This window comes from candidate division KSB1 bacterium (genome assembly GCA_034521575.1).
In the GTDB taxonomy this organism is placed as follows: Bacteria; Zhuqueibacterota; Zhuqueibacteria; order Residuimicrobiales; family Krinioviventaceae; genus JAXHMJ01.
In genome coordinates this window covers 115343-230685 of record JAXHMJ010000001.1, presented here as the reverse complement: position 1 = coordinate 230685, position 115343 = coordinate 115343, and the positions used below count along the sequence as shown (strand labels likewise).

General features: G+C 47.9%; 110 protein-coding genes and 7 pseudogenes (2 of these 117 running past the window's edge). 31 read left to right on the top strand and 86 right to left on the bottom strand.

Translation table 11 applies throughout. From position 1 onward, the window contains the following. The 4 genes from U5R06_01055 to U5R06_01040 form a co-directional block, all read left to right on the top strand. Window positions 1-982, top strand: the 3' portion of a protein-coding gene (locus U5R06_01055; protein ID MDZ7721429.1) for a hypothetical protein. 5 nt of this gene lie to the left of the window's left edge; only the last 982 of its 987 coding nucleotides appear in the window; its start codon lies off the left edge, out of view; the stop codon is at window positions 980-982. Window positions 983-995: 13 nt separating this feature from the next. Then, window positions 996-2468: a C10 family peptidase gene (locus U5R06_01050; GenBank protein ID MDZ7721428.1), complete on the top strand. Its 1473-nt coding sequence runs from the start codon at window positions 996-998 to the stop codon at window positions 2466-2468. A 147-nt stretch (window positions 2469-2615) separates the two neighbouring features. Then, window positions 2616-2861, top strand: coding sequence for a hypothetical protein (locus U5R06_01045; protein MDZ7721427.1), 246 nt, complete (start codon window positions 2616-2618; stop codon window positions 2859-2861). Window positions 2862-2903: 42 nt separating this feature from the next. Then, entirely contained in the window at window positions 2904-3179 is a 276-nt protein-coding gene (locus U5R06_01040; GenBank protein MDZ7721426.1) for a T9SS type A sorting domain-containing protein, read from the top strand. A gap of 528 nt (window positions 3180-3707) precedes the next feature. Here U5R06_01040 and U5R06_01035 read toward each other — a convergent pair. From U5R06_01035 to U5R06_00960, 16 genes are all read right to left on the bottom strand, one after another. Further along, the gene (locus tag U5R06_01035) at window positions 3708-4433 is read right to left on the bottom strand and encodes an NAD(P)H-hydrate epimerase (protein ID MDZ7721425.1); all 726 of its coding nucleotides are present in this window, start codon (window positions 4431-4433) and stop codon (window positions 3708-3710) included. 13 nt (window positions 4434-4446) lie between these two features. After that, window positions 4447-5487 carry an aminoglycoside phosphotransferase family protein gene (locus U5R06_01030; protein ID MDZ7721424.1) on the bottom strand — a complete coding sequence of 347 codons (1041 nt, stop codon included), beginning with the start codon at window positions 5485-5487 and terminating at the stop codon, window positions 4447-4449. A 1-nt stretch (window position 5488) separates the two neighbouring features. After that, the gene (locus U5R06_01025; protein ID MDZ7721423.1) at window positions 5489-6523 is read right to left on the bottom strand and encodes an ABC transporter ATP-binding protein; all 1035 of its coding nucleotides are present in this window, start codon (window positions 6521-6523) and stop codon (window positions 5489-5491) included. After that, entirely contained in the window at window positions 6523-7317 is a 795-nt protein-coding gene (locus U5R06_01020; protein ID MDZ7721422.1) for an ABC transporter permease subunit, read from the bottom strand. Before U5R06_01020 ends, U5R06_01025 begins: the two co-directional genes overlap by 1 nt. Beyond that, window positions 7314-8228, bottom strand: a complete 915-nt coding sequence (locus tag U5R06_01015) for an ABC transporter permease subunit (protein ID MDZ7721421.1) — start codon at window positions 8226-8228, stop codon at window positions 7314-7316. Before U5R06_01015 ends, U5R06_01020 begins: the two co-directional genes overlap by 4 nt. Continuing rightward, window positions 8228-9424 carry an ABC transporter substrate-binding protein gene (locus tag U5R06_01010; protein MDZ7721420.1) on the bottom strand — a complete coding sequence of 399 codons (1197 nt, stop codon included), beginning with the start codon at window positions 9422-9424 and terminating at the stop codon, window positions 8228-8230. The genes U5R06_01015 and U5R06_01010 overlap by 1 nt, the downstream gene beginning before the upstream one ends. 44 nt (window positions 9425-9468) lie before the next feature. Next, complete coding sequence (locus U5R06_01005) at window positions 9469-9843, bottom strand: ADP-ribosylglycohydrolase family protein (protein ID MDZ7721419.1); 375 nt, start codon at window positions 9841-9843, stop codon at window positions 9469-9471. A gap of 34 nt (window positions 9844-9877) precedes the next feature. Further along, window positions 9878-10822 carry an ADP-ribosylglycohydrolase family protein gene (locus U5R06_01000; protein ID MDZ7721418.1) on the bottom strand — a complete coding sequence of 315 codons (945 nt, stop codon included), beginning with the start codon at window positions 10820-10822 and terminating at the stop codon, window positions 9878-9880. Between the two features lie 4 nt (window positions 10823-10826). Next, entirely contained in the window at window positions 10827-11633 is an 807-nt protein-coding gene (locus U5R06_00995; protein MDZ7721417.1) for a sterol desaturase family protein, read from the bottom strand. A gap of 36 nt (window positions 11634-11669) precedes the next feature. Next, complete coding sequence (locus U5R06_00990; protein MDZ7721416.1) at window positions 11670-12530, bottom strand: sulfite exporter TauE/SafE family protein; 861 nt, start codon at window positions 12528-12530, stop codon at window positions 11670-11672. A gap of 108 nt (window positions 12531-12638) precedes the next feature. Further along, window positions 12639-14066 carry an NAD(P)/FAD-dependent oxidoreductase gene (locus tag U5R06_00985; GenBank protein ID MDZ7721415.1) on the bottom strand — a complete coding sequence of 476 codons (1428 nt, stop codon included), beginning with the start codon at window positions 14064-14066 and terminating at the stop codon, window positions 12639-12641. A gap of 40 nt (window positions 14067-14106) precedes the next feature. Continuing rightward, window positions 14107-14400 carry a hypothetical protein gene (locus tag U5R06_00980; GenBank protein ID MDZ7721414.1) on the bottom strand — a complete coding sequence of 98 codons (294 nt, stop codon included), beginning with the start codon at window positions 14398-14400 and terminating at the stop codon, window positions 14107-14109. 27 nt (window positions 14401-14427) lie between these two features. Further along, window positions 14428-15165 (bottom strand): TVP38/TMEM64 family protein, encoded by a 738-nt coding sequence (locus tag U5R06_00975; protein MDZ7721413.1) that lies wholly within the window; start codon window positions 15163-15165, stop codon window positions 14428-14430. 15 nt (window positions 15166-15180) lie between these two features. Continuing rightward, window positions 15181-15876 (bottom strand): TIGR04282 family arsenosugar biosynthesis glycosyltransferase, encoded by a 696-nt coding sequence (locus U5R06_00970; protein MDZ7721412.1) that lies wholly within the window; start codon window positions 15874-15876, stop codon window positions 15181-15183. After that, window positions 15860-16681 carry a DUF547 domain-containing protein gene (locus U5R06_00965; GenBank protein MDZ7721411.1) on the bottom strand — a complete coding sequence of 274 codons (822 nt, stop codon included), beginning with the start codon at window positions 16679-16681 and terminating at the stop codon, window positions 15860-15862. The genes U5R06_00970 and U5R06_00965 overlap by 17 nt, the downstream gene beginning before the upstream one ends. A gap of 216 nt (window positions 16682-16897) precedes the next feature. Further along, complete coding sequence (locus tag U5R06_00960) at window positions 16898-17599, bottom strand: TIGR04283 family arsenosugar biosynthesis glycosyltransferase (GenBank protein ID MDZ7721410.1); 702 nt, start codon at window positions 17597-17599, stop codon at window positions 16898-16900. A 663-nt stretch (window positions 17600-18262) separates the two neighbouring features. Between U5R06_00960 and U5R06_00955 the strand changes: the two genes are divergently transcribed. From U5R06_00955 to U5R06_00940, 4 genes are all read left to right on the top strand, one after another. Next, window positions 18263-20347, top strand: a complete 2085-nt coding sequence (locus U5R06_00955; protein MDZ7721409.1) for a S9 family peptidase — start codon at window positions 18263-18265, stop codon at window positions 20345-20347. 1325 nt (window positions 20348-21672) lie between these two features. Next, window positions 21673-22383 (top strand): hypothetical protein, encoded by a 711-nt coding sequence (locus U5R06_00950; GenBank protein MDZ7721408.1) that lies wholly within the window; start codon window positions 21673-21675, stop codon window positions 22381-22383. A 98-nt stretch (window positions 22384-22481) separates the two neighbouring features. Continuing rightward, window positions 22482-24647 carry a C10 family peptidase gene (locus U5R06_00945; protein MDZ7721407.1) on the top strand — a complete coding sequence of 722 codons (2166 nt, stop codon included), beginning with the start codon at window positions 22482-22484 and terminating at the stop codon, window positions 24645-24647. Continuing rightward, window positions 24574-25677 carry a FlgD immunoglobulin-like domain containing protein gene (locus U5R06_00940; protein MDZ7721406.1) on the top strand — a complete coding sequence of 368 codons (1104 nt, stop codon included), beginning with the start codon at window positions 24574-24576 and terminating at the stop codon, window positions 25675-25677. The genes U5R06_00945 and U5R06_00940 overlap by 74 nt, the downstream gene beginning before the upstream one ends. 8 nt (window positions 25678-25685) lie before the next feature. Here the strand turns inward: U5R06_00940 and U5R06_00935 are convergent, their stop codons facing one another. The 4 genes from U5R06_00935 to U5R06_00920 form a co-directional block, all read right to left on the bottom strand. After that, window positions 25686-27296, bottom strand: coding sequence for a dienelactone hydrolase family protein (locus U5R06_00935; GenBank protein MDZ7721405.1), 1611 nt, complete (start codon window positions 27294-27296; stop codon window positions 25686-25688). After that, window positions 27235-27567: a hypothetical protein gene (locus U5R06_00930; GenBank protein MDZ7721404.1), complete on the bottom strand. Its 333-nt coding sequence runs from the start codon at window positions 27565-27567 to the stop codon at window positions 27235-27237. Before U5R06_00930 ends, U5R06_00935 begins: the two co-directional genes overlap by 62 nt. Window positions 27568-27696: 129 nt before the next feature. Further along, window positions 27697-27852 (bottom strand): hypothetical protein, encoded by a 156-nt coding sequence (locus U5R06_00925; protein MDZ7721403.1) that lies wholly within the window; start codon window positions 27850-27852, stop codon window positions 27697-27699. A gap of 269 nt (window positions 27853-28121) precedes the next feature. Continuing rightward, on the bottom strand, window positions 28122-28337 hold the full coding sequence (locus U5R06_00920; protein ID MDZ7721402.1) for a hypothetical protein: 216 nt from the start codon (window positions 28335-28337) through the stop codon (window positions 28122-28124). A 545-nt stretch (window positions 28338-28882) separates the two neighbouring features. Between U5R06_00920 and U5R06_00915 the strand changes: the two genes are divergently transcribed. The 3 genes from U5R06_00915 (at window position 28883) to U5R06_00905 (ending at window position 29946) form a co-directional block, all read left to right on the top strand. Next, a complete protein-coding gene (locus tag U5R06_00915; GenBank protein MDZ7721401.1) occupies window positions 28883-29170 on the top strand; it encodes an ArsR family transcriptional regulator in 288 nt (95 codons plus the stop codon). Window positions 29171-29184: 14 nt separating this feature from the next. Continuing rightward, on the top strand, window positions 29185-29382 hold the full coding sequence (locus U5R06_00910; protein ID MDZ7721400.1) for a hypothetical protein: 198 nt from the start codon (window positions 29185-29187) through the stop codon (window positions 29380-29382). A 342-nt stretch (window positions 29383-29724) separates the two neighbouring features. After that, on the top strand, window positions 29725-29946 hold the full coding sequence (locus tag U5R06_00905; GenBank protein MDZ7721399.1) for a hypothetical protein: 222 nt from the start codon (window positions 29725-29727) through the stop codon (window positions 29944-29946). Window positions 29947-30006: 60 nt separating this feature from the next. Here the strand turns inward: U5R06_00905 and U5R06_00900 are convergent, their stop codons facing one another. Both U5R06_00900 and U5R06_00895 read right to left on the bottom strand, forming a co-directional pair. Continuing rightward, the gene (locus U5R06_00900; protein ID MDZ7721398.1) at window positions 30007-30222 is read right to left on the bottom strand and encodes a DUF2283 domain-containing protein; all 216 of its coding nucleotides are present in this window, start codon (window positions 30220-30222) and stop codon (window positions 30007-30009) included. Further along, window positions 30212-30457, bottom strand: a pseudogene (locus U5R06_00895) (hypothetical protein). Before U5R06_00895 ends, U5R06_00900 begins: the two are co-directional and overlap by 11 nt. Before the next feature lie 1114 nt (window positions 30458-31571). Between U5R06_00895 and U5R06_00890 the strand changes: the two are divergent. Further along, entirely contained in the window at window positions 31572-33500 is a 1929-nt protein-coding gene (locus U5R06_00890) for a FlgD immunoglobulin-like domain containing protein (protein MDZ7721397.1), read from the top strand. Window positions 33501-33580: 80 nt separating this feature from the next. On the opposite strand, the gene U5R06_00885 is transcribed toward U5R06_00890, so the two are convergent. The 14 genes and pseudogenes from U5R06_00885 to U5R06_00820 all read right to left on the bottom strand — a co-directional run bounded on the left by U5R06_00885 (window position 33581) and on the right by U5R06_00820 (window position 43300). Then, window positions 33581-35443 (bottom strand): S8 family serine peptidase, encoded by a 1863-nt coding sequence (locus U5R06_00885; protein MDZ7721396.1) that lies wholly within the window; start codon window positions 35441-35443, stop codon window positions 33581-33583. 282 nt (window positions 35444-35725) lie between these two features. After that, a complete protein-coding gene (gene tsaA / locus U5R06_00880) occupies window positions 35726-36217 on the bottom strand; it encodes a tRNA (N6-threonylcarbamoyladenosine(37)-N6)-methyltransferase TrmO (protein ID MDZ7721395.1) in 492 nt (163 codons plus the stop codon). A gap of 113 nt (window positions 36218-36330) precedes the next feature. Next, a complete protein-coding gene (locus tag U5R06_00875; GenBank protein ID MDZ7721394.1) occupies window positions 36331-36645 on the bottom strand; it encodes a hypothetical protein in 315 nt (104 codons plus the stop codon). Between the two features lie 51 nt (window positions 36646-36696). After that, window positions 36697-37394 (bottom strand): annotated as a pseudogene (locus U5R06_00870) (SDR family NAD(P)-dependent oxidoreductase). Next, window positions 37391-37946: pseudogene (gene folE / locus U5R06_00865) on the bottom strand (GTP cyclohydrolase I FolE). Before folE ends, U5R06_00870 begins: the two co-directional pseudogenes overlap by 4 nt. 8 nt (window positions 37947-37954) lie before the next feature. Beyond that, on the bottom strand, window positions 37955-38371 hold the full coding sequence (locus U5R06_00860; GenBank protein ID MDZ7721393.1) for a 6-carboxytetrahydropterin synthase: 417 nt from the start codon (window positions 38369-38371) through the stop codon (window positions 37955-37957). A gap of 87 nt (window positions 38372-38458) precedes the next feature. Beyond that, window positions 38459-38794: a hypothetical protein gene (locus tag U5R06_00855; protein ID MDZ7721392.1), complete on the bottom strand. Its 336-nt coding sequence runs from the start codon at window positions 38792-38794 to the stop codon at window positions 38459-38461. A gap of 2 nt (window positions 38795-38796) precedes the next feature. After that, complete coding sequence (locus tag U5R06_00850) at window positions 38797-39258, bottom strand: PTS sugar transporter subunit IIA (protein ID MDZ7721391.1); 462 nt, start codon at window positions 39256-39258, stop codon at window positions 38797-38799. Further along, entirely contained in the window at window positions 39251-39424 is a 174-nt protein-coding gene (locus U5R06_00845) for a hypothetical protein (protein ID MDZ7721390.1), read from the bottom strand. The genes U5R06_00850 and U5R06_00845 overlap by 8 nt, the downstream gene beginning before the upstream one ends. A 109-nt stretch (window positions 39425-39533) precedes the next feature. Next, window positions 39534-40607, bottom strand: a complete 1074-nt coding sequence (locus tag U5R06_00840; protein MDZ7721389.1) for a mannose-1-phosphate guanylyltransferase — start codon at window positions 40605-40607, stop codon at window positions 39534-39536. A 49-nt stretch (window positions 40608-40656) separates the two neighbouring features. Next, on the bottom strand, window positions 40657-40980 hold the full coding sequence (gene trxA, locus U5R06_00835) for a thioredoxin (protein ID MDZ7721388.1): 324 nt from the start codon (window positions 40978-40980) through the stop codon (window positions 40657-40659). Between the two features lie 74 nt (window positions 40981-41054). After that, window positions 41055-41534 (bottom strand): DUF456 domain-containing protein, encoded by a 480-nt coding sequence (locus tag U5R06_00830; protein MDZ7721387.1) that lies wholly within the window; start codon window positions 41532-41534, stop codon window positions 41055-41057. A 13-nt stretch (window positions 41535-41547) separates the two neighbouring features. Continuing rightward, complete coding sequence (locus U5R06_00825) at window positions 41548-42339, bottom strand: DUF1848 family protein (GenBank protein ID MDZ7721386.1); 792 nt, start codon at window positions 42337-42339, stop codon at window positions 41548-41550. Window position 42340: 1 nt separating this feature from the next. Continuing rightward, a complete protein-coding gene (locus U5R06_00820; protein MDZ7721385.1) occupies window positions 42341-43300 on the bottom strand; it encodes a GNAT family N-acetyltransferase in 960 nt (319 codons plus the stop codon). 204 nt (window positions 43301-43504) lie between these two features. On the opposite strand from U5R06_00820, the gene U5R06_00815 reads away from it, so the two are divergent. Beyond that, on the top strand, window positions 43505-44653 hold the full coding sequence (locus U5R06_00815; GenBank protein ID MDZ7721384.1) for a PatB family C-S lyase: 1149 nt from the start codon (window positions 43505-43507) through the stop codon (window positions 44651-44653). 162 nt (window positions 44654-44815) lie between these two features. On the opposite strand, the gene U5R06_00810 is transcribed toward U5R06_00815, so the two are convergent. From U5R06_00810 to U5R06_00680, 27 genes and pseudogenes are all read right to left on the bottom strand, one after another. After that, window positions 44816-45409, bottom strand: a complete 594-nt coding sequence (locus U5R06_00810) for a YiiX/YebB-like N1pC/P60 family cysteine hydrolase (protein ID MDZ7721383.1) — start codon at window positions 45407-45409, stop codon at window positions 44816-44818. Window positions 45410-45471: 62 nt separating this feature from the next. Further along, entirely contained in the window at window positions 45472-46779 is a 1308-nt protein-coding gene (locus tag U5R06_00805) for a reductive dehalogenase domain-containing protein (protein ID MDZ7721382.1), read from the bottom strand. 30 nt (window positions 46780-46809) lie between these two features. Beyond that, on the bottom strand, window positions 46810-47532 hold the full coding sequence (locus U5R06_00800; GenBank protein MDZ7721381.1) for a DUF5683 domain-containing protein: 723 nt from the start codon (window positions 47530-47532) through the stop codon (window positions 46810-46812). Between the two features lie 5 nt (window positions 47533-47537). Beyond that, complete coding sequence (locus U5R06_00795; GenBank protein MDZ7721380.1) at window positions 47538-48260, bottom strand: DUF5683 domain-containing protein; 723 nt, start codon at window positions 48258-48260, stop codon at window positions 47538-47540. A gap of 98 nt (window positions 48261-48358) precedes the next feature. Beyond that, window positions 48359-51361 (bottom strand): hypothetical protein, encoded by a 3003-nt coding sequence (locus tag U5R06_00790; protein MDZ7721379.1) that lies wholly within the window; start codon window positions 51359-51361, stop codon window positions 48359-48361. Continuing rightward, a complete protein-coding gene (locus U5R06_00785; GenBank protein MDZ7721378.1) occupies window positions 51358-53799 on the bottom strand; it encodes a T9SS type A sorting domain-containing protein in 2442 nt (813 codons plus the stop codon). Before U5R06_00785 ends, U5R06_00790 begins: the two co-directional genes overlap by 4 nt. Window positions 53800-53847: 48 nt before the next feature. Continuing rightward, window positions 53848-54486, bottom strand: coding sequence for a hypothetical protein (locus U5R06_00780; protein ID MDZ7721377.1), 639 nt, complete (start codon window positions 54484-54486; stop codon window positions 53848-53850). Between the two features lie 70 nt (window positions 54487-54556). Continuing rightward, on the bottom strand, window positions 54557-55651 hold the full coding sequence (locus U5R06_00775) for a PorV/PorQ family protein (protein ID MDZ7721376.1): 1095 nt from the start codon (window positions 55649-55651) through the stop codon (window positions 54557-54559). A gap of 281 nt (window positions 55652-55932) precedes the next feature. After that, window positions 55933-57273: an aminomethyl-transferring glycine dehydrogenase subunit GcvPA gene (gcvPA, locus tag U5R06_00770; GenBank protein MDZ7721375.1), complete on the bottom strand. Its 1341-nt coding sequence runs from the start codon at window positions 57271-57273 to the stop codon at window positions 55933-55935. Window positions 57274-57282: 9 nt separating this feature from the next. Then, window positions 57283-57660 carry a glycine cleavage system protein GcvH gene (gcvH, locus tag U5R06_00765; protein MDZ7721374.1) on the bottom strand — a complete coding sequence of 126 codons (378 nt, stop codon included), beginning with the start codon at window positions 57658-57660 and terminating at the stop codon, window positions 57283-57285. Between the two features lie 24 nt (window positions 57661-57684). Further along, the gene (gene accC, locus U5R06_00760; protein ID MDZ7721373.1) at window positions 57685-59031 is read right to left on the bottom strand and encodes an acetyl-CoA carboxylase biotin carboxylase subunit; all 1347 of its coding nucleotides are present in this window, start codon (window positions 59029-59031) and stop codon (window positions 57685-57687) included. Window positions 59032-59047: 16 nt separating this feature from the next. Beyond that, the gene (accB, locus tag U5R06_00755; protein ID MDZ7721372.1) at window positions 59048-59530 is read right to left on the bottom strand and encodes an acetyl-CoA carboxylase biotin carboxyl carrier protein; all 483 of its coding nucleotides are present in this window, start codon (window positions 59528-59530) and stop codon (window positions 59048-59050) included. Between the two features lie 20 nt (window positions 59531-59550). Then, window positions 59551-60111, bottom strand: coding sequence for an elongation factor P (gene efp / locus U5R06_00750; protein ID MDZ7721371.1), 561 nt, complete (start codon window positions 60109-60111; stop codon window positions 59551-59553). A gap of 15 nt (window positions 60112-60126) precedes the next feature. Further along, window positions 60127-61578, bottom strand: a pseudogene (gene gatB, locus U5R06_00745) (Asp-tRNA(Asn)/Glu-tRNA(Gln) amidotransferase subunit GatB). Between the two features lie 16 nt (window positions 61579-61594). Further along, a complete protein-coding gene (gatA, locus tag U5R06_00740) occupies window positions 61595-63019 on the bottom strand; it encodes an Asp-tRNA(Asn)/Glu-tRNA(Gln) amidotransferase subunit GatA (protein MDZ7721370.1) in 1425 nt (474 codons plus the stop codon). Between the two features lie 341 nt (window positions 63020-63360). Further along, window positions 63361-63510, bottom strand: coding sequence for a twin-arginine translocase TatA/TatE family subunit (gene tatA, locus U5R06_00735; GenBank protein ID MDZ7721369.1), 150 nt, complete (start codon window positions 63508-63510; stop codon window positions 63361-63363). 194 nt (window positions 63511-63704) lie between these two features. Continuing rightward, complete coding sequence (locus U5R06_00730; GenBank protein ID MDZ7721368.1) at window positions 63705-64112, bottom strand: hypothetical protein; 408 nt, start codon at window positions 64110-64112, stop codon at window positions 63705-63707. Between the two features lie 12 nt (window positions 64113-64124). Then, on the bottom strand, window positions 64125-64427 hold the full coding sequence (locus tag U5R06_00725) for a CDP-alcohol phosphatidyltransferase family protein (GenBank protein ID MDZ7721367.1): 303 nt from the start codon (window positions 64425-64427) through the stop codon (window positions 64125-64127). Then, complete coding sequence (locus tag U5R06_00720) at window positions 64417-65085, bottom strand: phosphatidylserine decarboxylase (protein MDZ7721366.1); 669 nt, start codon at window positions 65083-65085, stop codon at window positions 64417-64419. Before U5R06_00720 ends, U5R06_00725 begins: the two co-directional genes overlap by 11 nt. 4 nt (window positions 65086-65089) lie before the next feature. Continuing rightward, window positions 65090-65752: a phosphoribosylaminoimidazolesuccinocarboxamide synthase gene (locus U5R06_00715; protein ID MDZ7721365.1), complete on the bottom strand. Its 663-nt coding sequence runs from the start codon at window positions 65750-65752 to the stop codon at window positions 65090-65092. A gap of 35 nt (window positions 65753-65787) precedes the next feature. Next, window positions 65788-67083, bottom strand: a complete 1296-nt coding sequence (purB, locus tag U5R06_00710) for an adenylosuccinate lyase (protein MDZ7721364.1) — start codon at window positions 67081-67083, stop codon at window positions 65788-65790. Window positions 67084-67088: 5 nt separating this feature from the next. After that, on the bottom strand, window positions 67089-68285 hold the full coding sequence (locus tag U5R06_00705) for a trypsin-like peptidase domain-containing protein (protein MDZ7721363.1): 1197 nt from the start codon (window positions 68283-68285) through the stop codon (window positions 67089-67091). A gap of 10 nt (window positions 68286-68295) precedes the next feature. Next, window positions 68296-68952, bottom strand: a pseudogene (gene fsa / locus U5R06_00700) (fructose-6-phosphate aldolase). 20 nt (window positions 68953-68972) lie between these two features. Further along, entirely contained in the window at window positions 68973-69692 is a 720-nt protein-coding gene (gene truA / locus U5R06_00695) for a tRNA pseudouridine(38-40) synthase TruA (protein ID MDZ7721362.1), read from the bottom strand. A gap of 31 nt (window positions 69693-69723) precedes the next feature. Next, window positions 69724-70518 (bottom strand): energy-coupling factor transporter transmembrane component T, encoded by a 795-nt coding sequence (locus U5R06_00690; GenBank protein ID MDZ7721361.1) that lies wholly within the window; start codon window positions 70516-70518, stop codon window positions 69724-69726. Window positions 70519-70622: 104 nt separating this feature from the next. Continuing rightward, on the bottom strand, window positions 70623-71375 hold the full coding sequence (locus tag U5R06_00685) for a hypothetical protein (GenBank protein MDZ7721360.1): 753 nt from the start codon (window positions 71373-71375) through the stop codon (window positions 70623-70625). Then, on the bottom strand, window positions 71350-71700 hold the full coding sequence (locus U5R06_00680; GenBank protein MDZ7721359.1) for a tetratricopeptide repeat protein: 351 nt from the start codon (window positions 71698-71700) through the stop codon (window positions 71350-71352). The genes U5R06_00685 and U5R06_00680 overlap by 26 nt, the downstream gene beginning before the upstream one ends. 209 nt (window positions 71701-71909) lie before the next feature. Between U5R06_00680 and U5R06_00675 the strand changes: the two genes are divergently transcribed. The 3 genes from U5R06_00675 to U5R06_00665 are packed head-to-tail and all read left to right on the top strand — an operon-like array spanning window position 71910 to window position 73629. Further along, the gene (locus U5R06_00675; protein ID MDZ7721358.1) at window positions 71910-72074 is read left to right on the top strand and encodes a hypothetical protein; all 165 of its coding nucleotides are present in this window, start codon (window positions 71910-71912) and stop codon (window positions 72072-72074) included. 12 nt (window positions 72075-72086) lie between these two features. Then, window positions 72087-72767, top strand: a complete 681-nt coding sequence (locus U5R06_00670; protein MDZ7721357.1) for an HAD family hydrolase — start codon at window positions 72087-72089, stop codon at window positions 72765-72767. Window positions 72768-72792: 25 nt separating this feature from the next. After that, on the top strand, window positions 72793-73629 hold the full coding sequence (locus U5R06_00665) for a DUF3078 domain-containing protein (protein MDZ7721356.1): 837 nt from the start codon (window positions 72793-72795) through the stop codon (window positions 73627-73629). Here the strand turns inward: U5R06_00665 and U5R06_00660 are convergent. From U5R06_00660 to lptG, 6 genes are all read right to left on the bottom strand, one after another. After that, the gene (locus tag U5R06_00660) at window positions 73626-74042 is read right to left on the bottom strand and encodes a patatin-like phospholipase family protein (protein MDZ7721355.1); all 417 of its coding nucleotides are present in this window, start codon (window positions 74040-74042) and stop codon (window positions 73626-73628) included. The genes U5R06_00665 and U5R06_00660 overlap by 4 nt on opposite strands. A gap of 20 nt (window positions 74043-74062) precedes the next feature. Continuing rightward, window positions 74063-74410: a patatin-like phospholipase family protein gene (locus U5R06_00655; protein MDZ7721354.1), complete on the bottom strand. Its 348-nt coding sequence runs from the start codon at window positions 74408-74410 to the stop codon at window positions 74063-74065. Between the two features lie 154 nt (window positions 74411-74564). Continuing rightward, window positions 74565-75347 (bottom strand): trehalose-phosphatase, encoded by a 783-nt coding sequence (gene otsB / locus U5R06_00650; protein ID MDZ7721353.1) that lies wholly within the window; start codon window positions 75345-75347, stop codon window positions 74565-74567. A gap of 28 nt (window positions 75348-75375) precedes the next feature. After that, complete coding sequence (locus tag U5R06_00645; protein MDZ7721352.1) at window positions 75376-76761, bottom strand: bifunctional alpha,alpha-trehalose-phosphate synthase (UDP-forming)/trehalose-phosphatase; 1386 nt, start codon at window positions 76759-76761, stop codon at window positions 75376-75378. Between the two features lie 143 nt (window positions 76762-76904). Continuing rightward, entirely contained in the window at window positions 76905-79475 is a 2571-nt protein-coding gene (locus U5R06_00640; protein ID MDZ7721351.1) for a DUF4038 domain-containing protein, read from the bottom strand. Window positions 79476-79853: 378 nt separating this feature from the next. Next, the gene (gene lptG / locus U5R06_00635) at window positions 79854-80927 is read right to left on the bottom strand and encodes an LPS export ABC transporter permease LptG (GenBank protein ID MDZ7721350.1); all 1074 of its coding nucleotides are present in this window, start codon (window positions 80925-80927) and stop codon (window positions 79854-79856) included. Between the two features lie 227 nt (window positions 80928-81154). On the opposite strand from lptG, the gene mutL reads away from it, so the two are divergent. Genes mutL through U5R06_00620 form a run of 3 tightly spaced genes read left to right on the top strand, consistent with a single transcriptional unit; the run spans window position 81155 to window position 84051 of the window. After that, the gene (mutL, locus tag U5R06_00630) at window positions 81155-82927 is read left to right on the top strand and encodes a DNA mismatch repair endonuclease MutL (protein MDZ7721349.1); all 1773 of its coding nucleotides are present in this window, start codon (window positions 81155-81157) and stop codon (window positions 82925-82927) included. After that, window positions 82905-83840, top strand: coding sequence for a tRNA (adenosine(37)-N6)-dimethylallyltransferase MiaA (gene miaA / locus U5R06_00625; protein ID MDZ7721348.1), 936 nt, complete (start codon window positions 82905-82907; stop codon window positions 83838-83840). Before mutL ends, miaA begins: the two co-directional genes overlap by 23 nt. A 7-nt stretch (window positions 83841-83847) precedes the next feature. Beyond that, entirely contained in the window at window positions 83848-84051 is a 204-nt protein-coding gene (locus tag U5R06_00620) for a DUF6485 family protein (protein ID MDZ7721347.1), read from the top strand. 20 nt (window positions 84052-84071) lie between these two features. On the opposite strand, the gene U5R06_00615 is transcribed toward U5R06_00620, so the two are convergent. The 5 genes from U5R06_00615 to U5R06_00595 form a co-directional block, all read right to left on the bottom strand. Next, window positions 84072-86285, bottom strand: coding sequence for a TonB-dependent receptor (locus U5R06_00615; GenBank protein ID MDZ7721346.1), 2214 nt, complete (start codon window positions 86283-86285; stop codon window positions 84072-84074). 69 nt (window positions 86286-86354) lie between these two features. Beyond that, entirely contained in the window at window positions 86355-86810 is a 456-nt protein-coding gene (locus U5R06_00610) for a hypothetical protein (protein MDZ7721345.1), read from the bottom strand. Between the two features lie 377 nt (window positions 86811-87187). Then, window positions 87188-88012 carry a phosphate ABC transporter substrate-binding protein gene (locus U5R06_00605; GenBank protein MDZ7721344.1) on the bottom strand — a complete coding sequence of 275 codons (825 nt, stop codon included), beginning with the start codon at window positions 88010-88012 and terminating at the stop codon, window positions 87188-87190. Next, window positions 88009-89649 carry a M20/M25/M40 family metallo-hydrolase gene (locus U5R06_00600; GenBank protein MDZ7721343.1) on the bottom strand — a complete coding sequence of 547 codons (1641 nt, stop codon included), beginning with the start codon at window positions 89647-89649 and terminating at the stop codon, window positions 88009-88011. Before U5R06_00600 ends, U5R06_00605 begins: the two co-directional genes overlap by 4 nt. Further along, window positions 89646-90443 (bottom strand): hypothetical protein, encoded by a 798-nt coding sequence (locus U5R06_00595; protein MDZ7721342.1) that lies wholly within the window; start codon window positions 90441-90443, stop codon window positions 89646-89648. The genes U5R06_00600 and U5R06_00595 overlap by 4 nt, the downstream gene beginning before the upstream one ends. 187 nt (window positions 90444-90630) lie before the next feature. Between U5R06_00595 and U5R06_00590 the strand changes: the two genes are divergently transcribed. The 3 genes from U5R06_00590 to U5R06_00580 are packed head-to-tail and all read left to right on the top strand — an operon-like array spanning window position 90631 to window position 91894. Next, window positions 90631-90828, top strand: coding sequence for a hypothetical protein (locus tag U5R06_00590; GenBank protein ID MDZ7721341.1), 198 nt, complete (start codon window positions 90631-90633; stop codon window positions 90826-90828). Next, window positions 90795-91607 carry an inositol monophosphatase family protein gene (locus tag U5R06_00585; protein MDZ7721340.1) on the top strand — a complete coding sequence of 271 codons (813 nt, stop codon included), beginning with the start codon at window positions 90795-90797 and terminating at the stop codon, window positions 91605-91607. Before U5R06_00590 ends, U5R06_00585 begins: the two co-directional genes overlap by 34 nt. Continuing rightward, entirely contained in the window at window positions 91604-91894 is a 291-nt protein-coding gene (locus U5R06_00580; protein ID MDZ7721339.1) for a Dabb family protein, read from the top strand. Before U5R06_00585 ends, U5R06_00580 begins: the two co-directional genes overlap by 4 nt. A gap of 41 nt (window positions 91895-91935) precedes the next feature. Here U5R06_00580 and U5R06_00575 read toward each other — a convergent pair whose 3' ends face one another. The 7 genes from U5R06_00575 to U5R06_00545 all read right to left on the bottom strand — a co-directional run bounded on the left by U5R06_00575 (window position 91936) and on the right by U5R06_00545 (window position 101838). Then, window positions 91936-94071: an ATP-grasp domain-containing protein gene (locus U5R06_00575; protein ID MDZ7721338.1), complete on the bottom strand. Its 2136-nt coding sequence runs from the start codon at window positions 94069-94071 to the stop codon at window positions 91936-91938. After that, on the bottom strand, window positions 94068-94667 hold the full coding sequence (locus U5R06_00570; GenBank protein ID MDZ7721337.1) for a gamma-glutamyl-gamma-aminobutyrate hydrolase family protein: 600 nt from the start codon (window positions 94665-94667) through the stop codon (window positions 94068-94070). The genes U5R06_00575 and U5R06_00570 overlap by 4 nt, the downstream gene beginning before the upstream one ends. Window positions 94668-94842: 175 nt before the next feature. Beyond that, on the bottom strand, window positions 94843-95124 hold the full coding sequence (locus U5R06_00565; GenBank protein MDZ7721336.1) for a hypothetical protein: 282 nt from the start codon (window positions 95122-95124) through the stop codon (window positions 94843-94845). Beyond that, window positions 95097-95981: a cation:proton antiporter gene (locus tag U5R06_00560; GenBank protein ID MDZ7721335.1), complete on the bottom strand. Its 885-nt coding sequence runs from the start codon at window positions 95979-95981 to the stop codon at window positions 95097-95099. Before U5R06_00560 ends, U5R06_00565 begins: the two co-directional genes overlap by 28 nt. Window positions 95982-96489: 508 nt before the next feature. Continuing rightward, window positions 96490-100077, bottom strand: a complete 3588-nt coding sequence (locus U5R06_00555) for a right-handed parallel beta-helix repeat-containing protein (protein MDZ7721334.1) — start codon at window positions 100075-100077, stop codon at window positions 96490-96492. Between the two features lie 28 nt (window positions 100078-100105). Then, window positions 100106-100564 (bottom strand): hypothetical protein, encoded by a 459-nt coding sequence (locus U5R06_00550; GenBank protein ID MDZ7721333.1) that lies wholly within the window; start codon window positions 100562-100564, stop codon window positions 100106-100108. Between the two features lie 500 nt (window positions 100565-101064). Then, window positions 101065-101838: a hypothetical protein gene (locus tag U5R06_00545; GenBank protein ID MDZ7721332.1), complete on the bottom strand. Its 774-nt coding sequence runs from the start codon at window positions 101836-101838 to the stop codon at window positions 101065-101067. A 146-nt stretch (window positions 101839-101984) separates the two neighbouring features. On the opposite strand from U5R06_00545, the gene U5R06_00540 reads away from it, so the two are divergent. After that, window positions 101985-102434: a hypothetical protein gene (locus U5R06_00540; protein MDZ7721331.1), complete on the top strand. Its 450-nt coding sequence runs from the start codon at window positions 101985-101987 to the stop codon at window positions 102432-102434. 38 nt (window positions 102435-102472) lie between these two features. Further along, window positions 102473-103312: pseudogene (locus U5R06_00535) on the top strand (transposase). A gap of 613 nt (window positions 103313-103925) precedes the next feature. Here U5R06_00535 and U5R06_00530 read toward each other — a convergent pair. After that, window positions 103926-104393, bottom strand: a complete 468-nt coding sequence (locus U5R06_00530) for a hypothetical protein (protein ID MDZ7721330.1) — start codon at window positions 104391-104393, stop codon at window positions 103926-103928. Between the two features lie 674 nt (window positions 104394-105067). Between U5R06_00530 and U5R06_00525 the strand changes: the two genes are divergently transcribed. After that, window positions 105068-105307: a CopG family transcriptional regulator gene (locus U5R06_00525; GenBank protein MDZ7721329.1), complete on the top strand. Its 240-nt coding sequence runs from the start codon at window positions 105068-105070 to the stop codon at window positions 105305-105307. 155 nt (window positions 105308-105462) lie between these two features. Here U5R06_00525 and U5R06_00520 read toward each other — a convergent pair whose 3' ends face one another. Further along, window positions 105463-105756, bottom strand: coding sequence for a hypothetical protein (locus U5R06_00520; protein ID MDZ7721328.1), 294 nt, complete (start codon window positions 105754-105756; stop codon window positions 105463-105465). Between the two features lie 33 nt (window positions 105757-105789). Between U5R06_00520 and U5R06_00515 the strand changes: the two genes are divergently transcribed. From U5R06_00515 to U5R06_00495, 5 genes and pseudogenes are all read left to right on the top strand, one after another. After that, window positions 105790-107319, top strand: a complete 1530-nt coding sequence (locus U5R06_00515) for an AbgT family transporter (protein ID MDZ7721327.1) — start codon at window positions 105790-105792, stop codon at window positions 107317-107319. A 335-nt stretch (window positions 107320-107654) separates the two neighbouring features. After that, window positions 107655-107789 (top strand): annotated as a pseudogene (locus U5R06_00510) (SEC-C metal-binding domain-containing protein). A gap of 209 nt (window positions 107790-107998) precedes the next feature. Further along, a complete protein-coding gene (locus U5R06_00505; protein MDZ7721326.1) occupies window positions 107999-108718 on the top strand; it encodes an SEC-C metal-binding domain-containing protein in 720 nt (239 codons plus the stop codon). A gap of 63 nt (window positions 108719-108781) precedes the next feature. Beyond that, a complete protein-coding gene (locus U5R06_00500) occupies window positions 108782-109378 on the top strand; it encodes a hypothetical protein (protein MDZ7721325.1) in 597 nt (198 codons plus the stop codon). Between the two features lie 167 nt (window positions 109379-109545). Continuing rightward, a complete protein-coding gene (locus U5R06_00495) occupies window positions 109546-110655 on the top strand; it encodes a family 43 glycosylhydrolase (GenBank protein ID MDZ7721324.1) in 1110 nt (369 codons plus the stop codon). 717 nt (window positions 110656-111372) lie between these two features. Here U5R06_00495 and U5R06_00490 read toward each other — a convergent pair. The 3 genes from U5R06_00490 to U5R06_00480 are packed head-to-tail and all read right to left on the bottom strand — an operon-like array spanning window position 111373 to window position 114708. Further along, window positions 111373-112272 (bottom strand): hypothetical protein, encoded by a 900-nt coding sequence (locus tag U5R06_00490; protein MDZ7721323.1) that lies wholly within the window; start codon window positions 112270-112272, stop codon window positions 111373-111375. After that, entirely contained in the window at window positions 112262-113116 is an 855-nt protein-coding gene (locus U5R06_00485; protein ID MDZ7721322.1) for a M14 family metallopeptidase, read from the bottom strand. The genes U5R06_00490 and U5R06_00485 overlap by 11 nt, the downstream gene beginning before the upstream one ends. Further along, on the bottom strand, window positions 113113-114708 hold the full coding sequence (locus U5R06_00480) for a M14 family metallopeptidase (protein MDZ7721321.1): 1596 nt from the start codon (window positions 114706-114708) through the stop codon (window positions 113113-113115). The genes U5R06_00485 and U5R06_00480 overlap by 4 nt, the downstream gene beginning before the upstream one ends. A 261-nt stretch (window positions 114709-114969) precedes the next feature. On the opposite strand from U5R06_00480, the gene U5R06_00475 reads away from it, so the two are divergent. Further along, window positions 114970-115343, top strand: partial view of a hypothetical protein gene (locus tag U5R06_00475; protein ID MDZ7721320.1) — the 5' portion only. 139 nt of this gene lie beyond the right edge of the window; only the first 374 of its 513 coding nucleotides appear in the window; its start codon is at window positions 114970-114972; its stop codon lies off the right edge, out of view.

The window sequence follows — 115343 nt, the reverse complement described above, 5'->3', positions numbered from 1 at the left end:
CCTGGAGGGATCGCGTACCTATTATCCACTCACCCTGAACGATAATGTCACGGTTTCCGAATCCGGTTATCTGGGAATCGGGACGAATGAGCCCACCGGCACTTTGCATATAAAGGCCTTGAATCCCAAAATTCAATTCGAGATTGAGGATGAGGAATCCTGGACGCTCGGCGATTACGGCAAATATGAAGGATTCAAGATCAAAAACGGTTCGGATGCAAAGTTTATCATCAAAGACGGCGGTTACGTCGGTATGGGAACCGAGACACCGGATGCAGAGCTACATATCCGGGGCGGCGGCAATGCGGACCTGCGCCTCGAATCCGGCAGCGCCGCTGAATGGAATATCGCCGGCGGCAGCAATTTCTTTATAGCAGAGGTTGATGACTCTGATAATTACCACGATTACATCACCATCAATCAGGATTCACCCCTGCGAGTCAGAAATTACGACGGTTCCACCAGTTTGCGCGCCGACGCCAATGAAGGGGTCGCCATCGGCAGCGGCAATGTTACTCCGCCGGCCGAGGGTCTGTTTGTCAAAGGTGTGATCACACTGCAGGGCGGCAGCGATATCGCCGAACCGTTCGAGTTTGAACAAACGGATGAGGTTGAACCCGGTATGGTGGTAACCATCGACAGCGACAATCCCGGGAAACTCAAAGTTTCTGAAACAGCTTATGACCGCTGTGTCGCCGGTATCATCAGCGGCGCCGGAGGTGTCAAACCCGGTCTCACCCTGACTCAGGACGGTATGTTTGAGGGATCGCACCATGTCGCGCTTACGGGACGCGTCTATGCCATGTGCGATGCGGGAAACGGGCCGATTCAGCCCGGAGATCTGCTCACCACGTCGGATACACCTGGACATGCCATGAAAGTCAAACACACAAACAAAGCGCGCGGCGCCATTATCGGCAAGGCGATGTCCGGACTGGACAGCGGTCAGGGTCTGGTGCTGGTGCTGGTATCACTGCAATAAGGAGGATCATGCTATGAAACGAAAGCCAAAACGCAATCAATTGATCCCGGCCCTCCTGCTTGTTTTGTGTACCATTGTGAGTGCCGGCGAACGAGTGAACGCTTTTCAAGTACAGTCCGCGGTTGAAACCTGGGTTCGTCATGTCACCGCAGCGCCCAAACCGGATGGACGGATTGACAGACTCGAACCCTACACCGCAGACGGTGACACAGTCGCTTTTATCGCGCATCTTGCAGGCGGCGGGTTCTGTTTGTGCGGCGCGGACAAGGATCTGCTGCCGGTATACCTGTACAACACCGGCGATACCTTTGATCCTGACAATCCTGCTTATCAAACCATCCTGTGGAACATTCAGCAAAAAACACAATATGTCCGACAATCAAATATCACAGACATACAGTCATTGATACTCGAACGCAATCGCGAATGGAATTCCCTGATCGCCGGACAGGCGCCGATAAAGAGTTTGAGAAAACAAAATACCACTGAATCCACTCCGGCTAAAGTAGAACTCCCGTTGGCCTACACCTGGGACCAGGGTTATCCGGAACCTATTTCTGTGACGTTCAATAAATATTGTCCCGAGCTCGAAGACGGCACCGGTGAACGTACAGTTGTGGGATGCCACGGTACAGCCACGGCCATGCTCATGTACTATTGGCAGTGGCCGGAATCGGGTACCGGCACCCCCAGTATCAATTACAAAATTAGAAAAGGGTTTAATTGGGTAACCGCAGATTGTGCAATCGACCCGGGAATTCCCTCCAGCTATCCCTGGATTGTTGATGGGATCATCCGTCTAAACTGGAGCAACGGCACCCTGTCCATGCAGGGCTATTGGGATAAAAGTTTGTATGAAAAAGCACAGGCGATCAACAGCGACAGTGACTACCAATCCGCACTTACAAAATGCTGGAGACAATTAACCAAAGGCAGTAAATATCGTGAGGTGACCCTGGGGGAGTCGTATGACTGGGACAAAATGACGGACATGTGGACTGATCAGAGCGGAAACCACATGGCCAAAATCAGTTACCACGCTGCGGTAGCGGCGGGCACGAACTTTGGTGTTTTTGGTTCCGGAACTGCCCCTTACAAAAACCGCAATGCTATGGTCGATCACTTTTATTATCATTCCAACGCCACCCGCGATCTCAATGTAGATGCCGCCACCCTGCGTGAAGAAATTCAGTGGATGCGCCCGCTCATTTTAACCGGAGATCGTCCTGATGGAAGAGGACATGCCTGGGTAGTTTACGGCTATCACAAAGACAGCGATCAGTTTCTGATGAATTTCGGTCACGGCGGCGAGGGCAATGACTGGTACACATTTGATAATATCGACTATGAAAATAAAGAATTCAATGATGGTCAGGTATCCATTATAAAACTGGCCCCGGAAGAAACAATCGGATTTGTCGGCGGGGCTGCCGGAGGAACGGGATCACCCAATTTGCCTTATAAAGACCCTCGAAACCGCGGTTGATAAAGCGGACCATGGTGAAACTCTGATCTTCAAGGCAGGATCGGTCAACACCTTTTCATCCGGACCTCTGGAATTATCAAAACCCCTGACTTTGAAGGGCTGCGATATCACCATTAAAAAAGAATAAAATATCCGGGAGCATTGATCATGAAAAAGCAATTACAATATCTTTACATTGCATTTTATCTGCTCTGCGCTCAACAGGCGCTTGCAGGCATGAGCAGTCCAACCTATTGTATCCAATCAGCGTCCCTCAACAGCGGCGGACTCGCCAACCAATCCGTTAGCTTCCGTAGCAGCCATACTCTGGGACTACCGGCGGCATCTCTGCAAATGCATGGGCCGTCTTTTAACATGACAGCCGGATTCCGCGGAACCTGTTCCCTGATTTGACAACCGACAGTACAGGATAAAGATGAGCTTTCTTATAATACAGTGCCAACCGAATACAGCATCAGCCAGAATTATCCGAATCCTTTTAATTCGCAAACCCGGATTCAGTACAGCGTGATCGAACCGGTGCAGGTTCAGTTGATTATTTACAACACGCTCGGTCAGGTGGTCACCCAACTGGTGAATGAACAGAAAACTCCGGGCGTATACACGGTAAACTGGAATGCCGGTTCGCAGAGCCTGGAAAGCGGCGTGTATTTCTGCAGAGTTCAGGCCGGTGAGTTTACCGCGGTGCGGAAAATGCTGCATGTAAAGTGAAAAACGCAAAGGGATCCGGTATTTGCGGCAACCGGATCCCCTGCTTAACTCCCACGGTCATCCGTGTGACATTGCGGTTCGCAAAGGGAACGATATATGTCTTTAAAAGACAATCACATCACATACAGCCCCATTCCCGTCCCGGCGGGACGGTATATCTATAGCTGCAAACAGCACACAAAACCGGCGTCCCTCTGGGGACGCCATATGACGCCCGTAACTTGGAACAAAATCGACCGTCCCAGCAAAACATTGCAGCAGACCCGTGTATCCCAGGTGAAATTCCTACAGGGTTCGATATCAAGAACCGCAGATTTTCACCTTATTCTTGGCCGCCCTACCTTGGTAGCTTTGCAGAAAGAAAAAACAAGCTTATTAGCTTATTTGATGAACGCATTCGTCCGGACAAATTGCCCGCATATTCAAAAATCACCCGACAAAATCTCTCAATACCCGAAAAATCGCAGATCTAAACAAACCCGCACATCCAAAATAAGGTAATAAGCTTTTTATTCCAGGCCACGGTTTTCACGCACCGTCTCGCGCATAAATCCGGGTATAAAAATGCTCCCCAAACGGCGATCGGTATTCCAGTCCAATTCGGCGATAGGTATTAAACGGAATGCCAATGTCAGCCAGAACCAGATTTCCCGTCTGAAACAGTCCGGATTTAGGCAGCGCCAGGGTCAACGTGCATACCGCCCGAATGCAGGCGCCGGGTGATTCTCCGGTTGTCGCATCGAGTCCCGACGGCACATCCAGAGACAGAATCGGCGTCCCGGATGCATTCGCCCACTGGATCATTTTTTGTGGCGTTCCGGCCGCAGCCCCCTTTAGACTGTATCCGATAAGAGCATCGATAACCAGATCATAGCGGTTTGTCTGTAATTGATCAAACCGGATTTCCCGCCCCGGCGTGTTCTGATAAATCGCATACTGATATCCCGGGACTGTCCCCACTTGCGGTACACGGATCGGACACAGGGTCACCCGCATGTTGCGGTTCGTCATATGCCGGGCGGCACAGATTCCGCCGCCGCCGTTTCCGCCGGTTCCGGTGAGCACAAGAACCGATGCAGACTTCCATCGCGTCCCAAGCAGTTCTATGGCCAGCATCGCCAGAGTGCGGCCGGCATGTTCCATCATTTGATACAAATTCGGGCCGGTTTCCTGCACCGCAATCCGGTCAATTTCGCGCATCTGTTCAGCAGTGACCGCGGGCACCTGTATACCGTCATGTGTTGTAAAGTTCATCGTTATTCACCCGTTAAATCAAAGAGCGTTTGAGAATCGGATCAAAAAGAGAGCGGATAAAATCAAGTCGCATATAATGTTGCAGGGTTTTCCAGGTATCCGGATTACGCCGTCCTTTATATTCAGTCTGATACGCCACCCAGCCCATGGCCGACCAGGATATCCCGCGCAGATAGGCAAACGGGTCCCTGAGAGCAATGCGCTCTTCCAACGTATCCCGCAGATGCAAATCTTGAATTACAGATTTGTAATATTGTATAAATCCATCTTTTTGTTCAGACGTCATACGAAAAGTCGTTTTCCACAGGGTGGTCAGCGGTGAACAAAAATGCGACAGGTCCTGCGAGGGATCGCCCCAGCGCGGCATTTCCCAATCCACCAGATGTGTGGTACCGTTTTCGCGGTTGACGATAAAATTTCCTGAATTCACTTCGGTATTGATGATACAATGCCACGAGTCCAGTTGATAATAGACCTCGGCCCGCCGGTTTTCATCCGCCCAGTCGCGCACGTGCTGCAGATAGGTACGTATAGCCGGATCAGCCAGCTCCGAGTCAAAATAAACCTGCAGCAATCCGGCGCATTCCTCAAAGATCAGGGACAGCGGCGCCTGTTCGCGGATCAGATGATTCTGCTCTTCCGGCACTTTAACCTGATGAAGGCGCGCCAGTGTTTCAGCCGCCGCATTAAGATCAGTTGTATAGTCCAGCGGTTCTCCCGGCAGAAACTGCATCATCAGCACACCCTGTTGAAAATACTGCCGCGAATCATCCACCCAATACGGTACCGGTGTGACGCCGCTGGACTGCAACAGCTGCAGCGTGCGGTATTCATACAGAATCTGATCCTTGCGGTCGATTTGCGTCCCGATATTGACGCGGAAAATTAGTTTCACCTCATCATCGGTCGATGTCAGTTTATAATTCAGATTATATTCACCCCCGGCGAGAAATTTGATCCGGAAGGTTCTACCCGCAATGACCGGCAGGCTCTGCAGGTCCGGAGTGGACAGGTAATCCGTAATTTTTGCGATCAGCGGATCGGTTGCGCTCATATCATTCTCCTTGTTGTTGTGTCGGAAACCAAATGTGCTCCGGCGGACACTCGATATAAATGGACTGACCGGCGGCCAATTCCGTACTGTGGGTCTGCCAGATCAGACAAGTTTCTGCAGCTTTGAGTTTGACACGTGTATAACTGCCTTCAAACTGCACCTCCTCCACCGCAGTCTCTACCCCATTGCCCCGCTGTGACAAGCGTATATGTTCGGGACGAATGGTGGCCGTCACATGATTTCGATACTGCAGAGCAGCGGGCAGCTTAAAGCAGCCGAACCGGCTGGAAAACATTCCATTTTCCACACGTCCGGCAATGCGGTTGTTATTTCCAAAAAATTCGGCCACATCAAAATCCAGGGGCCGATAGACCAGATCCTGAGGCGAGCCGAATTGCCGGATCGTCCCGTTGAGCAGCAGCGCTACCCGGTCTGACAGGGTCAGCGCTTCGGACTGATCGTGCGTGACAAACAGCATGGTGGTGCCCAGCGTGCGCTGCAGCGTCCGGATCAATTCCCGCATCTCGCGCCGCAGCGTCGAATCCAGGCTGCTCAGGGGTTCATCCAGTAGCAGCAGCGCCGGTTCAGTGATCAGGGCGCGCGCCAAAGCCACCCGCTGCTGCTGCCCACCGGAGAGCGCTTCCGGTTTCCGGTTTTCAAATGCATTCAGCTGCACATATGATAAAAATTCATGAATTTTCTCATAATCCGCCGCCTGCATGCGACCGCGCGTGCGCAGTCCAAATCCCACATTCTGCCCAACTGTCATATGCGGGAACAGCAGTGGCTGTTGAAATATCAATACCGTATCGCGTTTTTCCGCCGGCGTATGCGTGATCAATTCGTCATTCAAAACAATATCTCCAGCAGCCGGTTTTAACAATCCGGCAACCGCCTTGAGAATACTGGTCTTCCCCACACCGCTGGGCCCGAGAATGGATACCATCTCACCGGATTGCACAGTCAGGGATAACCCGCTGACAATTTCTTTACTGCCATAAGACACCACCAAATCGGAAAGCTGCAGCTTGCCCATCACCACCCTCCTATCCAGGCACGACGTCCCAGTGTGCGGGCGCTGATCAGCAGCGCCGCAAAGGCCGGCAGTACAATCACCAGACTGACAGCTGCGGCTACCGGACGGTCCCCGCTTCTCAGCAGGGAAAACAGCAGGACAGGCAGTGTCATCACTTTGCTGCCGCCGATAATCAAAGTATTCAGATACTGACTCCAGGATAGCAGAAAAGCAAACAAGGCCGCCACGATAATTCCGGGTAGAATGAGCGGCAGCGTAACTCGCGAAAAGACAAACCATTTCGAAGCGCCGAGCGAACGCGCCTGCGCTTCGATCAATGGATTGTAATTCGAAAACACGCCGGACAAAACAAAAACAGCATAGGGTACGCAGAGCGTCAGATGCACCAGCAGCACACCGGGCAGTGAACCCGTCAGGCCCAATTTCAAAAACCAGAGATGCAGTCCCATGGACACCGACAGCGGCGGCGTCAGGATCGGGAGTACAAAGAGAAACTGCAGAAACAGTCCCCGTTTTCTGCCGGAAAAAGTTAGCACGCGCGCTGCGGGAAGCGCAAGGGCAACAGAAAACAGCGCAGCCAGTGACGACACACTTACACTGGTTACAAGAGCCGAGGTAACCTGTGGCCCGGCCACGCCGAAAACATAGTTCCAGGCGCGCAGCCCCCAGGTTTCGGGCAACAGATCCGGAAACAGCCATTGTCGACTGAACGCCCAGATCAGCAGTGGCAGAAACGGCAGCAAAATACCGGCAGTCAGAACCAGAATAAAAGATCCGGATAAAAAGCGTCTCATATCGGCAACCTCCCGGAAGCGGATTTTTTCACCAAAGCATAAGCGATAAACACAAACAGCAGAATCACCAGCGCAATGACAAGACCGGCAGCAATGCCTTCGGGCCGGGACATCAGATCAATATCGGAATACTGCCGGTACGCCCACACCGGCAGCGTCATCGGATAGGTTTGACCCAAAAGATACGGCACTTCAAAGGCGCCAAAGCTGTAGGCAAACACGATCAGCGTCCCGGCGGAAAGGCTGGGGAAAATAGACGGAAAAATAATAAAACGGAAGCGCTGCCAGCGGTTCGCTTTGAGTGTTTTTCCCACCTGCAAAAGCCGGGTATCCAGATTAAGTAAAACCGACAGCAGCATCAGCGTTAAAAACGGGATTTCTTTCCACACATAAACCAGTATGACACCTAAAAGCCAGGGATCATGAATCAGGACGGGAAACCCGGCCGGCGATTCGATCAACTGCAGCGCATGAGCAAGGCGCGACAAAAAGCCGGTGGGCGATAACAGAAACAGGATCGCCGTTGCGATCAGCAGGTGCGGAACCACCAAGGGAATCTGCATGACGAGGTGCAGCCAGTTGAAGCGCCTGAGCATGGACATGACCAGCAAAGCCGAGATCAGACTGAACACGACGGCCAGCAGCGTAGAGGTTGCGGAAACATAAAAAGTGAGCAACAGACTGCTGAAAAAATCAGGATGAATGAATACATTTTTAAAGTGTTCCAGCGTAAACGATTCGGCGCCGGAACCGGGAAAATACCCGGCCGCCTGCATCAGTCCGAGAATCAGGCCGCCTCCGAACAATCCCACAACAATAAGCAGCGAAGGCAATAACAACAGCAGAGTTCGGCCCCGCCATGCCAGATTGGAACGCACAAGGTCGCTGCTTGTTTCCGCAAAACGTTTCATTATTTGCGCAGCACCTCGCGTTCCCAGCCTTTTTCCAGCTGAATCAGAATATCGGACGCCGGTTCGGGCAGCTGGTTCTGTTTCAAACGCTCAGCGGACAGTGTCGCTTTACCGCGGTTCAATCCGGTAAAGCGTTTGCGCCAGGACGCACTGAGAGAATCAAAATCCACAACCGGCAGATCCCCCCAGACCTCAATATCCGCTTTGCGCAGCTGGGCCTCCGGCGACAATAAAAAGTTAGCAACAAGCATAGCCGCAGCTTTGGCACGGGCGTTGAACGGGATGGCGACAAAATGCGTGTTGGCAATGGTACCAATCTCGAATAAAAAACTGCGGGTGCCCGGCGGCAGCAGTCCATCCCGCATCATTCTGGAGGCATCGGCCGGATGATAACTCATGGCAAAATCCACTTGGCCGTCCGCAAACATCTGCATAAGCTTTTGCGGCGATTCAGGATAGGTGCGGCCCTGACGCCACAAAAACGGTTTCAAACCGCGCAGCAGCTCATACAGCCGCGATTCAGCGCGCTCAAACGCGGCCTGATCCACATCCTGCTGCCAGTTTTGCCGGACGCCGGCCACATGATAAAACAGGTGCCGGATAAACACAGATCCGGTGAAATCCGGCGGCGCCGGATAGGTAAACCGGTTCTGATGCTCGCGAATCCAGGTCAAAAACGCATCGATTGAACTGGGCGGCTGCGGCGTACGCAAACTGTCGTAAATCATCACAAACTGGGCGCTGCCCCACGGCGATTCCAGCCCTCCGACCGGTTCGCCAAAATCAAAGCGGACAGCGGAATCATTCGGATCAATATATTTCCGGTTCGGCAGCTTTTGCGCAAACGGCCCGTACAACAGATTGTATGTTTTGCAAGTGCGAAAATTCTCGCCGTTGATCCACATCAAATCGACCTCTCCGCGTTCAATTCCAGCCTGTTTTTCAATGAGCAGTTTACTGACCACTTCTGCAATATCCTGGACCGGAATCTGTCTGACCTCGATATCATAGCGGTCTTTCATTTCCGGCGCCACATATCCGTTGACATAGGCATTTGCCGCAGGAAATCCGCCCCACATAAACCAGTTGACCGTTTGTCCTTTGGCCTGTTTTTCAATATCCGTCCAGCCGGATTGCGCATGGGCGGCGCCGCCGAGCAGGCAAATCACCCATAAATGGATCAGAAGTATTCTCACGCTTTCACCCTTGTCTCCATTTGTGAAACTCCAGTCTCAAATCTTTAAAGTTGAGCCAATCTTGATGCCGTTTCTGCAAAATTGTATTGCGGGTTGGCGGTTTTCACGGTCTGCTGCCATTCATCCGACAGGGCATCGACACCGGCGGCTGCGCCGCCGAATGCTGCGGCAATTGATGCAATCGTGTCATTGTCGCGTCCATAATTCACCCCAATTTCAATCAGCCGGGGCAGATCATCATGCGCGTATTCAACAATTGCAATACTGCCGAACAGCATTTCCTGCACTGTGCACATGATCGGCTCATCCACAGCGCACTCGCGGTGAAGCGCCTTGATAAACGGTAACACAGAATCCTGCTGACTGTTACTTTTAAACGCTTGCGCGGTTCGTATGGCGGATTTGAAACCGCTATCCATACGGCGCAGTACAGCGGTTTCCTCCTGTCTTAGATCAGGTTGCCAGAGATGATCTCATCAATTCTGCGGAAATTTCAGGCCACGATCGACCGCCCAGCAGATCGGCAAGTATTGCACAGGCGGCGCCGACGTAATGCGGCGCTTCCGCCACATCAAAAAAATCTATCGACAGCGCATACGAGTATGCCTCCGCAGGCGCGCCGGGAAAATAGGCGGCAGCCGGCAGCAGATGGATCAGTCCCAGCGGCATCACATGACCCTTGGCATATGAATTGAAATGATAAGTTTGTTTGATTGATTCGGTCACGGGAACCGGCTGAACAGGTTCAAGATGCCAGACAGGTGTGTATTCGCCATAATCGGGATCATCACTAACACGAATGTACGGCGGTGATGTGACAGCCGGCTCCGGGATATAAACAGACGTACCGGTTTTGAAAATCTCCCAGGCAAACCACATGGCAAGGAATTGCTGTTTTCGTGTTTCGTCCAGCGCTGAATCCGGCTGACTGACAGCTGCGTAACGCGCATCTGTCCTTTCAAACGCCTTGCGGGCGCGGCTATAGCGTTCAGCAACACAAGACGCCAGGTCTTTTTCAGATAGAGGTGAATTGTAAAGCTTCCGATAATCGATCATAAAGGCTGTCATATCCATGCGCATGCGCGTATCATCCGTCACCGTACCGGCCGGCGCACGCCGCTGATAAACATTCCAGTGATGATGATGCCAGACGGTGTAAGCATCAAAGCTCTGTATCCAGCCGCCGTTTTCCAGAAAGGCCTGAGAATCCTCAGTTGACCGGCCTTCATGCGGGCCGCCCATGGCATCGGCAACAGCCGAGGCGAGCAGCATGCCCTGCAGACGTTGTTGATACTCTGACGACGATGATGAACGGCATCCGATCCCGGTGTATACTACCGCTATCAGAACAAATATAAACACTATACATTTCACTCGAAATTCACATTGCTTTAACATGAGCTCATCCTTTATCAAATCGATTAACAAATGGGGTTTTCAGCATACCCCAAACCGTCTGCCAGCCGGAGCCCCGGATAGTATCCAGTCCGTAATGTATGGTTTCCGGCTCGGAGCGCAGTCGGAATGAAGCAAACAGTCTGTCCCACCAGGAGAAAATCGTGCCGTAATTGGAATTGGTCTCGTATTTGAGGTGTGAGTGATGCACCCAGTGCATCCAGGGTGTCACAATCACCTGCCGGAGCAGCTTATCCGGTTTTTCAGGCAGATAAAAATTGCTGTGATGAAAGAAAATCACCGGCAGCATAATGGTTTCATAAATCAACAGCTCAAAGGCCGTCACACCCAGAATCAGGAATACACCCCAGCGCAGCAGTGTGGAAATGATAATTTCCCCGGGATGAAACCGCAGCGCGGTAGACGCATCCATCGCCGGATCGCTGTGATGCATGCGGTGAAATCGCCACAAAAAATCGGAGGTATGCGTCCAGCGGTGCCAGATATACATCCACAGATCAAACAGGACAATGATAAGCGCTATGCGCAGAACCGCGGGCAGTTGAATTTGATACAGTAAACCCATCCGGTTCTGCTCGATATAACGAAAGACAAAACCGGTGGCGGCTGCCAGCAGCGCAAAAAAGACCAGATTATCAATAATCACAATAGAAAAATTCCTGCCGATGTGCTTTATTCTTTTTTGACGGCCCTGGAACAACGGATAAAACGTTTCCAGCGCCAGCAAAAGGAAAAAAACAGCGGCGGCAATGATATAGCGATAGCGTTGAATATCCGGCATATTTTCTGTCATAACTCAATATACTTTTAATAAATAGTAGATTCAATTTCAATGCAGGACAATTTCACCAATCGTTAGAAATGCAAGCAGCATAAACAGGATTCCCAGCCCTTTTTCCAGAACGGGCTGCGGGATCTTGCGGGACACAAATGATCCCGCCTGGGCGCCGACAATCACGCCCGGTATGGTAAACATAACAATACTGAACACCATTTGCAACGTCTCCGGGCCATAGGTTGTGAATTTGTAAAAATGTCCAAGAGATGCGATCAGCACCGTGACAGCGACCACAAATACGCTGGTGGCCACGGAAACCGCGCTGGGCACCCGACAGCGCTGCAGCAGAAAATAACCGTTCAACTCACCCAGTCCGGTCGAGATCATCCCAACAAACAATCCGCCGATTCCGGCAATCAGACGGCCCTGTGTTTTGTTGCAAACTGTATAACAAATTTTCTCCTGATCCCGGGTGATGATACAGGTTTCCGCCTGCACGCCACCGTATGTTTTCTGAATATGGGTATCCAGCAGATCAATATCCTCGGACTGCGGCGCGCGCATAAAAGCGGCCGCAATCGCAAACAATCCCATTCCGAGAACCGCTTTTAACACGTTCGCTTCGACCGCGCCGGAGACCCAGGTTCCCAGCAGCGCCATGGGCACGGTCACGGTCAGCAGCGTGAGACCCAACTTGTAATCAATGAGCTTTTTGCGCGCATAGGCATACAGTCCGCTGGCAAAGCCGAACACTTCGGTGATGAGACCGGTACCAATGGCGATTTCAGGCGGCAGACGCAGCGCCAGCATAAAAAAAGGCGCAAAAAACGTCGCCCCGCCCACTCCCGAGGCTATGGCGATGGTTGCAAACACAAACGAAACAGGCAGCATAAACCAATATTCAAAACTCATCTTTTTACCTTTCACAATCTCCATCAATGTTCAACTATGGTGCCGGCTCGGCGTTCTGCAAATCCACAACCGATTATTTCGACAAACCGGAAAGTTTCTGCCGTAATATTATTTTTTCAGTTTTTTCACCAGCTTTATAAAAAAATTGTTCTGTAATTTGTCCACATACGCCGCAACCGACGGACGTTTGACCATATCACCATAGGTCGGGTACACATGCACCATGGACTGGATTTTGTGAAACGGAACACCCAGGGACTTGGCCAGCTGCGCTTCGTGCAGCAGTTCTCCCGCACGTTCTCCGACGATGTGAATGCCGAAAAGTTTACCTTTTTTATTGACGATGAACTTGCTCATCCCGGCGGTCGTCAGATCAGTTTGGGCGCGGTCGACCTTTTCATAATTAAAACGATAAATCCGGATACTGTCTCCATAGGTTTCCCGTGCCTGCGCTTCTGTCAGACCGCCGCGCGCAAATTCGGGATCGGTAAAAGTGGTCCAGACAATGTTTTCATAATCGGCTTTGCGCTTTACCGGCAGTGGCAGCACAGCATTCGGAACCGCGATGCCGGCATGATACTCGGCGATATGGCTGAACTGGTACGACCCGATGACATCACCGATGGCGTAAATGTTCGGCGCAGTGGTCTGCAGCCGCTTGTTGACCTGAATGCCCCGGGAGGTAAATTCAACACCCGCCTTGTCAAGGTCAAGCGTATCCACATTGGGACGTCTGCCGACGGCAATGAGCACGGCGTCGGCTTCAACGCGGTCCAGCGATTCGTTCTGCAAAGAAACCACAACTTTATCGCCGTTTTTGCTGAATTGCTTTGCACGGGTGTGGGTCAAAAGGTTGACGCCGTTTTTCTGCATCTGCTGCATCAAGACAGCGGACAATTCCGGGTCTTCTTTGGACAGCAAATGGCCGGTCGCTTCGATTTGTGTGATCTGAACCCCCAGTTGACTCAAAGCCGACGCCATTTCCGACCCGATAGGGCCGCCGCCGACAATCACCATTGAATCCGGCAAAGTTTCAAGTTCAAACAGGGTTTCATTGGTCAAATAATCAATATCCCCGACCCCTTCAATCGGCGGAACAAAGGGACTGGACCCCGTGGATATCACAAACGATTTTGACGATAATTCCTGATCGCCAACCGCAATACGATGACCATCCAGGAATCGGGCTCCGCCGATGTACACATCAATCCCCATATCTTTAAAGACATCCGGGGTTTCTCCCTGATAGACGGAATCGCGCACAGCGCGCACATGCGCCATCACCTGCTTGCTGTTCAGGGTAAAATCTCCGTTCACCCTCAATCCGTACGAATCCAGTGTGTTCACATGCCGGGCCACATTCCCGGCTTTGATCAGGGTTTTGCTGGGCACACATCCGTGCCAGGTACAGTCTCCGCCAATCTTTTCCTTTTCAATCAGCGCCGTTTTTTTCCCCAGATTATTACCCAGAATCGCGGAACTGATTCCGCCGGACCCTGCCCCGATCACGATCAAATCATAGTCATATTTTGCCAATTTAGGCTCCTTCTATCCTTGATTGTACACTGCCTGTGTTTCAGTGTTTTGTCTTTTGAAATTCCCAGATCATCGGGACCAGCATCATAATCAGCAGCGCCAGCACAAAACTGATCGCAAAGCTTGCCCATAAAGGCAGAGGTGAAATCAGCATCCAGTGCAGTATTCGTTCAGCGCCGGTAAACAATCCCATCAACAAAAGTCCGGTGAGCAGCCAGTATTTGAAGCGAATTTGAGAGCCGCATTCGGGACATTGGAACTCTCCCCATTTTTCCCAACTCATAATGATGGACAAAGGGCCGATTTTGTTTCCACATTCAGGACATTTTCCCATGTTTAACTCCGTTCCGGTTTAAAGTCTTTATGACGTTTCGATGTCAGGCTTTGCTTTCTGCTCTATCTTTTCTTTTGCGGTTTTTCCGGTTTTCTTTTTCACAATTTTCTTGTAGAGGGTTGGTATAAACATCAGTAAAACAAAGAAACCCAGCGCGGCAAAAAACTGGACTGAAATGATGTTGTCCAGAGAACTGCCCAGCATGGCATTGATAAAACCACCCGGGGCCATCCCAACAAATGAAGCAAAGAAAAAATCGCGAAATTTTATCCTGGACAGGCCGCCGCCGAAATTAACCGCATCATACTGGAACAATGGAATCAGACGCATGAACAGCATCATGCGGAATCCGTTTTTTTCAATACCATCATCAAACTGTTTGATTTTCCCATTGTGCAGCCAGCTGAAATTTTCAATAAACTGACGGCCAAAAAAACGCGCGATGACAAAGGAAAGACTGGCGCCCAATGTGGCTCCGATTAAAATATAAAGGGTTCCCCACCACTGGCCGAATGCCAGCCCCCCGGCCAGCGACATAATCCCGACCGGAAGCACCAGAACGGCGCCACGCAATGCATAAAGAATCATAAACACAATCGGCGACCAGACGCCGAACTGCAGTATAAAATCCCGAACCCGCGACGGTGTAAAATCCGAAACGGACAGGGGAGTAACCCGAAAGACCACAAAAATCACAGCGGCAATAGCGGCCAGAACAGTTAGCTTTAGCCAGGCTTTTTTCCATCCTGATTTTGATTGATCCAAGAGACCTCCTTTATCTCAATTCGATTCAAAAATTCGCTTTATCGCGGCATATGTCGCTCTCAACTGATCTGAATCAAGTTCTTGTGCGCTCATCGGCTGCAGGCGTTTCCAGAGCTGCTCCACATCAGACCAGGTGTCGATATCCGCATACGGTTCAAGGCGCCCTATATTCAGATGCGCTTTTTGCGCCCGCCTTAGAGTTTGCTGAAACACCCGGTCCGTGCTCCATGCAATGTCTTTAAAAAGCTGCGGTTGATCCGAATTCATACCGATCAGGTAATAACCACCGTCATTTGTCGGACCGATAACGGCATCGTGTTGTTCCAGGCCGGAAAACGCACCCGCCACGGCGTTTTTGGATAACAGTGGAATATCGCTGCCGACAAGCGCCGCATGTTCATATCCGTCATTTAGAACGCTTGCCAGGGCATGACGCATGCGCTCCCCCAGATTCAAACCGTTCTGGGAGATATAATTAAATGACGCGCCCAGCCAGCTTTTCATGTCATCGCCGCTGTCCGCAGGCGTAAAGCCTATGATCATATCCCATGCATGATCATCAGACAACCGCTCTACAGTATCCTCAACCATGGCCCGGTATAAGGTCAACGCCTGCTCCATTGTCAATTCCGGCTGCAGCCGCGTTTTGACCCGGCCGGGACGCGGCGCTTTCGCGAACAGGATGAGACCATTTTTATTTCGCCTGATCATTCAGCGACCAGTCGTAATCCAGATATTTCAGTTTCGGCTGCTGTTCATAAATAAACTTTCTATCCGATTCGGACCTATAGTCAGCGGCAAACTCGACCACGCCTCGTTCATCGCCATACACTTTCAGGGAACCGGAACCGGCGGAGGCCGGAAAATCTTCTTTATACCATTTAAAGATCGATGACAGATAAAGAATATTCTCCTGTTTGTCGAGCCGATTCTTGTCCGGATTTTGAATAAATTCGCGGGTGGCGGCATCCATTTGTTGATTCAGCTGATCCGCTGTAAACGCCCGATTCGGCAGTTTGGGACAACCGATGGATGCGCAGACAAGCACAAAATGAATGCGGGGGTCCTTGTACTGTTTGCGCAGAACATTGTGTTCAATATCATTTAGAGTCAGGTCCCGGCCCATGACCGGAATAAAAACTTTATCCCAAAAGCCGCTGATCTGCCGGATGCTGCTTTTCGGGAAACGCGCACGGGAGAGCAAATTCCCCCAATCAATGGGATAATGTCGCACAATGCCCTCAATGGTAATGGCATTGTAGGCATTGATCCACAAGGCCATTTGTTCCGCTCTGTCCCACTGTCGAAATGAATCCGCGTCCACCCGTTCAATCTGTTTTAAATAGAGTTTTAAACGCTGCCGGTTTTGTGTCAAGGCCTGGTAATCAACCAGACCATTTTGCACATGCTCTTGCAGCACAGCGTCAAAAGCCGAATGGCTGAACGCCGGGCCGGCGGAGCGGGACGGGACTGCCGACAGAACGATCAAGAGTAGTAATAATAATCCACGCATCATAATCCTTTGCAAACAAACACTGTTCAAACATTTTAGGGTATTTAAAGAACGTGACGATTAAAGGAAAACAGATTTATTCACCCGTTTCATGGTTAAAAAATTTAACATTAAAAATCATTGAATTAATCCATCAAAAAAATCAATAAACTTTTATTTCTGTACGATCGGGTATGATACGATAGGATACAGCGTGTTTTACAGATTTACCCCGGGAACTTATTTGAATGTATAAAACCGCGCCAGAGTTTCCGGCGACGCCCCCAGACGCCAGGCGCTCTGCAGTACCCAGCTGCGGATAGAATGATAAATATATCCTTCTTCAAGCCAGCGACGCGCCGACGTGTTGATGCGCAGCGGCAGAATCACAATATTCCCCTCCTCTTTGAGCCGTTTGCTGAAATCCATATCCTCCATGAGCGGAATTTCTTTATAGCCTCCCATGCGTTCAAACACCGGCCGTCGGACAAAAATCCCCATATCTCCGAACAGCCAGGTCAGCATGCGGTTTTTGCGGTTGGAAAAAAATTCCGTCCAGCGGAAGCGACGGGACGGATGATCCAGATTATATTCAAAGCCGCCGCCGACCAGATGCGGATCAGATAATGCCGCCAGCATGGCCGGGAGCGAGTCCGGGTGCGGCCGGCAATCAGCGTGCAAAAACCAGAGAACCTCGCCGGTTGCCGCCTGTGCACCTTTATTCATTTGAATCCCGCGGCCGCGCGGAGACTCGATCATCCGGCTGAGCCGCCTGGCACGCGCTGCGGTTCCATCCTGACTGCCGGCGTCCGCAACAATGAGTTCCAGACGTTCGTCCAGGTTTTTCAGATATTTTAACAGTTCAGCAACATTCTTTTCCTCGTTCAAAGTCGGAATAATGACAGAGATGGATAAATCATCGGTTCGGGTTGATTTTTTCATTTAACCTCTTTTACGATGGATACGTTCTGCTGCAGCAAAGGCGGCTCAACTGCCGACAAAGACCAACCCGGCTATCAGCGCCAGAATCCGCGTGCATGCCAGGCGGCTCTAATATTTAATGAATTTATCGCGAAAATGCAAGCGCTGTTTGTGTCAGCCAAGACCGGATTCCGCATCCAACCCCGACCTATGCCGTCCTGACAGGACGGGTTGGGTGTTGGGAATGATGTTCTACAGATATTTTATCCCTTGGGGATAAGCCGGTAAATGCCAGTGTAAATTCATGCCAGAAAAATAAATTATAACAGCACGTAGAACGCGTTACAATACCGGTTTAGCGAGGCAGTGCCCGGCCCCGTGAGATCATACAACCTCCTGATTGAAAACACACCCCTGCCGCTTTTATCCGTCCAACCCATCAAAAACCTGTCTCACGGGGGCTGCAGCGAGGGGGAGACCTCCCTTTAAAAAAAACATTCATTTACGGTGGTACGGTTTTGAATACAACTCAACATGCAAACCCTGGAATCAGACCCGCAAGTTATATAACATCTTTGTCCAGGCGGGAACAAAATGCATATTTTTACCTTTTATTATTGCCCAAAAAAATTTATTTTATCAAGCACCATCAAATGAAACGAGTGCAATTCAACAGGAGATAATATGAAACATCGAATCAATCTTTTCCGCCATGCCCCGTGGCTTTTCATCGTCTTTATGTCACTTGCTTTGCCGGCATCCGCCGCCAAACCGCTGACCCCGGAGGATGTACTCGACATAGAATATGTCAGTTCAGCCCGGATGAGTCCCGACGGTCGGTACATTGCTTATACGGTGCGCGTGCCGCGCCAACCCGGCGACGAACCGGGCGGCGCCTGGTACGAGCTTTATGTGGCTGATGTCAAAAGCGGCAAAACGCGTCCGTTTGTCACCGGTGAGGTCAATATTTATTCCATTGAGTGGCGTCCGGACGCATCGGCGATCGCATTCCGCGCCAGACGCGGCGATCAGGAACACACGCAGATATGGATGATCCCGGTCGACGGCGGCGAGGCCCGCCCCGTTACCGATCACGAATCCGGTATCTCCGAGTTTCATTGGCATCCCAACGGCAGACAAATCGCGTTTACAGCGATTGAACCGGAAACCGATCGTATGCAAAAACTGGATGACAAGGGCTATGACTTTATTTATTTCGAAGATTGGCGGCATGAGCATTTGTACATGATCGACGTGGACACGGACCGTCTGCCGGTTCAATCCGCTGAACAACTGACCCGGGACATGACGGTATGGGATTTTACCTTTAATCCCGACGGCGGTCAAATCGCGTTCTCGGCCTCCGACCGCAATCTGATTGATGCGTACTATATGTTCCGCCGCATTCATATCCTGAATCTTGCTGATAAAGAACACCGGCCATTAACCGACAATCCGGGCAAACTCGGCAATTACGAATTCAGTCCGGACGGCACCCACCTGGCCTATAGCGCGGCAAAATTTCGTAAAGATCATGCCGTTAGTCAGGCGTACGTCATACCGGTCAGTGGCGGACAGGCAAAGAACCTGACCCCGGAGCATTTCATCGGTCACGTGGAATGGGTCAACTGGAAAGACAGCGACACTGTGCTCTATATGTCCGGCGAAAAAACCGCCAACAGCCTCAGTCTGGTGGACAAGGACGGCGGCGAACGCGACATCATTCATTCTTCAAAAGAGAACGGCGGTGTGGTGTTTTCTCCTCCGAGTTATACCGACGATTTTAAACAGTTTGCTCTGGTCGGTCACACACCGCAGCATCCGCGCGAGCTGTATTACTGGCAGCCGGACAGCGACCTGCAGCGCCTCACAAACCTGAATCCCTGGCTGCAGGAACGCGATCTGGGCGAACAACGTGTGGTTCAGTACAAAGCGCGTGACGGCGAAACCATCGAAGGCCTTTTGATGACACCGCCGAGTCATGAAAAGTCCGGCCTTCCCCTGATGGTATTTGTGCACGGCGGACCCGAATCCCATTATTCAAACGGCTGGGTGACCTATTATTCCACACCCGGACAGGTGCTGGCCGGCCGCGGTTATGCGGTGTTTTATCCCAATTATCGTTCCAGCACCGGCTACGGACTCGATTACGCTCTGACCGGTTATCAGGACGCCGCCGGGACGGAATTTGATGATATCGCCGACGGCATCAAACATTTTGTCGATACCGGTCTGGTGGATGAGGACCGCGTCGGTCTGGCGGGCGGTTCTTATGGCGGATTCGCCGCGGCCTGGTTTTCCAGCTACTATAGCGATCTGGTCAAGGCCACGGGTATGTTTGTGGGGATCAGCGATCTGATCAGCAAACGCAGCACCACCGATATACCCTATGAAGAACTGTACGTCCATTCCGGTGAAAAATTGGAGAACATGTGGCAGTTCAGCCTGGAACGCAGTCCGGTTTATCACGCGCATAAAAATGACAACAAAACAGCCGTTTTGATCTTTGGCGGCAAACAGGACAGCCGCGTTCATCCGTCACAGAGCATCGAGTTTTACCGGCGTCTCAAAATGAACCATCACAAAGCCGTGCGGTTGGTGCAGTATCCCGGTGAAGGTCACGGCAACCGCAAGCAGCCCGGACGCATCGATGTGCTGTACCGGACCGTGGACTGGTATGACTGGTACCTCAAAGACGGCAAACCCGTGGACGGCCCCATGCCGCCGCTGGATCTCAGTGAAAAATACGGTCTGGATTTATCGAAATAAAGATTCATGGCAGAGTATCGGCCGCTGTACATTCAGGGTTACCTGTCATAGCGGCCGAATGCAATACATCAGATCAAAACATATGAATAAACGAATACCGTCAATCCCACCGTAATTCCAGTCCGTGCAAATCCGTGTTATCCGCATACATCCGTGTGTTATCAATCTCGTCGCGAGCCTCCGGCTTGCGACGCCTGTCAGCTGTTCCTGAAGCAAATATCTGACACAGCAATGCTCTGCATGGCCTGATTCGAGTCACAGCATACCAGAGCCCGCGGCGTTTCAGCATCGACAGGCGCCCCCGGGCGAAATGGATAGCGCACCCTATGATGCTGAACTCTACGTATAAGATCTATCTCTTTATACGTATAATTTTATTCAATCCCCTGCTTACAGCTTGTGACCGGGGACTAAAGCCACCTCGGAAAAATCGGGTGTGGGGGGAATTTCTCTTCCCCACGCGTTAAAGCGCGTGGCTATGAAACAGACACCACCCTCTGGATTTAGTCCCTAGCAGCGCCATTCCCGTCCCGGTGGGACGGAATATCTATAGCCGTAAACAACACATAAAACCGGCGTCCCTTTGGGGACGCCATATGACGCCTGCCACTCGGAACAAAATCGAGCGTCACAGCAGAATATTGCAGCAGACACCTGTCCCCCAGGCATATGCGTACGGGTTCTGATATCAAAAATCGCAGAATTTCTTGCCTATCTCCCTCCTGCCCCGGACCTCGAACCAATCTCTGCACCTCACCAGCCCTGAAAGGGCGGCGTACAACAGCCCCGGGCAACGCCCGGAGTAAAACACAAACGCAAAACAGAGCCCTGAAGGGGCGACATCAACCGGCCGAACCTCACCCCTGGTTTTCGAAAATTAATATTGATTTTCCCCCATAAAACCGGAACGATACGCGGACAGGGCAGAGATTGAAAATAGAGGGGGTAGCGGAAGACAGGCAGCCGAACGGCCGGCCTGCGTTTTTCAGCAGGACGGTAAACCGGCAATTAAGGTTTGCAGACATTAAATATTTTCGGAGGGATGCAATGACGACCGGGGCAAACCGTTTCTACTGCCGGTTTAGTGAGGCGGTGCCCGCCCCTTGCATTGCAAAATTTCTATCGGCAACATCAACCGGGGCGGGCAGCCTGGCTGCAGCGAGGGGGAGGCTTCCCCCTATAAAAAATCAGATTCAGGCACGGCGTGATATATAATTGCAGGGCCGACTCTAACAGCCAAACGCAATGAATCCGTTTCAGTTTTTCTGTAACCCTAATACACCATGCACGTATATCTTATATTACCCCAATTCCCGGAGACCCGCATGAAAAAAATAATCTCTATTGCTGCCGGTTTCATCATTCTTTTGTTCATCGTTTACCTGTTTCTATTCGGACGTTTGTTCCCCTTTTCCCCTCTCAGCCTTGGATTCGAAAAAACCGAATTTGACCGCGCTGTCGTTTATCATGATAAAAATGACACGCTTGCTGAATTCAGCGACATTGACAGTCTGATTCAGATCGTGGAAACAACCCACCGGCTGTCGTTTCGCGACAAGGTGGACATTTTTCTGCCGGCAACAGACCGGCGCTACAGGCGCTATACCGGCACCGGCGCCCGATTTGTGGTGCAGCCGCTGTACGGCCGACTGTTTATTTCGGAACGCGCGCAACAGGACTATCGGGCAGACAAAATCCATTTTAATGTGTACATGAAACACGAGCTGTCCCATACCCTGCAAATCCATTTTATTGTCGCATATTTTCAGGGCGGCGAACGCGTGGCCACCGGCGCCCGGCGGTTCACCCGCGACAGGCAGCAACGCGTCATGCAAGGATATGAGCAAATTCTACAGCAGTATCCTGTCGATACCAGCCGCATTATCCTCGGCGGTCCGTCAGCCGGAGGATACCGGTCGATGGTTTTGTGCAAAAAAAAGTTTTCCAGAAAAGAAATCCTTGACTCTGGACCAAATTTGATTATTTTTATAGATATTCGTACGCTAAATCCAGAGTCGTACAGAGCGCTCTCTTGACCCCATCGGCTCTCGCCGCAACTCCTGAACCTTGCCTGCAAATTTGACCTTGATGCGGCAAAAATCTGTTGTAGGGGGATGTTTGAAAGGAGTATTGCATGAACAAGCTGCTCATTTCCCTGCTTTGCCTGCTCTTTATGGCACCTGCATTACATTCGGAGCCGATCACCCCGGAGCAGGCGCAAATGGCTGCCGCGAATTTTACGCACAAACGTCAGGAATCTACAGCGCGATTATCCAAACCTGTTTCCGCCACCCTGAAAAGTACAATCCATGATGCTGACAAACCGCTCGCCTTTATAGCTGAACTCGAGCCGACGGGATTCCTGATCCTGTCCGGTGACACGGACTTGCAACCGGTCATCGCCTATTCGTTCCGACATGCATGGAATGCAGACACGAGTTCGGATAACCCGCTGTATCATCTGGTCAAGCACGATCTGATGCTGCGCCGGCAGGCGGTCCCGCTCCTGGACGAAATATTCATCAAGCGCAATCATAATGCATGGCAGACGCTGCTAAATTCCCGTCTGTCAAAATCCGCAGCTGTTTTCCGGCAGTGGCCGGAACCGGGAAGCTCCTCCACCGGCGGCTGGCTGGAAAGCGTCTGGACACAACATTCACCCTATAATGACTTTTGTCCCCTGGATCCCGTCACCGGCAACCGCTGCGTAACCGGCTGCGTAGCCACAGCTTTGGCGCAGGTGGTGCATTATCATCGTTTCATCGGAGATTTGTCGTTTGATGCGGCCGATGCCTATACAACGGGAACCCGTAAAATCGAAATAGACAGCGACAGCTCAAGCTGCGATTTCCCGTCCTTTCCGCGCCTGAATGATTACCTGAACGACCTCAAATCCCGTTATTTCGATGGAGGCTCTCTAACCAACCGTGACAAGGCGGCATTAAATTTTGCCTGCGGAATAGCGGTAAAGATGAATTACACAAGCAGCAGCTCCGGGGCTCCGTCCAGCGCGCTGGAAACGGCATTGAAACACCATTTTTCGTATGAATCGGCCGATTATATCAGTGATTTGAGAGAAACCAACGCGGTCGACGATTTTTATTACCGTCTGCAGGAAAACATGATGAACGCGTTTCCCGCTCTGCTGGATATTGCCAAACTCAACATCAGCATGGCGCATGTCATTGCCTGTGACGGATACAATAGCGATAATTTTTATCACCTGAATTTCGGCTGGGGCAGCACATCTCCGGATGCCATACCGGACGCCTGGTACGCGCTGCCGCACGCCATGCCCGCGGGATACGGGATCATTACCGGTGCGGTTGTCAATATACACCCGGGATTATGGTACAGGGAACTATCCAGCAACACCCAATGGATTCAGATTCCGCCCTGTACTATCGGCGCTGAATCGGATATCCGGTCAGTCACTCTGCGCAACAACAGTGACTGGAACATGACGGTTCACTCTGCCGTCACATCGGCACCGTTTTCAGTCAGTGCATACACACACAGTTTCAGCGATTCGGTCGGGCCGTTCAGCCTTGGACCTGACGAAGAATTGACCCTGTACACGCGCTGTATCCCCGATTCTGTCGGCAAACTGGACCGGGCGCTTACCGTACACGCGTCCGGCGAAAATCAATATCTGAATGTCCACATGACCGGTTACGGAATTCCGGAAACAGGCACAGCTGTCAATCCGGGACCGGTATCCGGGACATGGGACAAGGCACGTTCGCCTTATTATGTGTGCGGGAATATTGCGATAGAACCGGGAGACATACTGCACATCCAGCCCGGTGTCGATATTATTTTCATGGGCCGCTTTGCTCTGACTGTCGGAGAACAGGCGCAGCTGCGTGCCTGCGGGTCCCGCAGCGATTCCATCCGGTTCGATGCCTACGATGCTCAGCAGGGCTGGTCCGGGATTGTGTTTGACCAAAGTGCAGGCAACGATTCGCTGTGCTTTTGCAGACTGACCCACGCTGTATACATTCAGGAGACGAACGATTACGGCGGCGCACTGTCCATATACAATTCTTCACCGGTGATCCTGAACTCATGTCTGCGCAAAAATCGGGGATTTTACGGCGGCGCCCTTTACGGTGATCAGGCCGGGCCGTTTTTACAAAACTGTGTCATTGATGAAAATCAGGCAGATGAATGCGGCGGCGCATTTTATCTGAAGAAACAACTCGTCTCCCATCATTTTAAATACCGTGATATGCAGAAACCAAGCCAATACAAACGGCGCGCTCCTGACCAGTTCGCGATCGGATGCCTGGTTTTATAACGTCACCGTAACAGATCACATTGACGGCCGATATCTGGGCGGTTTAATCCATCTTGCTGCCGACAATACCATCAAATTTGCAAACTCGATCCTCTGGACCCCTGAAGGTGATAATATTGATATTTTTATGGATGAGCACAACAGCATCGAGTTTGAATATTCAAATATCCGAACCACCTATCTGAATCAGCACTGGCCGGTTGTGGGATATCCGTATGAACAAAACAACATCATCTGGGGGCCCGGCAATGGTTCCAGCGCCCCATTGTTTACGCACGCTGATCCGTTTCAGTATATACTCCAGTCCGGTTCGCCCTGCATCGATGCGGGCAATCCGGGTCCCGCCTATAATGACGAGCAGGACCCTGAAAATCCCGGCAGCGCCCAGTGGCCGGCCAGGGGCGGATTGCGCAACGATATGGGAGCCTACGGCGGCTGCGATCTGCAAAGCGTGGTGCCTGTGGAACTCGCCCTGTTCACAGCAGAGTCCGCCGGCAGCCATGTACACTTGACATGGACCACCCTGTCAGAAACCAACAATTATGGTTTTAATATCCAGCGCAGAACGAGTGACACCCCGTTTCAAACCATTGCATTTGTCAAAGGTCAGGGAACAAGCACACAGCCGCATCACTACAGTTATCAGGATTCGAATCTTTCCCCGGGCATGTATGAGTACCGTTTAAAACAGATTGACGCGGACGGCTCATTCACTTTTTCACAAATCACACGGATTTCAATCAACACCCCGCAAAAATTCAGACTGGCACAAAATTACCCGAACCCATTCAACACCTCTACCCGGTTCACATACGATATCCCCTGTGCTGCTGAAACGCGTCTGTTTATTTACAATCTCCTCGGCGAACAGATCAGATGTCTGGTGAACGACAGCAGACAGCCGGGCACCTACCGCGTGAGCTGGGACGGCAGAGATGATGCCGGCACTTTGGTCAGCAGCGGCTGTTATTACTGTAGAATGCAGGCCGCCGCATTCACTGCGGCTGTAAAACTGGTTCTACTCAGATAAGCGGCCCGTCAATGCTGCAGCAGCCAGCGATAGATTCCGGCGCGTTCATCGGCTGTCATTAAATGACCGCGCCCTGAAAGAATCTTCATCACCGGCTGCCCTCCGGCGGATTCCAGCATATGCTGCATCTCATAGGCATTCGACACACTCACCGCGCCGTCGCTGTCGCCGTGCCAGATCATGACCGGCAAATCTTTAACAGCAGACAGCTGTTGCTCACTGACAGAATCAGACGGGCCGCCGGCGGCAATGACCACCGCCCGCCACTGTTCCGGCGAGCGGAGCATATGCATCCAGGCTCCGTACCCGCCCATGGAAAAGCCTGTCAAATACACGCTGTCCGCGCTGTTCCAGTTCGCTTGCATGTCATGCAGCGCCTCATAGATATCGCGGCCGGCTTCCCCGCGATAGCCGGCATTGCCGCGGCACCAGGGCTGCAGAATAAAGGCCTGAACATTATTTTCATTCATTTCTTCACTACCCCGTATGGCTCCGGGCACTGAGGTAAAAAAGGAAAGCGGATACGGATTCCCGGCGCCGTGCAGATCAACAATCACCGGATAACGGCGCTCCGGAGTCCAGTCGCGCGGCAACAGCAGCTTGTAAAACTGCAGACTGTTATCCGAGGCGGTAAAGGTGCAGAGCATGTGCTTGCTTCCGCTACGAATTTTATCCGCGGCATTCAATTCATTTTTCACCTCACGAAACAGATAATCGCTGTATGCCGCGCACAACAGCGCTTCGGATTCACCCTCGCGCAGGCGCGATTGCGCTTTTTGCCATTCCGCAGTCACCACATCATACACGGATTGAAAATGACGAGCTGTCAGAGAATCAGAGTCTCCCGAGAGGATTTGCTGCAGTTCCGCCAGCAAATCCTCAATGGTGACAGCCGGATAAGCCGGCACAAAGGTTTCCCGGTCCAGCGTGTATCCGTCAGATTCTGCCCTGATTTCAAAAGTTTGCCGACTGTAATACACATGCGGTTTCAAGGTCAACACATACCGCTGTACGCTGCCGGTATCCGGATCAATCGAAAAAAACCGGGGTTCCTCAAATCCCCGGCTCACAGTCAGGTCAAGAGGCTGAAACGTATAAGCGGCAATAAAAATCTGCATGCTGTCATCAGCGCTCCAGAGATTGGTCTTGCTGGGCAGTATGGAGACAAATTCTTCATCCGGTGTATCAAGACGCACGGTTTTGAACAATCCGGGTCGCAAATTCCCGCCGGCTCCGTCGCCCCAGTACAGCCGCAGCTGCTGCGACCCCTCGTCCATGTCGTTGACCTGAACGGCAAATCCCATTGTTTCAGCAATACCCGGTTTCATCTGGAAATCAGACCAGTTGAAATACAATGAATACCGGGTTTGCTGCATATCGTCATCTCGTACAATATGCATGTCCATGTCCTGGATGGCGCCGCGCCGGCGCGGATTTCCGTGATAATGCGCCCAGGCACGCGCTCCCTCGCGCGTAAGCGCAAACGTGATCGATGCATCATTGGGTCCCACAAACGCCGAACCGGGGTCGCGGCTGCCCGCGCCGCTGCCGTCCGCGTCAATCCCCAGCCTGAATCGCGTCGCCGTCCCAAATATCAGCGCCCTGCCGGATATTGACATGCCGGTCATCCCAAACGATGATGGAAACGATAAAACCGTGTAGATGCGCTGACATCCATCCCCGGGCGCGCGTCTCCTCTTCTGATGACTGCAATTCAAACAGCGGCGGCTGCTGCAGCAATTCCAGTTCATCGCCCGTCCACGGTATGAGCCGCCCCTCTGTTGATTCAGAGCACTTTTGTCTGAGATTGACCGGTTCCCCCCTCTCCTCTGCTGCATACCCATTGAAAAGCAACCCCGCCAGCAAAAAAGAGACGCTGACATAACGCATGATATCTCCTCAGCAATACACTATTCAGGAACTTTTGGATTTCTCAGCATTGAATCAAAAGATAGTGATTTCGAACCGAAATCAAAAGAGGTTCTTTCAGCTGTACAGTATATCCGGAACGCCGCTGTTTTAGAGATGCAGATTCTGATAGGCTATTCGTTCACGGCAGGCACGGATTTTATGCGGTAATAGGGCGAGGACGGATCCGTCCTGCAGCGTGACGGGAGTAAAACTCGCGCACCATCTCGCCGTTCCAAAATCCTGCCGCACCTGACCATTCTCCATTCCGTATCCCCTCCCGGCCCAACCCGTCCTTACAGGACGGGTTGGGTGTTGAAAATCATATTCTATAGATATTTTGTCCCTGACGGGACAAGCTCCAAAATGCCCGTGTAGACTCTTGCCAAAAGTAGAAAAAAGCGATAGCACCGGTTGTATCACGATACAGTTTTACATTCACATGATCCAACTTGCAAAACTAATAACTCAAACGCCGCTTCATCCGTGAAAATCCGGGTTCCATTGCCGTTCATAATGGGGACAATGTTTATCATTTACAGTACCATCACTTCCCTTGCGGCACAACGCCCGTCCCGGCGGGACGGCAACTCTATAGCCTCAAACAGCACACAAAACCGGCGTCCCTTTGGGGACGCAATATGACGCCTGCCACTCGGGACAAAATCGAGCGTCACAGCAAAACATATAAATTCGCAAATGCCGTCAACCCCGAATTCCGGTGCGTGCAAATCCGCGTCATCTGCGTACATCCATGGGTTATCCATCACGTCAAACAGATCGCACAGGGGTTCAAACCCTGTGCGTATTATTCACGGAGGTTCTACCTCCGGATTTTAATAAAAGTCGCGAATATCAGAGGGTAGAACCCCCTGCCATACAGCGTAACGGGGGTAGAACCCCCGCACGATCTCGGGACTTGCCTATCTCCCCCCTGCCCCGGACCTCAAACCCTGAACCTCGAACCAGTCTCTGCAGATCACCAGCCCTGAAAGGGCGGCGTACAACAGCCCCGGGCAACGCCCGAGGTGTAAACATCATCCAAAACAAAGCCCTGAAGGGGCGACATCAACCGGCCGAACCGCACACCCGGTTTTCACAAACAATAAGGGATCAATCCCCCGAGCGACCGGCCGGCCTGCGTTTTTCAGCCCGGTAAACCACCCATTCAAAATAGTTCTTGACCTTATCTGATAAATCCAGTATATTGACCTCATATATAGGTCATATAACCTTATATTGAGGTCATTAATTATGCTGGAACCCATACTGAGGTTCGCAAACCCGGGAAAAAGTATTGATCTATTTGGCGGCGCGAAAGCAGGGATACGCCAGAGAGATCTCTGAGTTTTACAATTCAAGCCTGAGTCCCATACAAATTCAACTCGACCGGCTCGAATCCGGAAACGTATTGGTCAGCCATTTATCAGGACGCACGCGTATCTATGCCTTTAATCCGCGCTATCCGTTTCGGGAAGAACTGGTTCAATTGCTCAACAAGGCCATCTCGTTTCTTCCTGAAGAAAAGCAAGAAAACCTGTTGTATAACCGGAAACGGCCGAGAAGAAAAAGCAAACCGTTATAAAACCGATCCAAAAGATGAGCCTGGGCGAACTGGCGGCTTTTATTTGTTCCTATATGAGACAGAATGGTATTTCCTGCGTACTGACAGGAGGCGCTTGCGTTACCATCTATTCTGACAATAAATATCAATCCTATGATCTCGATGAAATCCGCAGATGGTCTCAGGTGGAAAGGCAGCTGGCAAAATTTGAAAAGATCAAAGATAGTCTATAGATTGTTTATCGCTACGGGATAAGCTCCAAAATGCCCGTGCAGACTCTTGCCAAAAGCAGAAAAAAGCGATACCACCGGTTGTAACACGATATCGTTTTACATTCACATGATCCAACAGGCAAAACCAATAACTCAAACGCCGCTTCATCCGAGAAAATCCGCATTCCTTTGCGGTTCATAATGAGAATAATAATTATCATTTCCAGAACAATCAAAGCACAACCAGCACGATTTTCATAGATTGAATCTGTAATACAAATTCAATCCGCCACGGATTCTCTATGCCCCGTTGGCGGGTCAACCGGAGACAGAGGTCTCCACTCATCGCCCGCCCGCTATCCGGTGTATCCGGATATTCTGGAGGAATACGGCTATCACGTCGGGTTCACCGGCAAGGGATGGGCGCCCCGAAGCGTCGAGGACAGCGGACGCACCCGCAATCCCGCCGGCAACGCCTACAATGACATCCGTCAGCGGCCCTGGATGGAATTCGGGGTGACATATGAAATGTATGACATGGATCACGCCGCCAATTTCAAAGCGTTTTTACAAGATTTTGCATAGCTTCCAACAGCAGCGAATATCCAGAAACAGAAATCCCCTTGGTGTAAATAAATTTATCATTCAGGCAACAATCTTTTTAACAGCGGGCAATTTACTCAACACAATCTCGTCCAGGTCCAGTTTTCGGCTGGCATTATCAATATCAATCCCCACAATATTATGACGATCATCATAATCAATTACAACTCCTTCCGATATCTCTACACTTTCCACACTCGAATTTGACGATAGATCAATATACATCGAATCTGTATCGGAATAGTAATTAATTTTCATATTTAAATCCCCTATCCGGAAATGCATTATGAATCGTTCTTTTATCCTCAAGAGTAATAACTCTCAAGACCTTATCCAGTTCCTCAACGATGCCCCAAAATCTGTATCTATTATTGTCTTGTTTTTCTATTTTCAAAGGATTTTCAATAATCTATATACACCATTCTTTTCTAATAAAGGGACGTTTTCGTAATACCTCATTTTCAAAATATGGTGTGAATTTGTAATTTTTCATAGATAACTGGATTATTTATTGTTTGTCTTTCAATTTAGTGTTTTTATCTTATTTTGTAAAGCTTTATATTGCATTCCTCAGATATTTCCTTAAAGATGGTCTTGTCTGTAGCAAAAAAGTTTTGTTGCTCACAAGTTAATTCAGCCACATCCACAACCTCGCCTGATTATATATCAACATAATAAGAATATACATAATGGTAAATTCATATTATATCGTGTAAGGGGCACGAGTGGATCGTGCGGCATTTCAATCTCCGTCACTAATCTCGTCCCAAGCCTGCAGCTGAATCCAGGGATCAGTTTCTATGGTACCGCCCCTTCAGGGCTCGCACACCATGCCTTACAAATCCCCCGGGCGTTGCCCCGCCCGCGTTGGGGCTCGGACCTGGCCGCCAGTCCAGGATGACCCCATGATCACCGGCATCCCCCCACCCAAACCTCGGACCACAAGCCACAATCCGCCGCTCACCAGCCCTGAAAGGGCGGTGTACAACAGCCCCGGGCAGCGCCCGGGGTGTAAACATCATCGGAAACAGAGCCCTGAAGGGGCGATATCAATCAGCCGGACCGCACGCCCGGTTTTCAGCAACAATGGAGGCTCCATCCCTCGCACGGACGCAATGACAAGCGCACGGGGCAGGACCTGAAAAAAGAGGGGGTAGCGGAAGACAGGCAGCCGAGCGGCCGGCCTGCGTTTCTCAGCAGGACGGTAAACCGGCTGTCGAGGTTCGCATGGATTGGATATCCCGGAAGGGGTGCAATGACGGCTGGGCAAACCGTTTATGCTGCCGGTTTAGCGAGGCGGTGCCCGCCCCCGTGAGATCATGAGGGCCTCCTATTTAAAAAAATCGATAAGAATCCCCTGCCGCTTTTACCCGACTCACACATCAAATGCCTATCTCACGGGGCGGCAGCCTGGCTGTAGCGAGGGGGATGCTTCCCCCTTTAAAAGCGGATTCCGGTACGACACAATATATGATTGCACATATGAATCTCAGCCTGCGCCCGTTCTTTTAACCGGTGTTGAAATAAATCCAATTTACGGACTGTTTTGATAAGTATCTGACATTCCGACAATTTCTTGTTTTATTCACTATAAAAAGGGGATCATCATGCAGCGTTTGTGTGTTTTTATCAGCATCATCATCCTGCCGGCGCTGGTGAACAGCGCGGTTCCCGGCAGCATGATCGGGAATGTTCCGGACAACAATCAGCCGCCGGCCAATGCACAGGCGGCGTACTGCCTGCCCATGTCGGCTGTGAATATCATTGAATACTGGGACACGGTGCAAAAACGCGCCGGCGCCTACGGGGTGCTTGGCGGTCTGTCCGGGTATAAAGCAGCAGCGGATATTGCGTGGTTTTGCGCCACCAACGGCGGCGGCAGTTCCAGCCGCGACAATGCCTCACGGGGCCTGACCGGCACCCTGCGCCAGGATATTGAACCCGGACTGGCTGAATTCTTTCCCTGGGATACGGATCTCACCTACGGCTATACCAATTCGCAGGTGCTGCCGAATAAACTGGACACAGAATGGACGGTGGACATGGATTATACCGAAGGTTTTGACCATATAAAGGCAGAAATCGATGCCGGACGTCCGGTGATTCTGTGTTTTTCCAACTGGGACATTTCGCCGGGAGATACTCTGGCTGATGTGTCGCTGCCCGAGCCGGTTACCTGGTACACCTGGAATATCCCACCGGCCAACACGCCGCAGATCGAAGACGCGCCGTATGAATACTGGTATCTGGACGTGAGAGCAGAACCGGGGCATGCTGTCACCGGGATTGGTTACCTGGAGCAGTACGATCCGGACGCCGGGGCTCCTGCGCCGCTGGACGACTGGGTGATCGTGCGCGACAACTGGTCGGTGACCCCGCAGGCGGTGGCTGTGCCCTGGCGTTACTGGAACGCAACCGTGACTCTGGACCCGGGTGGCTACGGTCTGGACATGCCGTACTCGCAAAATCCGGTGGCTATTGACGGGGTTATTTATTCAGAAGAAATCGATGATTGTACCAGTTTGCAAATTCCAAACAGCCGCAGCATCAACTGCAAGGCGGTTGAACAGCAGGCACTGTATTTTTCTTTTACCTCCGCTCCGCCCGGCGCCACCACGGAACTGCATTTTTGTTTCGATAGGAACAACGATGACCCGTTTTCCCCGCAGAGCAGTGATTTGTGCATCCGGGTCAATTCCAACGGCAGCCAGAGCGCGCACATCGGCAGCAGCGGCAGCTGGACACCGCAAATCCCTGCAACCGGCTGGGATTGCTATATATCGACCAACCCGTTTTGGACCGTGGAATTGCTTGTTGATTACAGTACCCTGGGGGTGACCGCGGGACAGGACGATACCCTGGGATTTGCGGTTTGGGAATACAGTCAGGATGACCTGGGCTGGCCGTCTGCGTCTTCGCCGGATGTTCCGAGTTCCTGGGGAGATGTGTATTCATCGGACCAGTTTCTGCCGGTCAGTCTGACCGGATTCAGCGCCCGGGTTGAGGATCAGCAGGTGCATCTGCAGTGGCAGACCGCGTCGGAGGAGCGGAACCTGGGATTTGAAATCCAGCGTTCAGCATCCGGAACTGCTCCGATACCGGTCGCCTTTATCAACGGCGCCGGCACCACGACGCGTCCACAGATGTATACATACACAGACCGGCCTGCCGGGTACGGCGACTTTGAATACCGGTTATTTCAGATTGACACGGACGGAAAACGAACGTTTCTGGATTCGCTGACCGTTGCAGTCAGTTATCCCCGCAAGTTTATTCTATATCCAAACCGGCCAAATCCATTTAATTCGAGTACACAGTTTGAATTTGTGCTCGCACACCCGGCAGACGTACAAATCGATATTTACAGCGCACTGGGCAGAACGGTTTACAGCCGGGACAAGCGCCACTATGATGCCGGGCGGCATCGTCTGACCTGGCAGGGCCGTGACCGTGCGGGACATGCTGTGCCGTCCGGTGTTTATATCTGCCGAATCAGCAGCGGGAGCCGCCGGTTCAAGATGATGCTTGTTCGGTAGGTCAAGGTGCAAAAAAATGCCGCGGCACGCTGATGATGCGGCGGCATTTCTTCAACAGTCCCTGGTGCAGAATTTACAATTTAATCGGATACAAGCGCATTCAGCGATTGTTTCGGATTAATGAGGAACAGACGGCTGTCCTCGCTGGTCTCGACGCCCGCTTTAATGACATCAATCACCTCAGCCGGGGTCAAATCGGGATTGACAGCCAGTAGTTTTCCGACCAGATTGACCACATTCGGGGATGCCATAGACGTACCGGAGGCTTTCATGCGCGTACCGCCCGGCAGATAGCTGTCAACCTCGAACCCGTTGGCATGCAATGTGACCCGCTCGCCGAAACTGGTAAACGAGGTCTCTTCACCGGCCTGATCCACAGCGCCGGCCACCAGCAGATTCGGCAGATCAAACGAAGACGGGATGACCTGATCAAATTCGACGTCATTATCCGAATTGCCGGCCGCGGTGACAAACAGAATCTCCGGCGCGCTCTTGATGGCGTTGTACAATCCGTCTTTGTAAATCGTGAAAATCTCACGGGTTTTTTCGCGCCGCTCTTCCGCGTCTTTGCCGATGCCGTTGGCCTCCAGCATGCCTTCGATTTCCGAGAACGTCCAGCCCCAGCTCATGTTCACGGTGCGCACCCCGTGCTCCTGGAAATAACGGACGGTGTTCATATAGTTTTCACACGCGCGCGTTGCCTGTTCCACCGAAGGCGGAGCCGGTATGGAACGATAATCAAAGGTAATGCGCGCGCCGAGGATACGTGCATACGGATTACCGTCCGCGGCAATGCCCGATACATGCGTGCCGTGCATGTACAGGGCAAACATCATCAAATCCTCCAAAAACGGTTTCACTTGTTCCGAAGGCATTGAGCCCAGGCGTTTGCGCAGCACCTGAGCTTCTTCGCTGTTCACCGCGGCCTGGAGATCTTGCAGACCCTTTGTCTGCGCGATCATATCAGAGGTTCGCTCCGCCTGTTCGGGCGGCAGCGGATACAGCAGATCGGGAGAATAGTATTCCTCAAGATCAAACGCAATACCGTGAATATCATCGACATAACCGTTGCCGTCATGATCCGCGCCGTCCGGCTGTTCGTCTGCATTAACCCACATCTGATCGCCGAATACATCGGCATCCACACCGGAATCCCAGATACCGATCAGAACCGGGCTGTATCCTTCAGTGCCGTCAAAAACGACATTGCGGTCCGGCCAGATATTCTGTTTTTCCACTTTATTGTTCTGGATATAGGCATCATAGGTCTCGATGATCTCTGAACGCAAATGATACATCAGGGTCAGGGCGCTGCGAATATTCAGCAGACTCTTGGCCGCCTCCCCGCTGATAGAGTTTGTTTTTTCAAAGGCCGGGTCCATTTGAGATTGAACAACACCAATGTAAACATTCGGGCTCATCATTTCAAACGCGCCCTTGGTCGATTCCACCTGGTCCTGCACCACATCCCAGGGCAGAGAATCCACGACGGCCTTGAATTTGGCACGAAACGCGTCGCGGATTTGGTCCGGTTCATAGCTGTTTTTTTCCTGCCAGGTTTGGGCGAGAATGCGGGCATTCAGACCGCTCATCAATTTGGACGCCGGCTTTTCCTCCAGTTCCCGCCGTTTTTCCACCCATTTGAGCACCCGTTCCGCATCCTGTTCCAGCAGCGCGACGGTGATCAGAGCCCCGTAAATATCCTTTAATGTTGTTTTATCATTAATCTCGTAATCCTGCAGAACCCCTTTGAGATCCGCTTCCACTTGATCGACAAACGCGTCAAAACCGCTTTTCTGCTGAATAAAGTCTGACGGTTTGGCCGGAATCTCGTAATTAAAAACCGGCATATCCTCCAGTTTCTCGATCTTTTGTTTTTGGCCCCATACGCATACGGGAACCAGAAACAGGAAAAGAACCCAAAAATAGCGTCTTGTTCTCATTGTTTTCCTCCTGTTCATACACATTTCAAGCGCCCCTTGTTGTTTACAACCACCTGAATATACGAAAAACCGGCAATAATACAACAAAAAGTTCTACAACGCCGGTTTAGCGAGGGGGAGACCTCCCCCTATAACCGGGTATACGAAGGCAATCGGCTAATCTGCTCAGCTTTTTGAGGGTTCATGGGCTTGGTGATTTCCGATCATTTTTAACGTGAACGTACAGAATTCAGTAATCATCCAGAGTGCGTTATTTAAAAAACGACACAATCTTCAGGACAATCAGTCAGACTTGTAATCCCGGTTTCCGCGCGACGCCGCTTCGTCGTCATCCACGCCTTCCTGCCATCCCGAGCGTACCTGCTCCCGCTGATCAAAGCGTTTGATATACGGCTTGATATCCAGCAGCGGCGTGCCGTCAAGGATATCCACGCCCTGTATATGCAGCACATTATCCTCAATTTGCAGCAGCTGCACCAGGCTCATTCCCAATTTATTGGGGCGATGCGGCGCCCGCGTGGCAAATATACCCACAAGTTTATCCATCAGATAGGGTGTGAGCTGCAATGCTGTCTTTGCCGAACGATGAAACCAGTAAAACAGATAGATATGCGAAAATCCGTCCAGATGCAAGAGTCCGTCTGCATAGTGCGGATCAAGATGCACACTTGCTCTGATATTCCCGCAAAATACCGGCTGGATGGGAACCTGGGCCGGCTCGGTATGCGGTGAATGGATGATACCGATGGGTTCAAACAGAATTGGATCGGACATGATAACCCTGATATTTTAGATAAAAAAAGCTTGAATTTTTTCAGATCAGCGCCTTTCAGCGTGATCGGTTTATCCTGACACCGGCGTAAAACACAATAATTTCAGCAGGTCTATCACCCTCGTTGATACCATAATGCGGGGTATCCACCACCTCGATAATGGACTGGCCTGCCATGAGATGATGTCTTTTTCACCACAGTCAGCTGACCTTTCAGCAGCGCCCCGGCATTGATGACCGGATGCGCGTGCAGGGGCAGTTTAGTACGAGGCGGAATGGCAGTTCGGAGGATCGTCACCTCGGCTGCGCCTAATTCATACTCGGGCAAGGGCTGGCCGTCCCAACGTTGGGTAGATTGCGCCAGGACCTCGACTGTGACGCTGTCGGAATCACCTGCTGCTGCCAGCAGGATAACGATCGTTTTGTTCATCTGGGTTCCTTTTGTAAAGGTAAGATCCAGGTATCTGAAAACGGTTACCGTTTACAGATCTCCGCCCTGCGGCCGCAGCACCACTTCTTCGATCATGGCGTCTCTGGGCGTTTGATAGATATCCACCACCGCCCGTGCAACCGTTTCCGGTTGCATCATGGCATCAAAATTGACCGGCGCATCACCCCATAGCGGGGTTGCTGTGGCGCCCGGCATTAATGACGTCACCCGGATGCCGTATTGTCGCGCTTCCATGCGCAATACATCGGTAAATCCCTGCATGGCATATTTTGAGGCGCAATAGCCGCCGCTCCCCGGGAACGGTTGGCGTCCGGCCACGGAAACGATATTGATAATGTGTCCTTGTCCGCGGGCAACCATGCCCGGCAGAACCGCCTTGCTGCACAAAAATGCGCCTTTGGCGTTAACCTGCATCATATCATCCCAATGCTCTTCACTCAGTGCGGCAATGTCCTGAAAATGCGCCACACCGGCATTATTCACCAAAAGATCGATCCCGCCCAGCTGTTGGATACGCTGCGCATCAATGCCTCAACATCGCGGCTGCCGGCGGAATTGCACACGATGGGTTTGACCCGGTTATCGTCCGTTGTAATCGACTCTGCAGCCTGTTCAAGGCGTGTTTTTTCGCGTGCGGACAAAACCACACGCACATCATGTTCGACCAATGCCCCGGCAATCGCCCTGCCGATACCGCTGGACCCGCCGGTGACCCAGGCTGTTATCATACGGATCTCCCGTTCTGTATCAGGCTTAAAAATTCCATACGCGTCGCCCGTTCGCTGCGAAAGGTACCCAGCATAGCGCTGGACGTGACAACACTGTTTTGCTTTTCAACACCGCGCATGCGCATACACAAATGCGTTCCTTCCATGATCACGCCCACACCATACGGTGTCAGAATCTCCTGCAGCGTTTTCGCAATTTGATTGGTCAGACGTTCCTGGAGCCTGCAGACGTCTGGAAAACATATCAACAATACGCGGCATTTTGCTGAGACCGATGACTTTGCCTTTGGGCAAATAGGCAATATGGCATTTGCCGTAAAACGGAAGCATGTGGTGTTCGCACATGCTATAAAATTCGATATCGCGCGCCACAATCATTTCTTCAACATCTTCATGAAAAAGCGCGTCATTGACAATTTTTTTCAGATCCGCATCATACCCCTGGGTCAAATACTCGTAGGCTTTGGCCACGCGCTTTGGTGTTTTCAGTAAACCTTCCCGCCCGGGGTCTTCACCAATCTCCTTTAAAATTTCCGTAACCGACTGTTCCAGTTTTTTGCTCATTCCTGTTCTCCTCTGTAGACCACAATATTCCGGGGCGTTTCATACAATTTGATCTCGTACAGGTCTGCGCCGGGAAATTTTCCTATCAGCTGATTCCAGAACGCGACAGCCATATTTTCCGCGGTCGGCACAACATTACGCATAAAGGGAACATCAAAATTCAAATGTTTATGATCAACTTTGGAAATGACATGTTCATGGACAATGTCCTTGAGCTCCTTTAAATCCATGACCATACCGGTCACCGGATCCGGTGACCCGACCACCGTTATTTCCAAATCATAATTATGTCCATGTCCCATCGGGTTGTTGCAGACCCCATAAGTCTCTTGATTTTCCGAGTCGCTCAGTTGTTCCGAATGCAGCCGGTGCGCGGCATTAAAATGCATCTGTTTTGTCAGGTAAACTTTCATATTCTTTTTTTACCCTCTTTAAACCATAAAATAGAAATTTTATTCCCCGGAACAGGGCCATGAGAGACAATCAGGAGCGGGCTGCTGTCAGTCGAGCCAGTAAAGCATACGACCGCAATTTTCGCAGGTAAAAATTTCAGAGCGTTCTCTTCCCTGTTTTCCCTTTGACGTCGGCTGGCGTAAAAAACAACCCAGACAGATATCGTTTTTGACAGGCACGATCGCACGTTTTAATTTTCCGCGCAGGCGTTCATACCGGTAAAGGCTGGGTTTGCTGATTTTTTCAGCGGTTTCTTCTCTCGCCTGTTTGAGTTCGTCACATCCGGTTATAGAAAAACCGAGCTTTTCAACGTCCTCTGCTTCCTCTATCATCAAATCCAGGTCCTGTAAATAGACCAGTTTTTCCAGATCCTTATTCATCATAATCATTCTCCATTTATAATGGACATGAGCTCATCAAATGTTTCGATAGACATCAATTGTTCACGGTTCTCTTGCTTGTTCAGCACAGTCACCAATGAACCGAGAATCGGCAGATAAATATTACCCTTGTCATTGGGCGGTGCAATCACCATAAAAAACAGATGAACCGGTTTCTTGTCAATGGCGTCAAATTCGATACCTTTGGAGGATTTACCGAACGCGATAATCACATCAGCCGCTGCTGTTGTCCTGCCGTGCGGTATCGCAATGGCATTGCCGATTCCGGTGCTTCCCAACGTTTCCCGCTGGTTCAGCATTTCCAGAACCACATCCCGGTCTTTAATATATCCAGTGTCGACAAAAAGATCCAAGAGTTCCCCCAGCGCCTGTTTTTTGGTATCAGATTGCAAATCTGTAAGAAATAAATTTCTGTCAAAATGCTTTCCAAGTTCTACTTTAAGCATGATCATTCTCCTCAATCACTTTTTTTTCTTCGTCCAGACGGCGCTGTATGGCCGGATCAAGATCAAACTTTGAGGTTTCGAACACGGACAATTCCCGCAAAAGCACCTTGATCTTTTTGGACAGGGGCGCCATTTTTTTCAATAAAATCAAATTTTTGTCTTCCACCCGGCATCCGGCGCTCTTAAAGTCACCGTTCTCATGCCGGATGTCAATACCCAGATTCCGCCCAATGCTTCCAGCGCATTTAAAACCGTTTCATTGTCCAGGCCCCGTATTACAACAGGTCCTTTTCGTTGTTTTTTTCGAGTTCGTTTACCAGCCATTTGACATCCTGTGCTTTATCCTGATCACAAATCAACAAGGCATCCCGGGTCTGGATGATAATGGTATTTTCCAACCCGATGACCGCTACGGTTCGGTCATCAGCCTCGATATAACAATGCTTGGTATCTTTTAAATAAACGCGTCCATTCACCACGTTATCCTGTGCATCCCGTTCGGTCTCTGCAAAAACTTGTTTCCAGGATCCGATATCGTTCCAGTCAAAATGCGCTTTGATCACGTAAGCATTTTTCGTGTGTTCCATAATGCCGTAATCAATGGATTCGGCGGGCAGATTTTTGTACACGTCTTTTAAAACAGATTCAAAGTCCTGCGTTCCGATAACCAGCCGCAGAGCGAGCAATCCTTTGTAGAGTTCAGGCATGAATTCGCGCATGGCATTCAAAATGGTGTCGGCTCTCCAGACAAACATGCCGCAATTCCACAGATAATCCCCGGATTGCAGATATTGCTGCGCACGCTCGCTGTCGGGTTTTTCAGAAAACCCGGAAACAGCGTACAGATCAGGTTCTGATGTCGCCTGACCGCAACGGATATAACCGAAACCGGTCGCCGGAAAAGTCGGCGGGACACCCAGTGTCATCAGAGCATCGGGGTGGTTTTGGATCCATTCCACCGCTGTATTGACATCCTGCACGAACGCCTTTGAATGGCGGATCAGATGGTCGGCCGGCGCCAGAACCATCACCGCATCCGGATTGCGCGTCATCGCCTGCAGCGCAGCCAGTCCGACAGCGGGCCCCGTATTGCGGCGGGCAGGTTCATAAATCACATTTTCCGGCGGCACCCACGGCAAGTGTTGCGAAATCCAGCGCGACTGCTCTGCAGACGTAACAATAAGCAGATCTTTCGGTTCGCACACCCCCAACAACCGCGCGGCAGTGGCCTGGATCAACGTGACATCGTCAAACAAGGATAAATACTGTTTGGGTTTGGATACGCGGCTTTTAGGCCAGAAGCGGGTTCCTGTACCACCGGCGAGAATGATTGGATAGATTTTGTTCATGTTTTTAAAGCCGGTGGTCCGTTGAGCAGACCACCGGTATGGGATTCAATTATAAATGCTTGTCTATTTTATCTTTGAGATTATTTTTCGGCTGGGCGCCAATCATCATTTCCACAACATCCCCGTCTTTAAACAGCAACAAGGTCGGAATACTGCGAATATTGTAATTCATAGCAATCTTTTGGTTGTTATCGACATCCACTTTGCCCACTTTGATTTTTCCGTCATACTCATCAGCGAGTTCATTGACCACCGGTTCGACCATTTTGCAGGGTCCGCACCAGACAGCCCAAAAATCCACAAGCACCGGAACATCCGACTCTACAACGTTTTCCTCAAAATTGGAATCCGTTAATTCTATTGCTTTGCCCATAAAAGTATCTCCTTTTCCTTTGAATACATAGCCTATTAACATAGAAATAATTCATCTGAAATTCAAGTCTAATCTTAGATCAATTCCTTGATAAAATAGAATGTGATCACACCGGAAACAATCACCTTGAGAATGATGCCGGTAAACACACCGATAAAGACACCCCAACCGGCTTTTAAGGCGTCGCGTATTTCCTTACCGCTGATCAATTCACCCAGCAGCGCGCCCAGAAACGCGCCCAGAATAATGCCGAGGGGACCGAAAAAAATGACACCGACCAGGGTTCCGGCCAGAGCCAGCCATACACTCAGTTTGGTTGCGCCGTACCGTTTGGCGCCCCAGGCCGGCACCACATTATCCACAATAGTGATCCCGACGGCAATGACTCCCATGATAATCAAAAACCGGATACTATAAGGGTCCGGCTCACGCGCCAGATTGAGAAACACCAGAGCCAAAAAATTCAATGGCGGGCCCGGCAGCGCCGGAACAATGCAACCGATAAATCCAGCCAGTGTAAAAATAACAGCAAGTGCAATGAACAATATTTCCATTTTCTTCCTCCGGTTATACAGACGGCTGTCCGTAACAATACAAACACCCATGATCACATTTATAATACCAGCCGATATCCCAGCTTTTTGTACAGCCGCAGCGCGGCCTTTGTCCGCCGGCGCGCTCGCAATTGGCAGCTGCTCCTTTGGGATGCAGCTGACTCAACAAAGGGCCGTCAATACAGCGGGACCGGGGGGTTCCGTTCACACAGCACCAGTGCATGCGGATGCCGTGTTGTTCAGCAATATCCTGAATTTTGCCCGCCTGGTCATCCCGTTCCTCTTGACACGGTTCGATGATGCGCAGTTGATGCTGCGCCAAACGACGTCGCACCTTGTCGTAAACCTGCACCCAGCTTGTCGATACATCCTGAATCCCGTACTTTGCAATTACGGGTGCAAGCTGTTCAAAATATCCAAAATTGGAGAGAAACGACCCGTCCGGCAGCTGAATCTTTATGACCGGATCAAACCGAATACGGATGCGGCGCGGGTCGCCTAAAAACCCGATCAATGCGGGTAAAAAGGACAAGACCCGCTCAGGCGAGGGCACGCCCGGTTCCAAGAGTGTGCCGCCCAAACCGGTAACAGTAAAATGCAGAAACAGCTGATCATATTCCAGTAAACAGGTTCGAAGGGATTCATGCTGCAGCATGTTGGTGGGATTTTTGGTCCACAGCACCACACTGTGCACCGCCTCCGGCTTTGCTTTTTTCTGCAACGTCTCCGCCAGACGCTCCGGCTGAGTGGCGACCATATCCAGTCTGCGGCTTGCTGAAATCACTCGGTTCGGCTGTTCACTCATATCAGACCCAGCGGTTTGCATAGATGGCATTACTCTTGACTTGTTCGGGGTATCCGTCCACTATCATACGCATATCAGTATTGATCACCCGATAGTCCATTTTTAAAAGCAATTGAAACAGACGCGGTGTGTAAAAAGGAATCCGGATCAGGTGACGGTAAAGGTTCATCTCCTTGCCGTACATTTCAATGTCTTTTATCATATATCTCAGATACTCTTCGGGTGTCTGGGGATGCGCCGCGAAAACAATGGTTCTCATAATGGCTCGATTTTCTTCAACCGTAGTGGGGGTATTTTGCATCACGCAAAACCCGACCGGAGCGGATTTAAAGATAAACATCAACGTGTCGCCGGTACGACTGGCATCGGTCTGCTTGATAAACTCGGTGTAACTGGCCCCGGGGTCGATTTGGGCGGTCAATCTCTGAATCCGAACCCGCATTTCGTTCCTGTCCTTTTCACTCAGACGGGAATATCGTATGGTCTGATGCGGAGGAGTGACCGGTATTTTGGCCATGCTGAGGGAACACATCATATCCACTGAAAACAAGGATGGTACAAATCCCATTCTGCCGTAAAACCCGATATTACGTTTGCTGCGCGGATTGGTTTCCAGGCCAATGGTTTTACACTCTTTCATCTTTAAATATCGAATGCAGTGCAGCAGCAGTTGTTTGCCCAGACCTGTCAGATGCCGCTCCGGGGCAATGGCCAGCGGACCAAACCAGCCCGTATCCCCCCACAAGTGCGTAAAAGCGGCTCCCCGGCACTGCGATTCATGCTCCAGCACAAAACAGCCTTCAGGGTTCTGATTATAATACCATTTCAAAAAATCAGTCTGGCATAACGGTACATGCGAGTGCATATAACCATCATCTACCCGCCCCTGGGTAAAGGCACGGGATAATAGAGCATTGACCAGATTCAAATCGTTGCTGCTCATCTGCCGGATATGGGCCATACTGTCTCTTCACTTTGATGCAAATCAATTTCGGTTTTATATACAATAACACAGTATCATTATACAAAATTCATACCTTTTGCACAACTGCTTTTACAGAAAAATAAAGTTTTAAATAATTTTCTATTTGAGTTCGTGTCCGGGATTCGTACTATTGGGTATGCAAACTGGAAAACAATATTAATTATAACATGACAGGTCATTATGGATAGTTCAGCTTTCGATCAAAAAATAAACCGGAACGGCACTGAAAGTTTAAAGTGGGACCGCTACAAAGAGACTGACATACTTCCCATGTGGGTGGCGGATATGGATTTCAAATCTCCCCCTCGGGTCATTCAAAGCCTGGTTGAACGCGCCGAACACGGCGTATATGGATATACTTTGCCGCCGCTCGATCTGACAGCGGCTATTGTACAGAGGATGCAGCAGCGCTACGAGTGGACAATACAACCGGAATGGCTGGTGTGGCTTCCCGGACTGGTTTGCGGGATAAATGCGGTTTGCGGCAGCATCGGCAGTCCGGGCGATGCAGTCCTGTCAAGCATACCGATCTATCCGCCGTTTTTGTCCGCGCCCCGCAATATGGATCGGCAATTACAGACATTTTCCATGACAAAGAACCGGAACCGCTATGAATTCGATTTTGACGCGATGTGCGATGCAATCTCTGATAAAACACGCCTGTTTCTTCACTGTCATCCTCATAATCCTCTGGGGCGAGCCTTTGATCGCAAAGAGTTGACACAGACGGCGCAAATCTGCATCGATCATGACCTGATCATCTGTTCGGATGAAATTCACTGCGATCTGCTGCTGGACAGCAACCGCACTCATATTCCCATGGCTTCTCTGTCACCCGAAATTGCAGACCGAACCCTCACCCTGATGGCGCCCAGTAAAACCTTTAATTTACCCGGACTGGGATTGTCTTTTGCCGTCATTTCAAATCCGACATTGCGCAAGCAATTCAAGCAGAGCATTGAAGGAATTGTCCCGCATCCCAATGTTTTTGCTTACCGGGGCGCTATGGCGGCTTATGAGCATGGAGAAAACTGGCTCCGGACGCTTTTGACCTACTTGAGGATCAATGCACAAATGGTTCACAATCGCATTAACGCCATGCCCGGGCTATCGATGACCCCGGTGGAGGCCACTTATTTGGCCTGGATCGACACACGCGAAACCGGTATCAAAAAACCGCAGGCTTTTTTCGAGCAGGCCAGGGTGGGATTATCGGACGGGATGTTTTTCAAAGGACCGGGTTTCGTACGCCTGAATTTTGGCTGTCAGCGCTCCCGATTGAAACTCGCGCTCGACCGTATGCAGAACGCTCTGAAGCATTTTGAATAAGCATCGCATGTCTTGACACTATGGTGACGCAAATGCTGATTTACCTTCAAAACGTCAAAGAGTGATACTGATACCCGGGCAGCCCGTACCTATACAGTTTTTCTATTGATTGAATCACCGTTAAAAATTTCGGATAGCCGAATTGTATCCCCGTTTCTTGATCTATTTCTTGTCCAGACGTCTGGGCTCATCATCGGCTGCCAACGGTCCCAAAGGGTACACCGGCATATATTTTTTCGGATTCGAGAGAACAAAATCCCAGATATCATCCGGCTGCGCCGCACCGGGATCAACACCGAAATGCTTGTCAATTTTGGAACAGGCATGCGCAACCAGCCAGGAACAGATGGGATAGTTCTTGTTTCGGGTTAATCGGCGGAACACATACGCGCCCTGCAGGAACCAGTCCAACAAGTGGGCCAGCAGTTTGAGATATCCATAAGTTTTCCCGACCTGTTCATTGGCTTCCTCAACAAGAATCTCTATCTCCTCCCTGCTGAGATTCAGCGGCCGATACACAGCAACACGATCAGGCTTGGGCGGACCGTAGCGTTTCCAAAGGGAATGACGGCGCACCACATGCAGGGCTTCCACCACCCGGCATGTTTTCACAGAGCCGGCGGTGACGACAAGGCCCACGTGGTTCACGCGGGTCCGGCTTTCACCGAACGAACGCGAAAAAAGCCGGATAGCTTTGCTGATAAAACCGGTTCCGCGGGTAAAAAAAATATCTCCGGGCTGAAATCCATTTTCCATAACTCCTCCTCGTCAAGTATTAACTTTAGAATAATGTATAAAGTTTGAACACGAAAAGCAAGTCATTCGCGGTTATACCGGCGTTGTCCATAAAACAGATCATCCGCATAAACCCCGAGCCGACGGGCCGGTGCGGAATGAGCCATCCGGTTGCGAATGAGGTTATGCGTCCATGTATCGGGTTTGCTGTAGGGGCATATGCGCATACACAGTCCACAGTCCGTGCCGATGCTTCGCCAGTAACGGTAACACGCCTCTTGACAAGTAGACCATTTGATCACACCGCGCACATTTTTCTTGGGGCCAAAGGAAATAGCGCCAGCCGGACAATTGGATGCACACTTTTTGCAAATCGCACAAAAATCCTGTACGCCAAACACCCGACGCTCGTCCTCAGCGATCGGAAGCGTCGTGCTGACCGCAGCCAGACGGACACGAGCCCCGAACCTCGGATGAATCAGATACCCCAAACGGCCAATTTCGCCCAGCCCCGCGTCCGACGCCAAACCGGGAAGCATCAGCCGGTAATTGCCGTCGATATGAGCGCGCGCCGGATAGCCCAGTGAACGGATATACTCTGCCACTGTGACAGCAATATGAGCGGATTGCAGATATTGTTCAGCGGATTCGAGAGTGACGGCAATCTTCGGCGCCTGACGCACCCGATTGTACTTCATCTCGACCGCAAAGACCAGAGCCCGGGGATGATCCAGATCAATCGGATCGCCATAAACGCCCTGACCGCGTCCGATATGCGTATAAAGATACTCGGGCCGTATTCGGGCAATCCCGCTGTCCACAGCCCCCAGTGAACGCGCCATTGATTTAAGCTGTGCCGCCGCGTCATCCGGACTGAGCGGTGTCTGTTCCAGAGCCGGCTCACCTTCCGCCCGCTGCGCCAGACGTTCCGTTTCTGCAAAAAACAAATGCGCCATCGATGCGGACCGCTCATCATAGTAGGGTCCGCCCGGGCTCAAGAGATCGGGCAGCGAACGGATTTGATCGTCGATTTTTTGTTTTTGCGGATTTCGGGTATAATAATCCTGATAGGCTCGTAAACCCGGCTGATAACGGGCGCGGGCGAACATAATATCTCGTTCATCAATGGGTTGGGGATTCAGGTTTACAAGATCAGAAGAAGCAGCGGGGATAAAGAACAACACGACCAGGAAAAAATAAAGCAGGTTCATCCCCCAGAGCCATCCGGGATTGAAAATAACCAGTCCCGTATGCATTAAAAGGAAAATCGCCGTCAAAACAGCAGAAATGCTAAAGGCTCTGTACTCTTTTTCAGTTAGGGACGCAACAGAAAACGCCGCGAGAAAAACAAATATCAGAACGGAAAGCGAAACAAATAGTATTAAACTCAAAGAGAAAACCTCTGCAGATTCGCAGAATGATCACCAGTGTTTAGTCAAGGTGAAATGAACACGCGGCGTATAATAACCGTCGCCCAGAAACAGGTTCCAGTCCAGAACCGTCTGTTGATTATGGTGTCTGCTGGCGGAGATCAGCGCATCAACCGCACTGATGACATGATTGGCCATGATAAAACCGAGCATCATGGTTGCGCGGTTATGAGCAGTATCCGAAGAAATGCGTAAATCATCAAATTCTTCACGATGCTCTTTACTCTGCCAGTTCCAGTAATTGGCATCAACATCATCGTAATATTCAGCGAGCTGACGCCACTGCAGTTTGTATGCGTTATAATCATGAATAGTGTTAAAATTCCCGACATCGATAAAGTAACTGTCGGATTTACCATCAAGATCGACATCAGCATAGCGGGCGGCATAGGCGCGGTAATCCTGGCGCCGCCAGTCGCTGTACAGTTCAAAACCGGAACAGGTCATCCACAGACCGATCTCGGCAGCGAAAAAAGCCAGCATCTTGTTACGCGATTCTGTATACCGCTGTCCCCATCCCGGAACCAGCAAAGACATGAAAAACGCCTTGCCCCTGTTTTTTTCAGGCTGCAGCGCAGCGCCGGGGGATTCGGACTGCATCGTCTGCAGGCCGGTGAACGATGGAGAGGTCTGGTACCATTCATCCGCAAGATGCGATGTTTGAGCAGCTGCAAGTGAGCAAAATAACGTTAGAGACAATAATAAAATTCGCATAGAGTTCACCAATTTACACGTAAAGACAGTACAGTTTGTAAATCCTGATCAAAATACAGGGGTTCGGCCTTGAGAGACAGTGTCGCGCTCCGATTATTAAAGGAATACGCGGTCCAGGCCGCATCCGCGGCGCTGAGAATATGGTTGAGCATGACAACCGTCACGCTGGATGTGGCGGTGCGGAACGCCTGGTTCGCATCATTGCGTTTTGATTCATAGGTGTGACGGTTTTCGGTTTCGATATTGTTCAATTCCTGGTGGGTCATCGTTATCGAATATTCGTTTCTGAAATCATCCCAACCGTAATTGAACTGATGGTATTTTCCGATCATCTCATAGTACTGTTGATCTTTCTGTTCATGCAGTCCGTGACTGAAATGTTCATGCTCCCACTCGCGCAAATCCGTCAAATCATCAGCGTTGTATTCCAGTCCGGCCTGATGCGCCACCCATTTCCAGTACGAGGATTCGCTCCAATGGGTATGCGCATAGCTGTGGAATTCGGAGCGGATATCTTTACCCTTTTCATTGTAAACCGCATACAGGGTCCAGCCCGTCGCTTCCACAGCCGCAAAAAGAGCAGCTTTCAGCCAGTTTCCCGCATAGGCCTGACCGGCGCCGGGCAGGGCTGCCGACATGAACAGAGCGGCCTTGACATTTTTCAGGCCTGCATGTTCAGACGCATCGGTCTGTGACAGCTGAACCGGCGGCATGGTGGTTTCGCGCATATAATTTTCCAAGCCTGACGCAGACAATGAGCCGGCTGTTAAACAAATTAGAATCAAAAAGCTGAAAATCCTCACCGTATTTCCTCCAAGCTTTGATTTTAATTCATAAAATCAAACAATAGTGTGACATAATAACGCCATTCATTGCCATAGGCCAGATCCTGGTTATAAACAGTATCCAGGCCATAAGCGGCTTCTACAGACAGGGCCGTCGGGAATCCGTAAAACGAAAACAGTGACAGTCTCAGGCCGAGTCCGACATCTTTTTTCAATTCAGACACATCGAATGCATCGCGGTCAAAGGCATCACCCACATCCATGAACGCCGTAAGATAGGCATGATTGGTGGTCAGATGAAAAAACTGTTTTTGCCAGCGTGTAAACAATGGCAGACGGTAATTGAAACGGGCGATGAACATTTTCCGGCCTTCAATGCTGTAAAACGGATAACCGCGCAAACCCGGCAAACCGCCAGCATAAAAATTAAAAAAACTATCCACCGGCCGATCGATATAACCGGCTTTGAATGAAGCGTTCAAACTATGGTCGCGCAAAAACGGAATACCCAGGTACTCGTGCCATGCCACTTGTATCTTGTTATAGTTATAGTTTGTATAAATACGTTTGGGCAGAACACCTTCGTCTTCGGTTGAAAAATCCTCAAAGAACCGATTCCATTCAAAAGAATACTCGACATTGATTTGGCGTCCGGCGGACGGACTGATGGACGAAGTAACCGACGGGGGTTTTTGATCAATATCCCAGTTCAGCCGCAAATGATTGCCATAAAAATAAGTATTGGCCGGTGATTCAAACTGGATACCCTGCGGTTCAAAAAAGAAACTATGAATATGACTCATATACTGGCTGTGTACATAGGCGGCCTGCAAAGTCTGATGATCGGTAATTTGATAGCGGGCGCCGATATCCCCTTCCAGCAGACGGAACGAGATATCAACCGGCACTTTTTTGGGATAATCCTCGATAACGGCAATAGTACGTTCGACATTTCGGGTGACCGCATAAAACTCTGTAAACAAAGTGGGGCGCCATTTTTTCCATTCAAACATCAAAAACGCATCCAGGTCTTTGCGCGCATTCATACCGACGCCGCCGAACACATTCAATCGATCCAGTATCTCGTTGGCGTAAAAATATGTACCCAGTTTAACCTGATTGGAATCAATCATAACACGGGGCATAAACATCAAATCGCCATAGGTGATGCCGTATTTTTGCGCTTCCATATCCGGGAGCTGAGTATCGTCATAATGTCTGACGTCCGCAAGACGGGAGCTGTCGATATCAAGCCATAATTCCGGAGCGATTTCAGGATCGGGTTGATAGGCGTTCTGGTTGTTCAGCGGCTCCGGATGACGGATGACCGATATCTTGTAGCCTTTTGAATCAAACAGTGAAAACGCCAGCCCGGCCGAATCATGGTACGCGGGCATAAACGCGCCGCCGAGAACCCGGGTCCATTGTTTCAAGTTCAGATCGTCCTGATCCGGTTTGATGCTGTAAATATCGGCGATCCCGGAGCGATCCCAGGAAAAAAATATGCGTCCGTCATCGGTGTAAAACGGATCGCGGGCATCCCCCTCGGAAATAAGCGTATCCAGAATTTCTGTATCGAAATCGTATAACAACAGATTGCGGCCGTGGCTGCGGGAACGGGAAAACACAACATAACGTCCGTCAGCAGACACAGAGGGACCGTATACACCCTGGCCAAAGCGGTAGTTTGTCAGTCTTTTTTCGATTTTACCGGATTCACCAATCAATACCAGATTATCCGTTCCGTCTGCCTGCTGTACGGCAAGCATTCTTTTTCCATCCGGCATCCAGACCGGATCCATCACCCGCAGATCCCGGGTCAGCTGGATTTCTTTTTTTGTCTCGAGATTATACACATACAGATCATTATAATGAGAATGATGTTTATTGGCCTCTTTGCGGGCGTAAAGCAGGCGCGAGCTGTCCGGCGACCAGGACAATTTACTGTTAACAGCGGATTTCAAAACATGCGTTTTATTATCCTGCAAAGACATAACCTTCAGGCTCGTCAGGGTCAGATAATCCGAGCCCGGAGAACCGCAATAGGCAATTTGACGGCCGTCCGGAGACCAGACGGGTGCAATGTTTCCAATCCCCTTGTTTACCAGTTTTTCGCCGGCCACTGTATGATTTCGCAGGGAATCCGTCGCATGTTGATAATATCGGATGAGATGCTGATGCCATTGTTTATACAATTCGTCAGCATCCAGACCCGTCACTTTATTGATCGGCGCGTTCACTGAAAAAGTCAGCGGATCATTCAAATGATCCGTGAGCTGTTGCATGGATTCCGGACCAAAATGATGAGCGATATAGCGGGTGAGCGCGTATCCGGCATTATAGGTGCGTTCATTGCCGATACTGTTTTTGCCAAACACACCCATTTCAGTGAAAGAGTGCAGACTGCTGTCCAGAACCGCTGTTCGAATCAGCATATCGCGGTGGGTGTCCCAGCGGTCGTAATCCAGATCCGGAGCCATGTACTGCGCCATGCCCTCGGCCAGCCACATCGGGATGATCGTGTTTGCCACGGCATATGAAGCTATTTCATTGGGATAGCCGTACAGCACATCCGGACGCTTTTCTTTTTCATAATTGATCCATTGAAAATAAAAAGCAGGAACATGCCTGGACATTTTACGCGCGGCGCCGAGTGAGATCATATGGCTGAATTCATGGGTGACCACATTGCGCAGCCAATTATGCGTCCCCCGCAGGATGAATGTCATTTGCGGCGCCCATATCTCGACTTTATTGTCATAATAATACGCCGCACCATTGGAGATATCATCATGGTCTTTGATGATAAAATGCACCGGTCCGTCGGGTTCCCAATCGTACAAATCTGTAACGGGATCGTAAATATCCTGAGCGATTTTAGCCACGACCCGGGCTGTGCGCTCAGCCCCCTGGTGATAGTGAATCTGAAAATGTTCTGTTTCGAGCGTATACCAGTCCAGTTCCGGGTGATGATAATCGGTCTGAGCGGCAAGCAGCGAAATACATCCAAAGAACGTTATTAATAAATTCCGTATATCTCTCATTTGATCACAGCAATTTTAATAAACTTTACTCGGGTTTCGGTCGAACTGTCTACCTGCAGTCTGGCAATATAAGCGCCACTTTGCACCTGATCCAGCTCCCAGCGTATTTCATTATCACCGGCTGCGGCTTCGACCTGCTGGATTTCCGTTAACAGATCGCCGGCAATATCATAAATTCTCAGACTGACCTGTTCCGCCCGCTTCTGCAGCCGAAAGCGGATAAAGGTTTCCGAACCTCGCGCCGGATTCGGATAGCAAAAGGCTTTACTTAAAATATTTTTGTCTTCCGGGGCCGGGTTTGCGGATGTCTCAAAATACATGGAAAACTGATTTTTTGCATTTCCGCCGTACTGAGCCCAGGTCGCCGGCATATCAGACAGTCCGTAGGCGTTTAAAAATCCATCCTCAGAGAGTGCGAACAATACAGTCTCATCAAACACATTTCCGGCAAGCACCGGTTCCGTGCGCAAAGGACCGCCGGCAGTCAGAGGACCTTGCAGCGGCTGAATCTTCCGTTGTTCCCCTTTTGAATCAAACACGCGTAAAAGTCCGTTCGAGGTAGCCAGTACAATCAAGCCGTTTTTCAGGCACACCGGAGACGGAGCATAACCGCCGGGATTTTCCTGAGAAAAGGTTTTGGGGAAATTCATCACCGGCACCCCTGTGGTCCAGTCATAAGCGCCCAGATGCCGGGCGTCCGCAAAAATGATTTCCGGAATCGAGTCGGCATCCAGATCACTCAATGCAGGCGGACTGTTGTTGGTAAATGCAATATTCGGCTCGGTTTTTTTGTAAACATTGCCCTGGCTGTCGATGAGGGTTAATGCACCGTCATTGGAGAGAACCGCCAACGGCAATGACAACTGTCCGTTCTTTTCACGCACAGAGACACTGTAAAACGCATCGCCGTTTCCGGCCAGGGGAGACTGCCATGCCGGTTCGGGCGGACTCGAATTCATTTGATAGGCATATATCTGTCCGGCTGTGGATGTAAAAACAGCCGTATTTTCAGCGGTCACCACATGACAGTGAGAAATCGGTTCGCTGCATACATTGATTATGTGTTCAACCGTTAAATTAAAAGACAGGTTGATCCAGTACACTGCACCGGAAAGAGTGCCAACCAGGAGTTTATCCCCCGAGATTACAGCGGACGTTGGAACATGATCCAATTTTACAGCAGCAAGTGTATCCGCTATTCCGTCGTCATCCCGGTCGTTCAAAGACCACACGGTCACATGACCGGAACGGGACAGGAGGACCAGGTCCTCAAATCCGTCAGCGTCATAATCAAAAGACAGAGGCGCAACATTTAGCGAATCCTGGAGATCAGCGGCCAGGGCCACGGGAAGCGTACGGGAACGGCCGGTATAATCGGTGAACGTTGCAGATTCGTCATTGTCAATCAGTTTGCCGTCACGGTTCCAGGCGTAAATCTTGCCGTCGCGGGACACAGCGGAAATGACGCCGTTTCCGGATTCGGCACGATCATTCAGCCATCGAAGCGCGCCCGGCCCAAACGGCGAATCGGCGTACTGCGGAAATCCGGGCACATGCAGATCATTGGAAATCCGGCAGGTCATCAGGGTATCCCGGGAACTGAATTCAGAGATGCGGATAAACGTTCTGGCCTGTCCATAAGCATTGCTGCTCGGGATACTGGTCGATGAAAACTCGACGGGTTTTTCACCATTTACATATTTATGCGAGATATTGTCATCCCAATAGGGGTCCCAATAATCACCGGATTCGGTTCCGTAACCCGGTGTGAACATCCCGTACCGCTGACCGATATCCTGGGGACCGTCACACTCTACGAGATCCACGCCGCGGTGATCGATATCATTATTGATCGTATTGGAGGCAAGATTCTCTTCGATGACACGTTCATCGATGTGCCAGATCAGAATCCCCGACCCCGGAAGCGCAAAATCGTATTCATCAACACGTGTAATCACACCCAGTCCGGATTCTACAGCAATTGAGAACGTGGAATCAAACTGGGCGCGGCGTCCCTGTTCATCGCGCCCGAAACTCAGACGGTCGTTATTGGGATCGCGCTGACGATTTTCCAGAAGAAAATATTCTCTGGAGGATATGGGTATCTTTATCAGGTGATCGGCCTGTGTGGAAAATGAACCGATCTCGATTTCGTCGATAGCGTTGGCCACGACGGGCTCTTCCCACCCCATATACAGTTTGGTCCAGGCGCAGGGATGAGCCGGGATCAGACCGTTATAATTGAACGACCCCTGATCCATCAGCCCCCACCTTCCGACGCCGGCGCGGCCGGTTTCGGTATTGAACAGACTGGGCATACCGATCTGGCTGCCCATCAACAGGGTCATGGTTCCGAGAAGCCCCAGATTCTGGTCTTCCTGATTCTGGGTTTCCGGCAGAATAATCGCTTCTTTGACAAACGTATCTCCTGCAGGCACCCCCTGATAACCGGGTGCATTGTCACCGGAACGTCTTTCCGGAATGTTTCAAAATCGACAAACGCGGATTGAATGTCGTACGGTGTCGGTATCGAAATCAAACGGAATATCCGCTCCGACTCCGGCATGGAATATGAGAAACACATCATAAGCGGAAAAATCGGGGGCATCCTGCCGCTCGGCTTCCGCAACGGCATCGCGCACCAGTTCACACCAGCGAATCTTCTGTTTGGTGGTATCTTCCTCGCCGCTATAGTAAACCATATTCTCCGGAAGCGGATAGGCGTCCGTTTCACCGGACGGCCAGACCTTATATTCCAAAATCAGATTACCGTTGGACACGGTTTTAAAATAATTCTTTAGCGCCATTAATTGGTGCAAAAAATACGTCCGGTTGTGCGGAGGCCGGTCTATCTGGTAACCGGAGGTATCGGACAGATCGAATTTACCGTTTCCCGTGGTTGTTGCCAGATTATCCTCAACAAACTCGGCGCGCAGCGCCATAATTTTCAAAGTATCCCGATGCTGCGACGATTGATCCTGCTGAAGAAATCTTTGAATGGTCCCAAGGGGATCCGTTTGGGTAAGGCGGTGGGCATTTTTTTTGAATGGATAAGACTCTGCTGCAAAAAGCCATACCGGAATCAGTAGAAAAAAAACCAGTCGTTGTATTCTGGATATAACCATACCGTACTCTCTTGTAACAATTCTCAAAAGAAAAGGGCTGCGGAAACGCAGCCCCGCTGTGAATCTACCTCTATACACCGATGGTCAATGAAAAGCGCATGGTGTTGGCCAACGGATGTCCTTCGTCCGCCGCCACGTAGGCAAAATCAAACCGATACAGATGATACTGAACACCGCCGCCAAAGGAGAAAAACTCGACTTCACCGGGTTGATCCCAGTAATAACCGGCGCGCAGAGCAAAAATACCGCTGTACCAGTATTCGAGTCCGCCACTCACAGTTCCGTTGAACATTTTTTCAGTGCTCGTAACCTCTTCTCCGTCATCATTTTCTGTGGTCGTGGTCTCTTCAACCATCCAGGGTGATGTGAACAATGCCTGGTAAAACGGGTCCGCGGATCCATCGTTGTCTCGGGTCACCATCATTTTATTCAGATCACCCACCACGGTCAGCTTGTTGTATTCGCTTTCAACAACATTGTAAGCAAAACCAAGTTTGAGATTTGTGGGAAGCGGATCGGCCTGTGCGGCGTCAACATAGGTAATTTTAGGGCCCATATTCGACAAATTCATACCCAATGTCAGTTTGCGATGAAACGGCAGGGTGTACATGGTCGCCAGATCAAACGCAAAGGCATTACCGATTCCGTCGCCCTGTTCAGCACCGACGCTGACACTGGAAAGATTTGAGCGAATATAACGCAGCCCCAGGCCGACTGCCCAGTCCTGCGACAATTTGGTGCCATACGTCGCGGCAATCGAGTACTCGTTACTGTTAAAAGTTCCAAGCTGATTGCCGGTTTCATCCGTATGAATTTGTTCACCCAGATTCAGAAACGTGACATTGACGCCAAACGTTCCGATATCCTGCATGGGATAGACAAAAGAAGCAAAATCATAAAACAGATCATCGGCCAGATTGGGCAGCCACTTGGAATGCATAAAATGCAGTTCCTTGTTCTTAATATTGGCCAATCCGGCGGGGTTCCAGAACGGCGCTGTTGCATCATTGGCGACCGCCACAAACGCCTCTCCCATTCCCGCGGCGCGTGCGCCGGGAGAAATCATCAATGAGAGAACGGCGGCATCACTCACCGCAAACACCTGTCCCGCGGATACCGCAACGATCAGGACTGCAATTAGCAGGATAAATCTCGTATTCATCATCTTCCTCCTATGAATAATTTTCATTGTTTCCTAAAACAAAAAAAACCGAACGCATCAAGACAACTCCGTCATGGAGCTCACTTGTTGTCATTCGGTTATACCGTAACGCAAGTGAGCCTATAAAAATTTACCTAAAGGTTCAATTTAAACACTCTCGTATATCAATCATGGTTTTTTAATTTTAAAAAGACCTTTAGCAAATTTTTATAAGCTCTCTCCTTTTTCAAAAGTTATGGAATTACATTTATATAATCAAGATTTTTATCTAATACTTTTGTAAATCACAAAAGTTCCCGAAGAATATTAATAAACGCATCCATTTCCTTTTTTGTCCGTTTTTCCGTTACGGCACATAAAAAACAGTCACTCAGATTATCGTCATAATTCTTCAGGGGTATTCCGGCAAACACTTTATTTTCCCGGCAGACCTGCATGACCTTGTCCACGGGATGAGAGGTCTGGACCACAAACTCTTTGAAAAATGGAGCATCAAATTTAATGCCAAATCCATCCAATTTTGAAATCTCTCCCGCAAGATAGTGGCTTTTTTGCAGACATTGCGTTGCAACTTCCGGCAGACCCTGTTTTCCCATCAAGGCCATATAAACTGTTGCCGCCAACGCATTTAACCCCTGATTTGTACAGATATTGGAGGTCGCTTTTTCCCGCCGAATATGCTGTTCCCGGGTCTGTAATGTAAGCACAAAACCCGGCTGTCCGTTTTTATCCACAGTTTTACCGACAATGCGCCCGGGAATTTTGCGTACAAATTTCTTGTCAGAGGCAAAAATTCCAAGATAGGGGCCGCCGTAACTGAGCGGATTTCCCAGAGCCTGTCCTTCACCCGTGGCAATATCCACCCCGTAATCAGCGGGCGGCCGCAAAACAGTTAGAGAAATGGGATCATTCGAAGAAATGAGCAGGGCTCCGGATTCTTTTGTCAGACGCGCAATCTCTTCAACGGGTTCAAAATATCCAAGATAGTTCGGGTGCTGAAAAATGACCGCTGCGGTCCGGTCATTTATTTGTTTCTCAAGTGTTTGCAAAAAAACCGCATGATTATCGCGGGGCAAGGTCACCACATTGATTCCACGGCCGTGACAATAGGTTTTAATGATTTCCACATAATTCGGATTCACAGTAGCGGAAACCAGGATCGTATTTCTTCGCGTCGTAGCGCAGGCGAGAAGAGCGGCTTCAGCCAGAGCCGAACCCCCGTCATACATAGAGGCATTCGCCACATCCATGCCGGTCAATTCGCAGATCATGGTTTGATATTCATAAATGGACTGCAAAGTACCCTGACTGACCTCAGGCTGATAAGGAGTGTAGGCCGTATAAAACTCAGATCGCTGAATGATATGTTTAACCGCCGCAGGAACATAATGATCATAAGCGCCGCCCCCCAAAAAGCAGATATGATCGTCACAGTTCTCATTTTCACGAGAAAGCGCATCCAGGGTGCGTCTCACTTCAAGTTCATTCAACGGTTCGGGTAAATCCAGTTCACCCTCAAACAAAGCATCATCCGGAATCATCCGGATCAAATCACTGAATGTTTCGACACCGATCGCTTTCAGCATATCGTGACGATCCTGATCAGAATTGGGAATAAAAGGCATAATAAACTCTCAACTTATTTTTTCTTGATAAGCAGGTGCATCCATCAAATCATCAAGTTCCGACGGATTTGACAGTTCGATCCTGACCATCCAGCCGTCTCCGTACGGATCACGATTGACAGCTTCAGGGTCATCTGCCAGGCTTTCATTGATTTCAACCACTTTACCCGAAACGGGAGAAAACAAATCAGAGACCGCTTTAACCGCTTCAATGGTTCCCAAAGATTCAGACTGTTCCGCATCGTCTCCTTTGGAAGGCAATTCGACAAACACGAGGTCACCCAGTTCACCCTGAGCGTAATCGGTAATACCAATTGTAGCGACATTATCTTCTACGCGCACCCATTCGTGCTCTTCCGAGTATTTTAACTCCTCCGGTACGTTCATAACGCCTCCTTTGATAACTTTTTTTTAATATAAAATAGTTTCCTGTTCCAAAAATTTAGTATCAAATTTCCCGGACCGAAATGTTTCATTATTCATGATTGCAATATGCATCGGAATTGTGGTTTTTACGCCTTCAATCACAAATTCCTCAAGCGCCCGGATCATGCGTTCAATCGCCTCGCTGCGGTCCCTGCCGTGCGTGATTAATTTGGCGATCAGCGAATCGTAAAAAGGTGGTATCACATAATGAGCATAGGCATGCGTATCCACGCGCACCCCCACGCCGCCGGGGGTATGAAAGCTTGTGATCATGCCGGGACTGGGCCTAAAGCCGTTGGACGGATCTTCTGCATTGATCCGGCACTCGATTGCATGTCCTCTGATTTTAAACTTTTCCAGGTTTTTTCTCAAAGGTTCACCGGCCGCAACTGCGATCTGTTCTTTTATGAGATCCATACCAAATACTTGCTCAGTTACGGTGTGTTCTACCTGTATACGGGTATTCATTTCCATAAAAAAAAATTGACCCTTGCTGTCCATCAGAAACTCGATGGTTCCCACACTGTTGTATCCGACCCGCTTGGCGCCATTCACCGCAGTCTGATTCAACTGCTCACGCATTTCCGGGGTCACCACTGGAGAGGGCGACTCTTCGATCAGTTTCTGATGCTTGCGCTGCACCGAACAATCCCGTTCTCCAAGCGACACCACGTTACCATGTTTGTCACCCAGAAGCTGGACTTCGATATGGCGGGGCGCCTGGAAAAACCGCTCCATGTACAAATCCGGATTTTTGAACGCAGATTCAGCTTCCACACGAGCGGACTGATAAGCATTTCTCAACTGATCCGGCTCGTTGACCACACGCATACCGCGTCCGCCGCCGCCGGCTACCGCTTTTAGGATAACCGGATATCCGATGTCCCGGGCCACCTCAATGGCTTCTTCATAGGTCTTGATCACGCCGTCCGAACCGGGAATTGTGGGAACGCCCGCTTTTTTCATTTCTTCTTTTGCGAATGCCTTGTCTCCCATTTGATTGATGATCTGGGGAGACGGACCGATAAAATGCAGATTGCACGATTCACAAATTTCAGCGAAATAAGCGCTCTCTGCTAAAAAGCCGTATCCGGGATGAATAGCGTCCGCATTGGTGATTTCAGCTGCACTGATCAGCCGCGGTATATTCAAATAACTTTGCGGACTGGGTCCCGGTCCAACACAGACAGCTTCATCGGCAAACCGGACATGCAGAGAATCTTCATCAGGTTCGCTGTAGATGGCAACGGTTTGAATGTTGAGTTCTTTACAGGCCCGAATAATACGAAGCGCGATCTCACCTCGATTGGCTATTATTATTTTTTTAAACAATGGCTTTCCTGCAGAATTAGCTTAACGGTTCGATTATAAACAAAGGCTGATTGTATTCAACCGGTTGCGAATCATTAACCAGAATTTCTACAATACGTCCTTTTTCTTCGGCTTCGATTTCATTCATCAATTTCATAGCCTCTATAATACATAGCACCTGACCGGGTGTGACCACATCACCTTCTTTAACATAAGGTTCATCATCCGGCGATGGAGAACAGTAAAAGGTTCCCACCATCGGCGCTTTGAATTCATTCCCCGCCTTGAAGGATTTTTCTTCCGGCGCCTCAGCAACGGGTTGCGGGGCCGCAGCGGATGTTCCGGATACCGGTCCACTGTGCACCGGTATGGTCTGATGTGGATAATCCGCCACATCCACCGGATGTCCGGCACGTTTGCAAATTCGGATATTTTTGCCCCACCATGTTTTAATTTCAAGTTCGTCTATACCACTTTGCTCAACAATTTTAACCAATTCACGAATATTTTTTGAGCCCATAATGACTCCCGCTTTTGTTTTTATTTCACGCGTTCCATGTATTCAGAGGTACGCGTATCCACTCGGACCTTTTCTCCCTGCTCGATAAAGAGAGGCACCTGCACGGTACCGCCTGATTCCAGTTTGGCCGGTTTGGTAGCGCCCGATACGGTGTCACCCTTCATTCCGGGTTCCGTTTCGGTTACCTCAAGTTCCACAAAAAACGGCATTTCTGCGGCAACCGGTTCGTCTCCGTTCATCAGCACACTGATCTGCTGGCCTTCTTTCAGAAAATCAGCATTGGGAGTGAGTACTGACTCGCCGATCATCAATTGTTCATAGGTTTCATTGTCCATGCAAATCAGTATATCACCTTCACGATAAAGAAACTGCATCTCACGCCGTTCTACACGTACATCTTCCAGTTTATCACTGCTCCTGAACGTTTTCTCCAGCACCCGGCCGGTTTTCAAATTTTTAAGCTTGGTCCGGGTAAACGCACTTCCGCGTGCCATTTTAACGTGCTGAAATTCCGTGATGGTAAACAGCTCTCCGTCAATTTTCACGATCAATCCTGTGCGAAAATCAGATGTTGTGACCATAATTACATATCCTGATTATTTTTCATTCTTTAATTGAGTTAATTTTTCTCTCAACAGAGATTGTATCTGTTTGGGATCGGCCTTTCCCTGAGTGATCTTCATAGCCTGTCCCATTAAAAAACCAAATATCTTTTCTTTACCGCCGATAAACTCGTTCACTTCATTCGGATTTGCGTTTATGACCTGATCCACAGCTTGTTGAACAACGCCGCTGTCCTTGATCTGTTTCAGGCCTTTTTCTTTGACAATTTCAGTTGTGGTTTTTTCCGTTTTCAGCATGTCCTCAAACACGGTTTCAGCGGATTTGGAGCTGATTTCATCCGCCTCAAGCAGGGCCAAAAGTTCAGCCAGCGCCGAGGAAGAAATTTTAAACTCCTGGATCGAAGCGCCGGTTTCTTTCAACGCCCTGAGCACAGGTCCCATCACCCAGTTGCTGACCATTTTCTTATTATTGAGTCGCAAAGCTGTTTCTTCAAAATATACGGCCAGTTCCGGGGTTTCAGTCAACACCTGCGCATCATATTCCGGCAAATTAAACTCTCTAATAAACCGCTCTTTCTTGGCAGCCGGCAACTCCGGCATGGCATCGCGGATGCTGTTGACAAACATCTGATCTACCTGAATGGGGACCAGATCAGGTTCCGGGAAATATCGGTAATCATGCGAGTATTCTTTACTGCGCATCGGCTCTGCAACATTTCGGTTGGCGTCCCATAAAAGTGTCTGCTGCTGCACAGGCTTTCCATACTCTAACATCATTTCCTGACGATGAATTTCAAATTCCAGGGCTTTTTCGACGGCGCGAAACGAATTCATGTTTTTCAATTCGGTTTTAACACCGAGAGTGGCTCTACCCGCGGGACGCAGAGATATTGGCATCACACCTCAGACTGCCTCCTCCATATTGCCGTCACAGATACCCAGGTAACGGACAATTTGGCGCAGACGCACCAGATATTCATAGGCTTCCTTCGGCGATCGGAAATCCGGCTCGCTGACCATTTCAGCCAGGGGAACACCACAGCGATTCACATCAATCAGGGTTTCATCACGCGAGACAAACGATTCCGCATGCAGTGATTTGCCGGCATCTTCTTCAAGATGAATGCGGGTAACACCTATCGTGCCGGGCTCGCCGTCCACCTCAATCAGGAGCTCTCCATGTTCACAAAAAGGTTGTTCAAATTGAGAGATCTGATAAGCCTTGGGCAAATCCGGATAAAAATAATTTTTCCGAGCAAATATGGATTGTTCATTGATGCGGCACTTTGTAGCCAGCGCAAGCCGCGTGGCAAACTCTATGACACGCTTGTTCAACACGGGAAGAACCCCGGGCATTCCCAGACAGACGGGACAGACCTGGGAATTCGGTTCAGCGCCGAACTGCGTGGAGCAGCCGCAGAATATTTTCGTATTTGTTTTTAACTGGATATGAACTTCAAGACCAATTACAGGTTCGTATCTCATATTGTTTTCCGTGAAATCATTGCATTTTTTCCCAAAAATCCGCGATCCTTATCAGGGTCTCTTCATCAAACGGTTTTCCAATCAATTGCATACCGACGGGCAGACCGTTATCATCCTTGCCGCAGGGTAAAGAAAGAGCGGGAAGGCCGGCCAGGTTCACGGGGACGGTGTATACATCCGTGAGGTACATGGTCAAAGGATCATCTATTTTTTCATTCAGTTTAAAAGCGGTTGTCGGGGCAACAGGACCCAGGATACAATCAACTGATTTAAAGGCGGTTTCAAAGTCCTGCTTGATCAGGGTACGGGCTTTTTGCGCTTTGAGATAATAGGCTTCATAATAGCCGGATGACAACGCATAGGTTCCCAGCATAATTCGGCGTTTGACTTCTTCGCCGAATCCCTCGGTTCTCGATTTTACATACATCTCTTCGAGATTTTGTATCGTCTCCGCCCGTTTTCCATAGCGTGCCCCGTCGTAGCGTGCCAGATTGGCTGAGGCCTCTGCCGGGGCGATAATGTAATACGCCGCCACACCGTATTCCGTATGCGGCAGGGATATATCAACGAATTCCACGCCTTGCGCGCTCAGCCTCTCCACAGCGCGGCGTATCGGCTCTTCGACCTGACGGTCAAGCTGCTCGGCAAAATATTCGCCGGGCAACCCCACACGCAACCCTTTGACATCCTGATCTAAAAATGTTGTATAATCCGGCGCTGGCAATTCGGCACAGGTAGAATCCCGCTGATCATAGCCGGCAATAGCATTCATCAGCAATGCGGCATCGCTGACCGAGTGTGTAATCGGGCCGATCTGATCAAGTGAAGATGCAAACGCCACAAGGCCGAAACGGGACACACGACCATAAGTCGGCTTTAATCCCACCACCCCGCAAAAGGCAGCGGGCTGTCGTATGGAACCGCCGGTATCGCTGCCCAATGCCGCTGTGCACAATCCACCCCCAACGGCAGCAGCGGATCCACCCGAGGAGCCTCCCGGCACACGCTCAGAATCATGCGGATTTTTTACCGGACCAAAAAAGGAGGTCTCGTTGGATGAACCCATGGCAAATTCATCCATATTGGTTTTACCGATAAATATCACATCTTCCCGACTCAACCGGTCGATGACAAAGGCATTGTAAGGGGATTTAAAATTAGACAGGAGTTTTGATCCACACGTGGTCAGACCGTCTTTAAACGCAATCAGGTCTTTGACACCCAAAACGAGACCGGCCAATTTCCCGGCTTTACCGTCACGCAATTTTTGATCCACCTGCTCAGCCTGTTGCATGGCGGACTGTTCAAAAACGGAAATAAATGCATCCAGTTCGCTGTGTTGAATACGCTCCAGATAAGCGGCTGTCAATTCGGCACAGCTTGTATCACCTTTTTTCAGGCCGTTTCGTATCGTTGTAAAGTCTTGTCCTAACTTTTGCAAAATACGTCTGGTCCTCGTTAGAGTTTTTCAATAATTGGAATAAACGGTTTAGTCTGTTGAGATGCGAAAGGCATGCATACCCAAGCCATGCCTTTTACCACGTTAAAAGGGGATTATTCTTTATTTGTCTCTTTTTCTTCAGATGTTTCAGGGGTTTGAGTATCAGGCTGTTTATCTTCCTCTGTGGATGCTTTTTTAAAATCACGCAGACCTTTTCCGCAATCCCTTTTGCCAATTCCGGCAACGTTCCCCGCCAAAGATGCAGCAAAACCACAAACAACACGACAGCGGACCCCGGTGCGCCAAGAAAACCTAACATTGCACAGTCCTCCAAATATTAATTAATCACGAATATCAATCTCTTTTTTAACATCTTCCGCTGTCTTTTTCAGCTCCCGCATACCCTTACCAATGCCTTTGGCAATATCCGGTAAACGTTTGGATCCGAACAACAACAGGACGATGAGCATAATAATTAACAGTTCTTGCATACCCATTGCCGGAAACATTTCAACCTCCATCAAAGATGAACTAAAAATATATTGCAGAGAATTATAAATTGCAAGCATTAAGTTCAAATTCAAGCAATTCTTCAAGATAAAAAAACAATGCCTAAATTTTTGTTACTTTATAAATATCAATATCTTAACACATTCCTATCATTTAACATTTACTTTATAGTCTGTTAACGATCCTGTTTTGATGTTCGTTCCTTTATAAACAAAACAGGCCCGGATACAAGATAAATCATCATGGCGGTAAAAAGCGTGAGTTCCGGTGTAAAAAATGCAACCACGATTGTGATCATCAGTATAATGAGACGTGTCCGGTTTCTGCCGCGTTCTCTCAGAGTAAACCGGGGATAACCCGCAAACTCCATCCGACTCACCATCAGTAAACTCACGCAAGGGATTAACACCACTATTACCCTGCGGAAAACGGGCATTCCGGTGAATTCAGCCATAATAACAGCGGCTGCCAATGTTGCAGCAGCCATCGGAGCGGGCATTCCGCAGAAATCACGTTTTTTACCTTCACGATAGGCTAAAACATTAAAACGAGCCAGCCTGAATGTAGCAAACAGCAAAGGCATAAAGGCCAGATATCAGGCCCAGAGCTCCGCGATGGCCCAGAAAGCGAAAATGATACACATAAACCAGCACAGACGGGGCAACGCACCGGCAGAGATGACATCTCCCAGAGAATCCATCTCCAGTCCGAATTCCGTGCGCCCATCGAGCAAACGCGCCACAGACCCGTCAAACGCATCGATAATCCCGGCAATCACGATCAACCAGGCAGCCGCAGAATAATCTCCGGCAACGGTCAGAGTTACGGATACAAATCCACAAAATAAATTAATGGATGTAAACAGATTGGGGATTGTTAAATATCGCTCATCTTGCATGATTTCGGTCAGCCACTGCTGCGATAATACTTTCTCCGGCTCGAACCCGGTCTCCTTCCTGAACCCGGCATTCAAACGCATCGGTGAGATAAACTTCCACGCGCGAACCAAATTTGATAATGCCGATTTTTTGACCGGTATCCACGCGTTGATCATGCTTTAGATAATTAACAATACGTCTGGCCAGCATGCCGGTAATTTGACGAAACGCCAGCTTTCCATACTCGGTCTCCAGACCGGTGAACAGAGAAACATTGCATTTTGCTGCACGCTCTGTCTGCGCGGGATAAAAATTTCCGCGTTTGCATTTCAAAGATGTTCCACTTTGCCCGCAAAGGGGTGAACAGTTTACATGCACATCAAATAAGGAAAGAAAAATAGAAATCCGGGTAACAGACTCTTTGAAAAATTCTTTTTCATTAATATCCACCACATCCACCACTTTTCCATCAGCGGGCGACACCACATACTGCAAACCTTCCGGGGGCCTACGTTCGGGATCCCGGAAAAAATAGATCACAAACACAAACAAGACCATCACAATCGCTGTCAATACAAGCAGCGGCGTTAACTGAAAATACCAGGCAAACCCTCCTGTGGCCATGATAAACACAGCCAATCCAGCCAATGTGGCCCAACCTTCTCGATGTATTCTCATAGGGTTAAAATATAATCCTTTCATCCAGAGTTTGATAGAGTCCATCCGTTTTATCGGAATTGCGATTCAGAGCCGCATAATCATATTGCTGGCTCCCGTCGATTTCTTTGAGTTCACAACGATCAAACGTGATCGGTCTGCACACACCCAGATTCTCATCAATTTTCCCAAAACGCAACTGCAGCGTGGTTAAATCCAGCCCCCGGCGTTTGAAAAAATCCGTCAGCACCACGTTGATTTTCAAACTGTTACGCCGCAATTCGGTCAAACTCTGGCGTCCCATCCATTCCTCGGAAAGAATCGCATCACTATCAATAACCTGTTCATCGTCTTCATCATCCCGTATGTATTCGATTTTCGGACCGCTGAGTTTTTGCTTGTCTTGCCAATTTGTAATTTTGACATGAAAAGGCAGTTCTTCGACAGGCTTGACAAGAATTTCTTTTTCCGATTTTTGTTTATCAAAGTGTGTCAACACCAGATAACTGGAAATCAGACGATACAAATAGACAGCCAGTTTGCAGTTAATTCTTGCTTTGTGTTTGGCCGTTCCTTTTTTTTCACCTTTAAGCGAGACCAGATCATTTTTGAATAGTATCAAGACCTGATCGTCCTTGTCAGTCAATATGCCTTCAAATTCATTAGAATCAAATATTTTTTCTTTCACAACGTTCTCCTTCCTGAATGACCCAAAATTAATATCTACAGCAATCCCACTTTTCGAAATATCGAATCAACATGCCGTACCGCATGTTTTTTATCAAAACAGGATTCAATTTGTTCTTTGGTTAATTTTTTTGTAATCTCGTTATCGTTCAAAATAGCTTGCTGAAATGAACGATTGTTCTTCCAACAGTCCATGGCGTTATCCTGCACCCGCTTGTAGGCCTGTTCACGGGTAAAGCCTGCTTTGGTCAGTTCAAGCAGTACAGCCTGAGAAAAAATCAGGCCCTGGGTAAGATTTAAATTCCGTTCCATATGCTCCGGATACACCAGAAGATTTTTCAACACCCGGGTCAACCGAGCCAATGCATAATCCACCAAAATACAGCTATCCGGAAAGATAACCCGTTCCACGGAGGAATGACTGATATCACGTTCATGCCACAGGGCTACGTTTTCAATAGCCGCCAATGCATTGGAGCGGAGCAGACGCGCCAGTCCGCTCAGATTTTCACTGGCAATGGGATTGCGTTTATGCGGCATGGCTGATGAACCTTTTTGTTTTTTAGCAAACGATTCTTCCGCTTCCAGCACTTCGGTGCGCTGCAGATGCCGTATTTCAACGGCAATTTTTTCAATTGTGGCTCCCACAAGCGCCAGAGCGGTCATATACTCGGCATGTACGTCCCGCTGAATCACCTGCGTTGAAACAGGGGTGGAATCCAGGCCAAGTTTTTCACACACCCTATCCTGAACCTGCGGATCAATAAAGGCAAAGGTTCCGACCGCGCCTGAAATCATACCCCGATTGACATTCCGGGCGGCATGCTCAAACCGTTCCAGATTGCGGCGCATTTCATCGTACCAGAGCGCCATTTTAAGCCCAAACGTTGTGGGTTCGGCATGGATTCCATGACTTCGTCCAATGCAGACAACATCCTTGTAACGCAGCGCCTGATCTTTCAAAACCGCTTGAATGTCCAAAAGATCTTTTCTGATGAGTTCGGATGCTTTTTGTATTTGCAAAGCGAGCGCCGTATCCAGCAAATCAGATGACGTCATACCCGCATGGATATAGCGCGAATCCGGCCCGACATATTCCGCAACCGTGGTTAAAAAGGCAATGACATCATGTTTCACATCCTCTTCGATTTCAAGAATGCGTTCTACAGTAAAATCAGCTTTTTCCCGTATAGTATTCACAGCCGGTGTGGGGATTGCCCCCAGCTCCGCCTGGGCTTCACATACGGCGACCTCAACATCCAGCCAGGTCTGATATTTATTCTGGTCGCTCCAGATGGCGCCCATTTCCGGACGCGTATATCGTTCTATCATCCTGTCTATTCCTTGGGATAGGGTTCAAGTCTTACTTTTTTATTCAGGCGTTTGCCCCGCCTGTAGATTTCCAGCGTCAGAACATCTCCCTGGGTTAAATCTTTGGATTCAATAATACGCTTGACATCTTTTCCTGTTTTTATGGTTTCTCCGTTCATTCTCAGTATAACATCGCCGATCTGCAGATCGGCTTTTTCCGCGGGGCTTTGGGGTTCCACATCAGTAATAATCACGCCATCGGTGTTTTTTAGCTTGAGATAACCGGCCACCATACGGGTCAGTTCATCGTATTGAATCCCTGTCCAGAAATCACGTTTCACTCTGCCATGCTCTATCAGATCTTCAAGGTGTCGTTTGACCCGATTTACAGGGATAGCAAAACCGAGGCCGATATTGGTACCCGCGGAGGCGCTGCCGGAAAAAATAAACGTATTGATGCCGATAACCTGGCCGTTACAATTCACCAGAGGGCCGCCGCTGTTGCCCGAATTGATAGCTGCATCGGTCTGAATCATATCTTCGTAATAGCGGTTTCGGGCCTGCCGGCCGAAATCCTGGTCCAGGGCACTAATCACGCCCACCGTCACTGTGGGCTTGGCGGACACATCAAACAGTCCAAAAGGATCGCCAATGGCAATCGCCCATTCACCGATAACGACATCATCGGAATCACCCCATTCGGCAAACGGGAACCCGTCATCTCCGCTGATCTTCAGAACCGCGATATCAGTCTTGGGATCACTGCCGATCAGTTTGGCATCGTATTGTTCTCCGCCGGGTAAAGTCACAATGGTTTCCACCGCATTTTCGACCACGTGGTAATTGGTCAGGATATGACCCTGGGCATCAAATAGAAAATCCGGGTCCCAGGCTTTCCACCTCCCGCATCTACCCGGTAGCGCGGGAAAAAAATGACGAAAGAACGGATCATCGCAAACGGACTTTGCTGATAATACTGCCGCACGGCGGTCACGGCCCCGATGCCGACCACAGCGGGACTCACATGTGCGATCGCCCGGGTGATGGCGGTATGGCGTGACTGGTTGAACGGATCTATTGGCGTCCTCTACATCCTGTGCCAGAGTTGTCGCCATATGCATAGAGGCTTGACCGCTCTGTTGCTCCGTACAAACCGTTAAATAACCAAATGCAAAAATACAACCGAGAATAAAAAAACCCAAAGCTCTGAATATGGATTTCATGTCAAACTCCTCAGATTCTATCCTTGACGTTATTCCAGTCATCCAGAAAACGACGCACACCGATATCGGTCAGCGGATGCTGAGCCATTTTTTCGACCACACTGAATGGAATGGTTGCAATATGCGCACCCAGCATCGCTGTCTGCTGTACATGCAGGGTGCCCCGGACTGGCAAACAATAAGTAATTCAGTCGGAATCCTCGTAATTCCCATAGAATCTGGCAAAATTCGCTCGATCAGTTCCACGCCTGTATCGCCGATATCATCGAGCCTGCCGACAAACGGACAAACATAAGATGCACCGGCCTTGGCAGCGAGTAAAGCCTGCATCGGACTGAACACCAGTGTCACATTCGTTGGAATCCCGTTTTCTTCAAGCTGTTTGACGGCCAAAAGTCCGTCGCGAGTACAGGGTGTTCTTGACTACAATATTTTTTGCAATCCCGGAAAGCTCTTCGCCTTCCGCGACAATTTCTTCGGCGGTTGCGCCGACTGTTTCCGCACAAACCGGTCCATTCACTGCTTTGCATATATCTTTGTAAATATCTTCGGCCGATCCTTCCACTTTGGAAAGTAATGTCGGATTTGTCGTAACGCCGTCACAAACTCCCATGGATACAGCTTTTTCGATTTCATCAAGTTTTGCAGTATCAATAAATATTTTCATCACAACCTCGTTTGGTTATTCTATTTGTCACGCTCCTGATTATAATCCACCTTGATCAAAAAAAGGCCCAAAGCAGGCGCTGTAGGTCCTGCGCTGCTTCGGTCTTTTGCATCTAAAATCTCAGTTATATGATCGACAGATTGTTTGCCGGCGCCGATCTCCACCATGGTTCCGACCAGAGATCGAACCATATTGTGTAAAAACCGGTTTGCACAAATATCAAAACAAATATAACCATCCAGTATAAACCAGCGAGCTTTGTATACATGACACATGTAATGGTTAACCGCGGCATTCTTTTGGCAAAAACTTTTAAAATCCCGGGGTCCCAGAATGCATCCTGCAGCCTGCTGCAGACGGTTTGCATTAAGGCTATGCCAGTAATACCAGGCATATCTTCTGCCTAACGCGCGTTGACGAGTGGTAATATAATAGCGGTAATGGCGTCGAAGCGCGCTGTATCTGGCATTAAAATCATCTGCAGCCGGTTCAGCACAGACAATTCGGACGTCACGGGGAAGCCGCGAGTTGCCGCCGCGAACAAAAGCAGAGAGCGGCAAACTGCTGTCCGTTTTGATACTTACCACCTGTCCACAGGCATGCACACCAGAATCTGTGCGTCCGGCCGCTGTGGTTTTTATCGTCTCTCCGGTCAGCAGGGACAAAGAGCGCTCAAGCTCCTGCTGCACGGTACGGTCGTTCGGCTGGAATTTGCCAACCGCAAAAATCTGTGCCGTCATACTCTATGGTCAATTTAATATTACGAGCCATTTAAAGAACAATACTTGTAACCATGATCAAAAATGATATCAATAATACTGCATAATCTTTACCTGAAAACTCGAGACGCTGATAACAGGTTCTCCCTTCACCGCCTGAATAACAACGGGCATCCATGGCGAGCGCCAGCTCATCGGCTCGACGGAATGCCGAAATAAACAGGGGCAGAATAATTGGGATAATGCTCTGTACTTTCTTTTTCAACGACCCTTCAAACGAAGCGCCGCGGGAAATTTGAGCATTCCGAATCCGCTGTGCCTCCTGCAGCAGTGTCGGAATAAACCGCAAAGAAAGTGTGAGCATGAGTACAATCTCATGAACCGGCAGTTTCAGCCGTTTCAAGGGAGACATCATGACATCCAGTGCGTCTGTGAGCTCGATCGGCGAGGTCGACAATGTGAGAACAGCAGCGAACAAAATAAGCAAACCCAGCCGTAGCGCATAGATCACACCCAGTTGAATTCCTTCTCGGGTAACCGTTAACAAACCCGGCAGCTCAAGAACCGGCTGTCCTTTGGTCCAAACCATATGAATAAACAGTGTAAGACCGAACAGCCATAGAAAAGGCCGGAGATTGCGAAACACCAGCCTGAGCGGCAGCCCGCTATACTTGACGATCAGAATGGACAACACAAAGAATATCATCAAAACAACCGGATCCAGGGATAGCAAAAGAGAGGTCATGAACAGAATCGCGGCAATGAGTTTTGTCCTCGGATCCAGCTGATATATGAATGAATCACCGGGTATATACTGACCCAGGGTAATGTCATTAATAGCGGCCATCTTTATAGCACCGGAATACAGATCAAAACAACTGCACAGATTTTAAGCATTCTGAAATATAAAAAATTTATGGCCAAAAACAAATAAAAACCATTCACTTTAGCTCATGCAGGACGTTCTTTGCCGCCCGCGTAACGGTCGATTTCCTGATAAAATGCAATAAATCCAGCCGCCAGGATGGCGGATATTTGATTCTCATTTAATTTTAACAGAGCCTCCGTCTGAATTTTATTTCGCGGATCACTCTGAAAATAAATCAGCATCACCGCAGTGGCGATCCGAAGCGGAAGCAGGGGCGCCAGAGTCTGGAGTTGCGAGGCTTCGATGTTTTTTGGCGACAGGCCCAACATCTCTGCAAACTGTTTCAGGTGCTCCAGAATAACGGCAAGAATCAACCGGGCGCATGACTGCCAGTCGCTGTTTTCCATTGCCTGAAGAGCCGAAGCGCCAAATCTTGCATCTGCCCCGGACTTTGAAAAATCCTTGATGATATGTTCCAGTTTTTGCCGGCCGGATTCGATAAAATCCCTGTTGAATGACGGAGAGAGACCATGAATCACCTTTAAAATGCGGCGATTCCGCTGCTGTTCAGAGCCGGCTCGAAAAATCTCATAGATCGGAGCGGTAATATAAAACCAGCGATTTTGAGCGGTTGAGCGTTCACCCTGTTCCTGCTCCAGAATATCGATATAAATATGTTCAAAATCATGATATTCGGGAATGGGTAAAATCTGACGAATGACGTGATCCAGAGGGTCCTCATCTTCCCATTCAAAGCCTATTCTGACAATTTGTCCAAGAGATGAGACACATTTTTTCATAAAACCGAGTTTATATTCGGTTACAGCGCACAGCATATAATAATCCAGCTTGCGCTCCTGTTCGGGAACAGCCTGGAAATAATGGTATGCCTGTTCCGGCTGCCCCAGACACCAGCGCAGCCTCCCCCTGATTCTGCAAATAAACAGGATTATCCTGTTCAGCGATAAACTGATAATTGTAAAGCGCGTCTTTGAATTGTTCCAGCGCCAGCTGACAGCGTGCCAGCAGCGTTACAGCATCCAGGCGCTGCTCATCAGGATTGTCGCCCACAAGCTGCTCCAGAAAAGGTTCGGCTTTTTCATAATCATGCGCATCCATCAACGAACAGACATTGGTTAGTTTATCAATATAGTCTTGCAATTTTTTACCTTTCCGATTAAATATCAGTATCAAATATAAAACATTATTTTTACGTGAGATTATCCATTTCATCGCATTCACACATTGCATTCAGGAGATATGCCCATCAAAATATATCAATTAATCCGACCTTTGTCAATGTCTGGCTTTTAACAACAGTCTTGATTTTTATACAAATTTTAGCTAAACTTTAAACAAAAAGGAACGAAATGGCCAAAAAAGAATGCCCTTCCTGCGCAGTAGAAATTGAAAAACAGGAAGAAATCTGCCCTATTTGCGGTTATGAATTCCCGCAGCCCAAATCCACATTGAAATGGATCGCGCTGGGAATGCTGATTTTATTTATCTGGATACTTTTAAAATGGATTATATAGAAAGAGGTGAGCATGAAATTATTGTTATTTGACATAGACGGTACATTGATAGACAGCGGCGGAGCCGGAAAACGAGCGATGAACCGCGCTTTTGAAGAATTGTATGGGCATGCAGAGATACTTGCGAACATTTCATTGTCAGGCCGGACCGATGAATTGATTTTACAGGATGCGTTCCAGAAAATAGAACAAACTCCAAATCCTGCGGCAATGTCAGAATACAAAAAACTGTATTTTCAAATTCTGCGACATGAAATTGAAAAGCCCAATGCGAAAAAACGGGTGATGCCGGGCATCACAGATCTTTTACCCGAACTGAAACATCGACAGGACATTTATCTGGGTCTGCTCACCGGGAACTGGCAGGACAGCGGATATATTAAAATTGGTCATTTCAGTTTAGATTCATACTTTTCCTTTGGAGCGTTTTCCGATGATTCTAACGACCGTTCGGAACTTGTACCCATCGCAGTGTCCCGTTTTGAAAACAGGACGGAAAAGACTATCGCTGCCGAACATGTTTACATCATAGGAGACACGCCCCGGGATATTGAATGCACAAAACCGCATGGCGTCAATTCGGTTGCCGTTGCCGCAGCAGGCTATACACGCAATGACCTTCAGGCGTATAACCCGGATTTCCTTTTTGATGATCTGAGTTCAACAGTTGATGTACTGGAAATCCTCGGCTAATCAAGTCAAAAGAAAGGATGACATAATGCACCGCTTTATTCTTCCGATATTGATGATATTTTGTGTCACCCGTTTTGCATTTGCTCAGGATTCAAACCTTGCCTGGGAAAAAGCAGGTAATCTTTCATTAAATCTGACTCGATCGCAATTTGACAATTACGTTCAGGGAGGTGAAGACGCCTTTGCCTGGCAGACCGGACTGTCTTTTCAATTTACCAAAAAAAATAAGCTTTATAACCTGTCTCATTCCGGCAAACTCGGTTATGGAAAAAGCAAAATCGGAGATCAGGGCGCGCGAAAAACCGTTGATGAAATCAAATTGGAATCCGTGTATACCCAGCAACTGACATCGATTGTCAATCCATTCATATCTGCAACCGGTGAAACGCAATTTGCAGCGGGATACGATTATTCAAATGGCAAAACCGAGCGTTCGAACTTTTTCGACCCGGCATTTTTCCGTGAAAGCATCGGATTAAACTATAATCCCTCGGACCTCTTTAAAGCCCGTCTGGGGTTTTCCTCCAAACAGACAATCACGTCCGACCATGCAAAACCGTTTGCGGATGATCGGGCTACCAGCAAAATCGAGAAAACAAGAATCGAATACGGCCTGGAATCAGTCATCGATTTGAAAAAGAAAATGACAAAAACCAGCAAAATCGTATCCAAGCTCGAAATTTTCTCAAATTTGCATCGAATAGATGAAACGGATGTGAGATGGGACATGGAAATCACAGCTGAATTCACCCAATATATTGATTTTACCATGAATATGCAACTGCTGTATGATAAAACCATCTCGTCGAAACGGCAGATCAAGGAAATGATCGGGGTGGGCCTGAGTTACAATCTGTTCTAGGTCTTTACCCGACGTTTGATGTATTTGATACGCTGACGGGCGGCCTGCTCTCCCAGTTCCACAAGCTCGTCCAGTTTTCGGATATCGTAATGAGCGATACGCTTTAAATCAGGTTCAATGACAACATTGGCGTTCTGCAGGCCCACCCGGGTGTTATGATTCATAATAATCTTGAGGGCAGTGAAAACCGTATCAGGCCCGGTTTTGGGTAGTTTGAACAGCGAACGGTCAGCATTTAAATTCACTCCAACGATGAAGCGGGCCCCCATGTCATAGGCGATATTTCCCGGGACACTGTCAAGAATACCACCATCGATCAGCAATTTATCATCCACCGGGGTGGGGGTAAAAATACCGGGGATACTGCAGCTGGCGCGCAAGGCCAAAGCAAGCTCGCCCTTTGAAAGCACCACCAGTTCTCCTGTTTTGATGTCTACTGCCACGCAACGATAGGGGGTTCGCAGATCCTCGAACGTCTTGTCGCCTGAACATTCTTTTTGATCAGTTTTTCTATTTTTTCTGAATTGAACAATCCCGGAGATTTTATGTTCAATCCGATGATATCAATGGGTTTGATGGTTTTAGCCAACTCGTACATTTCTTTCCAGTGCATTCCATTGGCATACAGGGCTCCCACAATGCTGCCGGCGCTATTGCCGACAATGCAATCGAATTTTAATTGCGCTTCCTGCAGCACCTTTACAACTCCAATATGTGCAAACCCGCGGGCGGCGCCGCCGCCAAAAACAATTCCGGTTTTTTTATGCTTGAACAAATTCATTCATCAATCCGACACGTTCTATCCGTCACCCCCTGCGATCTTTAATCAACCGGGTGATCAGAGAAAAAGACCAGCAAACTGTAACACATCTGACTGCAAATCAGCATGACTCGCTTTTGTCATATTGAACGAACAACACAACAGTTCCCGATCATCAATGATTGGCTTTATCAGCATCTCTTTCCCTTAATTGCCTTAAAATCGTACGCACTTCATTATAGGATTTAACATTATGGCGGGCAACCGTAGTGCCAAATCCGACCTTGATGGAATAGGCATGTTCCGGCAGCGCCTTGAATGTATCTTCATCCGTCCAGTCATCTCCGATTGCCATGACAAAGTCCCACTCATCTTTTTCGAGAAAATGCATTGCAGCCCGTCCTTTGTTGATGCCGGCGCTTTTGATCTCTATCACTTTACTGCCCTCCAGTATCTGCAAATTCATATTCAGAGTAAAATACCCAAGCGTTTCCGCGAGCTCGCGGGCACGCACTTCACCCAATCCGATACTGGAACGCCGATAATGCCACACCAGTGAAAACGTTTTCTCTTCGATAAAGGCGCCGGGAGTCCGATCTACATAAGATTCCAGTATCTGCCGCACCTCATCTTTCCAGTCCTGGGCGTGAGGCTCCAGAGTATTCCAGTCTCCGCCCTGTTCTTTTATCCACGCACCGTGTTCAGCGATGAGGTCAATATCAATATCATGCATCCAGGTTGCTAGCGTCTCCTTGTCACGACCGCTGATCAATACGACACGGGTATTTTCCTGGGCGTTCAGAAATTTCAAAATATCAACAAGCTCATCATCCGGTCTGGCTTTTGATGGCTTGGGAACAAAGGGAACGAGGGTGCCGTCATAATCCAATAGAATCAGGCGCTTTTTCTTACTCTGATAATCCTGCACCAAACGATTGCGCAGCTCAGGACGCAGCAATTTAACACGCGAATGATCTTGATGGGATTTAACATTGACCAGCCTGTCGATAATCTTCAGCCCATTTGTAAATATCATAACGTTTGAGACGATTGCGCATGCTCTGAATCCGGTTTTGCTGTTCATCCCTGGGCATTTTGAGCGCACTTTGCAGGGCAACCACAATATCCTTAATGTCATTTGGATTTATAACAATGGCCTCGCTGAGTTCATTAACAGATCCCGCCATTTCACTCAGTATAAGTACGCCATCTCCTTTTTCCTTACTGGCAACAAACTCTTTGGCAACCAGATTCATACCGTCCCGGAATGGAGTGACCAGGCATATATCAGCCATACTATAAAGCGCACTGACCTTTTCAAAAGGCAGGGAACGGTAAAAATACTTGATAGGTGTCCAGGAAATACTGCCGTGCTCACCGTTAATACGTCCTACAAATTCGTCCACTTCCTGCTTTAAGATTTGATAAGAATCGACTTTATCCCTTGAGGGTACAACAAGCAAAATCAATGTGACCTTGCCCTTGATATCCGGTTCATCATGCAGCAGTTGATGAAAGGCATGCAGGCGCTGTAATATGCCTTTAGAGTAATCGAGTCTGTCAATGGATATGATGACCTTGCTTTCCTTGCAAATACTTTTATAGTGTTTGACCTGTTTTTTAACTTCTTTGGTTGCGGGCGCACCGGCGTATTTTTCAAAATTGATCCCCATGGGGAATGTATCAATTCTCACCATTCGCTCGTCATAAAAGACCTGTCCCAGATAATGCTCCAAACCCTGCAACCGCATGATGGAACTGCTGAAATGCCGCGCATAATCAAATGTGTGAAAACCAATCAAATCGGCTCCCATGATTCCTCTCAGCACAGAATCTCTCCAGGGCAAATAACGAAAAATCTCAAATGAAGGGAACGGAATATGTAAAAAATAGCCGATGGATGCGTCAGGCTGTTCACGACGGACCATCTCGGGAACAAGCATAAGATGATAGTCATGAATCCATATCATATCACCTTCATGATATTGATCGAGAACATGACGTGCGAACAGTTCGTTCACATTTTTATACGCGTCCCAGCTGCTCTCTTCATAATTGGTGTATTGTGTGAAATAATGAAAAAGAGGCCAAATGGTACGATTGCTGAAATTATCATAATACTGTTCAACCTGCTGTTGAGTCAAAAATACAGGAACGAGCTGATTTTCACCCAGTTTAGAGATGATTTCATTTTTTTCATCTTTTGTGTAGCGGGTAATTCCCGGCCATCCAATCCAGACCATCTCGTACGTTTTCTGCAAGGCGCTCATTCCGGTCGCCAATCCACCGGCACTTTGTATGAATTCAAGTTTATCGTTACGTTTTGAAATATTGACAGGCAGCCTGTTTGAAACAACGAGAATACGATTCATTAATTCCATTATCCTTTCTGAATGATTCAAGATCAGTATATCCGGAATAAATCCCGAAAAAAAGCTTGAGCATGCTGACTAAAAGCAGCATGCTATATTTTATAACAGAAGAAAAAAAATGTATCATCCCGGTTTACAGATTTTTAATAAACCGACAACCCCTTGGGTGCAGTCGGAGCCATTGAATCTTTAATATCTCCGACATGCAGCACAGCTTCCCCGGAAAACGGAGCGGTGAGCGACACCGTGTTTCCGCCTGATATGTCTTCAGGATTACTATATTCCCCTGTTATGGGATTAAGCCATTGATATCGGGTCGTTCCGGATACAGCTGAGAGATCAACCTCAATGGTGCCGCCTGCATGGGAGTAAATGACATATTCTTTTTCGGGATTTGCAGCACAAATGGCATTGGTGACAAGTTCATCATGCGGTTGCAGTTCCCACCATCTGGTCTTTTCTACAAATTCAATATAATACATATATTCCAGCTGCTCCTGCATATCAGCTTCCGGATCCCACCCGCCTTTATCGGGTGCAAAAGTACGAAAAAAACCAGCAGTTGAAAAACCACCGGCGGTGAATACTTCCCAAGCACCTTCCCGCAATTTGCCATATTCATCCCAGCCGGGATAGGCATATTCACCGTTGACCACAGGCTTTGAATAAATCCTATCATTCAGGACATTATTGTGTTCAGAACCATCGGTCTGATGCATGATACATCCCAACCATTCCGTGCCGCCAAATTCCGCGCATGATCCCCGGCCGGACGGATGGTAAGTTATAATATGATCATAGGGGTCGAGTCCATACACATACCGACCATGGTCACTCCATTCACTTGCCGTTGTGGTTCCTTCACTGTAAGCTTCATTGTATTCACCGCAGATACACCACATGACATTGTAGGCAGCCCAGCGGGATACCAGATATTTTTCAAACAGTTTAAATTGGGCATTGGTAAATTTCATATATTCCTGCGCCCAGGTAAAAAATATAACCGGCACCATACCCAAATCGTTCATGTACTTGATTCTTCGATCAATCCATTGATAATATTGAGGATTCAATTTGTTATAATTCTTGCCGGTGCTGGTTAATTCAAAAGCCGTTCCTCCCTCATTGGCCCAGAATTCATCGCCATTGATATAACTGACCACAATACTTTGAACCACATTATAGCCCTGGGAATGCCGCAGCTGTATGTATTCCTTGAATCGGCCTTCGTAAGGTAAAAGCTTTGTATAAAGACGCCAGCTGGTTTCACCCTTCCACAGAAACGGTGTTCCATCGCTGTATGAAAACGTATACGGATTCGCGGGATTCTTGATAATAAATCCCTTTTTATCAGAATCAACACAGGTAAAAGCACCGGATACGTTGAAATTCGGATCATCCCCTGTAATGGTATAACTCCAGACTCCCACTTCGGTCGGGGCCATACGGACTTTCCAGATGTTTCCGCCGTCCCAAAATCCATCAATTTCTATGGTTTGTGAAGGACCCGTGAAAACTGCATGCAGAGTATAATCTGTGTAGGAATTGCTAGGTGTATTTGCAGCAACCAGGGGCAATTCAAAAACATCATATTGGGGCACTTTTGTAATATCAGCAGCCCGGGTGGTAAACGAGGCCGTAAAGGGATCAGCCAGAGTATTACCGGATTTATCCTGCACACCATTTGAAAGATTTACAGTATACGTCGTAGAAGGCTGCAGCAATTCGTCAAGCCGGAGATAGAATGTATTTCCGGTCATATCAGAACTAAAATTAACGGCGGGCTGGATAGAAAAAGAATTCTGTACGGATTGCATGTTCACACTTTCACTAAAAGTCAGTGCAATATAAGCGGTCAAATCTACATCTTTTTCACCATCACCCGGAGTAAACGATTCAACCTGAGGCGGTTCTTTATCTTCACTGCGGTAAAACTTTAAATTGGAATAGGTAATTAACTGCGGCACCTGCATTGAAAATCCGGTTGCATGTTCAGCGGATCCAAGAGTCAACATATGTTCCGGCGGTGCATACTCTTCACCAAATGTACTATAATCACAATGGACCTGTAACGTATCATTGATGTAATAATACATGTGTCCTTCACCCCAAACCAGTTTCACACGAAAAACCCGTTCACGCTGCCACTCGATCGGTCCGTATTCGGTTTCAAAAGCATGCGGGTCAGAATCATATCCACTTTCAAAAGCGCTGACATTGAGCCGGAAACGACCATGTTTCCACTTCCATCGATCACCTTCTACAAATCCGAACAAATGCGCCATACATTTGTAGGGATTGTGCCACATTCGGATACCATCTACATATTGGCCGAACCAGCTCCGGTCCGAATCCAAATCCCACATATTAAAAAGTGTATAATGAACATCGGCATCATCGACCAACTCTCCGTTATAATATTTTAAATTGGGAAATACATCATTGCTGTCATAGAGTCCAGTAACGTCAAATTCAACTTTACCTTTGTTACATGTGGGAATCTGCCACTCTATATAATCTTTTCTTGAGAGCGTTTTCCAACCCTCATCAGTAAATTCCCCGCCATTAACAGTCCCGGCAGTCGGACTCCCGAGAAGAGGCTCGTCAATCTCCAAAACATAATCGCTGTTCTGTTCAAGGGAATTTGCACCTGCAGTTGCCCAAACAAATAACCCTGTTAATAAAATATAAATAGTTTTGGCATTACTACGCATATGGACCTCTCTCATGCTAAAATTGTTCAACAGAGATATAGCAATTTTTTTGCCATTCTTTCCAGAATATTTATAAAACGCCAAAAATATCGTATCCATACAATAAAATTAACTCCGAGTAACTGTATATATATCAATCGTATAAAATCAAGAGCGATTAAAGGTCTTTTGATAAAAACAAAATATTATCATCCATTTTGTTTTTTTCCGGCTGATGTGTCATTACTGTGCAATTTTGTGTACCCCGGTTACAATATTGGTCAATCCTGTCCCTCATTATTCGTGAGCTTTTTCGTAGAGGGCGAAAGATCCAACCAATACATATTTTCTTTTAGCGGCAGTATACCTCTTTCCCCCATCAGGAATAGTCCGGCGCTTTTATTTTTTTGCCTTGAACAACACCCAGCCACCCAATAGGCCAAAAACAATATTCGCAAACCACGCTGCAAGTCCGGGAGGCAGAGCGCCGGTATGACCCAGCGCCTGGGTGGTTTTCAGTATTCCGAAATAAACAAACGTTACTCCCAGACTGATGCCGAATCCTTTGGCGTTGCCGCTCCGGTACGTTTGAGATGAGGACAGCGGAGCCCCGAAAAGAATAATAATAAAATTGGCAAAAGGCAGCGCAAGTTTAAGATACAAGTCCACAAGCCAGCGGTCCGGATCTCCACCATTGCGCTTGACTTCCTGGATGAATGCTTTCAACTCTGCATAGGACATGGCTTCCGGACTTTTCGTCATGCGCTTTATATTTTCCGGTCTGAGCGTGGTTTTTTCAAATACTTTCCGGTTAAACGAAATTGCAGTTTCCTGATCTTTCTGAAAATAACGCTCAAATCCGTTGTACAAGACCCAAACGCTATCTTTCCAGATAATTTTGCGGGCATCCAGCCTGTAACGCAATTCACGTCCTTCAAATCTCCGGATGCTGACCACATTACCTGTATTCTCAATGACATCAAAATACCGCATGCTGATGCGATTTGTGGAATCATCCTTGATCCAGACATTTGAGATACGATTGACGTTCTTGCGCTTGTTCAGATGAACCCGTTCGATCATATTTTGACGTTCCGTGGCGCCGGGTAAAAAATAATTGGCCACACCCAGCGAAAGAACACTGATCAGGATACCAAGAATCAACAAAGGGGCCAGAATTCGGTAGAGCGAAATTCCGGCCGCTTTCATGGCTACGATCTCATTTTGGCGGGCCAACGTACCGACGCTGAAAAGACTCGAAAGCAGTGAGGTCACCGGCAGTATCAGAACAAAAATAAACGGCAAGTAATAAAAATAATATAGCACTGTGATCCGAGTGGACGCGTCATTTTTGATAAAATCGTCAAGATTCTCAATCAGGTCAACAATGACAAAAATACTCAGAAACGCAAAAATAGCAAAAACAAAAATTCCTACAAATTTTAAAGCAATATATCGATCAAGGATTCGCATAACCCGAACATTTCAGTTTTTGTTTAAAAAGAAAATATAGTATAATTTTTCTCCAACAAAAAGAGTTTTCTGCAGACCCGGATAAACGAGCTGCCAAAACATCCGACAGCCATAATATTATAATTTTATATAAATCAGTATTTTATAAACCCCTGAATGACTTTGGCCTTGAAAATGACAAATAAATTGAGTATACTAAATGTTTAATATTGATTTGAGAGGAAATTGTGCAAGCAGATGGAAAAATAAAGGTATTACCTGAAAAGCTCATCAATCAAATTGCAGCCGGAGAGGTGATTGACCGTCCTTCTTCAGTGGTCAAGGAACTTGTGGAAAATTCCATTGATGCGGGGGCGGATTCTATTACCGTAATCCTCAAACAGGGCGGCTCGGCTCTCATACAGATTATGGACAACGGCAGTGGTATGGATGAGCAGGACGCAATTATGGCGTTCCAGCGACACGCCACATCCAAGGTTTCCAGCATTCAGGATATTGAACGGGTCTCTACTCTCGGGTTCCGGGGAGAAGCGTTAGCGAGCATTGCATCGGTCTCGCGTGTTGAAATGAAAAGCGTGCTTCGGGATCAAATTGAGGGAGCGCATTTATATTTAGAAAACGGTGTGGTCATCAGTATGGACCGTACCGGCGGCAATCCGGGCACCTCCCTCTCAATTAAAAATCTGTTCTATAACACACCGGCGCGTAAAAAATTCCTGCGCGCAAACTCGACCGAGTATCGTCATTGCCTGACCATGATGAATCATTTCACCCTGTCGCATCCGGAAATCGAGTTCACTGTTATCCATGACGACAGGCAGATATATAATCTGAAAGCGACAACTTTAAAAGAGAGAATCATTGATGTACTGGGCTCGGGCGTACAAAACGATCTCCTTGAACTGAATGAAGTAAATGCTGTATTCAAAGTCAAAGGCTACCTCGGCAATTCACAATATTATCGCAAATCCCGCGGCGATCAGTATTTTTTCGTCAATGGCCGCTATGTCAATGACCGCACACTGAGCGCAGCCATGATGTCCGCTTATGGAGAATTGATACCCAAGGGTCACTATCCGGTTTATATTTTATTTTTTGAAATGGACCCGGAACGGATCGATGTTAATGTGCATCCCACAAAAAGTGAAATCAAATTTGCGGATCAGCAAATGCTGTTTTCGCTGGTGCGGGGCGCTGTTTTGAGGGCGCTGAAAAAAGACGATGTGGTGCCCAACATGCAATCTGCACCGGCACAGCAATTAAGCCGCCCCCGGTTCAAATCCTCGATTGCAAGCGAACTGCGGGTCAATCCCGACCAGACGCGCATTGATTTTGACGCGCAGCCCCAACCGGGAGAGTCACAGGACCCAACTCCCCCTGCTCCATCTTCCCCCTTTATGCCGGCAGCTCAGGAACCGAAAGCCGAACAGGACGATGAAAAAATGCTTTGGCAGCTGCATAATAAATATATCCTGGCGCAAATTAAAAGCGGTTTGGTGATTATTGATCAGCATGCGGCACATGAGCGTATTTTGTACGAAAAAGTTAAGAGCCTTATGGATTCCCAATCGGCTTCCTCCCAACAACTTTTATTTCCACAAACCATTGAATTAAGCCCGGACAATTTCGAATATCTGATGGAAATACTGCCGTTTTTACATAAAATTGGTTTTGCCATCAAGGGATTCGGCGGTCGTACCATAGTCGTCGAGGGAGTGCCGGCCGATATGCGCACCACCAACACGGATCGACTCGTCCAAAGTATCCTGGACGAGTACAAACTGAAACAGGGAACGGAAGTGGATATACGGGAACGGGTTGCCAAAAGTGTGGCCTGCCGGTCGGCGATTATGACCGGAGAACGCCTGAGCCGTGAATCGATGAGCGCTTTAATAGACCAACTATTTGCCTGCGATACACCCTATTTTTGTCCGCATGGCAGACCCACCGTCATCACATTGACTCTGGATGAACTGGATGAGCGATTTGAACGTACATAAAGTCCTGATCATTGTCGGTCCTACAGCAGTCGGGAAAACAGAAATTACTTTGAAAACAGCAGAAAAGCTCGATTGCGAAATTGTATCTGCAGATTCACGTCAAATTTACCGCTATATGGATATCGGCACCGCCAAACCCACGCCCGAAGAATTGAGCCGGGTTCCGCATCACTTTATTGACTGCCGAAATCCCGACCGGTATTTCAGCGCCGGTGAATACGGACGGCAGGCCCGTCGTTGTATTCATGAGATTCAAAACCGCAACAAACAGGCATTGGTGGCAGGAGGAGCGGGATTTTACGTTCAGGCTCTGGTGGACGGGTTGTTCGCTCCGGGGCGTTCGGACCCTGCGATCAAACAAAAATGGCGTCAAAAAATCCGGGACCAGGGACGCGATCGGGTTTTTAAAATGCTGCAACATGTTGATCCGGAGACAGCCGCGCGACTGCATCCCAATGACACACAGCGCGTGGTTCGCGCGCTTGAAGTTTACGAACTCACCGGTACACCCCTATCACGCTACCGCGCACTGCCCCCCAATCCCGCGGATTTTGTACCGATTTTCATTGGCCTGTACCGTCAACGTAAAACACTGTACACCCGCATAGAACATCGGGTTGACTGCATGATCGAACAGGGACTTGTCGATGAAGTCCGCAGACTGCGGGATATGGGGTATACACCGGAATACAACGCTCTGAGAACCGTGGGATATCGGGAGGTTTTTGATTATCTGAACGGCAAATTTGATAAACAAACAATGATCGAACAGATCAAGATCAATTCCAGGCATTATGCCAAACGCCAACTCACCTGGTTTCGCAAGGATGACCGGATTCACTGGCTGGATTTGCATCAATACGATGATAACAGTATAGTAAATGAATTGTTAATGTATCTAAAGGATAAATGAGGATAGTATGGAATGCAAACAAACCCGAAACATGGACAATTGTAACTGCTCTTATGAACCCTGTCCCCGAAAAGGCATGTGCTGTGACTGTATACAATATCATCTCCGTTCGCGCCAACTTCCGGCATGCGCATTTCCCGCTTCAGCGGAACGTACCTATGACCGTTCGTTTGAACACTTTGCCAGACTGGTACAGAACGGAGAGGTTTGAGCATCCAGCCTCTGCTGATTTTAAAAATAGACTTTGTATAACAATTTAATATTGCGGCCCGCTTCCGGCATAATTTCTTTGATCCGGTTTAAATGCCGCCTATATTCGGTATTGGCAATATTTTCAATATTTACAGACAGTGTATGCAAGAAACGATGTCCGGACAACAGGTATTCCAGTTTAATATCCTGCACAATATATCCGGGTGTCGGGGATTCAAACTTGCCAACTCTGTCTTGACGCCCGGCACCGCGTAAATAGTAACTAAACAATAAAGGTCCGCGGGCATAGCTCATCCCAACTTTTCCTGATATGGGAGGTATGCGGGGAATGGGGTCCCGGGATGTTTTCAAAGTTCCTCTTACATACTGCAGTTGAGCATTCAAGATCAGAAAAGAAAATGGCGTCCATTTGACAGAACCTTCAAAACCGGATATCGACGCAGCTTGATCTATATACCGATACAAATAAAGGTCAGCGCGCCTCCAGCTTCTTTCACCTGTATTCCGGGGGAACAGGTAATTGTTAAACTCACTCCAGAACACGGAACCGTGCAGAGTCAAAAATGGCAACTGATAGTCGGCAAACAAATCAATGCCCCACCCGGTTTCCCGCTCCAGATCCGCATTGCCCACCTGGTACGAGTAAGCAGCCAGATGCGGCCCTTCTGAAAACAATTCTTCAACGACAGGGGCGCGGAATGTGCGGTTCACCGTTGCGCCCAGGTTAAAATTCCGGAACCGGTAATGGCCGGACAATGCACCAGACAAACCGGAAAAATATCGATTTCGGATCACACCAACTCGGCGCGAGGTATATTGTTCATCCGGTTGTATATCACGCTTGTCATAACGCACTGTTGCGTTGAATGACCAGCGGTTATGGATATATTCATTGTAAAAATAGAGGGCACCCGCCAATTCACGCGTCGACGGTGTGAATGTCAAACCTCCTGAAGCATAATCCTTGTGTTCGCCCCAAAATCCAATTCGTGCATTATTGAGCCATCCACAATGACAAAAATGCAGAACAGCGGCAAGATTATGGGTTACCACGCCAAACTCCATACCAAGGTCTCCGGAAGCTTCCAGCTCCTGATGTTGATAACGTGAATACTGATGTCTGATCATTAAATGGCGAAGTGTGGAAGCCCGTAAATTAAACATACCTTCAAAAGCAGTCTGTTCCCGACGCATTTCAATATCCACGCCGAGCGGATGGCCGGCAATCGGGTCGGGCGGTATACCATATTGCGAATCGTAGATAACCCCGGATGCGCCGATATATCCCCACTTCTGAACCAGACTGGCTCCCAGGGCTGCGTTGGCAGTACGGATTGAGGTGTTTTTCAGCACACCTGCCGGTGTGTGCATATCTCCAGCGGTTTTCAGACTTTGATCAACCCGAAGAGAAACAGGACCAACAGGCAGCCCGAGTTCCAGAGCTTCAGCGCCTCCCCGGTTTACACTTTCACCCAGCAGGGTAAAGGTTCCTGTCATCCGGCTCGGCCTGGTGTGCGGTATCGCCTCACGAATCACATTGATCACCCCGCCCATCACATTTGAACCATACAAAAATGCCTCAGGCCCCCGAATCACCTCGATTCGGGATATTGTCATGGGATCAATAGAAACCGCGTGATCGGCAGATGTGGCGGAAAGATCACCGGTGCGTTCGCCGTCTTCCAGCAACAGCAAACGATCACCTCCCAAACCGCGCAGTACAGGGCGTGCCGGGGCCGGCCCCATTGAAATGACATCAAGACCGGGTTCGTTACTGAGCGTATTTGCGATGGTCATCCCCATATTTTGGCGCAATTTACGGTCCGATACCAATAAATCCGGATTTTCAAGTGTTGTATCTTTATGGACCCGATGTGCTGTCAATTCCACACCACTCAGCATGACCGGTGCCGGCTGCAGTACAATATCAAGCCGGGTAACATCGTGCTCATGAATCGTCACGCTTATAGCTGTTTCCTGATAGCCCAATCGATAAGTTTTCAACAAGTGCACACCCGCCGGAATATTATCAAAGACAAATTCGCCCTTGCTATCAGACCGTTGCCAAAAGTGTATTTCGTCAATCAACAAATAAGTAAAACCAACCGGCTCTCCGGTTTCTTTATCCTTTACAGTTCCTGCCATGCTCCCCGTACCGCCGGGATGTGCCGTTAAAGGATGCTGTAAAGCCACAATCCAGATTAAAATATGTAAAGCCTGTTTCATGTGCATTCATAATCCTATTGTTGTAATTGACAGTTTCCGGCTGGTTTTCCCCGGAAACTGTCGTTTTTTTAAAGATTAAGGTTCAACCTGAATGGGAATCGGCAAAGAGACAAAATCAGCATGCTGCTCATGCATTATTTTGATTTCGAATTCTGTCTGTCCCTGCTTCTGACCCAGAATACGGAACAACCAGATATTGTCCGCTGATTGTTCAATCTCCGCCACAGATTCATCGGCAACAGACCAGGCCATTGAATAATGATCTCCTTCAGGGACAAACAAATGACCGTCATGTTCATCAATAAAACTGACTGCAAGCCATGGCGTTTTTTCTCCAACGGTCAAATTAACCTCCCCGCTCATATTGCCGTCCTGATAACGGACTATTTCCTGAGAATCTTGAAACAGAACAAGCCCCACTGCTTCCGCATGTTCATGATTGTGGGGTGCTACCGGATTATCCTGATCACACCCCACACTCAGAAAAAACAAAAGTGCAGGCATAGCTGTCCATTTGAGTGCAGTCTTCATAATCTACCTCCTGTGTATACATGATCATTGAATATACTGTCCAAATCATTCGCATTAGCACACAGGCGGTGCCCGGCGTTCAGGCAAAGAGTAAAACGGGAGAGAGGCAAAACAAACTGAAACAGCAAACAGGCAGGATTCACATCGAATGCATTTGAAAACAACAGTGACCAAAAGGATCCAGGCCGATAACAGCATCAAGGCAATATAATAAACGGGACAGGTATCTCTTGACTCAAATCCTGGTTCATGATTGTGAAAAAATTCATGAGCTGTACTCGCCAAAACCGCGACCAGTAAGATCACAGTCAAAGCATACAACAAATATTTTCCGGAATTCCATTTGATCATAAAAATCAACTTTAATAAAATTGAAATCAGCGTTCATTCCGGGTCCATATCGGAAAATATCCGGATTGTCTTACAATATCCTGGCCTTGTTCACTTAGCACCCAATCTACAAACATTTTTTGCAGCCCTCTGGGTGTATCTATACTGTACAGATACAAATAACGGGTTATGGGATAGGTATCGCCGGCCACATTTTCAGCGGTGGGCAGCACATTGTCAACAGCACAATGCAGAACATTATTTCCAAAAGCGGCGCCGCCATAACCAATGGCATTCACATGCTGAGACACAACAGACATCATTTCCCGGTTGGTCATAACCTTGACGCCGTTCGCAGCATAGGGGCGTCCGGACAGTACATGTTCTTTAAAATACAAAAATGTACCGGAATTGGAAAGACGGTGAATGAGCTGAATGGGTCGATTGTCGCCGCCCACCTGGTCCCAGGATGTAATATCTCCCGAATAGATGCGTTCGAGCTGTGACAGGGACAGCGAACGTACAGGATTTTGGGGATTCAAATAAATACTCAGGGCATCCTTGGCAACCAGCACGGCCATCCCGACGGTATTGAAATTTTCGGCCAGTAATCTGGCTTCATTCGGGAGCAGAGGACGGGAGGCCATACAGAAATCGACGCGCCCGCGCGCCAATTCCGCAGCGCCTTTGGCTGTGCCGCCCCCGTTGGCATACACGGAAACACCGGAATGCTTGAGCATAAAGGCTTCCGCCCAGGCACGCGCCATCGGAAGCATGGTGGAAGACCCCTTTAAGTAAAGCATACTGGAATCATGGACATACGGCTGACAGCTTAACAGAAATGAGAAAAAAAGGATTAAAAGTTGCTTCATCTTTTCTCCGCTATGGTTTGCAGACGCGCGTTTCGGAAAGGCGTACTGGGATACCATTTCGGCGATTCCGGATCATTGGCGAGCGTCCATATAAAAGCCGCTAAAAACCGGGCATGCTGCTGAACTGCATTGAAATGAATGGGTTGCTGCAGGTCATCAAATGGGGTATGATAAATATTTTGCATCCAGTCCAGATGCTTTTTCAGCCCCTGCTCCGGAGTGAGATGTACATAATTTAGCCCCTCCATGATCAACATGGATGGGATGCCGGCTTTGGCAAATTCAATCTGATCGGAACGGGAAAACGATTCCTTTGCAATAAAGGGGTCCGGAATGGGATCGATACGATATCCATACTGATCTGACATCCATTCAAGTGTTTGCCCCAATGTAGAGAGCTGATGTCCCACTCCTATCACACTTTTAAAGCGGTCAAATACAGCCAGGCCATCAATGTTCACATTCGCCACCGTTTTATATAACGGTGTAATCGGGTGGTCCAGGTAATAGCGGGCACCCAGCAATCCTTTTTCCTCACCTGTTGTAAACAAGAACAGGATCGTTCTCCGATTCTTGCGAATAGTCTTGAATGCACGCGCCAGTTCAAGCATTGCGGCGCTGCCCAGAGCATTATCCACGGCCCCATTATAGATTGAATCACCTTTAACAGACGGACCAATTCCCAAATGATCATAGTGCGCCGATACGATCAAAGTTTGATCACGATATTTTGGGTGATCACCCGGCAGACGACCGAGCACATTTTGCGATATGAATTCTTTTTGAGAAAACCTTCCCCGAAACGCAATTCGGGTTTCCAGCGGAAAACTGAGCAATGATTTGTCTTTATGCATACAAAGCACTTGTGCAAACGAAAACCCGGCATCTTTGAACAGTACAGACGCAGCTTGAGGATCAACCATGGCGCTGAGATGGCTGGTCGGGGAATATGCCAGATTAACATCAGGGAATACATATTTTGTGACACGGCGCTGCCAGTGGGCTGTGGTTGTATCATGGAGAGAAATCAAGATACTGCCGCGTGCGCCGCGTGATACAGCAATGCGTTCTTTGGAAGCAGCAAGTCCGTAAACAGCTGCATCCGGACCGAATGTTTGAGAAAGCGGTTCACCTGAAAGATATACCACTATTTTTCCGCGGACATCCAGCGCCTGATAGTCATTGTAATCATATTCCGGCGCCACAATTCCATACCCCACAAACACCAGAGGTAAGGGCTGCGGCACAAACGTCTGCTCACCGGATTTCAACAGAACATAATCTTCATTGAGTTTAAAATTCAGGGTATCCTGCCGGATAAATACCTCAAAGCGGGATTCTGCAAGCGGTTTACTGCTGTGCAGGGGAACAGACTGAAAATAGGAATGGCGGTAGCCGGGAAGAATTCCCATCTGCTTGAGCTGTTCACGGATATAAACGGCAGCCTTAGATTCACCGACGCTCCCGGTTCCGCGGCCCATCAGTGAATCATGCGCCAAAACATTCAAGTGTTGCCGAATATTCTCCCCGCGAACCAAAGAGGTTATATCAAAGACAGTTGAATCCGCTGCATAAACCCTGGAAACGAAAATCCATAAAATCAGAACGCTGTAAATTTGCAGTTCTTTTCGTTTCATTTATTTTTTTTCATAATCTTATATTGCCGTTTTGTAAATGACCACAAACCGCTGCGGGTTCCATATGTTTTTAAAGGAAAGTCCGGATGCAAAAGCAATTTCCTCAATGACTGTTTCGGATTTTCGTCATTCCACGTTCCTCGTGTCACGGTGCAATAGGTTCCCAGCCACTTTTCTTCTCCTTTAAAGGGCAGAGGATCACTGCCGCAAAGCATTTGAAACCCTTGTTTTCTCGCTTTTTTGATCAAGCGCGGGGTCGGCCAAACAGCCGGCCGCATCGTTGTATCGCTGATCAGCAGTTCCGAGGGAGAAAAATGATCAAACAGCGCTGCAACGATTTTACCGCGTTTTCCAAACCACTTGCCGGGCGCCCAATTCACAGCCGCTATCCCCCCTTCGTTTTGAACAGTTAGAATCGTCTCCCGGGTAGACAGATGAGCATCCGGAAGGTCAATTTTGCACCCCAGAGCACAGATCTCAAGCCGATCCGCTGTTATCAACTGACGTCCCGGAAATACGGTTAGCACACAAGTATCATTGTCATAAATATAAACACACTCGTTATTGCGTCCCGGCCCGGCGGAAAAAGTCGACGAATCCAAATCCAGTAATGTTTGAAACACATGCATGTCAGACCGTTCCGTCAAAAGCCAGATTCGGCAAAGCGCCCCCTTTTCAGAATCAGGGATATTTTTTTCAAGAGACATGAAATTTTGTATACTGCTTTGAAGCGCATTTTCAATTGAAAAAACGGGATACAAATGCACATGAGAATCTATGATTATCGAAGCCATTTAAAATCCTTTCCAGAGGCAGGTAAGGCCTGATCTTGGTTTAAAATAGACTATTTATAAAAAATAACAAATAGATTTTTGAAATGCGAACAAAATCTGGCAAAACAATTTCAGCTTTGTATTTGAATTACTGTCATAAAATCCTTATCTTTATTTTTCAAACGTTAAAGTCTAATATGAGGGCAAGATGAAATTCAAAAAGGAACTGCGTTGTGCCATCGATGCTGTGCGTCAGGCCTCACGTTTGTGTCAATACGTTCAATCCAGGCTGGTGCAGAAAGATACCTATGAAAAAAAGATCGCTCGCCTGTCACGATTGCCGATTTCGGCAGTCAGGCCGTTATCAGCCATTTGCTGGAACAAGAGTTTCCCGATATTCCGCTGATCGGCGAGGAGGATCCATCCGTTCTGGCGAAAAACCCGGATATGCGGCAAAAAGTACTGGGCCTTGTACAAGCACAGGTTGATGTATCAGAAAAGGACATGCTGAACGCAATTGGACGCGGATCAGGCACGGATACTGCCCCGTATTTCTGGACACTGGATCCGATCGACGGCACCAAAGGATTTTTGCGCCAGGATCAATACGCGGTAGCGCTTGCGCTTATTAAAGACGGCGAACTGCAGCTGGGCGTTCTCGGATGTCCGAATCTGTCGCTGGATTTTGACCATCCTGAACAGGGAAACGGCGCCTTGTTGTACGCCGTCAAGGGAGAAGGCGCATTTTTACAGCCCCTGAAAGACGGCGAGGCTGTGCGCATTAAAGTAGATACGGACCCGGGAAATGCGCGTTTTGTCGAATCGGTAGAAAGCGCCCATTCCGCCCACTCTGTACACACAAAAATATCCGATGCTCTGAATATCGGGGGAGATCCCTTGAGAATTGACAGTCAATGCAAATACGCCGTAGTAGCGCGCGGGGATGTGGCCATATACTTGCGTTATCCCAGAGATGATCAGTATCGCGAAAAAATTTGGGATCATGCTGCCGGAGCGATAATTGTACAGGAAGCAGGCGGCACGGTCAGCGATATTTTCGGAACCCCCCTGAATTTCGGTCTGGGACAAACACTAAAAGACAACAAAGGTATAGTCGTAACCAATGGAATCTTTCACAACCAGACCATCGAAACCATAGAACGTATCCAGAAGGGTGATTTATGATCAAGCATGTTGTCATGTGGACTATAAAAGACAGCTCCCGGACTGACAATATCAATAAAGTTCAGGAAAAACTGGAGGCACTGCCCGCTCTCATCAAAGAAATCCGGGATTATGAAATAGGCGTGAATATTGCAGAATCACCGGCGGCCTTTGATATTGTGCTGATCTCCTCTTTTGAAACTGAATCTGATTTTAAAGTTTACAGAGATCATCCCGAACATATCAAGGTCAAGGATTTTATCAATACAGTCCGTGATCAGGCCGTGGTTGTAGATTTTCAAAAATAATTCATGGCGAAATCATTATGCCCTGGCCGCATCAATACAAATTATTGTCCGAGCACAAGAGCCAGAAGTAGAGACCGGTCTATCAGACTGTGCTTGAGGATCCGCTCATTCGTTGTTGTAATAAATTCCCCGGTCGGCCCCATTCCGTCAATCTTGGGCTGATCGGATTGAATATGACAGATATCAGATGAAGACCAGCGGTGCTCTTTGGTGGTTCTCACGTCAATGGACTTGCTGAGCCTTTTAATATCCTGATAAAATTTCTGCATGGCCTCGGTCTCCGGCATAGCCGGCCGCCGGCTCCCGCCTTCAAAATGAACCTGATAAATTTTATTTCGTTTTTGTGTGCTTGTGATTTTTTTAATACGTTTCTCAATAATATCAAATATTTCCTTTGAATTATATCTGACACTGATACCGGCTGTACCATAGGCAAATACTTTGAAAATATTGCTTTTGAATTGAATATCATAGGGAGCAATGACATTTTCACTGTCGTTTTTTGACAAATCAATAATGGCAGCCAGTGTTTTATTAAAAGCCACTCCTGCCATTGAAACCTGTTCTGCGGAATTCCGCTGTGTTAATTTGATGTCGTAACGATAAGAAGCCGAACCCGATCGTGATGTCACCAGTCCGCCGCTGCGCGAAGAACCGCTCATTGCAATGATCTTTTCAGCATGAGCTGCTTTTTGTTGAATAATCGTTTTCGAATATTTCCCGTCAATCGTGGAATCAGTAATCAAAAGGATGCCAATTTTCTTTTTTCGAAGCAGCCTGGTAAACCGCAGCGTCCTCAGCGCAGAGACAACAATAGCAATACCGCCTTTTGATTCCCAGATCCCGGTGCCTTCAAGATATTGCTCGTTGCTGCTAAAATTCTCCTGATCCGCGAGTTTCACCCGGTTGTCAAGCGAGAGTAAAAGCAAATAATCAACCTTGTCATAGGTGTTGGAAAAATAGTAAAGATTTCCCACTTCGAGCTGAGGATACACTTCCCGATTGAATCCCAGTTGACTCAACTCGGAACTGATGATTTCACTGCAGAAATTAACGCCATCCACATTGCGAATATGTGTGTTGGTATCAATTATTTTTTTTAAAAACATCTCCGTCTGAGTTTGACGTGTTTTAATAAAAGACCGCATTCTGACTGCAAGCGACTTGCTGGATTTTTCATCGGCAACATGGTGTAAAGAATCGGAAAAATAACGCACCGAAGCGACATCCAGCATTTTATTGACAAGCGCTTCATAACTATAGCCGGCTACTCTTGCAGCTGCGGGATAGGAACCGGATTGCCCCAGACTCGCCATTGAATTAATTTCCAAAAGATAAATATTATCATGCTGATCCAAACGAATATCAACCCGGGCAAAATCGCGAAGATCCAGCGCCTTAAAGGCCTGAACACTGAGCTTCTGCATCTTTTCAGCCACTTCCGGGGATACATGCGCCGGACATATTTTCTCACGGGGCACTTTTTGTTTATCATCCATCGTTTGTATCGCATTCCGATCTCCCTGCAGGTCTATTTCCAGAATAGGAAATGTCTCTAGAGGAGAATTTCCTAAAAGTCCGACAATAAATTCGCGTCCCGGGATAAATTGTTCTACCAATGCATTCTGAGAATACTCGGCAATAATAAACTGGACCGCCTGTTTCAGGTCTTTGTCATTGTCCACAATCCTCAAACCAAAAGACACGCTTTCCATTTTGGGTTTGACTATAACCGGATATTTTACCATACTCATATCCTGATCCGCCGAATTGAACACCCAAAAATCAGGGGTCGGAAGTGAATGGCTTTTCCAGATGATCTTGGTCAGAACCTTATCCAATGCCAGAGCATGTCCTGAAGGCGAAGACCCCACATACGGCACACCGAGCATTTCCAGCATGCTGGGAATATGCGTATACCGGCTTTCACCTTGTATCCCGTAGGCCATATTAAACACCATGCCCATTTGTTCGCCTTCCATCACCCGGGGCATAAAAGTTTCAAGCCGTTCTACAATCTGTTTATTTCCATCCAGCACCATTACATTGTGATTGGATTTTTCCAGACTTGCGGCAACACGGTTTACCGTCCTTTCATTGTAAAACTCTTTATTCTGCATGCCAAACTGATTGATGACACCTTGTATATCCTTGTTATAAATAATTGCAACTTTCATAGGCCGGCGACCTCATGTTCCTGGTATATACCGCATAGTTTTAAAAAATTCTCGATTATTTTTATTCCGGGTCCGCCAGACGCTTCCGGATGAGATTGAAATCCGTAAAGCGGTCTTTCAGCGTGCCTGATAATTTCATTTGGCGTTGTTTCGGATGCAGCCAGGCTGATAAAGGAAGCAGGAAGTTCAGAGACATGAAAAGCATGCCGTTTGATAAGAGACAATTCTGTTGTTCCCAGACCGGCGAAAATCGGATCATCGGGTTGGGTAATTGTTACAAGTTCACGTTTGCCATGATACTCGGAACATTTTTTAATACGGCCGCGATGCGCAACCGCCAGAATTTCATGCCCGAGACAGAAAGCGATGACCGGAACATTAAAATTCATCAATGCCACATAATTGGACGTCAAATTAAGGGGTTCATACGGATTGCCACGACCTCCGGACAGCATTACACCCTTGATCTGCGTTTTTGCAGACAATGTAATGGGTTGGTTGTGATCAAACACCACATAATCGAAATCCTGCTCCGACAAGTACTGACGCTTGAATTTTTTCAAGAACGCACTTTGATTATCAATGATCAATAACATAGATCTTTTCCTTTTTCAGTAAACAATTAAAACTGGCAAAGATAATCAAATAATCAAAATAAACAATGTTTTTTTTCAGAAATTTTCAAGAAATAACAAGGCAAAGAGATAAAAAGAGGGGCGGTACAACATTCACTGTTTTAAAACGCGTTTCACCAGAACAGGCCCAATGAGTTCAAAAAACACCGTAGAAGCAACGAGTAACAGAGACAATCAAAGTTCCGCTCTCCGGATAACGTTCCGCAATCAGCAATGCCATTCCCATAGCGACTCCAGCCTGCGGGGTTAAAGCAAACCCCATGAGCGGAGAGAGCTGTTTTCGGTTTTGTTTTGACAAAAGATGCACCCCAAGCCATCCACCGAAAAAACGTCCCAAAAGACGTAAAATAATAAAGATAAAGAATACATCCAGAGCTTTGCCGACATAACTCAGATCGATGCTGGCGCCGGAAAGCACGAAAAAAACACCATAAAGGGCCATTCAATATTTTCAATTTCACGAAAGGAGCGCGTGTGATGCCTGGAACAATTCGCCACCAAAAAGCCGGTGACCATGGCTGCGAGCAAGGAAGAAACGTGCAGCCAGGTGGTTAGGCCCACCAGCAACAACACAATGGCAAAGGCTTCAACCTGAGTAGGTTCGCCCGGTCGAAGCCGACCGGTTAATTTTGCGGCGGGCAAACCGATTAAAGCGCCGACAAGCAAGGCGCCACACAATTCCCAGCCAGCCGTTATCAGAACCTGCGTGCCGGCGTTTGCCGTAAACCACCCGATTAACGCCACTGCAACAGCAAAACTGATAATTCCATAAGCATCATCGATCGCCACAATGCCGAGCAAAACTTTAGCTGTAGGAGAAGAATCACGATGATCGCCGAATTGATCCTTGACCACGGCACGAACGGCAGCCGGATCAGTGGCTACAGAAACGGCTGCAAGAGCAATAACCGGGACAACCGAATAACCCAAAAACGCAAGCCCCGCGCCGACAGTTGCGGCGCTAATAAGCAGAACAGACAGCGAGATCACAAAGATCATCTTTCCTTTTGATTTCAGTCGCGAAATCGTCAGATCACCGCCCAGTAAAAACGCCACCATCACCAAAGCCAGATTGATCAACGGTTCCGTCAAGTCACCGAGGATGGATTCGTTTTGATACCCCAAAATATTTTGATATACAACGGCAAACAACACCCCCAGCAGGACCAGCAAAGATATTCCGGGCATGCCGGTGCGGTTTGAAAAAAAATCAACCACTATACTCAGAGCAAGCATAGCTCCCAGGATAATAAACCTTGTTGCTGCAGAATCCAATGAACCTCGCAGGAAAAAAAAAGTCAGATACAATCCGCAATATAAAAAACAACATTCGCGTAAGGATAGACCAAATGAATTATTTTAATATAGAAATCACATCAACAAAATACAATAAAGTTTTACTTTTGAACCGGAATCATTCGACCCCGTCTTTGTCTGCTTCGTTCATGGGCACTTGGCACAGCCGATGGAAGCATTGAATAGCCTGAAAACGCATTCAAGATCACTCCGGATATCCATCCGGGATGCATACTGAACCGGGACATCCGTCCCGCCGGCAGCATGAGCCCGCCGCCCCCTCGGTTCCGGGGGTAACAGCACGATCGAGACTATTGAAAGCATGCTGTAAAAACGAACAATACTGTTAATGATAATCTTGCAGCTTCCTTGAAGAATGTTTATATTAAAAAGCCCGGTGCTACAGCACCAGGCTTTGTTACTAAAGGACCGGACAAACAACACTTTATTCTTATCGATTGTTTGTGATGATAAACGATTTCATACGTTACCTCATGAATAACATTTTACGTGTGGCGACACGGTCCTGGTAACGGATTTGGTACAGATACATTCCGGACGCAACCTGATTTCCATAGTCATCTTTACCGTGCCAGGAAACAGAATGCTGCCCCGCTTCTACGGTTCTGTTTAACAAGGTGGTTACTTTGCGCCCCTGAATGTCATATATATCAATGATCACCTGGTCCGCTTCCGGGATGTCGTAAGTGATACGAGTCTCGGGATTGAACGGATTGGGATAGTTTTGACTCAATGCAAAGCACAATGGAACTGTTTTATTTTTAATCGTATTGTCCTTTGACCCATATTTACCAATCTTGGCATTTCCCTCTATTACATATAAAAGGTCTTCTTCCCATAGTTCATAGGTGTCTGAATAAGAATAACCCTTAATATTGTTCTTTTCCACATGTTTGATCAGCTTTATCAAATATTTGTGTGCTTCTTTGTACCGGCCCGACCATTGCAGAAGCGACACCTCGAAATCCAACAATTCACGAAAGTGATCATCGGCTTTAATAAACGGCTTTACATCGTACAACAGCGCCAGGGCATCGTCGAGTTGCCGGTCATAATCAGACTTTATGGGTTTCGATTCCGCCAGCGCAAACTGCAATTGATAGTTTTGAATTTTCTCATCAATTTCCGCGAGCATTGCAATCTCGGCATTGTACTGAAGGGCTTTTTTCTGCTCAGACGACAGATTTTTATAATTTGAGCTGTTTTTATAAAAATATTTTCCTTTATTACTTTTATCCCGAAGAATTGCTTTTATCTGTTGTTTTAATCCCAGTTTATCCTCGGGATCTTCTTTTGACAACTGATACAGTTCCAATATCCGGGTCGCGGTGTTGCTGTCATACTCATCGGAAGCAATGAGGTTGATGAGTTCCATCATTCGTTTTTCCAAACGGCTGAATGCCGTATTCACACATTCCGGCTGATTTTCCGATGCAACCTGTTTGGGAATGATCCGATATTCAGGCCTGTAAAATTGGTTTGCAGATCGCTTTTGTAAACCGGGATGCATCCCTACAATTTCCGTATAGGTCTGTGCCTCACTTTCATAAGGATTCCAGGTTACAGTGCCCTGAAAACGCGCAGACCCGCCTTCCGGGCCATTCTCCGTGCCCCAGAAATTATCAATAACGTTCACAGGTGAAGCGCTCGCATTATAAACATAATATCCCAAATCATCGTCAAAAATATCTGACAGACCGCCGTAGCTTGACTGATAAACATGGCTGCCGAAATAATTTTCAACTTTGATTTCGGCTTCACCGCCATTGTTAAAGATCAAGTTGTTGCCGGGCGTGGTTCCATAGCCGAGATAGAGGTCTCCTTTGACACCTATACCGTGACCTTCATTGCCATAAATATAATTATTTGTAAAATAACCGGGGGTGTAATAACCCAGCTTGCCGGACAGAATACGAATGCCCTGCCCTCCATTGGCGGTAATGGTACTGTTTTTAATACTGGCCCAGCATTGAGTTGCATAAACACCGATATCAGAATTTCCGGTGACCAGGCACTTGTCCAGAACAAACTGATTCACATTCCCGGAAGCATAAAATCCGCGCACGCCATTCATGAACGTACAATTTTCAAAACAGTTGCCTGTGCCGTTCACCACATGGACGTTCCAGGTGCCGCCATTAAAGACACAGTACTCAAACGAGTTGTTATTGCCGCTGAGCTCAACCTGGTCCCAGGAATAGTCTGCGTTCAAGCGGTAAAAGCGTATGGGTTCTTCAAGGGTTCCCTCGGCCACAAGACTGGCATCGGATGCAATGGATAACTTTACATCCGGCGCCAATAAAATGATAGACCCGGGCGCGATGGTCAAGGTACACCCGGAAACCGTTATGTCCTGTACAATTTTACAGGAATGCAATGTGGTGTTGGTGTAAATATTCTGTGTTACGATATCAAATGGATAAATGGGTGTTGCCGGATTTATCAAACCAAGATCATTGCCGAGTTCGATATCATACGCTTTAATGACCTGCGCGGGTACAAAATTCGCATCCGCATCATAAGGAACCAATTCCGCCAATAAAGTGGCTTTTACCTCCGGCGCTCCATATCCAAGAGATTTGCTGCAAGATTGATAATCCAATGACACATATTGCATATGTTCCACATAATCGGAATAAAAATCAGCGCTATTCAAATTAATAAAATCACATATGTCGCCCGCTTCTTCAGAAGCATATGAAAATTTCACTGAACTTTTGGCAAGATCAAACACATAAGGATTAACAACGAATGTCACATTGTCAGTAAGGCGATAATAAACATCAAAATAATCCCTTGCCATGGTTGGGGGATCGCAGAGATCATCATCCACGGAATGAGAGTATTGATATCCATAATCTACTGTCGGCTTTTCCACCATGTTAAAAACACCCAATGGCTTGTTATAGAGTGGTACTGCGTTTCTCGATATCTCCTGAGATGGATATGCCACATTACAACCCGGCAGATAAAAAGTTAAGGCATCAACCCCCCATTCTTGTGTAAGAGTGCCCTTCAAGGTAATCGTACGCGGCAACAGGCTTACAGCTATCGGAAGGTTATCGCTGTTACTGGAACCACCACCATTTATAAAATTAATAATTGCTGCAACTGGCCCCAACGCGGGTATCCAGTCAGCACTGCCAATATTGGCAATATTATCCAATAACTGTGCCCACCAGGGATTTCCGGAAACCGATCTTGCCCACTTTTGTAATTCTTTCAATTTATCCTGAGCATCATCTATACTTTTCCATTCTTTGGCAATGCCGGTGTAAAGTTTCTTTCCAGACGCATAGCTTTCGGCCAATGCTGAAACTATTCCATTGTCTGCTTCAGCCCGAAAATCTAATGGACTACCTGCTATATCAACTTCAGTTGACCCTGTCAGTTCAACTTTGAATTCTGAGAACAAATGAATATCAATGCTAACCTCGACTTGTTTTGTATGAATTTCAGGATCGTACCCGGAAACCGGGAAATCAAAATAATTCCATTTTTCCTCGCGATACTCGCCAAAGACATGAAATTCTTCGACTTTATCCTGTGCAGAATGATCATTCAAGTAACCAGCATGCTCTAATTGCGATAGTTCGAAAATAGGACTGTAACTCTCAATAAATTCAAATTTTGCAACCGCGTATGCAACAGGTTCACTCTGAGGGTAACCGTAATAAACCAACCTTAATAATCCACGATACCTGTTATAAAGGATAAAATAGGGCCAGGGTGTGCTCCGGGTTTCCGTCCCAAAATCACGAAGTAAGAGCTCCCAGCCATCCGATGGGTAAATATCTTTAATACCACCTTGAACAAAAACTCGAGAAATATAATAGTTTGCGACATTCCAGGGCAGCTCAACATTTGATCTATTTCCCTTATTGCAATATAAATCTACCGTCATACTGTTATCGGAATACCAATCCCAATCAGGATCTCGCATGGGATCATTCGGAGACATCATAATTTGATTGGAAGAACCCGGGCTGGCGAATCCGATAGAAGTAAAAAGAAAAAGAATGCAAAACACATAAAACTGATTTTTTGATAACATTTTATTTCCCCTTAAATCTTGTTTAGCTTTATTGTTTTATAATGTTGATTTTGTAAGTATTATCTAGGATAAAAACGGGCACATCTATAAGGCTGATAGAAAAATACTTTTGCCTCTCCCCTTCTATTATACTATCTTTCATTTCCTCGTCGTCTAAAACTGTTTCTTTTAAAATAACATCAGCCTCTGAAATAAATTTTACTTTTAATAACATCCATGCTTTTCCTTTTTCCTTTTTTTTAATTATTAAATCACTTTGGTATAAAAACTCGAGGAAATACGAATTATAAGCATAATCGCCTTCAGCATGCCCTTTTATTATACCACGTTTTGTGATCATTTGCTTAATCACATCGAGTTTCTGGTCTCCATAATAAATTTCGAACTGACAGTCCGCCTGTTTGAGCTGTTCAGAAATGCTTTGCGTGCGGCCGGCGCCGGTGAACAGGATACAGGCGCAAAATAAAAGTATGCTGCGGTTCAACATAAGGGTCTCCTTTCTAAAACGGGTTATTTTGTTTGAGATGGGTTAAAGAATCATGTTTTCATATGGTCCTCCCTGTTTATTGATGATGTTTGTTTTTGGATCAGAAATTTCACAACCGGTATCCCCGCTTTTTATTCTATGACGTTTACCCCGGGGAAAAAACCCGCTCAGATTGTGAAATCATTTTTTTAGACGCTTTAATCCGCCCACATCCCGGATCAACCCCGGCTGCCGGCCTTGACAGGACCGGAATCAACTCACCTTTATGGATTCAAACTGTCGGCGCATGAGTGACCGCCATATCAAAAAGATACAGTTTTTCAAATGAACAAGTATTTTCTTTTTGGTAACAAAAAAAGATTATAAAACCCCCATAATAGTTAGAATTTCCCTCTCTTAACTCCCTTGGAGAAAATTAAATAAAAAAAACTTTATTGTCAATAAAAAATTAATTTTTTTTTATTAATCATTGATATAAAATCCTATGATTTAAGCAACCATTACTGATAATAAATACGCACATCATATCTATCTTTTAAATCCGGAATAATGTTATTAATACTGTTTTCATCCAAAGGATTGGACTTGAGATGAATATAAATATTCCTTTGCGCCGTTAACCAGCTTGCGTTATAAAGTATTGTTAAATCGATAATTCTATTATGGGATATGGCTATATTTTCAATGCTCGATAATTCCAAAAACGGTTCCATGGTAGATATATTATTGAAATCAAAGAACACATTTCTCAAATGCCGCATATTTTTTAAATTTGGCAGACTATCAATTTGATTACAAGATAGTGTCACTATTTCAAGCGTATCCAAATTTATAATGGATGAAATATCAATAATTCTATTATATGATAAAAACAACTTTTTCAAGTGTACTAAATTTTGTAATGGTTTTATATTTTTAATCAGATTATATTCCAGATCCAGGTATTTGAGCTTTACTAAATTTTCAATCGGAGTTAAATCGCTTACTTTACAATTTCTGGCTGTCAGATCAACCAATCCACTGCAATACTGAATACCCTCTAAATTTTCTGCTTGCGCTCCTATAACCAATGATCTGATGTTTTCCACGTCAGTTTTTTCAATTATCCCGGTTGGTTTATCGATTACATCCCGCACGGTTTTTTCAACGACGGGGTCCGGGAATTTTACCTCATCGACTTTATCATTGCTAACCGGATTATCACATGACATCCAAATAAACAAAGACACCAGAATCACATTGATTTTTTCAATTTTATTATTATAAATAACCATAACAATGCCTATAATTTTAATTTATACCTAAATTGAGCGGTTTTTAAAAAAATAAAAAACCTTTTTGGGTTTATAATAGTTTGTTATTATTTTAGTTGTGTAACCAATAAAAAGAATAACAACAAAACCCAAAAGGTAGCCATAATATGCAGAAAAAAACCGATACAACGCAACCTAAAATATCAAAAATTGAGATCACAAAAGATAAAATTAGCGGTCGTGGTGGTCTGTTGTTTTTTCTTAGATATATTGACCAAATTCGATTCTATTCTCTATTTGAAAACGTTTTTAGCTTTTTAAAAGGCTCTTCTAAAGGACTGGGATACCGTCAGTTTGTCAAACAGCTTTTTGCTTGGTTTATTGATGGTACGGATATGTCAATCTGTTCTTTTGATCGTCGAAAAAACGATGAAGCCTATGCTGCAGTGCTCGAAAATCGCCCGGAACAAATGGCAACATCCCATCAAATCAAAAGGATGTTTCGCAAGTTCAGTTTTGTTGGGCAAATGATATTTCGGTCTCTTTTGTTGGAGATGTTTATTTGGCGACTTATTATTGAACAACCCAAAGAAGTTATTCTTTTGGTGACAGCGTAGTTTTCGACAATGACGGCGCTAAAAAGCGTGAAGGCTCAAATGTGACCTATAAAAATAAAAAAGGATTCCAGCCTATGCAAATTAGTTGGGGGCCTTATGTTGTTGATGCGCTGTTCCGAGCCGGAGATGTTCATTGTAATCATGGCAGCGACTTTATAAAGTCAGTGGGGCGTCTGGTCAAAGCTATTCGACGTCGCTATAAAGATGTTCCAATCATTCTGCTAACAGACAGTGGTTTTATGGATGACCAGAACTTTCGGTTCTTTGAACAACGCCTTGGTATTCATTATGTTTGTGCCGGGAAAATATATAACGATATTAAACAATATGTTAACAATCTTAGTTATGATGCTTTTCGTTCTTATAGACAGACATGGACTTTTGTCGAATTTGCTAATCGCCTCAAATCATGGAAGACATTTCGCCGTTGTATTTTTACCTCGCAGAAAGCTGAGGAAAATGGTCAACTCTTATTTGATTTTGCACAACCGGATTCAGTAATCTATACCAATATAGGCCGAAACAGTGAGCTGGATGAAAAACTAATCAATGCTGGTAGTGGCAATTATCTCAAGGCCGAAAAGATTATCGAGTTAAACCACAGTCGAGGTAGAGCTGAATTAGTACACCGATCACAGAAAGAATTTGCTGGAAGAGAACAGTTACCATTTAAGCGTTTCGGTATGAATAGAGTTTTTTACTATTTGATGATCATTAGCCATTTTCTTTTTGAAGCATATAAAAGGGACATCCCCTGTGAAGCAGTGCCAGTTACCGCTTACCCCAATACCTTTCGTCGGATCATGATTGATTTTGCAGCCAAAATTGTGACAACAGGCGGAAAAATTATACTGAAGGGTAACACAGACAGTCTATGATTCCCTGAAGATTTTAAAATTATGGTCATTCATTGAGGAGTATGAACCCGCATTTGTGACGTAAAACATAATAAAAATTAATCGTATTAAAGAGCTAAACAATGGGAGAAGTATGCCGTTACACTGATAATTCTCTGACTTTAATGCAAAATCAGTTCAAAAAGCAAGGTTGATTGCGTAATAAGAAGTTATTTCAGATGAAAACAAATAGAAAAAGACGGCACCGGCAACATTTTGCGCCGGTTTTATTTGGTGCCCTTATAAATCGATCAATTTAGGTTATACTTACCGTTTATTATAGCAAACAGCTGGATTGTTTTGTCCTTGAAGAATTTATAGTTTTAAAATGCGCGATTTTCTCACTTTTAAATGTACCTCCCTTATTCCGGGGCAATTCAATATCAGGTTGAGCGCCATCATCACAATAAATATCCACCGTCATACTGTTATCGGAATGATCCCAATCCGGGTCTCGCATGGGATCATTCGGAGACATCGTAAGTTGATTGGGAGAACCCGGGCTGGAGAATCCGATAGAAGTAAAAAGAAAAAGAATGCAAAACACGTAAACCTGATTTTTTGATAACATGTTGTTTCCCCTTGTTTGAGATTATTATTTACTGATGACGATTTTAAATGTATCATCTAAAACAAAGACAGGTACTTTTTCAAGACTGATGCTATAATAATAGCGTTTAAAATTATTATTTTTGGGAGACTGATTTTTTTTGCGCAGGTATTCATGTGACAAATAATCAGACCACCCAATACGAATACTATGAATTTTCTGATTTTGTGATGTATAAAAATGCGCTTGAGTTTGAGAATCATCTTTTATTTCATGTCCATTTTCATACACCCACTCTAAAAAATAGGTTTCATAGGCATAACCCCCTTCCGTATCTTGATAATGCACAGCACGTTTTGTGATCATTTGTTTAATCACATCGAGTTTCTGGTCTTCATAATAAATTTCAAACTGACAGTCCGCCTGTTTGAGCTGTTCCGAAATGCTTTGTGTGCGGCCGGCGCCGATGAACAGAACACAGGCGCAAAATAAAAGTATGCCGCGGTTCAACATAAGGGTCTCCTTTCTAAAACGGGTTATTTTGTTTGAGACGGGTTAAAGAATCATGTTTTCATATGGTCCTCCCTGTTTATTGATGATGTTTGTTTTTGGATCAGAAATTTCACAGCCGGTATCCCCGCTTTTTATTCTATGACGTTTACCCCGGGGGAAAGAAAAACCCGCTCAGATTGTGAAATCATTTTTTTAGACGCTTTAATCCGCCCACATCCCGGATCAACCCCGGCTGCCGGCCTTGACAGGACCGGAATCAACTCACCTTTATGGATTCAAACTGTCGGCGCATGAGTGACCGCCATATCAAAAAGATACAGTTTTTCAAATGAACATGTCTTTTTTTTTGGCAAGATTATCAAATCCCTATAATAGTTGGAATCTCCCTCTCTTAACTCCCTAATAGAAAAGTAGATAAAAGAAACGGTATTGTCAATAAAAAATTGAATTTTTTCTGTTTTTTTGAATTGATTATTCTCAATTGTGTGAAATGCAAAAATAAATACATTAAAATCGATTCTGCATATTCGTCGCACCGACAGCATATACATCCCGTAGCTTTACAGCACCCACACGGAATCAAGGTTCCGGGCGATCTGTTTTAAAAACAATTGACTTTTACAGAAAATATATTACCTTATTGTCATAAAAGTAATATCTGATGAGGTAAAAACATGAACACTTTGACATTCAAAGTACCGGACGGATTGAAAGCACAGCTCAATTCCTATGCTAAAAACAAAGGAATGAGCAAATCTGAAATTGTTCGTATTGCGCTTTTGGAATATTTTTCCAAAGATGATCCCCGGTTTGAAGGATCATTTTTAGATTTTACAAAGGATCTGGCTGGGAGCGTAGAGGCGCCTCGAAACCTGTCCGGGAATAAAGAGTATTTGCAAGGGTATGGTGAATGAAAAATAAAAGAGTCATTGTGGACACTCGGCCCGTTGGTCGCATATCTCAATAAACATGACAAGTGCCATGATAGCATCATTTTTACAATAGACAGCGATTTCAAAATCTATAGACAAAACAAGCGGAATATTATACCGCTAATCATACCCGGAGATCAATAATAAAAGACGCCCCATCCCCCTCTTTTCTCCTGTTCCATCCCGGTAGACAGCGCATGAAAACCATGATTCAAAACTGAGCTGCAAAAGTCTTTAACCGGCACTCTGGCAACGGATGTCTTTTCCCCGCACCCCTCCGGAATCAAGGTTCCGGGCGATCCAAAACATTCCATCGTCGATTCGCAAAACTGCGCCATAACAATTCGCCGGTGCAGTCCTCTGTGGTTTATCAGTTCCCGGGAAATGACTTTGCCCTTGCCTTTTTCTGCTTGTTGCCGTATTTTACCCATAATCAGAATCATCACGAAAAGATTGAAAAGGATATGGTTAAACCCAAAACAAGCGTTTTTCAACGACTATTAAACTGGACGGAACGGGCAGGCAATGCCCTGCCGCATCCGGCCACATTGTTTGCATGTTTTGCACTGGCCACACTGATCCTGTCGGCTGTGGGCCATGAATGGGGATGGCAGGTGGTTCATCCGGGCACCAAAGACATTATCGAACCGGTCAACCTCCTGTCCATTGACGGCATGCACCGCATTCTGCTGAACATGGTGGACAACTTTACGGGCTTTGCGCCGCTGGGAATTGTACTGGTCGCCATGCTGGGGATCGGGATTGCCGAACAAAGCGGACTGATCAATGCGGTCATTCGGCTGCTGGTGCTGAATTCTCCCAGACTGTTATTGACGTTCGTGATTGTTTTAGCCGGTATCCTGTCGAATGTCGCTTCTTCCGTCGGCTATGTGTTGCTGATACCGCTTGCCGGGGTGATTTTTCTGGCAGTGGGCCGGCATCCTGTGGCGGGAATGGCCGCCGCCTTTGCCGGGGTGTCGGGCGGATTCAGCGCCAATCTGGTGTTGGGCACGGTTGATCCGCTGCTGGCCGGCTTGTCCCAGGAAGCCGCCAGAATCCTGGATCCCGCCTATACGGTCAATCCCACCGCCAATTATTTTTTTATGGTCGCGTCCACCTTTGTGATCGCTATCGCCGGCACGCTCGTTTCTGAAAAGCTTGTGGAACCCAGACTGGGCAAGTATGAACCAGACAAGGACCAAAAAGAATCCCTGGACACCCTGTCAAAAACGGAAAAAAAGGGACTGCTGATTGCCCTGCTCACGCTGATTGTTCTGGTCGTCATCATTCTGATCGGGATCATTCCTGAAAACGGTTTTTTCCGGGGAAGCGACGGCGGCGTGCTCAGCTCACCGTTGATCCGGGGCGTGGTCGCTCTGCTGTTTGTTCTCACGGCAGCCATGGGCGTTGCATACGGGTTTGTCACCGGCACCTTTAAAAACGACGGGGATGTGATAAAAGGCATGTCCGCTTCCATGAAAACGCTTTCCACCTACCTGGTGCTCGTGTTTTTTGCAGCCCAGTTTGTGGCCTATTTCAAATGGAGCCATCTCGGAATTATTCTGGCTGTCAAGGGAGCCAATTTCCTGATGTCGCTCAACATCGGACTGGTTCCCATGATGATCCTGTTCATCCTGTTTTCCGCCGCTATCAATATGCTCATGGGCAGCGCATCCGCCAAATGGGCCATCCTGGCGCCCATTTTTATTCCCATGTTTATGATCATGGGGTATTCGCCGGAATTGTCCCAGGTGGTCTACCGCATTGGCGACAGTGTGACCAATGTGATCTCGCCGATGATGAGTTTCTTTGCGCTGATCATTGCCTTTGTTCAGAAATATGATCCCAAAGCCGGGATCGGAACCATCATTTCCACCATGGTCCCCTATTCCATTACATTCCTGATTGCCTGGATTCTGCTCCTGGTGGTCTGGCTGCTTTTAGGGATACCGCTCGGTCCGGGTGTGGGAATTCACTATGCACTGCCCACTTGACTGAATGCAGGATTATAAAAATTTAAGAGTGTGTTGAGGCAGTAATAACTAACAATTCGACCAGACAAGAGGAGAAAAGTGGTATGGGAGTCATAGCAGAATCGATGTTAAAGTACGCGCAACCCCTGCTTGAGGAAACGGACGGTTCCTATGAGCAGATGCAAATAGCGCTGTCAATCTCTCAGATGTGCTGGAATCTAGCGTTATCGCCCGAGTCAAAGCGAGAAGAGATGCTCACCCAACTGCGTCGCGAGCTCAAAATGGACGATGCCGAGTTTGCTTCTTTCCAAAAGCCGATTATCACTCCCATGATCTCGTTGCATCACAAGATGTTTCCCGGCATGTCGGGGCTGGATGCGCAGTCGCCCACGGCGGCATCCCCGGAAGGTAAAAAGTATCCCGGCACCGGACGCAATGAGCCGTGTCCCTGCAATAGCGGAAAAAAGTACAAACGGTGCTGCGGGAAATGACACGCAATCGGGCCGAATATGAATATAAAGTTACACAAACCAACAACTACAGCAATTCTTAAACCATTTATTTTCGGGAATTTATGATCAAACTACAATCAATAAACAGGATAGAATACAAAGACGCTTCCCGGTTTTTTGCAGCGGACTATAGCGTTTGTACGAATCCGTTATGTACCTGTTGCGCCATCAATCTCTCTATAGATCAAATGAATGACAAAAAAATAAAACAAAAAGACATCAAATTGGATCTTTTAAATATGGAGATTGCCAAAGACAGTGATAACCATCAGAACGAAAACGGTTTTCATGAAATAATCAATGAGTTTAGTGCTGATGATTGGCTATTTTTGAGTGAACTGTATCTTGAACGGAAAAACTATTATACAGAACAAGCTGATTTATCATCCCTGGATATTCAGTATCCAAGCCATGAAATTGAAAATGAGGGATTGTTAATTGCGTTCAATGAAGTTCTGCCTTACTGGCCGATCCTTCAAATTGATGTCAACGATGTCGCACTCAAGATAAAAGATATGTATTGTGTTCGCAGCGACTGTAATTGTAACGATATACATTTGTTTATTTCTCGATACCAGAGAAACAAAATGCTATTTCCATTTATGGAAGAAGAAAGAGAGGAAATGTATATAATTTATAATATCAGAGAAAACAAATGGCGCCTGCAGGAACAGGCCGGTTTGCCCATACGATCTTCAATAATCATGAAAACACTTTCAAATGAATATGAAACAAGGGAATTGTTTAAAGCGAGATATAATTTGATGAAAAATTTATATAAATATTATCGGCTCAAGAATTACGCCTCAACAATTAAAAAGCCGGGCGAAGAAATAGGACGCAACGATCCCTGTCCATGCGGCAGTGGCAAAAAATATAAAAAGTGTTGTATGGATATAGAATTGTAATTTATTAAACTCTTTCCTGCTCTCATATCCATCTGTGCAAAGCATGACTTTTATAGAGGCGCGATGAACACAAACAAGACCTTGGCGAACAATACAGAAAACAGAGAGGGTCGCGGCGGGAGCCGCTTGCGAATGGCGGCCTGGACGGTCGCGGGGCTCATTCTGCTGCTGCCTCTGTTGGCCATGCAGATATCTGATAATGTGAACTGGACGGCAAGAGACTTTATACTAATCGGGGCGCTTATTCTCGGTTTTGGTATCCCGTTCGAGCTCGCTGTAAGAAAAACGGTCAACGCCGCGTATCGAGCCGGTGCTGCGGCGGCGCTTGCGGCCGCGGTCTTGCTGCTATGGATCAACGGAGCGGTTGGGATCATCGGAGCCGAACATAACGATGCCAACTTGATGTATTTCGGAGTACTCGCCGTCGGAATGATCGGCGTCCTGTTCGCGCGTTTTCACCCGCGCGGGATGGCCCGGGCGTTGTTCGCAACAGCGCTCGCTCACCTCATCGTCTCCGTCATCACGTTGGCCGCCGGCTTTGCCGCCACGCAGCCGTTGAAAACATCGATCCTGAATGGATTCTTTGCCGCCCTTTTTTTCGGATCGGCGTGGTTGTTTCACCGCGCTGGGCGGACAAGAGCTAAAGAAAATTCCCTTTAATCCATCATTGCGCGAACCTGGTTTACAGCAATTGCTGGACCGAGTCATGCACGCCAGTCCGATTGGCATTATACTATTAGATCATCAAGGCAAAATCACATTCGCGAATGCACAAGCTGAAAAGATACTGCGCTTGACAAAAAACTACTCTAGCAAAGGAAATTATCATGAAAAAACAAATTCTGCTCGCATGCGTTATTCTGATCTGCTTTTCAGCACATGCGCAATATCAAACCGAACCGGCTCAGATCAATAACAGTACATTTATGAACCCCATTTTTCCGGGAGATTACCCGGATCCGAGCATTTTGCGGGACGGGGACGATTACTATGTGGTGCATTCCTCGTTCGAATATTATCCCGGACTGTTAATCTGGCATTCCAGAGATCTGATCAACTGGACTCTCGGTTGCCAATGCACTGCACAAATACGTGGGTTCGGTGTGGGCGCCGGATCTGGTGAAATACGATGGACGATTGAATGTTTCTGTCTGGAAGGCCCCAAACTGATCAAACGCGGAGAGTATTATTATCTGACCGTGGCTGAAGGCGGAACATCAGGTCCGCCGACCGGCCATATGGTCATTTCAGCGCGCTCCCGGTCGCCTCTCGGTCCCTGGGAAAATTCGCCCTATAACCCTATTGCGAGAGCAGAGGATCGGTTGGACAGGTGGTGGTCTGTCGGACACGGGACCCTGTTCAAAGCAAAGGATGAAAGCTGGTGGATGATTTTTCATGGATATGAAAAAGATCACTATAACATGGGACGACAGACCCTGCTGGCACCCATCGAATGGACCGACGACGGCTGGTATAAAATACCGGACAGCATTCAGATTGACCAGCCCATCCAGCGCCCGGCCGGACAAGCGTCCGAACAGGCATTTTCCCTGAGTGACGATTTTTCAGGAGCAATCCTGAGACCGCACTGGAAATTCTTTGGCGAGTATGACACCGATCGGTTTCAAGTGGCAAACCAGAATTTGATGATAAAGGGAAAAGGGCAATCGGTTGCAAACAGCTCTCCCCTGCTCTGCGTGCCGTCGCATCATTCCTATATGGCACAGGTGGAATTGAGGATCACAGGCGACGCCGTCGGCGGATTGGTGCTGTTTTATAACAACGACGCCTGTTCCGGCATCCTGGCTGATCCGAACAATATTCTGGCCAATCTGCGCGGCTGGCAGTTTCCGACTGAAACAAATGTCATTGAAAATCATGCTTATCTTCGTCTTGTCAACTCGAAACAATATCGTAGATATGTATTACAGTGTTGACGGAGACACCTGGATTAAAATTAAAAACTCGCTCGAAATGTCCGGATTTCATCATAACGTTCTAAGCGGATTTTTGAGTCTGAGAATCGGACTGTGTTCCATTGGTGACGGCAGGGTAGTTTTTAAAAATTTCGAATATACACCTTTGAAAAGGTAAGTAGATAACATGCGCAGGTGACAGCCTCCGCATTATTTCTCACGCAGTTGAGATATCGATACAGTATTTCATTCATTGTTGACTTTCGAAACCGGAAAAGACAATCACCATGAATAACCTGTTGATCATCATCGGAAGTATTTTTCATATAGCCTTTGGTGTGTTTCATCTCCTGTTCTGGAATTTATTCGGCTGGAAACAGGACCTCGCTGACGGTTATCAACCGCAATATCATGCAGATATTGAATCTGTGTCTGACGTTTGTTTTCTTTTTGTTTGCTTACCTGTCCCTGTTTCACACTTTAGAGTTGCTTACAACAGATTTGGGATCAGCTTTATTAGCAGGGATCAGTCTGTTCTGGCTGTTGCGCGCGGTGCAACAGATTGTGTTTTTTACCTTACACAGACTGTTTTCGTGGATTCTGCTTGTTTTGTTCGTAATTGGCAGCGTATTGTATGCAATTCCGGTTATCCACATCCTGTAAGCGATCAAGAACCGGGCATCAAATTTCATTCAAACGCACACCCTCTGTCATTTTATCAGCGATTCACACTTTTAATCAGCGCAACTCTATCGCTCGCTCGATGTGTCCCCCGCGATGTGAATCGAAACTCACCGTAACATTCTGAGCGGATCGCACCAGCCAGCGCACCTGCACCGTCCCCATACCGGGAACGGTTTGCACATGCATGCGCTGCGGATGATATTTCTGTTCGACAGCGCGATCATGCAACGGATCGGTGACCACAAAACCGGCAACCACATCTGCACCGTTGAGCGTCACCCAGTCGGGTCGGGTGAATTGATGCTGCACTTCACGCGCAGAGCGGGTCGGCAGCATACGGTCGTTGCGGATCACCACATCGATCTGCAGCAGTGACTGGCCGATCGGCTGCACCTGTACCGAATCCACAGCAATCTCCGGCAGGTGATAGGCGTGAAACAGGGTGAACGCCATGTTGCGATGACACATATCCTCGATCAGAAAGGACGGTGCGGTGCGCGTCCAGTTTTTACGGATACCGCCGATTTCAATATCGCCGTACTGCGGGTGCACAACCGGTTTCCAGTCGATAATGCCCTCGCCGAACAGCAGCAATTCATCAAATTTATACACATCCTCCTGTCGGCCGAACCAGCCGCTTCCCCTGCCCTGCTCGCGAAAATAATCAAACGAGGACCACAATTCATTGGTAAACATAAAAATGCCGCGGGCGCCGTAAAACCAGTCCAGTTCTCCCCCGTAAACGGTGTACATGTCTTTTCCGACAACGAGATAGCGGTAATGCGGCAGCTGCGCCTTGCCGATCTCGGCGATATGATCAAAGCGCGCGGCATCATCCGGGTGATACAGCTCCGCATCCGGATTTCCGGGACCGCGCAGAATCATACCGCCGGCATTGTGATAGCTCTGTCCGGCGCCGATATTCGGATGCGCGCGCACAAGTTCAGCCACCACCCGGTTTCTCCGGAATCGAAAACGGATACTGGTCCGCGCCGTTCTGAACCGATTCCGGCTGCCAGTCGATGCCCCAGTTTCGATTCGGATCGTAATACCCGGGTCCATCTTCATTGACGTTTCCGTCAGCGTCATTGTCCAGGCCCTCCCAGCCGATGAGTGTATATTCGCCCTTTTCATCCGGTTCGGCGCGCACCATTCGGCGCGGATCCTCCGGATCGGTCGTCCAGCGGCCATTCGCATCGGCTTTGCGCATCATGACAATATTGCCGTCCCCGTCCAGATCATCGGGCGGGTCTTCGTCGTAACGGCCGTCACCATCGTCATCGCGCGGCAAAAGGCCGGTGCGCGGTGAATGCGGACTGTTGGGCTCATGAATGTAATAATCGCGGGCATCCGGATTGATGGACGGCACAATGTAAAAGGTGCGGGTGTCCACCAGATCCGTGATCCATTCGATCTCACCGTAATTTTCCGCCAGATACCAGGCCGTGTACAGCGCCACCTCGCTGCCCTGTATTTCATTGGCATGAATATTTCCGTCCACGTACATTGCCGGTTTTTGCGTATCGGGGCCGGTTTCTGCATTCGTCACGGTCAACAGGGTCAATTCGCGTCCCTGCACGGAACGGCCGATGAACGACATCTGAACCAGCTGCGGATGCGCTTTGGCCAATTGGCGGCAGATATCCTGAATTTCAGCGTAATCATAATATCGGTTCCAGGCAATGTCCACCTCGGGATTGTTCGGCGCGCCCATGGCTTTGAGAGCGCTGGTAATGGTCTGCGCCTGACAGAAAGGCAGGTGGATTAAGAAACAAACTACAATCAGAAACCGCTTCATTTTGCACCTCCTTTCCGCAGGGACAGGCGCTTGCTGATAAAACCGCAGGACGGACTGCCGACGGTGATACTGACCGGCTCTGAACCTTGCAGCAGCCAGGACAGTTCGTGCGCCTCACCGGGTTCGAGGCGCGGCAGTTTAATGAACGGTTCATGGCTGAGCAATATTTGGCCCTCACCCCATTCGAGCTGCGCTGTGAGGTCCCGGTTCCACCGCAAATCAGTGCCGGGAAGCGGCTGTGTGGGCAGGGCGCCGCGATTTTGCACGCACAGGCGCACCCGAAATATACCGCTGCCCAGCGGCTCCACATGCGTCTCAACCTGTAAATACGGCAACTGTCGGCGCAACTCGAGCAAAAAATCATGATGCACATCAATCAGAGAATCCATGTCAGCTGCGTCAGGCTGATCGGCATACGGTTTTAGTCCGCCGACCTCGACGCGTTTATCCGGGAAATCCGGGTGCTGAACAGGCTGCCAGGGGACAAACCGGCTTGAATCGTTCTGCTCCTCAATCCGGGTCCACAGCCGTTTCTCCGGGGGCCAGTCCCCCGTATCCGCGGAATCCGCGGCAACGCGCGGCACCCAAACCGGCGCACTGAAACACCAGCGGCCGGCGTGAAAATAGGCCCAGTGATCGAGCCGGCCGCTGGATTGTTCGCTGTTCCAGGCCGGTTTGCCGGCGATGTTCTGAAACCGGTCTGCCATGCTTTCAAAATAAGGCTTATCCTCTGCCGCCACATTATTCGGCTCCCCGTCCCCGGCTGAGGACCAGGGCTGCACCAGATTGCCGGCCCGGGTAATTGCATACATAGCGACAATATTTTCGTGTTCGAATACAAAATCGGCAATGGCGCGCGTTTCCGGCTCGGACATGGGATCGAGGCCGGCGCCGAATTCAAATCGCGGATACTGGTACGAAAAATTCCGGTTGATATGCACGCCGCCCTCGGAATCTTCGTTCCATCGGCCATCGGCATCATTGTCAACACCTTCGCGATAGACCCGCCAGGCGCCGTATTCGCCGCGAGCCGGATCGGCTTTTCGCATCCATCCGGACAAGGACGAATCGGCCATCCAGGCGCCGGCCGGATCGAGTATACGCATATGGGTGATAAAGCCGTCGCCGTTGATATCCTCCGGTGCGTCTTCATCTTTGAATCCGTCGTGGTCCAGATCCAGCGATCGGGCATTCAGCGGTAAACTCCCTTGTTGCGCATCCGGATTGATATTCGGAAAGGCGTAAATAACCGTAGAATCGAGAAATTGGGTAATGCTGTCCACCCGATCGTAATCATGCAGCCAGCGCTCCAGCAAACCGAGAACCAGTTCAGTAGAGGCCGGATCATCACCGTCGACATTGCCGAAAAGAACAACAGCCGGAAGCCCGGTATCTTTTGCGGCAACAGTTAATGTCCATAACGGATGTCCGCCCGGCGTGGCGGCAACAGATTCCAGCGTAGCCCGATCATGTTTCTGCAACGCTTGCAGGCGTTTTTGCTGTTCATTCAGGAAAGCCCCGGTGAACGGATTGGCCAATAACATACAGCCGGAAAAAAGAATCATTAAAACTAAAAGTCGTTGTGCCATCATTGTTTCCTGAGGTTTGTGTAAATGGAAATATCGGAAAAAAACAGATGGATTTCAAGACAGAAATAACAGATATAAAGCCAAAATTAAAATTACCAGGCACCCGGTGCATCGCATTCTTTAAATTAACTTGCAATTATCATAAAAATTTATTCTATTATAATGCAAAACAAATTATTAATTTTTAACAGATCTATATAAACAGATATCAAATTATAAAAAAATCACATACTAGATTTAAAACAATTTCATCAATCCTTTGGAGTGACCAGCATCGAACCTGTTAGCTATCACCTCGGCGAAATCATTTTTGGCACCCTATTTCTGATGGTAAGTCTATCATCGGCGTTGATTGCTATCATGCGACGCGCCGAAAGGACGCGTATCCTGATCTGGCTGGCGATTTGGAGTGGCCTCTATGGTTTACGCCTGTTGATCCTCTCACCTGCGGTGCGCTTCCAACTACCAGATTTCATTCAATCCATCCTCCCCTGTTTTGAAATTTCAAGCAGTTATCTGATACTTGTTTTTGCCCTGCTTGCATGGCTGGAATTAACCCGCGGTAAAATGCGCGTGTTTATGAAAACCATGATTTCGGCAGGAGTGGTCATCGCAATTACCGGCATCAGTTGGTACCT

Excerpts from the sequence above, each read along its gene's own strand:
- U5R06_01050 (MDZ7721428.1), top strand. The coding sequence starts at position 996 with ATGAAACGAAAGCCAAAACGCAATCAATTGATCCCGGCCCTCCTGCTT.
- U5R06_01045 (MDZ7721427.1), top strand. The coding sequence starts at position 2,616 with ATGAAAAAGCAATTACAATATCTTTACATTGCATTTTATCTGCTCTGC.
- U5R06_01035 (MDZ7721425.1), bottom strand. The coding sequence starts at position 4,433 with ATGAACTTTACAACACATGACGGTATACAGGTGCCCGCGGTCACTGCT.
- U5R06_01030 (MDZ7721424.1), bottom strand. The coding sequence starts at position 5,487 with ATGAGCGCAACCGATCCGCTGATCGCAAAAATTACGGATTACCTGTCC.
- U5R06_01025 (MDZ7721423.1), bottom strand. The coding sequence starts at position 6,523 with ATGGGCAAGCTGCAGCTTTCCGATTTGGTGGTGTCTTATGGCAGTAAA.
- U5R06_01020 (MDZ7721422.1), bottom strand. The coding sequence starts at position 7,317 with ATGAGACGCTTTTTATCCGGATCTTTTATTCTGGTTCTGACTGCCGGT.
- U5R06_01015 (MDZ7721421.1), bottom strand. The coding sequence starts at position 8,228 with ATGAAACGTTTTGCGGAAACAAGCAGCGACCTTGTGCGTTCCAATCTG.
- U5R06_01005 (MDZ7721419.1), bottom strand. The coding sequence starts at position 9,843 with ATGGATAGCGGTTTCAAATCCGCCATACGAACCGCGCAAGCGTTTAAA.
- U5R06_01000 (MDZ7721418.1), bottom strand. The coding sequence starts at position 10,822 with ATGTTAAAGCAATGTGAATTTCGAGTGAAATGTATAGTGTTTATATTT.
- U5R06_00995 (MDZ7721417.1), bottom strand. The coding sequence starts at position 11,633 with ATGACAGAAAATATGCCGGATATTCAACGCTATCGCTATATCATTGCC.
- U5R06_00990 (MDZ7721416.1), bottom strand. The coding sequence starts at position 12,530 with ATGAGTTTTGAATATTGGTTTATGCTGCCTGTTTCGTTTGTGTTTGCA.
- U5R06_00980 (MDZ7721414.1), bottom strand. The coding sequence starts at position 14,400 with ATGGGAAAATGTCCTGAATGTGGAAACAAAATCGGCCCTTTGTCCATC.
- U5R06_00970 (MDZ7721412.1), bottom strand. The coding sequence starts at position 15,876 with ATGATCAGGCGAAATAAAAATGGTCTCATCCTGTTCGCGAAAGCGCCG.
- U5R06_00965 (MDZ7721411.1), bottom strand. The coding sequence starts at position 16,681 with ATGATGCGTGGATTATTATTACTACTCTTGATCGTTCTGTCGGCAGTC.
- U5R06_00960 (MDZ7721410.1), bottom strand. The coding sequence starts at position 17,599 with ATGAAAAAATCAACCCGAACCGATGATTTATCCATCTCTGTCATTATT.
- U5R06_00955 (MDZ7721409.1), top strand. The coding sequence starts at position 18,263 with ATGAAACATCGAATCAATCTTTTCCGCCATGCCCCGTGGCTTTTCATC.
- U5R06_00950 (MDZ7721408.1), top strand. The coding sequence starts at position 21,673 with ATGAAAAAAATAATCTCTATTGCTGCCGGTTTCATCATTCTTTTGTTC.
- U5R06_00945 (MDZ7721407.1), top strand. The coding sequence starts at position 22,482 with ATGAACAAGCTGCTCATTTCCCTGCTTTGCCTGCTCTTTATGGCACCT.
- U5R06_00935 (MDZ7721405.1), bottom strand. The coding sequence starts at position 27,296 with ATGTCAATATCCGGCAGGGCGCTGATATTTGGGACGGCGACGCGATTC.
- U5R06_00930 (MDZ7721404.1), bottom strand. The coding sequence starts at position 27,567 with ATGCGTTATGTCAGCGTCTCTTTTTTGCTGGCGGGGTTGCTTTTCAAT.
- U5R06_00925 (MDZ7721403.1), bottom strand. The coding sequence starts at position 27,852 with ATGGAGAATGGTCAGGTGCGGCAGGATTTTGGAACGGCGAGATGGTGC.
- U5R06_00920 (MDZ7721402.1), bottom strand. The coding sequence starts at position 28,337 with ATGTACGCAGATGACGCGGATTTGCACGCACCGGAATTCGGGGTTGAC.
- U5R06_00910 (MDZ7721400.1), top strand. The coding sequence starts at position 29,185 with ATGAGCCTGGGCGAACTGGCGGCTTTTATTTGTTCCTATATGAGACAG.
- U5R06_00900 (MDZ7721398.1), bottom strand. The coding sequence starts at position 30,222 with ATGAAAATTAATTACTATTCCGATACAGATTCGATGTATATTGATCTA.
- U5R06_00890 (MDZ7721397.1), top strand. The coding sequence starts at position 31,572 with ATGCAGCGTTTGTGTGTTTTTATCAGCATCATCATCCTGCCGGCGCTG.
- U5R06_00885 (MDZ7721396.1), bottom strand. The coding sequence starts at position 35,443 with ATGAGAACAAGACGCTATTTTTGGGTTCTTTTCCTGTTTCTGGTTCCC.
- tsaA (MDZ7721395.1), bottom strand. The coding sequence starts at position 36,217 with ATGTCCGATCCAATTCTGTTTGAACCCATCGGTATCATCCATTCACCG.
- U5R06_00875 (MDZ7721394.1), bottom strand. The coding sequence starts at position 36,645 with ATGAACAAAACGATCGTTATCCTGCTGGCAGCAGCAGGTGATTCCGAC.
- U5R06_00860 (MDZ7721393.1), bottom strand. The coding sequence starts at position 38,371 with ATGAAAGTTTACCTGACAAAACAGATGCATTTTAATGCCGCGCACCGG.
- U5R06_00855 (MDZ7721392.1), bottom strand. The coding sequence starts at position 38,794 with ATGATGAATAAGGATCTGGAAAAACTGGTCTATTTACAGGACCTGGAT.
- U5R06_00850 (MDZ7721391.1), bottom strand. The coding sequence starts at position 39,258 with ATGCTTAAAGTAGAACTTGGAAAGCATTTTGACAGAAATTTATTTCTT.
- U5R06_00840 (MDZ7721389.1), bottom strand. The coding sequence starts at position 40,607 with ATGAACAAAATCTATCCAATCATTCTCGCCGGTGGTACAGGAACCCGC.
- trxA (MDZ7721388.1), bottom strand. The coding sequence starts at position 40,980 with ATGGGCAAAGCAATAGAATTAACGGATTCCAATTTTGAGGAAAACGTT.
- U5R06_00830 (MDZ7721387.1), bottom strand. The coding sequence starts at position 41,534 with ATGGAAATATTGTTCATTGCACTTGCTGTTATTTTTACACTGGCTGGA.
- U5R06_00825 (MDZ7721386.1), bottom strand. The coding sequence starts at position 42,339 with ATGAGTGAACAGCCGAACCGAGTGATTTCAGCAAGCCGCAGACTGGAT.
- U5R06_00820 (MDZ7721385.1), bottom strand. The coding sequence starts at position 43,300 with ATGGCCCATATCCGGCAGATGAGCAGCAACGATTTGAATCTGGTCAAT.
- U5R06_00815 (MDZ7721384.1), top strand. The coding sequence starts at position 43,505 with ATGGATAGTTCAGCTTTCGATCAAAAAATAAACCGGAACGGCACTGAA.
- U5R06_00810 (MDZ7721383.1), bottom strand. The coding sequence starts at position 45,409 with ATGGAAAATGGATTTCAGCCCGGAGATATTTTTTTTACCCGCGGAACC.
- U5R06_00800 (MDZ7721381.1), bottom strand. The coding sequence starts at position 47,532 with ATGCGAATTTTATTATTGTCTCTAACGTTATTTTGCTCACTTGCAGCT.
- U5R06_00795 (MDZ7721380.1), bottom strand. The coding sequence starts at position 48,260 with ATGCGCGAAACCACCATGCCGCCGGTTCAGCTGTCACAGACCGATGCG.
- U5R06_00790 (MDZ7721379.1), bottom strand. The coding sequence starts at position 51,361 with ATGAGAGATATACGGAATTTATTAATAACGTTCTTTGGATGTATTTCG.
- U5R06_00780 (MDZ7721377.1), bottom strand. The coding sequence starts at position 54,486 with ATGGTTATATCCAGAATACAACGACTGGTTTTTTTTCTACTGATTCCG.
- U5R06_00775 (MDZ7721376.1), bottom strand. The coding sequence starts at position 55,651 with ATGATGAATACGAGATTTATCCTGCTAATTGCAGTCCTGATCGTTGCG.
- gcvPA (MDZ7721375.1), bottom strand. The coding sequence starts at position 57,273 with ATGCCTTTTATTCCCAATTCTGATCAGGATCGTCACGATATGCTGAAA.
- gcvH (MDZ7721374.1), bottom strand. The coding sequence starts at position 57,660 with ATGAACGTACCGGAGGAGTTAAAATACTCGGAAGAGCACGAATGGGTG.
- accB (MDZ7721372.1), bottom strand. The coding sequence starts at position 59,530 with ATGGGCTCAAAAAATATTCGTGAATTGGTTAAAATTGTTGAGCAAAGT.
- efp (MDZ7721371.1), bottom strand. The coding sequence starts at position 60,111 with ATGGTCACAACATCTGATTTTCGCACAGGATTGATCGTGAAAATTGAC.
- tatA (MDZ7721369.1), bottom strand. The coding sequence starts at position 63,510 with ATGCAAGAACTGTTAATTATTATGCTCATCGTCCTGTTGTTGTTCGGA.
- U5R06_00730 (MDZ7721368.1), bottom strand. The coding sequence starts at position 64,112 with ATGCCTTTGCTGTTTGCTACATTCAGGCTGGCTCGTTTTAATGTTTTA.
- U5R06_00725 (MDZ7721367.1), bottom strand. The coding sequence starts at position 64,427 with ATGCAAGATGAGCGATATTTAACAATCCCCAATCTGTTTACATCCATT.
- U5R06_00720 (MDZ7721366.1), bottom strand. The coding sequence starts at position 65,085 with ATGAGAATACATCGAGAAGGTTGGGCCACATTGGCTGGATTGGCTGTG.
- purB (MDZ7721364.1), bottom strand. The coding sequence starts at position 67,083 with ATGATAGAACGATATACGCGTCCGGAAATGGGCGCCATCTGGAGCGAC.
- U5R06_00705 (MDZ7721363.1), bottom strand. The coding sequence starts at position 68,285 with ATGAAATCCATATTCAGAGCTTTGGGTTTTTTTATTCTCGGTTGTATT.
- truA (MDZ7721362.1), bottom strand. The coding sequence starts at position 69,692 with ATGACGGCACAGATTTTTGCGGTTGGCAAATTCCAGCCGAACGACCGT.
- U5R06_00690 (MDZ7721361.1), bottom strand. The coding sequence starts at position 70,518 with ATGGCCGCTATTAATGACATTACCCTGGGTCAGTATATACCCGGTGAT.
- U5R06_00685 (MDZ7721360.1), bottom strand. The coding sequence starts at position 71,375 with ATGCTGTGCGCTGTAACCGAATATAAACTCGGTTTTATGAAAAAATGT.
- U5R06_00675 (MDZ7721358.1), top strand. The coding sequence starts at position 71,910 with ATGGCCAAAAAAGAATGCCCTTCCTGCGCAGTAGAAATTGAAAAACAG.
- U5R06_00670 (MDZ7721357.1), top strand. The coding sequence starts at position 72,087 with ATGAAATTATTGTTATTTGACATAGACGGTACATTGATAGACAGCGGC.
- U5R06_00665 (MDZ7721356.1), top strand. The coding sequence starts at position 72,793 with ATGCACCGCTTTATTCTTCCGATATTGATGATATTTTGTGTCACCCGT.
- U5R06_00655 (MDZ7721354.1), bottom strand. The coding sequence starts at position 74,410 with ATGAATTTGTTCAAGCATAAAAAAACCGGAATTGTTTTTGGCGGCGGC.
- U5R06_00645 (MDZ7721352.1), bottom strand. The coding sequence starts at position 76,761 with ATGAATCGTATTCTCGTTGTTTCAAACAGGCTGCCTGTCAATATTTCA.
- U5R06_00640 (MDZ7721351.1), bottom strand. The coding sequence starts at position 79,475 with ATGCGTAGTAATGCCAAAACTATTTATATTTTATTAACAGGGTTATTT.
- lptG (MDZ7721350.1), bottom strand. The coding sequence starts at position 80,927 with ATGCGAATCCTTGATCGATATATTGCTTTAAAATTTGTAGGAATTTTT.
- miaA (MDZ7721348.1), top strand. The coding sequence starts at position 82,905 with ATGAGCGATTTGAACGTACATAAAGTCCTGATCATTGTCGGTCCTACA.
- U5R06_00620 (MDZ7721347.1), top strand. The coding sequence starts at position 83,848 with ATGGAATGCAAACAAACCCGAAACATGGACAATTGTAACTGCTCTTAT.
- U5R06_00615 (MDZ7721346.1), bottom strand. The coding sequence starts at position 86,285 with ATGCACATGAAACAGGCTTTACATATTTTAATCTGGATTGTGGCTTTA.
- U5R06_00610 (MDZ7721345.1), bottom strand. The coding sequence starts at position 86,810 with ATGAAGACTGCACTCAAATGGACAGCTATGCCTGCACTTTTGTTTTTT.
- U5R06_00605 (MDZ7721344.1), bottom strand. The coding sequence starts at position 88,012 with ATGAAGCAACTTTTAATCCTTTTTTTCTCATTTCTGTTAAGCTGTCAG.
- U5R06_00600 (MDZ7721343.1), bottom strand. The coding sequence starts at position 89,649 with ATGAAACGAAAAGAACTGCAAATTTACAGCGTTCTGATTTTATGGATT.
- U5R06_00595 (MDZ7721342.1), bottom strand. The coding sequence starts at position 90,443 with ATGGCTTCGATAATCATAGATTCTCATGTGCATTTGTATCCCGTTTTT.
- U5R06_00590 (MDZ7721341.1), top strand. The coding sequence starts at position 90,631 with ATGAAATTCAAAAAGGAACTGCGTTGTGCCATCGATGCTGTGCGTCAG.
- U5R06_00580 (MDZ7721339.1), top strand. The coding sequence starts at position 91,604 with ATGATCAAGCATGTTGTCATGTGGACTATAAAAGACAGCTCCCGGACT.
- U5R06_00575 (MDZ7721338.1), bottom strand. The coding sequence starts at position 94,071 with ATGAAAGTTGCAATTATTTATAACAAGGATATACAAGGTGTCATCAAT.
- U5R06_00570 (MDZ7721337.1), bottom strand. The coding sequence starts at position 94,667 with ATGTTATTGATCATTGATAATCAAAGTGCGTTCTTGAAAAAATTCAAG.
- U5R06_00555 (MDZ7721334.1), bottom strand. The coding sequence starts at position 100,077 with ATGTTATCAAAAAATCAGTTTTATGTGTTTTGCATTCTTTTTCTTTTT.
- U5R06_00550 (MDZ7721333.1), bottom strand. The coding sequence starts at position 100,564 with ATGTTGAACCGCAGCATACTTTTATTTTGCGCCTGTATCCTGTTCACC.
- U5R06_00545 (MDZ7721332.1), bottom strand. The coding sequence starts at position 101,838 with ATGGTTATTTATAATAATAAAATTGAAAAAATCAATGTGATTCTGGTG.
- U5R06_00540 (MDZ7721331.1), top strand. The coding sequence starts at position 101,985 with ATGCAGAAAAAAACCGATACAACGCAACCTAAAATATCAAAAATTGAG.
- U5R06_00530 (MDZ7721330.1), bottom strand. The coding sequence starts at position 104,393 with ATGTTGAACCGCGGCATACTTTTATTTTGCGCCTGTGTTCTGTTCATC.
- U5R06_00525 (MDZ7721329.1), top strand. The coding sequence starts at position 105,068 with ATGAACACTTTGACATTCAAAGTACCGGACGGATTGAAAGCACAGCTC.
- U5R06_00520 (MDZ7721328.1), bottom strand. The coding sequence starts at position 105,756 with ATGGGTAAAATACGGCAACAAGCAGAAAAAGGCAAGGGCAAAGTCATT.
- U5R06_00515 (MDZ7721327.1), top strand. The coding sequence starts at position 105,790 with ATGGTTAAACCCAAAACAAGCGTTTTTCAACGACTATTAAACTGGACG.
- U5R06_00505 (MDZ7721326.1), top strand. The coding sequence starts at position 107,999 with ATGAATGACAAAAAAATAAAACAAAAAGACATCAAATTGGATCTTTTA.
- U5R06_00500 (MDZ7721325.1), top strand. The coding sequence starts at position 108,782 with ATGAACACAAACAAGACCTTGGCGAACAATACAGAAAACAGAGAGGGT.
- U5R06_00495 (MDZ7721324.1), top strand. The coding sequence starts at position 109,546 with ATGAAAAAACAAATTCTGCTCGCATGCGTTATTCTGATCTGCTTTTCA.
- U5R06_00485 (MDZ7721322.1), bottom strand. The coding sequence starts at position 113,116 with ATGAAGCGGTTTCTGATTGTAGTTTGTTTCTTAATCCACCTGCCTTTC.
- U5R06_00480 (MDZ7721321.1), bottom strand. The coding sequence starts at position 114,708 with ATGATGGCACAACGACTTTTAGTTTTAATGATTCTTTTTTCCGGCTGT.